This is a genomic window from Apibacter muscae (assembly GCF_007845635.1).
GTDB classification, from domain to species: domain Bacteria; phylum Bacteroidota; class Bacteroidia; order Flavobacteriales; family Weeksellaceae; genus Apibacter; species Apibacter muscae.
Genome location: NZ_SELG01000029.1, coordinates 115,343 through 230,685, shown reverse-complemented (window position 1 = coordinate 230,685; position 115,343 = coordinate 115,343). Strand labels below are relative to the sequence as shown.

Genomic DNA, 115,343 nt, shown 5'->3' with positions numbered 1-115,343 from the left:
ATGCTGTAGAATCTATAAGCAAAGGGATGAGAATGGATCTATTACCACTAGGCATAAAAGTAACCAATATAGCACCAGGTGCTGTTGAAACAGAATTCTCTTTAGTTAGATTTAAAGGTGATAAGAATAAGGCAGATGCTGTTTACACTGGTTTTGAACCTTTAGTTGCGGATGATATTGCAGATGCAATTTATTACGCTATATCGCGTCCAGATCATGTTCAGATTGCAGATATGACCATTTTACCTAGAGCGCAAGCTTCTGGGACTGTATTTAACAAAAAATAAATTTTTATTTAAAACATTGAATTCCAAATATCCCAAGCAGCTTCAGCTTGTAAATGGAGCATTTCCAATCCATTTTTAGTTTTTGCACCTTTTTCCTTGGCTAATTGAAGTAATTTAGTTTCTTCAGGATTATAGATTAAATCATAGACCAAGTGGTTGGGAGTCAAAAATTTAGTAGGAAAAGGAGGTATATGATCAATATTAGGAAAGGTTCCAAGTGGAGTAGTATTAATTATTAATGGATGATAAAAAACCATGTTCTCATTCAATTTGGAATAATTATTTTCACCATTTCTTGAAATAATTTTACTTTTTATTCCTAATTGATTTAAAACATAGGATACTGCCTTTGATGCACCCCCGCTTCCTAGTATTAACGCTGAGTGGTGATGGGGTTCTAACAGTGGAGATAATGAGTTTTTAAATCCGATAGCATCAGTATTAAACCCTATTTTTTTTCCCTGTGCAATTAATACAGTATTTACAGCACCAATTTTATTGGCTTCTGGGCTTAATTCATCTAAATATTCAACAATATCTTGCTTGTAAGGGATGGTAACATTAAATCCATTAAGTTTAGGAATGGTAAATAATTGTTCTAAACTATCTTTATCCTGAATATCGAAGATCTCATAGGAATAATCTTTTAAACCTAAAACTTTAAATTTATCATTAAAATATTTCTGTGAAAATGAATAGGAAATATTTTTACCCAGTAACCCTAATTTCATAATTTGAATACTATATTTAACAAATTTATAAAAAATACTTATTTTTGAATTTTATAAAAAAATAATCTAAATTTATCAAATTGTTTTGTGTAACAAAATAATATTAAAAACAAATATGAATAAAAAAAAAATTATTCCACTATTTTATCTTATACTAATTATTATAGCTTTTTTAATTGGAAAAACTTATTATAAAAATTCGTATTCTTCAAATGTGAAGAATGATGCTTTATTATATATTCCAACGAATGCAACTTTTGAAGATGTAAAAGTACTAATAAATCCATATCTTAAAAACATCCAATCTTTTGAAAATAAAGCAATTTCATCGGACTATCCAAATAAAATTAAGGCGGGTAGATTTAAAATTGAGAAAGGAGAAACTAATAAAGAAGTAATTAATCGCTTATTATTAGGTAAGCAAGAAGAGGTGCATCTAAGAATTAGAAATTATGATGATATTTATGAGTTAGCGTCAGATCTTGGTAAAAATTTAGAAGCAGATTCAATTATATTTTTAAATTATTTTAAAAAAGAAGCATTAGAAAAAGGTTTTCCGGATGTAGAAGAGTTAAAAATATATTTTACTCCAGAAACCTATTTTGTTAATTGGAATACTTCTCCAGAAAAATTATTTGCTCGCTTTGAAAAAAATCATAATAATTTTTGGACAGAAGAAAGATTGAATAAAGCAAAAAAATTAAATCTTTCAAAATTAGAAGTTTATACTTTAGCTTCCATTGTTCAAAGAGAATATATGAAAAAAGAAGAACTTCCCATTATTTCAAGTCTATATCTCAATAGACTAAATAAAGGAATGAAATTACAGTCAGATCCAACAGTTATATATGCAGAAAGAAAAAAGCAAGGTTTTAAAGTAATGATGAAAAGAGTGAAAAATATTTCAATTGATTCTCCCTATAACACATATAAATACAAAGGATTGCCACCATTACCTATTTGTATACCTAACGATATCGTAGTTGATGCTGTGCTTAATCCTGCAAATACTAATTACTTGTTTATGTGTGCAATTAAAAATACAGGTATGCATGCATTTACTGCTGATGATAAAGAACATATGCTAAATGCAAAAAAATATAGACAATGGCTAGATTCAATAGGAATTAAATAAAATTATTAATATGAAATTAAATTTACTCAGTAGATACAGAACTCAATTAATGGGAGTTGCTATTTTGTGGGTTATGTTTTTTCACTCTCATTTACCTACAGAATTCTCAGGAATCTTAGATTTTTTTAAAAAGATGGGATACGGGGGAGTAGATATTTTTATATTAGTTTCAGGTTTTGGCGTTTATTACTCAATCTCAAAAGATGGATCAACGAAAAATTTTTATTTCAGAAGGGCTATACGAATATTGCCATACTATCTTCCCATAGTTTTAATTGTTACAATAATTGCTAATATAGCGGGGTTTTGGAAACCGATAGCCTTTTTTTATAACTTAACTACTCTAGGTTTTTGGTTAAACGTAGGCTTGATGAATATTTATGATTGGTTCATACCAGCACTAATTTCTATCTATTTATTTACGCCACTATTTTATAAATTTTTTAAAATAAATAAAACTATATCTACATTAGTAGTTATTTTAGGAGCATATATTTTTAGTTATTTGTCAGTAGGAACCTTTGATTATCTATACAATTTCACCTTTAGAATTCCACTTTATGTAATGGGTTTTTGGTTGGCAGATTATTTAAAAAATCATAAAGATTATAAATTATCTAAAAATATGATTTCCTTGATCACTGTAATTTTTATTTTTGGAATTCTATTGTTGTGTTATCTATACTATTTTACAAGTGTTTTTTCAATATATGGAAATTATTTACTCCCGTTTATTTTTATAACATTGCCGTTGTGTGTGTATTTGTGTTATATATTCTCTTTATTTCCAAATTATAAATTTCCCATTTTAACTTTTTTAGGAAGTCATAGCCTTACTTTATTCATTTTTCATGAAAAAATCTTATTTTATTGTAGTTTATTTATTAAAACAATACTTAGCGATATTATTGCTTTTATAGTAACAGTTATTTTAGCTTATTATTGGCAAAAATTTGTTGATAGAATTATTGAAAGGTATATGTTGAAAAAAAATAAGCAAACTATATAGTTTGCTTATAACATTTTTAAATTATTAACCTCTAGTTCGGTAAGTATTCGCCAATATCCTCTTTTTAAGTTTTTTTTCGTGAGTCCGGCAAACATAACCCTATCCAGTTTTTCTACTTCATAACCTAACTTTTCAAACATTCTTCTTACAATTCGGTTCCAACCGATATGTATTTCTACACCTACCTCATTTTTAGGAGAACCTTCAATATATGATACTTTATCAACTTTAGCAATACCCTCCTCAAAGCGAATACCTTCAAGCAATTGATCAAAATCGCTAACACTTACTTTTTTATTCAGAGTTACATGATAGATTTTTTTAACTTCGTGAGATGGATGGGTTAGCTTTTTAGTTAAATCACCATCGTTTGTTAATAGTAAAACTCCGGTCGTTTGTCGATCTAATCTTCCTACAGGGTATAAGCGGTAAGGGGAAGCGTTAGCAACTAAATCCATCACGGTTTTACGAGCTTTTTCATCTTTTGTAGTTGAAATATAGCTTTTAGGTTTGTTTAAAAGAACATAAACATTTTTTTCCGGACGAATATATCTTCCATCAAAAAAAACTTCATCCCCAGGCATTACTTGGTATCCAAATTCCGTAATTATTTTACCATTCACCTTTACTACTCCATTTTGGATAAATAGATCAGCTTCTCTTCGGCTACATATACCCGAATTAGCAATATATTTGTTTAGTCTAATTCCTTCCTTTTTTTCTATCGGCTTAGTATTCTTTTTCCTAAGAAAAGATGGACTAGTATTAAATTTCTTTTTATCTTTTAGATCTTTGTTAAATTTTGAAGGAGAAGGCTTTTTATTAGATTCATTCTGAAAAGATTTTTTAAAACTTTTTTCATTTCTTCCAGCCCCCCTTCGATTCGGTGATTTATTATTATTCATTTATTATTTTTTATTTTAAAGAAAAATTGAATAGATTTTTCTGAATGCTACTCAAGTATATGCAAAGGTAATGGATTACCATTAATAAAAAGCAAAGATATAGTTCCTAAAAAAATCCAAAATTTTATCATTAAAATCAGTGAATTTATTTTAGAAGTCTTTATAAACCAAATAAATATACCAGAATTTAAACACAAAAATGCCGTGAGAAGATAATAAAGCCTTATTTCATATAAATATTTTTGAAAAGCCAAAAAAATAGAGGTGAGCGATAAAAACACTAACAAAATATCTAAGATAGCTTTAGTATAAAATACTCCTATAGTATTTGGAAGTGTGTGGTAATTAAAAATGTTGTCAAATTTATAAGAATCTAAATCCTTGCAAATATCTTTTATTAACATTAACAGAAATAAGAAAATAGCTAAGTATAAAATATGTTTAGAAAAATTTTCATAAAAAAGAAATAAAGCTAGAAAAGGAAAAAGCATTAATATTGAATTTATAAAATTATTTATAAAAACAATCTTACTAAATTTATGGCTGTATAACCATATTATAAATTGATAAAAAAGAAAAAATATAAAAATTCGATATGATAACAGGGCAGCAATAATCAATGAAATAGAATTTAATAAAATATAAATTCTTAAAGCTGTACTTTGTTTAATGAATCTTTGCAATTTTGTAGTAATAGGTCGATAAATCTTATCTTTATCTTGATCATAAAAGAAATTAATGATATAGCCCGCCATGGCACTTAAAATAGATGAGAAAATGATCCCATGGAGTTTTATACTTTTTAAATTTTCTATAACACCTTTATTTTCACCAAATAAGAATATAGCAGAAATATACATAGAACAAAAAAGCATTACTATGTTGACTATTCTAACTCTTAGCAACAAGGATAAATTAAATAACCATATATTCTTATCTAAATAATTCATTTATTTTTTCAAAAAATATAGCAACTAAAAAAAAGAAGAAATATCAAAAACGATATACGATTTCTTTATTATAGTCTTTAAGTAATTCCTGTGTAGTTTCGTAATCTTCTGTAAAACCTAAGATATAACCTCCCCCGCCAGATCCACATAACTTTAAATAGTAGGTATTTGAACTAATTCCCTTCTCCCATATCTTCAAAAAATCTGAAGGAATCATAGGTGTGAAATTATTAAGTGCCCATGAAGATAGGTGTTTAAGACTTTTAAAAAAAGACTTCATATCTTTATTTAAAAAGGAATCAATACACTCATTATTGTACTTGATAAATTCTTCTTTTAAAGTTTTTCTAAAACCATCATTTTTCAACTTTTCAAAAAAGATTTTTACCATGGGTTCAGTTTCTCCAGGAATTCCAGAATTAATAAGAAAGACTGCTCCTTTGCCTTCATTATTTTCAGAAATTTTAGCTTTATCAACTTCCGCATCCGGTTGAATAAGCAAAGGAATATTCATGTAACAAATTAAAGGATCAATCCCAGAGCTTTTACCATGAAAAAAAGATTCCATTTTTCCAAAGATAATTTTTAAATCCTTCAAATCATTTTTAGAAATTGTATCTGGAGATACCTTATGTCCCGAATATTTATCAAAAATAGCAGCGACCAAAGCACCAGAGCTACCAACACCATATCCTTGAGGGATATTGGAGTCAAAAAACATTCCATTATCAATATCTTTTTCTAAAGATTTCAGATTTAATTTAAACCTTGAAGGTAATTCAATTTTTTTCAAATAAATCAAAAAATTATATAATGATTTGTTTGATTTTAATTGAGATTCACTAAGAGAGGAGGAAAATTGTAAGGTTCCTTTATAGGCATTATATGGCAAAGTTAAACCTCTAGAGTTTTCAATGATCCCATATTCTCCAAAAAGCAATATTTTAGCATAAAACAAAGAGTTTTTCATAATTGTTGCATCTTTCCACTTAGCGAAGATTATGCAAAGTTACAATATTATTGTATTATAAATTTTAAATAATATAAAATTTTATATACTAATATTGATATAAATTAACAATAAATTTCAACCAAATTTATTGTTAATATTAATTTATCAATTGCTTTAATAGAGTAATGATAAAGAGAGTAAGGAAAGGTATAAACCTTTTGTAGGGTAAATAAAAAAAGGTGGTTATTTATAACCACCTTTTTTTATTTTTTACTTAGAAGTTTTTTCAAAATATTCAGTGAATTTTTTAAGTTCTTCTGGATTGTTTGCTAGTTTAGTAAATATAGGAAGACTTTTTTGAGCCCATTCTTCTAATTTAGGTTTCATTTCAGCAATTTTAGTAGAGTCTTTAAGTAATGCTTCGTTTTCTTTTATAAATTTTGAATAAGAATCAACAAATTCTTGTACTTCTTTATCTTCAAATTTAGGAAGTTCAGCGCTAGTAGCTTCAGTTGTAGGGGCTTCAGTCTGAGTATTGTTAGCTGAACTGTCAATAATAGCTGTAGTATCAGTTTTGTTTTCGTTTCCAGTAGTTGTTTTTTCGTCTTTACAAGAGTTGAAAGCTATCAATCCAACTAAAGAAAGAGATAATAATATTTTTTTCATAATAAAAATTTTAATTTTCGGCAAATGTAATTATTTTTTGTAAAAATTATAATAAAAAAACAAAAAATTACCTCTAAATTTAGATGATTTGACAAATTAGAATGTAACTGATTTTATTTCATATATTTACTTTATAAATTTGATTAGGTGTTAAAAAAATAACCATGGTTAATCATAAATTAAGAAATTCATTAATAATCAAGACTGTAGGGGTTGAGTTTTTAGATCAACACAATGAATTGCTTAGGTATGTTTTTCAAGTTACCAATAAAATCTTAGAAGATAGCGGATATGAAGAAGGGGAAATTATAAGAACCAAAAGACCAATATTAGAGAGAGCGGATGTTATCGGATGGTTTAATAAAGACCAATTGATTTCACAAATTTCTATTTATCCATGTAAAGTCAACATTCATGGAAAGACATATAAAATGGGTGGGTTAACCGGAGTAGGAACCTATCCAGAATATGCAAACTTAGGGTTAATGAATGATCTTATTAAAGTAGGACTAGAAAATATGAAAAGCAAAGGTCAGACTATTTCCTATTTGTATCCATATTCTGTGCCTTATTATAAAAGAAAAGGATGGGAAATTATGTCTGATCATTTAACCTATGTGATTAAAGATTCTCAGTTGCCTAAACCTGTAGATCTTCCCGGATACGTAGAACGACTGCCTGTTAACCACAAAGATATTATTATAACATATAACCAATTCGCTAAAACCAATCATGGAGCTCTTATTAGAGGTTCTTTTGAGTGGGAAGAATATTGGAGATGGGAGAATGAAGAAGAAAGGCATGCAGCCGTTTATTACGATCAACAAAGTCAACCCAAAGGATATGTATTGTATTGGATTAGTGGAGATGTTTTTAATATAAAAGAAATGATATACTTGAATATGGAATCACAAAAAGGACTCTGGAATTTCATTTCTGCCCATTACTCCATGGTAAATACCGTAAAAGGGAATATATATAAGAATGATCCTTTAGCATTCTTAATGGAAGATAGCCAGATTACTCAGACCATAAGACCCTATTTTATGGCAAGAATTGTAGATGTAAAAGCATTTTTACTAAAATATCCTTTTCAATATAGCTCTACTCAACCTTTTCATTTTAAAATAACCGATCCATTGGCAGAATGGAACAATGGGATTTTCGGTATACGATGGGTAAATAAAGATAAATTTCAAGTTTTAAATGATCCTATTGGAGATTCAGTAGAGGTTGATATTAGAACTTTGACAGCCATGTTAATGAGTTATAGAAGCCCCTCATATTTTTATAAAATTGAACGTTTAAAAACAACTTTAGATACATTAAGAATTTTAGAAGATATTATACCTGAAGAACAACCCTATTTTTCAGATTACTTTTAAATTTTTTTCAGATAAATTTTTGTGCGTAATTTTATTATTGAAAAAATCTATCATTCAGTATTTTGAACTAAATATATTCTATCTATTTTTGTCATAATTGTTCAATTGAATTATTGAAAATAAATTTAAAGAAATGAGTAGAGATAAATATACAGAGGAGGAATTAAGAATAGATTTAGAAACAAAGGAATATCAGCACGGTTGGGAAACTAATTTAGAATATGAAGATTTCCCTACAGGTTTAAATGAAGATATTATCAAAGAAATTTCTAAAAGAAAAAATGAGCCGGAATGGATGCTTGAGTGGAGGCTGGAATCATTTAAAATTTGGAAACAAATGTCAATAGTTAATTGGGCAAATGTTTCATTTGAAGAGCCTGATTTTAATGCAATTAAATACTATGCAGCACCTAAAAATAAGAAAGAAATTAGTAGTTTGGATGAAGTGGATCCTGAGTTATTAAAAACTTTTGAAAAGTTAGGCATTTCATTGAATGAACAAAAACGATTAACAGGTGTAGCCGTAGATGCAGTTATAGATAGTATATCAGTTAAAACAACTTTTTCAGAAACTTTAGCAGAAAAGGGAATTATATTCTGTTCCATTAGCGAAGCAATTCAAAAACATCCAGATTTAGTAAAAAAATATTTAGGTAAAGTAGTTCCTAGAACGGATAATTTTTATGCGGCACTAAATTCTGCAGTGTTTTCAGACGGATCATTTTGCTATATTCCTAAAGGAATTCGCTGTCCTATGGAATTATCCACCTATTTTCGTATCAATCAATCAGGAACAGGACAGTTTGAGAGAACATTATTAATTGCTGATGAAGGAAGCTATGTTTCATATTTAGAAGGTTGTACTGCGCCACAAAGAGATGAAAATCAATTGCATGCTGCGGTTGTTGAATTAATAGCTTTAGATGGAGCTGAAATAAAATATTCAACAGTTCAAAACTGGTATCCAGGAGATAAAGAAGGAAAAGGAGGGGTTTACAATTTTGTAACCAAAAGAGCAGTTTGTGAAAAAGACGCTAAAGTATCCTGGACACAGGTTGAAACAGGCTCATCAATTACATGGAAATATCCCTCTTGTATTTTAAAGGGAGACAACTCCGTAGGCGAGTTTTATTCTATAGCAGTAACCAATAATTATCAGCAAGCAGACACAGGGACTAAAATGATTCATATTGGTAAGAATACCAAATCAACGATAATTTCTAAAGGGATATCTGCAGGTAAATCGCAAAATAGTTATAGAGGATTAGTAAAGGTTATGCCAGGAGCGAACAATGCGCGTAATTTTTCGCAGTGTGATTCCTTGCTTATGGGAAATCAATGCGGAGCGCATACTTTTCCTTATATAGAAATAAAAAATGAAACTGCTCAGCTAGAGCATGAAGCTACCACATCTAAAATTGGTGAAGATCAAATATTTTATTGCAATCAAAGGGGGTTAGATACTGAGACAGCTATAGCCTTAATTGTAAATGGATTTGGTAGAGAGGTTTTAGATAAATTGCCTATGGAATTTGCGGTTGAAGCCAAAAAATTACTTGAAATTTCTTTGGAAGGAAGTGTTGGATAATCCAACACTCTTTTAAAAGAATTAATCAAAATTAGAATAATAGTAACAGGAGGTCACAAAAATGCCGGCTGTTTCAGTACGCAATCGATTTTCTCCTAGACTTATACCCGTAGCACCGTAGCTATACAAATGTTCAATCTCCTTTTTTGAAAAATCTCCCTCAGGTCCAATAAGGATTGTAAGATCTTTCCGATTCTTAAGTACTTGATTAATAGATTTTTTTTCAAATTCATTGTAACAGTGTGCAACATAAATGTTTTCAGCACTATTTTTTAAAAAATCTTGAAGGTTGGTCAACGGATTTATGATAGGAAAAACGGTTCTTAAGCATTGTTTACAAGCACCATAGGCTTGTTTTAAAACCTTTTCATAATTTAAATGTTTTCTTTCAGAATTAGCGCATAAAACAGGGGTTATAGTTGATATGCCTAATTCAATAGACTTTTCTAAAAAAAAATCAAATCGGTCTATATTCTTTGTGGGAGCAATAGCTATGTGTAGCCCTTTATTATCAATTTCCGTTTGCTTTGTTTTTATAATTTCCAAAACATTTATGGAAATTTTTTTGCCCATAATAGAAATTTTTCCACGAACTAAGCTTCCTAAACCATCAGTCACATATATCTCCTCACCATCGTTCATTCGTAATACTTTAATGATGTGGTGCTCTTCCTCTTGGTTTAAGATTACATACTCGGGGGTGATATTTCCAATAAACAATCTCATAAATAAAACTTATTTTCTACAAACAAAATTAAAATATAATTTAGGAAATACTTTAGAAATTCAAGTTTTAAAGGAATATTAATAACTAAAAACAAATTAAATCCACTGTTAAAGCTTTAAATAAATCAAAGAATATAATTTTCAATTTTAAATTGAAAAAATTCAAATCCCAACTTATATTATGATAAAATTGATAGATAAGTATGGTTTACTATAAATAGTTACCTATATTTACATTTAAAATACTAAAACAATAAATAAATATATCATGAGTAGAAAATTTCCTGCAGGAGTTGCAACAGGTTCTTTAGTGAAAGAAATATTTGATTATGCTAAAGAAAAGCAATTTGCATTACCTGCTTGCAATGTAATAGGTTCAAGTAATATAAATGCAGCATTAGAAACAGCAGTAAGAGTAAATGCACCAATTATTATTCAATTTTCAAATGGAGGAGCGCAATTTAATGCGGGGAAAGGTTATAAAAATTCAAATTTAAGATCGGATGTTTTAGGTGCTATTGCAGGAGCTAAACACATTCATACTTTAGCAGAGGCTTATGGAGCTACAGTTATTCTTCATACCGATCATTGTGCAAAAAAATTATTGCCATGGATCGATGGATTGCTTGAAGCTAATGAAGATTTTTATAAAAAAGAAGGGAAGACTTTGTATTCTTCACATATGTTAGATTTATCAGAAGAATCTTTGGAAGAAAATTTAGCTATATCTTCAAAATATTTTGAAAGAATGGCTAAAATAGGAATGACTTTGGAGGTTGAAATAGGTATTACTGGAGGAGAAGAAGATGGAGTAGATAACTCTGATGTTGATAGTTCAAAATTATATACACAGCCGGAAGATGTTTATAAAACTTATCAAGCATTGAATGCTATTAGTCCAAATTTTACTATTGCAGCTGCTTTTGGGAATGTACATGGAGTGTATAAACCAGGAAATGTTAAATTAGAGCCAAAAATATTGCACAATTCTCAGGAATATGTACAAAAACAGATAGGAGGATCAGACAAGCCTATTAATTTTGTATTTCATGGAGGATCAGGGTCATCATTACTTGAAATTAGAGAAGCTATCAGTTACGGAGTAATTAAAATGAATATTGATACAGATTTGCAATTTGCCTATTTAGAAGGCGTTAGAGATTATGTTGAGAATAACATCGAATATTTAAAATCTCAAGTAGGAAATCCTACCGGAGAAGATTCTCCAAACAAAAAATTCTATGATCCTAGAGTATGGGTTCGCAAGAGTGAAGAATCATTCTCAAAAAGGTTGGAAAAAGCTTTTGAAGATTTAAATAATATAAATACACTTTAATAATTAGTGATAAAATAAAAATGGGACTTGAAGATATCTTCAAGTCCCATTTTTATTTTATAGATTGTTACGGCTTTAAATAGCTTTTATAAAATTTAGATATAAGTCTGGATATCGCTTATAATCTATGGATTAATCATAGGTTTTTTATAGAAAAAAATGGATGATTTGATTAAGAATATAATAAAATTTATGAAAAATTTGGAATAAATTGATCTATAATAAATTCTTAAAAAAATGACTTGGTTAATAAAGGTTTTTTTTTTATATCTTTGTTTACAAGTTCTTTTCTTAATTTCTTTATCAAAAAAAATATGGTTCTGTGTAAAGCAGATGAATAGGGAATCATGTGCAAATCATGAGCTGACGCGCAACTGTAATTAATATTTATGTTTTATCAAGATAAGCCATTATCTAATGCAAATTGGATGAGAAGGTAGATAAAATGTTATAAGCCAGGAGACCTGCCTATTTTTAATTGACAATGTTTTCGCGATTTATAAAAACATATGTTAGGATAATTATTTATAAAAATACTTGAATTGAAATTCCTTTCAAGGTACTTATAAATATAAGTAAAATTCCTTCTCTATTTTTATATGAAACATTGTGAAGTTTAGCAATAAGAATTTTTTTATGGTTTAATCAGTTAAAAAATTTTTAAAAAATGCAAACGCACAATCTTGGCTATCCTCGTATAGGTAGCGACAGAGAATTGAAAAAAGCCTGTGAAAGCTATTGGGCTGGAAAGATCTCAATAAATGATTTAGTAAAAGTTGGAAAGACTATTCGTAATCAGAATTGGGAGACACAAAAAAATCTAGGTATGGATTGGATTCCTTCCAATGATTTCTCTTTTTATGACCATGTGTTGGATACATCCTTAATGTTAGGAGCTATACCCAAACGATATAATAAAATTTTAGAAAATCAATCTAATTCAGAATTGGATTTATATTTTGCAATGGCTCGTGGAGTACAAAAAGATGGAATAGATGTACGTGCCATGGAAATGACAAAGTGGTTCAATACTAACTACCATTATATTGTACCTGAGTTTGAAGAAAATCAAAAATTCTCTTTTTTTTCTACTAAAATTGTAGATGAGTTTTTAGAAGCAAAAAATGCAGGAATCAATGCGAAGCCTGTTATTATTGGACCGGTATCGTATTTATTGTTAGGGAAAGAGGTTGACAAATCTTTTAACAAGATAGATTTAATAAAGAATCTTTTACCAGTTTATATAGAAATCCTAAATAAACTAAAAGAGGCTGGAGTTGAATGGATTCAGTTTGATGAACCCTTTTTAGTTATGGATTTAGAGCCCAAAGCGAAAGAAGCTTTGCGTTATGTATATAATGAGATCGATAAGCAATTTCCATCCATAAAAAAAATGATTGCTACTTATTTTGGTAGTATAGGAGATAATCTGGAATTGGCATATTCTCTTCCTGTTCAAGCCTTGCATATAGATTGTGTTCATGGTTTTAAACAATTGGATGGTGCTTTAGAATTAGCACCTAAAGAAATGATATTATCTTTAGGGGTTGTAGATGGAAGAAATATATGGAAAAATGATTTTGATAAATCTTTAGACGTTATACAAAAAGCGGTAACGAAAATAGGGGAAGATAAAATTTTTATTGCTCCCTCTTGTTCATTGATACATACACCCGTTGATTTGGATTTGGAAACGGATGAAAAAACGTTAACTCCTGAAATTAAGGATTGGTTATCATTTGCTAAACAAAAAGTAGAAGAAATAGCAACAATTAAAGCGCTTGCTATTGGAAGTAAAGATTCTGAAATTTTAGATAAGAAGCAAAGGAATTCTAATTCAATAAAAAATAGAAAAGAATCTGCACTTACTCATAATAAAGAAGTAAGACAAAGAATGGAGCAATTACAATCCATTTCTGACAAACGAATAAGTGCCTTCTCAGAAAGAAAGAAAAAACAATTAGAAGCGTTACAGCTACCGTTATACGCAACAACTACGATAGGTTCATTTCCTCAAACTAAAGAGGTTCGTAGTTGGAGATCAAAAAATAAAAAAGGAATAATCTCAGATTCAGAATATCAAAAATTATTAGAAGAAGAAACTCAGAGAGCAATAAGAATACAAGAAGAAATAGGATTGGATGTATTAGTTCATGGAGAATTTGAACGTAATGATATGGTTGAATATTTCGGTGAACAATTGGAAGGAATCACTTTTTCTAAGAAAGGATGGGTTCAAAGCTACGGAAGCCGTTGTGTAAAACCACCTATTATCTTTGGAGATGTTTATCGTCCAGAACCTATGACTGTAGAATGGACGTCTTATGCCCAATCCTTAACAGATAAACCTGTAAAAGGAATGCTAACAGGACCGGTAACTATTTTACAATGGAGTTTTGTAAGAGACGATCAGCCTAGAAGAGATACTTGTTATCAAATTGCTTTAGCTATCCGGGATGAAGTTCATGATTTAGAGGAAGCGGGCATTAATTTAATACAAATTGATGAACCAGCCATTCGTGAAGGTTTACCTTTAAGAAAAAATGATTGGCAGGATTATTTGCAATGGGCTATAAAAGCTTTCAGAATATCTTCTTGTGGAGTTAAAGACGAAACTCAAATACATACCCATATGTGTTATTCAGAGTTCAATGACATGATTCAGGAAATTGCTGATATGGATGCCGATGTTATTACAATTGAATGTTCAAGGTCTAACATGGATTTATTAGAAGTATTTTCTAAGTTTAAATACCCGAATGATATAGGGCCAGGTGTTTACGACATACATTCTCCAAGAGTACCTACCCAAGAAGAAATGGTATTCTTATTGAAAAAAGCAAAGGAAAGCATTCCTGTAGAGCAGTTGTGGGTTAACCCAGATTGTGGATTAAAAACCCGTGGATGGGATGAAACGAAAAAAGCATTAGAATACATGGTTGCAGCAGCATTGCAAATGAGGCAAGAAGTTTAAATAATAAGGTCAAAAAAGGGAGCTAAATTTTAGCTCTCTTTTTTTATGATATTTTTTTATAAGTATACTTCAGTTAGATATGAGATTTTCAAGTTGAGTAATAAATTATGATTATATTTTTTCAAATAACATTTATACCCGTTTATATATTGATTTAAATCATAGAAATTATTCTGATGAGTCATAAGCATTACGTCTTATACATCCACTTTCCATCAAATAAATTATTTATAATTCATGTATATTTTTATTATATATATAATTTAATAGCATAATTTTGCATTTAATATTAATTAAATAAAATAATAGATTTAAAATTTTATTTTAAGTTTGCTATTTGCAAATATGTCGAAGTACTCTAATATCAAATATACTATAGAGAATCTCTATTATAAGAATAAAGTTAAAAATTTCAATATTTATACTTTGGTAATAGTAGTTCTGCTAGTTTTTTTTATATTATTACCTATAATAAAAGTAGATATATCTACGCAGAGTAGAGGGCTAGTACGAACGGAGTCTGAAAATGTTCCAATCTCAAGTGTTGTTAGTGGTAGAATATTGTTTATTAACATTAGTAATAATAAAAATGTTAAAATAGGGGATACGTTACTAGTTTTACAAGCATCGACCTTAGAAGCTGAAAGACAAAGTAATATTTCAATTCAAGGAGATCTCAATTTAGTTTTAGAAGATTTAGATAATCTATGTAAAGGACATGTAGGTTCACTAAAAACTTCTGAAATTCAAAAAGAGTATCAGTCTTATTTGCAAAAAAAACAAGAAGCCACAGCTAATTTAGTATTAGCTAAAAAATCCTATGCAAGGAATAAAAAATTATATCAAGAAGGCGTTATTTCAGCCTCAGAATTTGAGAAATATGAATATGAACTAAAGTCAGCAGAAACATATTTAAAAAATCTAGAGCAACAGCAATACGCTTTGTGGCAAACGCATAGAAGAGAAATATTACAGCAAATAAAAAGTTATCAAGGCAGTATAAATCAAATTAATGCTAGTAAAGATAATTATATTTTGACTTCACCGATTAATGGGAGTATAATGAATTTTATAGGAATCCAAAAAGGATCATTTCTTAATGATTCACAAATTATAGCAGAAATCTCCGCACAAGACGGATTAAAAGTTGAAATGTATGTATCTGCTAATGATATAGGTTTAATACAAAAAGGACAGAAGGTAAATTTTCAAATAGATGCATATAATTATAATCAATGGGGGATGGCGAGAGGTAATGTAATGGACATAGATCAGAATATAACTTTAAGATCCGATGGAAGCTCCTATTTTAAGGTATGGTGTAATTTAGATAAGGATTATCTTACATTGAAAAATGGCTATAAAGGAGAGATTAAAAAAGGAATGACATTAACTGGTCGATTCATTATAAATCGAAGAAGTTTATGGAATTTATTATACGATAAAGTGGACAATTGGCTCAATCCTAAAATTATTAATTAATAATAATAATGCGAAAATTAAAAGTAAAACAGCATGATTTAAGAGATTGTGGGGCGGCCTGTCTAGCTTCAATTGGTGCTTATTATAATATTAATTTACCGATTGCAAGAATTAGACAATATGCGTCTACAGATAAAAAGGGGACTAATGTTTTAGGGCTGATTCAAGCGGCAGAAAAAATGGGATTAACCGCTAAAGGGGTAAAAGGGAATTTAGATGCCATATCACAGATTCCTCTACCAGCAATTGCTCATGTTATTTTAGGAGAAAAACAATTGTTACATTATGTAGTTATATACAAGGTCGCAAAAAATTTCATTGAAGTTATGGATCCTTTAGATGGAGAAATGACAAGGTATTCTTATAGTGATTTTGAGAAGATTTGGTCTGGGGTGATAGTCTTGTTTTCACCAAATGAAAATTTTAAAGAATCCAATGAAAAAATTTCCAATTTTAAGCGTTTTTGGAATCTTGTTCAGCCTCATCGCTCAATACTAATACAGTGTCTTTTTGGAGCAATCATTTATACAGTATTAGGTCTTTCGACCTCTATTTTTATAGAAAAAATAACTGATTATGTGCTAGTCGATCATAATAAAAATCTATTGCATCTCTTAGGAGTATGCATGCTTGTTATTCTAGTCGTTCAAGTATACATTGGAACTCAAAAAAATTTTTTTGTTTTAAAGACAGGTCAATTAATAGATGCGCAGTTAATTCTAAATTATTACAAACATCTATTGCGCTTGCCTCAACGATTTTTTGATACTATGAGAATTGGGGAAATTATATCAAGAGTGAACGATGCACTTAAAATAAGAGTTTTTATAAATGATGTGGCCATTGATTTTATAGTAAACATATTTATTGTTGTTTTTTCATTTATACTAATGTTTGCATACTATTGGAAATTGGCATTAATAGTTACATTAGTTATACCTCTTTATATAACTATTTATTTAATAATAAATAAATTAAATAAAAAAATAGAACGCCGTGTAATGGAAGATGGAGCAGATTTAGAAACTCAATTGGTAGAAAGCGTAAATAATGTTAGGACTATAAAAGAATTTGGAATAGAGGATTATACCAACAAAAAAATAGAATATTCATTTATAAAGCTATTATTTTCAAACTACAAATCAGGCTTAAACACGATTTTTAGCGGTACTTCATCACAATTTATAGCCTCATTATTTACTGTTATTTTATTATGGATTGGAAGCTTATTTGTTATAGAAAATAAGATAACCCCAGGAGAATTATTTTCATTTTATGCCCTTATAGGTTATTTTACTTCACCGATAGCATCACTGGTGTCCATGAATAAGACTATTCAGAATGCTTTAATAGCCTCTGATAGATTGTTTGAGATTATGGACTTAGAAAGAGAAAAAACGGATAACAAGTTTGAAATTAAATTAGAAGATTTAGGGGATATTAGATTTGAAAATGTATATTTTAGTTATGGCACACGTACTGATGTATTTAAGGGGTTTAATGCGGTCTTTAAAAAAAATAAAACCACAGCAGTTGTAGGAGAAAGCGGTAGTGGAAAAACAACCTTAATTTCACTGCTTCAAAATATTTATCCAATACAAAAAGGTAAAATTTATATAGGAAATTATGATTTAAACTATATTAGCTATCAAAGTTTACGAAATATAATGGGGGTTATACCTCAACAACTAAGTCTTTTTTCGGGAGATATTATTGAAAATATTGCCTTAGGATGTGATGAGCCAGATATGCATCGAATAATAGATTTAAGTCAAAAATTAGGAATTTCAGATTTTGTAGAAAAACTACCTCAAGGTTTTCAATCTCCGGTAGGAGAAAATGGAACGATGCTTTCCGGTGGTCAGAAACAAAGAATAGCAATTGCCAGAGCTTTATATAAAGAACCACAAATTTTATTATTAGATGAAGCTACATCTGCTTTAGATACACATTCGGAGAGGATAGTTCAGAATGTAATTAATGACTTTAAAACTCAGAATAAAACGGTGATTGTAATTGCTCATAGGCTTAGTACCATATCCAATGCAGATGAAATTTTTGTTATGGATAATGGCTTAATTGTAGAGCAAGGCGACCATCATTCATTACTTAGCTTAAAAGGGAAGTATTTCAAACTTTGGAAGGATCAAATTTCATAAATAAAAAAGAGAGATATTTATATCTCTCTTTTTTAAGAAATTGAATTGACTTCTATCTACCAAAAAATTTACCGAAGAAAGAACCTACCAATTTTAAACCAGTGGTTGAAGTCTCAACAATTGATTTTGCCATGTCTGACCAATTTTTATCAATTGCATTACTTACAATTCCTTGTACGTTGTTTGCTAAGTCAGCTGCAAGTCCACCACCATTAATTTCTTTTAATTCTTGATTTGTTAAATTTTGTAAGTTTTTCATGATTTCTAAATTTTTATTGCTGTAAATTTAAAAAAAAATAAACTAAAACTATAATTATTTCAAATAAAGATAAAAATTATTTATCTATTCGTTTAATGGCGTATATATACTAAATAATTTTTACTTCAAAGAATTTATCATTTTTAATATATCCTTCTAAAATATCATTTCCTTTAACTTTGGAAACCCCGGCAGGAGTTCCAGTAAAAATAATGTCTCCAACCTTCAAAGTGAAAAACTGAGAGATATAAGAAACTAGTTTATTTATAGAAAAAATCATGTTAGAAGTATTCCCTACTTGTTGCAAAATTCCATTTTTTATTAAAGAGAATTCTAAATTTTCAAGATCAAAATTTTCTTTACTAACAAAATTGCTAATAAAAGCAGATCCATCAAAAGCCTTAGCTTTTTCCCAAGGAAGTCCCTTAATTTTTAATTCCTCTTGAATATCACGAGCTGTAAAATCAATTCCTAAGCCTATTTCTGTATAATAATTTTCTGAAAATTCTGGTTGAATGTATTTTCCAGTTTTACAAATTTTAATTAATATTTCCACTTCGTGATGAAGATTATTGGTGAATTCAGGTATGTAAACTTCATCTTTAGATTTTATTAAGGCTGTATCTGGTTTTAGGAATAATACCACGTCTTTAGGTATTTCATTATTAAGCTCTTTGGCATGATCGGCGTAATTTCTTCCAACGCAAATAAATTTCATTTTATATTTTTTTCACAAGTTAAAAATAATAGTTAACAAATAAATATAATTTAATATAAGTATAAAATAAGTACTAAAATAAATATATTAGCATAAAAAATTAAATATTTATGTATTGCGTTGATTATTTACAGCAAAATTTAAATTTTAAGGAAAATTTACAAATAGGCTTTAAACTTGTCGTAGCATTATTTGCGGTTTTAATATATATAAAAATAATTGGTAGAACGATTTTAAATCATGTTTCTGGGCTTGATCTTGTTCAAAATATTATTTTAGGGGGATTAGCAGGTGGAATCATCTATAATCCCAATGTTTCTATATTAAAATTTGCTTTTGTTTTATTTATTTGGACCTTTATAATTTCATTTGTTGCTTATGTGTGTAGGAAAAACGGAAAGTTAAGAAGACTATTTGAAGGTCAAATTATTCCTTTGGTGCGCAAAGGTAAGATGAATGAATGAGGATTTAAGAAGGCTAAATTGGATATTTTAACTTATTCTAATCTTTTAAAAAATATAGGGATCTATGATATTTCAGATGTTTATTTTGCTCAGATGGAAAAGAATGGAGCAATAACTGCATTTACAAATAATTTTGATAATTATGCTGTATTATTAGTCATTGAAGGTAAAATAAACTTCTCGTACCTTGATGGAATTGGTAAAGATGAAGACTGGCTTAAAGATGCATTAAAAAAAGAAGGGTATGATAATATAGAAAAAATCTTTATAGCCCAGTGGTCTCCAGAAAAATTTTTAATTATACCTAATAGTAAAGAGCATAAAGTTAAATTAGTATGATAATTAAAAAAATATGCAGTTATTTTTCTATAACTGCATATTTTTTTTATAATGCATTTTTTAATTTAACCTTTGTAAAGATTTTTTTAGAATATAGAGGAAAGTCGGCATTCATTAACCAAGAATAATAACCTACATCAGTTAAGAATACTTCAGTTAATTTTTTTCCTTTATATTTTCCAAAATTGAATATCTCTTCATCATTTTTGTCCAATCCTATAAAACCAGCAAGATCCGCGTATTTATTTTGTGTCGTAAAAGCATGTAGAAATTTCACATCATTGTCTATAGCGTCATATTTTTCAACTTGTGCTTTAAGAACTTCGTAGGTAGCAAGAGTGTCTGCAGCAGCTGTATGAGCATTTATAAGTTCTTTATTGCAATAAAATTTATAAGCAGCAGATAAAGTTCTTTGTTCCATTTTATGAAAAATCACTTGAACATCAATAGGTCTATGTTTATGAATATCAAATTCAAATCCATTTCTCAATAATTCTTCTGCAAGCAGTGGTATATCGAAACGATTAGAATTATATCCTGCTAAATCAGAATCTTTGATCATTTCTAAGATGTGAGGGGCAATATCTTTAAATATAGGAGCATCAGCCACGTCTTTATCATATATACCATGAATAAGAGAACATGCTTTTGGAATAGGGATTTGAGGATTAATTCTCCAAGTTTTACTCTCTTCTGAATGATTAGGGTTTACTTTTAATATACTTATTTCAACGATACGATCTTTGCTAATACTTACACCTGTAGTTTCCAGATCAAAAAAACAAAGAGGTTTATGTAATTTAAGGTTCATTTGAAATTATTTTTTTTCTAAATAAAATTGATAATAGAATGTATAGTATAATAAGAAAAGGTATGGATGAGAGATTAAAAAAAATAAATAAAAGAATACTGCAAATAACATAAGAAAAAACCAGATAATTATCGTTCCATTTTAAGTTTTTAAATTTCAATGCAAATAGTGGAAGGTTGCTTACGAGAATTACACTACTAAAAATAGAAATGAAAATAAGCAAATAAGTATTACTCCAGAAGCTTTCAGGGTTTTTATGGATAAGCCAATATAAGGAAAAAATAAATAAAGTATTAGCTGGAGTTGGTAATCCTTTGAAGTAAAAGGTTTGGTCTTCATCTAAATTAAATTTAGCCAAACGATAAGCGGAAGCTAGAGTTATTATAAGTCCGATAATGCTAGCATTTTTAATAAATAGAGAATCTATTAAAAAATAGAAAGAATTAAAGTTGAAATCTAAGGTTGTTAATCCCTTGATTGTGCTTAGAAAAACGTCTCCGTCTAATAAATTAAACATTAAAATACCAGGCAATAATCCAAAGGATATTACATCAGCCAAACTATCAAGTTCCTTTCCTAAGGAGCCTGAAGCATTAACAGCGCGAGCTACAAAGCCATCAAAAAAATCAAAAATAAGCGAAAATAATAGCAGTATTAGAATATATTCAATAGCAGAATTTGTGATAGTAAAAATGCATGCAAGGCTTCCGCATAAAAGATTTAATAAAGTAAGGAAATTAGGGAGCTGCTTAATCATATAAAGAGAATATTTTATATACTTTTTCAAATATAAGAAGATTTAGTAATTCATTAACTTTAATATATAGATGCATTTATTAAGATACTATTTTATGTGGAATTTATTATTCAATTGTAGTTAAAATAAATAACTATAAAATATTTGAGGTTTTGAATGTAAGGATAATTACAATTTAAATAAAAAAATAGTATATTTGTACAGTTTTTGGGATTTAAAAAAATAGAAAAGCCTATTTACATAAGGCTTTTTTTGTGTTTTTTTTAAAAAAAATTTTTAAAATTTTATGAATGTCATAATATGCTAGTATATGTTCTTAAAAGATAAGGTTGAATCATTAATTGAAAAATTCCTGCAGGAAAGAACGGATATTTTTTTAATTTCATGTAAAATATCAGCGGATAATAAGATTGAAGTTATAATAGATGGAGATGAAGGGATTTCAATTCAAGATTGTTTGCAATGCAGTAGAGCAATTGAAAATAATTTAGATAGAGAGGAAGAAGATTTTGCTTTGTCTGTCTATTCAGCAGGGGTAACTAATCCACTTATACTTCCTAGACAATATAAAAAAAATTTAGGCAGAGAGCTCAAAGTATTTTTAGAAGGTGGTAAAGAAATAAATGGGGTTTTAGAACAAGTAAAGGATGATAAAATAACTTTAACTTGGAAAGAAAGAATACCTAAAGAAAAAGGAAAGGGGAAAGTAACAGTAGAGTTAAGGGAAGAAATAGAGATCCAAAATATACAAAAAGCAACAATAAATATAAAAATTTAAATAAGTAGGACTAATGGATAGTATAGAGTTAATAGAATCGTTTGGGGATTTTAAAGACGAAAAAAATATAGATAGAATTACTTTAATGGCTATTGTTGAAGAATCAATGAAAACCGTTTTAAGAAAAAGGTATGGTTCTGACGAGCATTTTGATGTTATTGTAAATCCAGATAAAGGAGATTTAGAGATATACTTGAATAGGAAAATTGTTGAGGATGAAATGTCTGAAGATGATTTATTAGAGATCGAAATCAGCGAAGTTAGAAAAATAGATCCAAGCTTTGAGGTTGGTGAAGAATATACACAAAAGATAGAGCTAAATGAGCTAGGAAGAAGAAATATTTTAGCTTTCAAACAAGTTTTAAACACGAAAATAGCCGAATACGATAATTCCAATTTATATGAAAAATTTAGATCTATAGAGGGAGAAATTGTCAGTGGAGAAGTACATCATATACGTCATAGACAAGTTATTTTAATGGATGAAGATCAAAATGACATGATTTTGCCAAAAGAAAATCAAATTCCTTCTGACTTTTTTAGAAAAGGAGAAACTGTTCGTGCAGTAGTTCAAGAGGTTGGTTTGAAAGGAGGAAAGCCACAAATAGTTCTTTCAAGAACCTCCCCTAAATTTTTGGAAAAATTGTTTGAGTTTGAAATACCAGAAATTTATGATGGATTAATAACTATCAAAAAAACGGTTAGAATACCAGGAGAAAAAGCAAAAATTGCAGTTGAATCTTACGATGACAGAATAGATCCGGTGGGAGCATGTGTAGGGATGAAAGGCTCTAGAATACACTCCGTAGTGAGAGAATTGAAAAATGAGAATATAGATGTAATAAATTATACAACCAATCAGCAGTTATTTATACAAAGAGCATTAAGTCCTGCTAAAATTTCTTCTATGGATATTGATGAAGAAAATAAAAATGTTGTTGTATATTTAAGATCAGAAGAAGTTTCAAAAGCAATAGGAAAGGGGGGGCAAAATATAAAGTTAGCAAGTTGGCTCACAGGATATGAAATAGATGTACGCAGAGATGAACCTGAAGAAGATATTGAACTAGTAGAGTTTTCAGATGAAATTGATTCTTGGGTGATTGATGAACTAAGAAAGATCGGCTTAGATACAGCAAGGTCTGTTTTAGAAAAAGATTTGGAAGATCTTTTAAAAATAACGGATTTAGAGGAAGAAACTATTTTAGATGTAGTTCGCATTTTAAAAGAAGAATTTGCAAAATAATCATAGTATGATTTTGCAATTAAATTATCATATTTGTAAAAAAGAATAAGAACAAAATATTAATATGTCGGGTATTCGATTAAGTAAAGTATTAAAAGACCTTAATATCTCTCTTGACAGAGCAGTGGAATATTTATCATCCCAAAGTGTTGAGATTGAGAGGAACCCTAATGTAAAGTTAGATCAAAAAGCGCATCAATTATTAGTAACTGAGTTTTCGGAAGATAAACTTAAAAAAGATGCGTCTTTAGATGTGGTCATAAATAAAATTCCTGAGAAAAAAAAGGAAGAGAAGCCTGTAGTTACTGAAGTAGTAAAAGGAAAGGCAAAAGAAATATCCAAACCAAAAACTTTAGGTAAAATAGATTTAGAAGGACAAAGGACAAAATATAGTAAGCCTGTAGAAGAGACAAGTGAAAAAAATCACACTAATGAAGCTAATCAGGATAGTTCAAATCAGGAATCTGAAGTTGTAGAGGAAAAAGCTAAAAGTAAAGGAATTAAAATAATAGGAAAACTATCTGTTGACGATTTAAAAAAGGCACAAGAATCTACATATCCTGTCAAAAAAGCAAAAGAAAAAGAAGCTAAAGCTGAAAAGCTTGAAAAGGTAGATAAAATCGAAGAAAAAAAAGAGATCATAGTTCCCAAAGAAGAAGTAGTAGTAGAAAAAAAAGAGGAGACTGACGAGCCTGAAAAATTAGAAACACAATATCAAAAATTAGACGGGCCCAAGATGACTGGTCAAATTATAGATTTGAGTCAATTTCAAAAACCTAAGAAGGCCTCTGTATCTAAGGATAATAATGCTGATAAGAAGAAAAGAAAAAGAATAGTTAAAGACTCAAAGGTTGATGTTAATGCCATTGCTAAAACAATAAATACAGATAAAAAAGCCGCCTCTCAGGATAAAAATAAAAGCTTTAATAATAGAAAACCCATTGTTAATAATGGTCAGAATAAAAAGTTTGGTAACAGAAATGTAAACACTCGCCCTGTTGAATTAACAGATGAGCAAGTTAAAAATCAAATCAAAGAAACTCTTGAAAAATTAACATCTAAAGGAGGTAAGTCTAAAAGCTCTAAATTTAGAAGAGATAAAAGAATTCAAAGAAGAGAGTATGAAGCAGAATTGCAGGAGAAAGAACAAAGAGATAACACTTTAAAAGTTACGGAGTTTATAACTGTTAATGAATTAGCTAGTTTAATGAATGTATCTCCCACAGAAGTTATTTCTGCATGCTTTTCTTTGGGGGTTATGGTAACTATGAATCAAAGATTAGATGCAGATACTTTAGTTTTGGTTGCAGATGAATTCGGTTATAAAATTGAATTTACTGATACAGAAATTGACGCTGCAGCTGTAGAAGAAGAGATAGATTTAGAAGAAACATTAGAGGCAAGAGCACCTATTGTAACTGTAATGGGGCATGTGGATCATGGGAAAACATCATTGCTAGACTATATAAGAAAAACTAATGTTATAGCAGGTGAATCTGGAGGAATAACTCAACATATCGGCGCCTATAATGTAAAATTAGCCAACGGAGAAAAAATAACATTTTTAGATACACCAGGGCATGAGGCATTTACTGCGATGAGGGCTCGTGGGGCTCAAGTAACAGATCTAGCAATTATTGTTGTAGCAGCAGATGATAATGTAATGCCCCAAACTAAAGAAGCCATAAGTCATGCACAAGCAGCAGGAGTTCCTATGATATTTGCTATTAATAAAATAGATAAACCTAATTCCAATCCAGATAAGATTAAAGAAGAGTTATCTCAAATGAATCTCTTAGTTGAGGATTGGGGAGGTAATATTCAGTCTCAGGAAATATCTGCTAAATTTGGTAATAATGTAGATGTATTACTAGAAAAAGTTTTATTAGAAGCTGAAATATTAGATTTAAAGGCTAACCCAAATCGAGTAGCAAATGGTGTTGTTATAGAGGCAGCTCTAGATAAAGGAAGAGGATATGTATCAACCATTTTAGTTCAAAAAGGAACATTACGTGTAGGAGATTATTTATTGGCTGGAAAAAATCATGGTAAGGTAAGAGCAATGCTTGACGAAAGAGGAAAACCTATGAAAGAAGCAGGACCGTCTACCCCTGTAACGATATTAGGTTTGGATGGAGCACCTACTGCTGGAGATAAATTTAAAGTATTTGAAGATGAGAGAGAAGCGAAACAAATAGCCAATAAGCGTGAACAGTTGATGAGAGAGCAATCGATCAGAACTCAAAAACATATAACTCTAGATGAAATAGGTCGAAGAATTGCATTAGGTGATTTTAAAGAATTAAACATTATTTTAAAAGGAGATGTTGATGGATCCGTAGAAGCATTGACAGACTCATTACAAAAATTATCTAATGATCAAATTCAAATCAATATAATTCATAAAGCGGTTGGACAAATTACAGAATCAGATGTTCTACTAGCTGCTGCTTCAGATGCTATTTTAATAGGATTTAATGTTCGCCCTAATATTAGTGCAAGAGATTTAGCTGAAAAAGAAGAAATTGAAATCAGATCATACTCGATTATCTACGATGTAATCAATGATATTAAAGAAGCGATGGAAGGAATGCTTTCCCCAGAGATAAAAGAGCAAATTATTGGTAATGTAGAAATTAGAGAAACCTTTAAAATATCAAAAGTGGGTACAATTGCCGGATGTATGGTATTGGATGGTAAAATAAACAGAGGATCCAAAATAAGAATAATTAGAGAAGGAATCGTTATACATACAGGAGAATTAGAAAGTTTGAAAAGATTTAAAGATGATGTCAAGGAAGTTACAAAAGGATATGAATGTGGATTAAATATTAAAAACTATAACGATATTCAAATAGGAGATTTGTTAGAAGTGTTTGAGGAAATTGAAGTAAAAAAGAAATTAAAAATTTAAAATAATTTTAAAAATAAATAAAGGCTATATGAATTTTCATATAGCTTTTTTATTTTACATTTGTCAATAATCTTTATTTTTAAATAAAATAGATAATGTTTTAATCTCAATTATTTAATCTGTATTCATGCATGATAAAAGCCTATAATAAGATAATTTTAGTTTTGTGTTTATTATTATATCAATCGGTATTTGGGCAAATTAAAGGTATTATAAAATGGGAGGATGATAGTTTTGCTAAAAATGTTGAAGTTGAATTATTAAATAAAAATCAAATAACCCAAACAGACAATCATGGTTACTTTTCCTTTACTAATTCAGATAAAGGTGATACGCTTGTCATAGCAAGAGGAATAAAACAAATTATCTTACAAGAAACAGATACTCTAATAAATATAAGTTTAGAGCGTACAAAACTTGATAAGATAGTAGTCTTAGGTTTTATTAATACACCATATAAAGGAGCCTATTCAATAATTAGGGATAATGAATTAGAATCAATGCCTCAAGCTTCTATAGACGATAAGCTTGGGGTAATACCGGGAGTTAGCTATAGTGGTAGTGGAGGGCAACCCGGATCTGCAACAAGTGTAATAATTAGAGGAGTGAGCTCGTTTACGGGGTCTTCAAACCCTTTGTATGTAATTGATGGAGTGCCTATAGGAAAAGGATTAGATTCTTCTTCATTGTTAGATAGCTATTCTTCTTTTAGTCCAATTTCAAATTTAAATCCTAATTCAATAGAAAGTATAGTTGTTTTAAAGGATATTGCAGCTGCATCAATGTATGGGGCAGCAGGTGCTAATGGAGTTATCTTAATAAAAACAAAAAAAGGAAAGTACAATCAAAAAACAAAATTTAATTTTATTTCAGAAATAGGTTTTCAAGATATTGCTTTTGATAAACACCAATGGATGAACTCTGAACAATATATGGATTGGGGGGCTATGGTTTATGCAGGTAAAGAATATATAGGAGGTAGAACAGACGCATTCTTAAATTTAGCAAGCTATAAACAACAATTTATAGAAAACATGAAAAAAAATGGGTGGGACGGAGAAACAAGTACCAATTGGATGAAAGAAGTTCAAAGAAATAAATCTGTTGTAAAACAATACTCACTTAATATCACTGGAGGAGAAAAAAATTTTTTATTTTATTTAGGAGGATCATATTATAACAATGAGCCTTTAGTAAAAGGTAGCACATTTCAAAGATATTCATTTAATCTGGGTTTGGGTTATCGGTTGACAGAGAAAATTAATTTAAATTTTAATGGAAGTATTACGAATCTAAATACCCATACCTATACACAAGGGGGATCTTTCTCGAGTCCTTGGAGTTCAAGTTGGACTTTGCTTCCAATTTATCCTGTTTATAACCCGGATGGATCATTCAATATACAAAATCTAGGAGGGAATCAATGGTATAACCCAGTAGAATTATTAAATTCAGATTATTTAGAAGGTGATAATACAACATGGAGAAGTTCAATGAGTGTTATGTATAAATTAAACAAAGAAATTAAAATAACATCAGATTTTGGTATGCAATATCAAAACCTATTAGAAAAATCATGGTGGAATCAAAATTCAGGGAATGGTAAATCGAGAAACGGATTATTCCAACAAAATAAAAATAGAGTCATTGATTATTCTTGGACAAATTTTATGAATTATAAAAAGTATCTATTTGATAAACACGATTTATCTGTAGATCTTGGAATTAGTTTTGAAGAACATAAAAGAGATGATCAATATACTTCAAAATTTGATTATCCTGAATATTCAAAGCCAAATTTGTCAAACGGTACTAATATACTACAATCTTTAGGTAGTGATGAGACGTGGAGACAAATTTCTTACATTGGAAGAATTAATTATACCATTGATAAAAAATACACATTTATAGCAGGTATAAGAAGAGACGGGAATTCTACATTTGGAAAAAATAATAAATGGGGTAATTTTTGGGATACAGGATTTGTATGGAATCTAAGTAATGAAAATTTTATAAATGTTGAAAAAACTAAAATTAATGATTTAAAACTTCGCTTAAATTATGGTATCGCAGGTAATACACCTATGACGGAATGGGGTAAATTATATTATTATAAAACTCTATTAAAAGCAGAAAGTTACGGATCAGGAGAATCAGCTTTATATTTTCAATCAGCCGGCAATGATAATTTAAAATGGGAGGAATCTCATCAGTTAGGAATAGGTTTATATTTTGGAATTTTTAACAATAAAATAACAGGTTCATTTGATTATTACAATAAAAAAACTAATGATTTAATATCCATTGTTCCATTACCGTATACTGTAGGAGGAGCAAATGCTTACTATGCTAATGTAGGAAGTATTAGAAATAGAGGTTTTGAATTAGTTTTAAAATCAGAAGTAATAAATAAAAATAAACTCATTTGGAATATTGAAGCTTCAGCTTCATACAATAAATCTAAAATTTTAAGATTAAATATAGAAACTTCAGACGGTATAAATCTTGAAGGTTATTCAAAAGCATTAAAAGTAGGAAAACAAGCCGGTGAATACTATACATGGACATGGGCAGGAGTTGATTCAAACACAGGATACGGAATGTGGTATGTGAATGATATAGAATTAGAAACTAGGTTTAAAGAGGGGAAATTGACAGCTAGTGAGCAAGCCTTTGTAAATGATGGTAAACTATATTATGATAGTAAAGGTAAATTAGTGACTACAGATAAATCTATTGCAAAAAAAGAATTTCAAGGCTCTACAGCTTTACCTATTTGGCAAGCCTCATTATATAATCAATTATCTTATAAAGGATTTACTTTCTCAATTCTTTTAACAGGTTCGTTCGATTATAAAGTTATGGATGCATTTACTAATGTATGGATGAGCGATGGAGCCTATGCAGGAAATAGAAATCAAGAAAGTGATTTATTAGATAGTTGGACTCCACAAAATCCAAATGCTGAAAATCCTTTACAAATAGGTGATCTTACATCAACCAATTCAATGTCTTCAAGATTTCTACGAAGAGCAGATCATATAAGGTTAAAAGAAGTTAAATTATCTTATACATTTACACAAAATATAATAAAAACTATAGGAGTTGAATCCATAACATTATTTATTAGGGGAACCAATTTATTCACATGGGCATTTGATAAAAAACTTAAATCAGATCCAGATATTTATTCAACAGGTGCATTAAATGAAGGATACCCAGATTTTTATGGTAGAGGTTATTATGATTTTACATCACCAATAATGAAAATTTATTCATTTGGGATATCAGTAAATTTTTAAATATGAAGGTAAAAATAATCTTTATTTCTTTTTTTCTTGTTTTAATGAGTTGTTCAGAAGACAAACTGAATACAGAACCTAGCACTGAAGTTCCATTAGATGTAATTATAAAAACGGAAGAAGGATTAATAAATGCTAAAAATGGAATATATTATTATCTAGCGCGTCCAGGTGGACTAGGATGTAATGTTGTTTTATTGGGAGATCTTATCTCAGATAATTCATTTGTAAACACATCAAATACGGGACGATTCTTAAATTTAAACAATATGTCCTACAACCCAGAATTAAATTTTGATGGTATTGAAGGAGAAGGACCACCCTTAAATAGGCTTTACGATGCCTATGCATTAGCATCTACTGTAATAAATGCACCAATATCACTAAATGATGAAATTAAACAAGCCAAGGCAGAAGCTTATGCAGCCAGAGCTTTAGCTATGTTTTTTATAGTTAATATTTATTCACCAAGTGTAGCTTTAGGATACAATCAAGAGTTTGGAATGCCTATATATAATAAAAGCTATAATCCTCAGATAAAGCACTCTAGAGCCACAATACCTGAGGTTTATACTCAAATAGAAAACGATTTATTACAATCATTAGAACTTTTTCAAAGCGAATCCTCAACAAAAACGCACTTAGGCCCTACAGCAGTAAAGTTATTGCTTTCAAGGGTTTATTTATATCAACAGAAGTGGGCTCTTGCATATGAATATGCACAACAAGTAGAATCTCAATCAGGAGGGAGTTTTGACTTTATCCAAAAAGAAAATTATGTGGATTATTTTTCATTAAACTCAGCACCAGAAACAGTTTTCGAGATTGGCTATAATCAATCAAACTCATTAGGAATCAATAGTTTATCAAGTTTTTACTCCATTACAGGAACTTATTTTCAAAATGAGTTTCGAAAAGACTTGTATAATTTATACGAAGATTCAGACATAAGAAAGAATTTATTAAAACTAGATGTTACTAACAAAGGAAATAATCCAACGGGAGAGGAAGGATATTATACATTAAAATATCCAGTAACAATGAACCTTGATTCAAATGTTAAAATTTTAAGAATGTCGGAATCAAAATTAAACAAAATAGAAGCGCTTTACCACTTAGGAAACCAAGAAGAAGCTTTAAAACAATTGAATAGTTTTGTCTCAACTAGAGGGGATTACCAATACAACAGTAAAGATAACCAATTACTTAAAGATATTCTAAAAGAAAGAAGATTAGAATTTGTAGGAGAAGGACATCAATTTTTTGATTTGAAAAGAAATAGATTACCAATTGTAAAAAAAACAAATTGTAAATTGAACTGTGAAGTTTCAGCTTCAGATAAATTATTCGTATATCCTTTACCACAGATAGAGATTCAAACGAACCCTAATATTAAACAATATCCTGGATATTAATCATATAAAATAGAATTTCATTACTTTTGTTTAATAATTAATTAACCCAAATAGTTCATGAATAAATACATATTACTATTTACATTGCTTTTCGTTTATACATATTCTTTTTCTCAGACAGAAAAAGATAGGTCGAGTATAACTAATTCTTACGACCAAAAAGAAATTGAAAAGGTTAAAAGTGAACTGAAAAGAAAGGAACAAATTAGACAAGAAATACTAGATAAATATTTAAACAAAAATTCACGTAGAGTGATGTCAGACTCATTAGAAGAAACTGGGTTACCAATATCTATTAATGACAATGGAGAAATTATTTATTTAAAAACATTTAACGAAGGATCTGCAAAGACAATTAATGAAAGAACACTTATTAGTGAATTAGCGGTGGATGGTAAGAATATGTATGCTGGGGTGTGGGACGAAGCTTTACCGAGAACAACACATCAAGACTTTAAAAATGCACAGGGTGAAGTAAGAATTGAAAAGGGAAGCGATAATGTCCAAAAAGTTTCAAAACATTCAACTCATGTTACAGGGACAATTATAGGCGGAGGGTATTCACCAGCTGCTGATAATTTACCTCAAGGATATTCCAAAGGTATGGCTCCCAATGCGCACGTTAAAAGTTTTGATTATTCAAATGATTTGTCTGAAATGACAGAGTTTGCACAAAAAGGTTATCTAGTATCCAATCATTCCTACGGAATTTCGGCATTAAATGCTAAGGGTAGACCAGTATTTGAATTAAACTCTTGGGTTTTTGGAGCATATGATTTTACGAGTTATAAGTTAGATCAGTTGGCGTATTTAAACAAATATTATCAAATGGTCATTGCAGCTGGTAATGACCGAGAAAACTATTTAAAAATTAATCCTGAAAAAGATGGATACGAACTAATTTTAAATTACGGAGTTGCAAAAAATGTGTTAACCATTGGTGCAGTAGAAGAAATAATCAATTACAACGATCCAAAAAATGTAAAGATCTCTACTTTTAGCAATTTTGGTCCAACCGATGATGGACGTATAAAACCCAATATAGTAGCCAAAGGAGTTTCCGTTTATTCCACAGGAAACTTATCCGATAATAGTTACATCTTTTTAAATGGAACATCAATGGCAACTCCATCAATTACAGGTTCCATACTACTACTTCAACAATATAATCATAAATTGAATTCTAAATATTTGACATCAGCTTCTATAAGGGGTCTATTGCAACACAGTGCTAAAGAAGCAGGATCTTATGATGGTCCCGATTATATTTATGGTTGGGGATTGGCAGATATAGGTGCTGCTGCACAAATAATAACCGATAAAAACAAAAAATCAATTTTAGAAGAAAACCAACTAAATAATAGATCTACATATATAAAAAAAATAAAAGCTTCCGGAGCAATTCCATTACAAATTTCCATTTCATGGACTGATCCTGAAAATAAAAATTATAATGGAGATATTTTAGGATTGTCTACAGGGAAATTTATAGCAGGAGTAAAAGATCCAGATCAGGTAAATTTAGTCAATGATTTAGATATAAAAGTCACACAAATAAATAATGAAGGTCAAGTAATAGTAACTTATTATCCTTGGAGGCTTAATAAGTTTCAACCCAGTTTACCTGCAAAAAATGATGGGACTAATGATGTAGATAATTTTGAAAGAATTGATATTCCAAATCCCAATGGAGAGTACTTAATAACCATTTCTCATAAAGGAAATTTAACTAATAATAGTCAAGATTATACATTAATTGTTACCGGGCCGTCAATGGAAACAGTAGAAACAGTAGAAGAAGAATTTAAATTGCAAGAAACTAAGGTTTATCCTATACCATCTAAGGACTATGTTTACATATATGTAATGAAAAATTCAACGTATAAAGTTTACGGTACATCAGGCAACTTATATTTAACAGGAACTTTAATTGAGGGCGAAAATAAAATTGATACATCGAGTTTATCTTCTGGAATTTATTTTGTTAGAATAAACGATGGAAAAAACAATGAAACAAAGAAAATAATTGTGCAATAAAAGAACTAAAATTTATTTTTAATAATTAAATACGATCGATAGTTTTAGCTGGCTTAGTTGCCAGCCTTTTATTTTTATATTTGCAAAGAGCATATACCCATAAATGATAAAAATAAAATTATTATTACTAGTAGCAAGTTTGCTGATAACGAGTTTAATATATTCTCAAAGAGAAGAACAGGCAATAGATATTTCAATAAATAAAAGTTCAGATCCAGCGAAAATTGATACACTTAAAAATTTAAACCCAACTATATATTCCTATCAATACTGGACAGAGGATACTCCTAAATCTATATTTGATACAGTTTTAACTATAGATAAGTATTATAAAAATAGAATGTATAATCATAAAGATGATTTTGGAACCATTCCCTTTTCTAATATAGGAGAAGCATTTAATCCCTTATTATACAACACAAAGATTAATTCTTCCATTTCACTTATACCCCAAGGGAAATCATACAATCTATTAGATGTTGACCAGGTTAGATATTACGATGTTAAAACCCCAATGACAGAATTTCAATATAACAACGGGTACAAACAAGGACATTCATTATCCACCATGTTTACACATAATATAAATTCACAATTTAACTATTCCATACAATATAAAGGACTTCGGTCAGAGGGTAAGTATTTAGACCAATTAGCCTCCAACAATACTTTTTTAGTTACAACAAATTATCATACTAAAAATCTAAGATATAAGTTTTGGGCACATTATTTAATAACAAACGCTAATAACGAAGAAAATGGAGGTATACAAAATCCTAAAAATTTTGAAGATGGAGATTCTAGATTTACAAGTAGAAATCGATTACAAGTGAATTTAACAGATGCATACTCTAAATATGAGCAAAGAAGATTTTATTTAGCCCAACAATTCGGACTTGTGCCGTCAAAAGAAAATACCTACGTGGCCTCAATTAAAAATATTTTTTCATATGAGACCATGCATTATACCTATGAAGAACTAAAAACATTAAATACATATTATTCATCAGTAGAAAATATGTATGGAGGCAGTAATCTAGTAGAACATTATAACACTAAAGAATTTAGAAAATTTTCAAATCAAACGATGGCAGTCTTAGATTTAAGCGATCGATTGTATTTAGAAGCGGGAGTAAAATATGAGCATTTAGAGTTTAATTTTGATCGTTTAATGGATCCAGCAACAACAACTATTCCTGAAAAGATTAAGGATGATAGAATTGGAGTAGCTGGAAATTTAACCTTTAATTGGAATAAGGGTATCGTTTTAACTTCTCAAGGAGAAGCCCTAACCGGAAATCAATTTAACAACTCATACTATATCGATAATAGATTAACCTTACAACCATTTAAAGGATATTTTATAGAAGCTAATTTGGGGGTTAAATCACAAATTCCATCCATAAATGTATTATACAATCAAAGTTTTTATAAACAATTTAACTATTTTATAGAAAACCCAGAAAATGAAACAACTATACAGATGGGGGGAGCTTTAAGAATGAAGCCATTTAATACAAGATTTACAGTTCAGTTTTTTAACATAGACAATTATACGTATTTAGATGATGAATATGCTCCTAAGCAGTCCGGTACTTCTGTTAACCTAGCACAAATAGGGTTAAAAAATTCTTTTCAGTATAAAAAATTTCATTTAGAAACCGCTTTAGCTTATCAAAATGTCACTAGAAATAAAGAAATATTGCCCTTGCCTGAATTTATAGGAAGAGCAACTCTCTATTACCAGTCCAAAATTTTTAAAGAAAAAGCGGAGGTTCAAGCAGGAATGAATGCTTATTACTTTTCAAAATTTAAATCTAGAATGTTTTTTCCTGTAACCAATGAATTTAAATTACAATCAGAAACAGAAAATTATAGAATCGGAGAATACCCTTTACTGGATCTATTTATACACTTTAAAGTAAAAAGAATGTTGTTTATTATTGAAGCGCAACATTTTAATTCGAGCCTATCTGGGTATGACTTTTATAGTACCCCTTTAAACCCATATACAGATTTTCGTTTAAACATAGGAATTCTTTGGTACCTATTTACTTAAAAACAAATTTAAAAAAAAAAAAATAATAATAATAATAATAATAATGAATAGTTCAATATTCCAACTAGAAATGAAGGTAAGAGATTATGAATGTGATGCGCAAGGAATTGTAAACAATGCAAATTATCAACATTATTACGAAGTAGCACGACATGAATTCTTAGAAAAAGAAGGTTTAAATTTCTATGAGCTTCATACCCAAGGTACAGACTTAGTATTAATAAGCATATTTGTGAAGTATATAACTTCATTACAAGGAGGAAATCAATTTATATGCACCATTGAATCTTTAGAGAAACAAGGAATCCGATATTTTTTTAATCAGAAAATTATTAGAAAATCAGATTTAAAACTTTGTTCAGAAGCCAGAGCAGAAGTGGTATCTGTAGTTAAAGGAAAAGTGAGTATACCAAAAATTTTAGATGATTCTTTTAGTAAATATTTGTAATAAGTAATTCAAAGACTATTTTTTCAGTTTCAGTACAATTCATTAATACATATTTATTGGTAAAATTGTGCGCTTAAAAATAACAGTTATAATAGTTATAAAAATATATAGATTAAATAATTAATTCATTAAAATTTGGATTCGATAAAAACATTTAAGAGTAGAGGGAAATTATTATTAACCGGTGAGTACGCTGTTTTAGACGGTGCTTTAGCTCTAGCAGTTCCAACGCAAGTTGGGCAAACACTACAGATACATCCAGTTACTAAAGGAAATAACCAAATAACTTGGCTAGCCTATAAGCATAATGGAGAGCTATGGTTTAACTGCATTTTGGATATATATACAGAACAAGTTGTAAAGACGAATCAACCAGATATAGCTTTAAAATTATTGAAAATTTTTCTTGAAGTAAAAAAATTAGGTTCTAAAACTTTTCAAGAAAACTCTAGTTTTGAATGTGAAACACATTTAGAATTTCCTGAAAATTGGGGATTAGGCACAAGCTCAACGCTAATTAATAATATTGCTAAATGGACAAAAGTGGATCCGTATAAACTTTTATCCCAGACTTTTGGAGGTAGTGGCTATGATATTGCATGCGCAAATGCTGAAAACCCAATTACCTATAGGTTGCAAAAAGAAAAAGAACCTATGGTAAGGGATGTTTATTTCCCTTCAGAAATATCAGATAGAATTATTTTTGTATATCTTAATAACAAGCAAAACTCAAGAGAAGGAATTCAACATTACAGACAAAAAGAAAAATCTCAAGCATTGGTGGAGGCAATTTCAGAGATTACAGAACAAATAATTACTTCTAAAATTACGTTTGAAGAATTTGCCTATCAAATAATCCAGCACGAAAACTATATTTCAAAATTCATCGAAATACCTACAATAAAAGAGAAATTATTTTCAGATTATCCAGGTTTCATAAAAAGTTTAGGGGCTTGGGGAGGAGATTTTATAATGGCTGAAAAAACAGATAATTCAGAACAATATTTTAGAGGTAAAGGATATAAAGTTGTAAAGAATTATGACGAACTATTGATATAATTAAAAATTTAATTTTTTGTATCTTTGTTTATACGTATGATTGGGAAAAAAATTATCGTAATTCTTATCACTATAGGGGTATTATTTCAAACACCTCACTTATTAGCCCATGGAATTCATGGGCTAAATAAAAACTTTAGTAATAATTCCAAAACTCATAGTTGTTGTAGAGATAAGTGCAATCATCATAATAAACAGAATTGCAAAGAAACAAAGAATAAAAAAAATTGTTGTGATATTTTATGTGCACCCTCTTTTATAAAATTACAATTGTTTTTCAACGAGCCTAGTATAGAAAAATATAATTTAAATAAGACGTATCTACCCTTAATAAAGTTTAATACTTTCTTTACGTATCAATCGTATACCTCAGTAAATTGGGTGCCACCTCAATTCATTTAATTCTTTAACTAATAGTAAACTTATAAAGAATTCCAATGATCTGAATTATTGGAATGTATACTTTTTTAAAAAATCTTTAAGAATTAATGGATGAAAATAATAGAAAAATTAGTACTAATTAATTTTATATTAATTAGTATTACCAATATAAAAGCACAAAAAATAGTTAAGTATGATTTGTATGTAACAGATACAATTACCCATATTGGTGGTAAAAAGAAAAAAGCCCTAGCGGTGAATGGACAAATACCTATGCCTACTCTTCATTTTACGGAAGGAGATACAGCAGTAATATCTGTACATAATAAACTAAAAAATAAAGAAACCCTTATGCACTGGCACGGGTTGTTATTACCCAATCAGTATGACGGAGTAGATCATCTTACCTCACCGCCTATAAAAGCAGGAGAAACCATGGTGTATAAATTTCCAATCATACAAAATGGAACTTATTGGTATCATTCACATACCGGCTTACAAGAACAAGACGGTTTATACGGAGCCTTTATTATAGATAAAAAAGACAAAATAGACAACCTTCCAGAATATACAGTACTTTTAAGCGATTGGACAAATTCTCGATCGAAAGGAGTTTTAAGAAGATTATATTTTCATGATGATTGGGCAGCCATACAAAAAAATAAGGTACAAAAAGGAGTAACCCAAAGTTATTCAGAAGCCATAGCACAAGGATATTTAGGCACCAAGCTTAAAAATGAATGGAAAAGGATGACTGCCATGGATGTTAGTGATGTTTATTACGATCAAGTACATATTAATGGAAAAGAAGAGGACTTCTTTAAAGAATACAAGGGGAATAAAGTAAAATTAAGAATTATTAACGGAGGTTCTTCCTCGTATTTTTGGGTTCAGTATTCCGGAGGAAAAATGCAGGTAATTGCCGCAGATGGTAAAGATGTGCATCCAGTTGAAGTGGATCGGTTTATAATTGGAAATGGAGAAACTTACGATGTAATTATAGAAATACCAGAGGTAGATACTTCCTATGAATTATTAGCGACCACCGAAGATAGAATTCGCACAGCTTCTTTATGGATAGGAAATGGAAATCATAAACAAAGTATGAAAAGATTAGAGCCACTAAAATACTTTGAAGGAATGAAAATGATGAATGATATGATGAAGATGAATGGAAACTTAGATAATATGGGGATGAAAATGAGTTACCAAACGATGGATATGAATCAAGTTATGTATCCGGAAATACAAAATTTAAAACATCACGATCCTTCCATGCATATGAAAGAGAAAGAAGTTTCTAAAGAAAACCAAGATATGCATAAAGAAGAAGACCATTCAAGCCATATGAATATGCCAGAATCATCACACAATGGTCAGCATGATCATCAATCGCATATGCATATGAAAAAAGATTTCGAAGAACAATCGCCTAAAGATCAAGGACAGTATAGTTCAATAACTACAATGACTGAACATGAACATATATCTCATTCAATGTCGATCGATAAGTTGGAAAAAAATAATTCACAAAATCCTGTAACCTTAAATTATTCTATGCTAAAATCTACAGAACCCACTAATTTAAAAGAAGGACCTGTAAGAGAAATGTATTTAGAATTAAATGGAAATATGGAAAGATACGTTTGGTCTTTTAATAATAGAAATTTATCAGAAACGGATAAAATTGTTGTAAAAAAAGGAGAAAAATTAAGAATCACCTTTGTTAACAACTCAATGATGAGACATCCTTTGCATTTACATGGACATTTCTTTAGAATATTAAACGGTCAGGGAGAATATTCCCCTTTAAAACATACTATGGATATTATGCCAATGGAAAAAAACGTGATTGAATTTGAAGCAGACGAAACAGGAGATTGGATTTTTCATTGTCACATTCTATATCATATGATGTCTGGAATGGGAAGAGTATTTAGCACTCAAGATTCAACACAAGTTTCACGTTCACATGGAGGAGAACACGATTGGAAAATGTTTTCTAAAATGATGGGAAATATGGAACGATTGGCTGTAATGAATGAAATAAGTAATAAAGGAAATACGGGGAAATTAAGAATTGAAAATAGCCGATGGGCACTTTTACAGGCAGAGTGGAAATTGGCATATAAGGACAATCCTGGTTATGAAGTGGAAGCGAGAGTAGGTCGTTACATAGGTAAAATGCAATGGTTTATGCCTTATATAGGATATTCCTTTTCATATACGACAGCAGGTAGAGAAAAAAATATATTTGGACAAAAGTATAACAAAGAAACAATCAACAATTTAGCCATAGGATTTAGATATTTGCTGCCTATGCGAGTGCTATTAGATGCGAGTGTTTCTCCTGTTAACGGAGAATTTAAAATAAAATTAGAAAAAGAAGATATAGTTTTAACACCAAGAACTCGGCTAGATTTATCTCTAGATAGTCATTTAGGATTTACAACCAGAGCTCGCTATATTATTAGTAAAAACTTTTCAATTGCAGCTTATTACGATAGTGAATGGAAATGGGGAGCAGGATTGGCGTTTAGATATTAAATTTAATTGTAAAAAGGAATAATGGAAATTGTTTTATTATTCCTTTTTTTATAAATATATTTACAATATAAACATTAGTAAACCTAATCATATGTTAGAAATTGGAGATAAAGTACCAGATTTTGTAGGTATAGATCAAGAAGGGAAGCAGATAAAATATTCAGATTACCAAGGCAAAAAATTAGTAGTTTATTTTTATCCAAAAGCCAATACCCCAGGTTGTACGGCCGAAAGCTGTAGTTTAAGAGATAATTATCAAGCTTTGCAAGCAAAAGGATATGAGATCATTGGTATTAGTGCAGATCCTGTAGAAAAGCAAAAATCTTTTCATGAAAAATTTTCATTTCCATTTCCCTTAATTGCGGATACAGATAAAAAAATAATACAAGCTTTTGGGGCTTGGGGAAAGAAAAAAATTATGGGTAGAGAGTACGACGGGATTCTAAGGTATACTTTTTTAATTGATGAAGAAGGACAAATTAAAGATGTGATTACAAAAGTAAAAACCAAAGAACACGCAGAACAAATATTAAAAGCAATTTAAAAAATGAATTTATCCATTGTTGAAAGCAATGGAACTAATAATTTTAATGATCCTGAATTCATAAAATAATATACATGATTGGTAGTATTTCAATTTCAAAAATTGAAGTAAAAGTAATTAGAGAGTTACTTATGAGATTTATTATGGATATGATTCTAATTACTAAGGAGATTATACGGTAAATGTAATGATCGAAGATGAAGAAGGTGAAATCAATTGATTAGAAGAGAATTACAGAATATTTACAGTAGATAAACCCGATGGAGAAGGTATATATCAAACTTGGCAAAAAAATTGGAAATTAGAAGAAGAGGGCAAATTAAGCAGAGCTTATACGTATGATTTTGAAAAATATGGAACCTTCTGGGAAAGTAAAAATTTATATAAAAGAAAAATAAAAATGGCAGAAAAAGAAAATAAAGATAACAATAGTTCTGAAGCAAAGAAAAAAGCACTAAATCTAATTTTAGACAAATTGGATAAAACTTATGGCAAAGGAGCTGTTATGCGTATGGGTGATAAACCCGTAGAAGAGGTAGATGTGATTCCTACAGGTTCCTTTGGAATTGATTTAGCTTTAGGGGTTGGTGGTTATCCAAGGGGGAGAGTGATTGAAATTTTTGGACCTGAATCTTCAGGAAAAACTACACTAACTTTACATGCGATAGCAGAAGCACAAAAAAAAGGAGGAGTAGCAGCATTTATAGATGCTGAACACGCTTTTGATCCGACCTATGCACAAAAACTCGGTGTTAATTTAGACGAATTAATAATTTCCCAGCCCGATGACGGTGAGCAAGCATTGGAAATTGCCGATAATTTAATTCGTTCCGGCGCTATAGATATTGTGGTAGTTGACTCTGTTGCAGCCCTAACGCCACGAGCAGAAATTGAGGGTGAAATGGGGGACTCTAAAATGGGATTACACGCACGTTTAATGTCGCAAGCATTAAGAAAACTTACCGGAACTATAAGTAAAACCAAATGTACCGTAATATTTATCAATCAGTTAAGAGAAAAAATAGGGGTAATGTTTGGCAATCCAGAAACTACAACGGGAGGAAATGCTTTAAAATTTTATGCCTCTGTACGTATGGATATACGTAAGTCAGGAAGCCCGATAAAAGATGGAGATAATGCTATAGGGAGCAGAGTAAAAGTAAAAGTAGTTAAAAATAAAGTTGCTCCACCTTTTCGTCAAGCAGAGTTTGATGTAATGTATGGAGAAGGAATATCTAAAGTTGGAGAGGTGTTAGATTTAGGTGTTGAAATGGGAATTGTCGGAAAATCAGGTTCTTGGTTTAGTTACCAAGACACAAAATTAGGACAAGGAAGAGATGCGGTCAAGCAATTATTAAAAGACAATCCAGAATTGTTAGAAGAAATTGAAAATAAAATAAAAGAAAAGCTTTAAACATTAAGACCTTTATTAAAATATAAAGGTCTTTTTTTATTAAAATTATGTTTTTTAGCAAATAATTTTCAGTAATCAATTTCAAATAATTTGTTATAAATTATTTACTGTTATAGTTCTATAATAGGGATATTTTAAATCAAGAATTTCAGATTCAATAGATAAATATCTTCTATATTGTAAAGCTTATTAATCCTTTTCCAAGCAAATCTTTTAAATAATTCAACATAAATTTATTAAAATTATTATTAATAGCTTTACAATAAAATTTTAAAATCCAACTTAGATTAATTAGTTAGAATTATATAAATTTGCAAAATTGTTAGTTAAGAGTAATAAAATCAATAGCAAAAAATATATGTTACAAAGTATCATAACAGGCTCAGGATCTTATTTGCCCAACAAAATTGTCCCCAATAGTAGTTTTGAACAAATCACTTTTTTTGATGAAAATAGGGAACCTTTAGTGAAATCAACCAGTGAAATTATTCAAAAATTTGCAGATATTACTGAGATTACAGAAAGGCGCTATATAGAAGATGATTCTGTAATGAATTCAGATTTAGCTGCAGAAGCTGGGAAGTTGGCTATTGAAAATGCGGGGATTGATAAGGAGGAATTGGATTATATAATAGTAGCTCATAATTTTGGTAATATTGATTCAGATGAGAGACAAGTTAGAATAACACCATCTATATCTGCTTTAACTAAACAAAAATTAGGAATTAAAAATACGCAGTGCAAACCCTACGATATGGTTTTTGGATGTCCGGGTTGGAATGAAGGGGTTATTTTAGCAGATCAATTCATAAAAGCAGGCATTGCTAAAAAGATTTTAGTCATAGGTTCAGAAACTCTTTCTAGAAGTGTCGATCCGTTTGATAGAAATTGCATGATATTTTCTGATGGAGCCGCTGGCGTTGTATTAGAAGGGAGAGAAAAAAGTGATGAACCTATAGGTATATTAAATCATTATACAAGATCTGACAATGGAGAGGAAGTATTCTATTTAACTACTGATAAATCACTAAATCCAGAATACGTTGGCTCTAAAGCTAATATAAGAATGAGAGGCAGGAAAATTTATGAGTATGCATTAAAATATGTTCCTCAAGCAATAAAAAAAGTTATTGATGATGCTGGATATACTATAACAGATATAAATAAAGTATTGTTACATCAAGCAAATGCCAAAATGGATCATGCCATGTTGCAAAGATTATTTAGACTCTATGGATTACCTATCAGTTCTATTCCTGAGGGAATCGCACCAATGACCATTCAAAAATTTGGAAACTCATCGGTTGCAACAATTCCTACCATGTATGATATGATGGCAAAAGGAAATTTTTTGAATCAAACATTTAAATCAAAAGATTTAGTAATATTTGCCTCAGTTGGAGCAGGAATGAATATAAATGCAATTCTATATAGAATGCCATAATAATTAATTGTGAAAAATTTCCTTGCAGTATTAACTATTTTTTTATTAATAGTTGAGTATTATTCGTACCAAGGAATAAAAGTTTTATTTAAAAATAAAAAAATACAGTATGTATGTACAATTATATCTTTCATTCTTTTTCTAGTTATTGCAATAAGTTTTTATCAGATAAATAGGAATAATAAATTTCAAATACAATTTTTAATAGGATTATTTATTATTATATATATACCTAAACTTCTTTTTGCATTTATACTTTTCCTTGAAGACATTTTTAGAATTTTAAAATTTTTAGTCAATCAGTTTTATTTAAATGTTAAGAATTTTAAAGAACAATCTAGTATTAAATATTTACCTCAAAGAAGAAAAGCAGTTAGCTTAATAGGATTGGGTATAGCATCCATTCCTTTTTTAGGAGTGATAGAGGGAATTATTTGGGGTAAATTTGATTATAGAATTAGAAGAAAAATTATTTATTTTGATGATTTGCCAGAAGAATTTGATGGATATAAGGTAGCACAACTTTCTGATATTCATATGGGAAGTTTTAATATTGAAGATTATAAAAAGATTGAAAGAGGAATTCAAATGCTAAATGAAGAAAATCCAGATATTTTTTTCTTCACTGGAGATTCTGTGAATAACTATGCTGAAGAATTAAAACCTTGGTTGCCGTTGTTAAAAAAAATTAAAGCTAAAGACGGGAAAATATCAATACTTGGTAATCATGACTATGGGATTTATGCTTATGGTGTAGATAATGTTAAAAAGCAACAGGAAAATATAAACAAGATACAAGAGTTTCACGAAGAGATAAATTGGCAATTGCTTAAAAATGAGTCATTGCAAATAAAAAAAGGAAAAAGTTATATAAATATTATAGGAGTAAAAAACTGGGGAGAAGGTAATTTTCCGAAGGATGGAGATTTAGAAATGGCTTCAAAAAATATAAAAGATGGGGATTTTAATATTTTGTTGTCTCACGATCCTTCTCATTTTGATGCTCATGTGAAAAAATTTTCTAAAAAAATACATTTAACCTTATCAGGACATACACACGGTATGCAATTTGGAGTTGAAATTCCAGGAATAGCTAAATGGTCTCCTGTAAAATATAGATATCCTAAATGGGCAGATCTTTATAAGGAAAAGGATAGATATTTATATGTAAATAGGGGATTTGGATATTTAGGATTTTCAGGTAGAGTAGGTATTTGGCCAGAAATTACTATCATTGAATTAAAAAAAACTGTATAAATAAAATTTCTATAATTTTAAAGAAATTAATATGATAAAATCTATGACTGGCTATGGGAAGTCAGAAGTTAGTGAGGGAAATTGTAAAATATCTACTGAAATTAAGACACTTAATAGTAAGACACTTGATCTTTATGTTAAAATACCTACTCGATATAAATGTAAAGAACTAGAGATAAGAAAAATTATAGCAGATCATGTTTTTAGAGGGAAAGTGGATTTTTCCATGAATATTGAAAATGCTGATGAAGATAGTAATCCCAAACTTAATATAAATACTATAAAAAATTATATAAAAGATCTGGAAACACTTCAGATGGAAGTTTCCCAAGCAGAATATTTAAAGATGGCTGTGAGGATGCCCGAAGTGTTTTTAAATAGAGAAGAATTAGAAATATCCGAAGATGAATGGGAACAGGTTGTAATAAGTATAAAGACTGCTTTATTAAAACTTGATGATTTTAGAAAAGAAGAAGGTCAATCATTAAATGAAATTCTTAATATTTATATTCTCAATATTTTAAATTCTGTAAAAGAGATTGAAAAATATGAGAAAGAAAGAATAGAGATAGTTACTCAAAAATTAATTAAACAGTTAGATGAAATAAAAGTTCAATATGATGAACAAAGATTTCATCAGGAGTTGGTGTATTATATTGAAAAATTAGATATTAGTGAAGAGAAAGTTAGATTACAGCAGCACTGTAAATATTTTATGGAGATGCTAAATGAAAAAGATCCCATAGGTAAAAAGTTAGGATTTATAGCTCAAGAAATGGGTAGAGAAATTAATACAATTGGTTCTAAAGCCAATCATTCCATAATACAAAAATTAGTAGTTTTGATGAAAGATGAGCTTGAAAAAATAAAAGAACAAACCAATAATATATTATAGATATGGGGTTAGTGTATCATAAACCAGGCAATGATGCTTTAGATTTAACCCAATTGCTACCAGGGAAAAAAGTGGAAGGAAAATTAATAATTTTATCTGCGCCTTCAGGTGCTGGTAAAACAACTATTGTAAAATATTTATTATCTATAATTCCAGATCTTTCCTTCTCTGTATCTTGTACAACCAGAGAGAAGAGAGACAATGAAAAAGAAGGAGAAGATTATTATTTTATTTCTAAAGATGAATTCGAGCGTAAAATAGAAAATAATGAATTTATTGAATATGAAGAGGTTTATAATAATCAATTTTATGGAACATTAAACTCTGAAATTGAAAGATTATGGAGTTTAGGGAAACATGTAATTTTTGACATTGATGTTAAAGGAGGAATAAATTTAAAAAATGAGTTTAAAAATAAGGCTTTAGCTATATTTATAGCTCCTCCATCCTTAAAAGTACTTGAAGAGCGATTAAGACTAAGAAATACTGAAAATGAAGAGTCATTAAAGAAAAGAATTCAAAAAGCTGACGAAGAGTTGCTTTATGCGAAAAATTTTGATTCACTTGTAATTAATGATAATCTAGAAAAATCTAAGTTTAAAACGGAACAGTTAGTAAAAAGTTTTATAAGTAGTCCAATTAAGGCCATATAATTTTTAATAAAATAAAAAAAGGAGCTTTACCTCAAGCTCCTTTTTTTATTTTATTAATTGATGAAATTTAATAAGTTTTAAACCCAATCGTTAACATGTTCTCCAGTTCCTACTTTAATAGTTTTTGCAGATATTAAGAAAGTTTCTTTTAATGGGCTTCTTCCAATAGAATCAAAATTTTCACGATATTTAACAACATATCCATCAGTGAAATCTAATTGTTTTAAAGTGGCATCAGAATCTCTTTTTATGAAAATTACAGAACCATCTTTTCTTTCAAAACTATTAGTCATCCACTCAAAAATATCAGTATCTCCAGTTGATTCTATAGTAATTTCAATTCTTCCACCTCTAGTTTGTGAGGATGGGCGACCTGTAGGGTCAGTTTCTTGGGATAAAGAATAATTAATATTTAAAATATTATACTTTTTACCTCCAACTTCTAATCGTGCTTTAAATGACATAAATGTTTTTTTATTATTATAATAATTCTTTTAAAAAAAAGTTGCTGTATGAAAGGCAACTATTTATTACAAAAGTAATAAGTTTTATCTGTTTTTAGTAAGATGAAAAACGTTAAATAAAAGTTAAAAAATATTTCTATTAATTTTAGTTAAATTTTGGTAAGAGTTATCAAATTTTAATTTTACTCATAGGAAATTAAAACTCTTTTATTTGCATATATACATTATCAAAAATATTTTATTTTGAGGTTAAGGAAATTTTTCTAATCAATGTTTATTTGCTAATTGACCACAGGCAGCATCAATATCTTGTCCTCGACTTTTTCTTATTTTAGCAATAATATTATTTTTTTCTAAGTGCTGAATATATTTTTCAACGGCTAGATTACTTGCCTGTGAATATATTCCATCGTCAATGGAGTTATATTGGATTAAATTTACTTTAGAAGGCACTTGTTTGCAAAACATTACTAATGCTTTTATATCCTCATCTGAATCGTTAATGCCTGCCCAAATAATATATTCAAAAGTAATTCTACTTTTTGTTTGTGCATACCAATATTTTAAAGACTCTAAAATATCTTTTAAAGGGAATTTTAAACTAAAAGGCATTAGCTTATTTCTCTTTTCTTCAATAGCAGAATGTAAGGAAAGAGCTAGCTTAATTTTTAAATTTTCATCAGCCAATTTAACAATCATTTTAGGAATGCCTGAAGTTGAAAGAGTAATTCGTCTTGGTGACATACCTAGTCCTTTTAGATCTGTGATTTTTTGAATAGCATTTATGACGGAATTGTAATTTAGAAGAGGTTCTCCCATACCCATAAAAACTATATTTGAAAGCGGTTTATGATGGTATTCATTGCTCTGTTTGTTAATCAAATTTACTTGATCAACAATCTCAGAGGCTGTTAGATTCCTCATTCTTTCAAGTTGAGCAGTAGCACAAAATGTACAATCCAAGCTACAACCTACCTGAGAAGATATACATGCAGTAGTTCTCTTAGAAGTGGGTATTAGAACCGATTCAACAATATTGCCATCGTAAAGTTTTACAGCATTTTTAATAGTCCCGTCAACAGATTTTTGAAATGAATGTACTTTTGCTGAATTAATTATAAAATTGCTTTCCAATTTTTCTCTTAAAGATTTTGATAAATTGGTCATTTCAGAAAGTGAATGTGTATTTTTATTCCATAACCAATCATAAACCTGTATGGCTCTAAAAGCAGGTTCTTTAATAGAGGAAAAATAAGCCTTAAGTTCTTCTAAACTTAAGGCTCTAATATCTTTTTTCTTTATATCCAAATTTTATAACTATTTAATTTAAATAATTAACATAGCATCTCCATAGGAATAAAATTTATACCCCTCATTTACCGCTTCCTTGTAAGCTTTCATAACTAAATCGTAACCTGCAAATGCAGAGATCATCATCATTAAAGTAGATTTAGGCGTATGAAAGTTAGTGATCATACAGTTTGCGATTCCAAAATCGTAAGGAGGAAAAATAAATTTATTGGTCCATCCATCGTACGGATTTAGTCGATTATTTGCAGATACAGAGGTTTCAATGGCTCGCATAGAAGTTGTTCCTACCGCACATACTCTGCGCTTGTTTTCAATGGCATGGTTTACAATTTCACAAGTTTTTTCTGAAATTGATACTTGTTCACTTTCCATTTTGTGTTTAGAAAGATCTTCAACCTCTACTGAAGCGAAAGTTCCTAAACCTACGTGTAAGGTTATCTCAGCAAAATCAATTCCCTTAATCTCTAAACGTTTTAATAAATGTTTAGAAAAGTGTAACCCGGCAGTAGGAGCCGCTACTGCTCCCTCATTTTTTGCATATATAGTTTGGTATCTTTCAATGTCTTCCGCATCTGGTTTACGTTTAATATATTTTGGTAGTGGTGTTTCACCTAATTCCTTCAATTTTATTCTAAATTCTTCATAAGAACCGTCGAATAAAAATCGTAAAGTTCTACCTCTAGAGGTTGTATTATCAATAACTTCAGCAACTAAACTATCATCATCAGTAAAAAATAATTTATTTCCTATGCGAATCTTTCTTGCAGGATCTACCAAAACATCCCAGATCCTAGATTCAGCATCTAATTCACGTAATAAAAAAACTTCAATTTGTGCCCCAGTTTTTTCTTTATTCCCATATAAGCGTGCAGGAAAGACTTTAGTATTGTTTAAAATAAACACATCCCCCTCATCAAAATAATCAATAACGTCTTTAAACAATTTATGTTCAATTTGTCCTGAATTTTTATGAACAACCATTAGCCTAGACTCATCTCTATTTTCAGAAGGTCGTTCAGCTAAAAGTTCTGGGGGTAATTTAAAGTCAAAATCTGAAGTTTTCATTATTAAATTTTTAATTTAAGTTGCAAATATACAATATGGTTAACCCTAAAGTCAAGTGTTATAGCTTTTAAATAAATATTTATAGCGGATAATAGTTCTTTTGGCAACTTTTTTGTGTTAAACAACCGAATTATAAAAATTATAAAATGAATATTAAAATTTTAAGTTTATCCTTATTATTGTCAGTTTTTTTATTTTCTTTCAGTTGTAGTTCTAACAACGTAAGTGTTGAAAAAAATATGAGAGTAGAAAAGATAAATCCTGTAAATGCTCAAATTCAAGAGAATCAAGTTTGGGTTTTACAGAAAATTGACGGAGAAGATGCTAAAAATGTTTTTGATAATCTACCCACTTTATCTTTTGATGTATTGAAAAAAAGAGTTTCGGGAAACTCAGGATGTAATCGCTATTCAGGTTCATATCTATTAGATGAAGAGAATCATTTAGATATTAGCCAAGTTATAACTACGCGTATGTTCTGTGATAATAAAAATAATGAATCTGGGTTTGTAACTAATCTTGATCAAGCAAATTTAGTTAAGATTGAAAATAACACTTTAACATTTTTGAAAGATGATGATGCGCTGTTAGAGTTTAAGTTACAGTAATTCATATACTTTAGTAAAATAAAAAAATTTGAAAATATCAGATTTTTTTATTTCACTCTTAAAGTATTCAATTTGTTAATATCTCCATTAAAAACATTTAAATCTACAAAATTGTATGTGATTCCTGGAATAATTCCCTTTTCAGAGAATTGCCAAAAAGACCATCTAGTATGTAATGGGTATTTAATAGGATTGTAATTGGCAACCCATATAGGATAGTTTTCTAGATCAAGATCTTTGATGTGATGGATAAAGTAAGCATCGTTGGAATAGATAATAGGCTTTATTTTATACTCATTTTCAACCAATCTAAGCCAATTCATAATGCCTTTTTTTAATAGGTCTATTGATTGATTTTTAGGTAGTTCTTCAATATCAAGAACAGGAGGTAAATCACCTTTTTCTAAATGAACAGCTTTAATAAAATTTTTTGCTTGCTCAGAAGAATTTTGATCAGGATTGTAATAATGATAAGCTCCTTTGATAAATTTTTTAGCCTTTAAATTATTCCAATTACTATCAAAAAAATTATCTTTCTTGTATATTCCTTGAGTCGCTCGTACAAAAACAAATGTAATAGGATAATTTGAATTGATAGAGTGAATACTATCCCAATTAATTTTCCCTTGATGTTTACTTATGTCAATACCAAATAGGCAATTTTGATATTCTTTGAGTATGGAATTAATTTTTTTTTCTTCGGATATTTTTCTAGAATTTAGTAAGTTATGATTATTGTTGCTGTCTTTTAAAAAATCATTGTAAATCTTGATCATAAATTTAGATAGTAATGCCAAAGAGATAATAATGATTAGTGCAGTTAACCAATAGTAAATATTATTAGATTTCTTCTTTTTCTTTCTATTTATTCTTCTTTTTTTCACTAATTACATGTAAAAAGGCGTGGGAGGTTTTGCAAAATTAATAAACGAATCTTTATATATGAAGTACAAAGCTAAATCTATTTATTTTTTTTATTTTTGTTAAATTACAATCTTGAGATATATGAGTTTAAATAATAAGTTGAAGGTGGGAATTAGTTTAGGTAACCCTAATGATATTGGTATTGAAATTATTCTAAAAACATTTCAAAAAAGAGAAATGCTAGAATTCTTTACTCCAGTTATTTTCGGCTCAACTAAATTATTGTCTCAGAAGAAAAAAAAATTGGGATATAATTCAATTTTTTTTCAAGGTATAGCATCTGCTAGTGAAATTGTTCATAAAAAAATTAATGTTGTAAATGTTTGGAAGGATTCAGCAGACAACAATAATGAAAATTTAATAGAAGAGTTTGCTCGTTTGGCTAATATTTCTTTTACTTCCGGTATAGAGTCATTAAAGCAAGGACAAATTGATCTCCTAATTATTGATTCTTGGTCCAATAGTTTCTTGGATGGTGTACAATTGTTAGAAGTGTTAAAGAATGATTTAGGCGGTTCACCTTATGATATGATTCTTAATGAAAATTTAAGAATATCTTTTGTAAATAGAGGTGGAAAGCTAAATGATTTTTCTCAATCACTAAAAAAAGAAGATTTATCAAAATATATTAAATTAATAAATAAAACACTAGTTCAAGATTTTTGTATTGAAAAGCCTAAAATTGCAGTTTTAGGAGTAAATAATTTTTCTCAGGATGTAACATTAATTGGAAAGGAGGAGTTAAAAATAATTGAACCTTCAGTAAAAGAATGTTTTGAAAGAGGAATCTTAGCTTTTGGCCCCTATTCTGCTGACAGTTTCTTTGAAAATTTTGAATATACATCATTTGATGCTGTTTTAGCAATGAATGAACAACAGGTTTTAGCTCATTGTGATATTTCATTTAAAGAAAATAATTTTTCTTTTGTAGGAGGAACGCCTTACATAGTATTTAGGTCAAACCAAAATTTTTCTGATGTTTCTAATATTGAAATTGAGGTTAATACTAATAATTCTTTTGAACAAGCTATTTTCAGTGGGATTAAAATTTATAAGGATAGAAAAGAATATATAGATTTAAAAACTAATAGTTTAAAAAAGGTTAAAATTGATGGAATTGATATGAGTTTGGATGAAGATTTACCAGACGAAGAATAATTGAATTAAAAAAAGTCTGAAATAATAGTTAATTTCAGACTTTTTTAAGTAATTCAATGAATTTATCTTGCAACGTTCACTGCGCGTGTTTCCCTTATTACAGTTACTTTAACTTGTCCAGGATATGTTAATTCATTTTGGATCTTTTCACTAATCTCAAAAGATAATTGAGAAGCTTTTTGATCGTCAATTTTTTCACTTTGGACCATAACTCTTAATTCTCTTCCAGCCTGAATTGCGTAAGCGGTGTTTACTCCATCAAAGCTAAGAGCAGCATCTTCTAAATCTTTTAATCTCTGTATGTATGATTCAATGACTTGTCTTCTAGCTCCCGGTCTAGCTCCACTTATTGCATCAGCAACTTGAACGATAGGAGCAATTAAGCTCTTCATTTCAATTTCGTCGTGGTGGGCTCCTATTGCGTTTACAACGGTAGAATTTTCTCCATATTTTTCAGCCCATTGCATTCCTAAAATTGCATGTGGCAATTCAGATTCTTCTTCAGGAACTTTTCCAATGTCATGTAATAATCCTGCTCTTTTTGCAATTTTAGGGTTTACACCTAACTCTGAAGCTAGAATTCCAGCTATATTAGCAACTTCACGGGAATGTTGTAGAAGATTTTGACCATAAGAAGATCTGTACTTCATTCGACCTACAATTTTTACTAACTCAGGATTTAAGCCATGAATACCTAAATCAAGAATAGTTTTTTTACCGATTTCAATAATTTCTTCTTCAATTTGCTGTTGAGTTTTGGCTACTACTTCTTCAATTCTTGCGGGGTGGATACGTCCATCCGTAACTAATTTATGTAAAGATAATCTCGCAACTTCTCTTCTTACAGGATCGAAACAAGACAATAGAATTGATTCTGGAGTATCATCTACTATAATTTCAACCCCAGTCATAGCTTCAAGAGCTCTAATATTTCTACCTTCCCTACCAATGATTCTACCTTTTATTTCATCAGACTCTATATTAAATACTGAAACTGAATTCTCAATGGCTACTTCAGTTCCTATTCTTTGTATGGTTTGGATTATTACTTTTTTGGCTTCGGCTTTAGCATTTAGGTTTGCTTCTTCAATAATCGATTGTATTTGTGCCTGAGCTTTTGTTTTAGCTTCGTGTTTTAATGCATCAATTAGTTCTGCTTTTGCTTCTTCTGCAGAAAATCCAGAAATTTTTTCTAAAATTTGTACTTGTTGTTGGTGCAAGTTTTTTAATTCTTCTTCCTTTTTTAAAAGGATATCTGCCTTAGATTGATTATCTTTAATGGCTTGATCTAGTTGTTTTTTTTGAATATTATTTTGATGTAGATCATCATTTAGTTTGGATTCTTTATCTTTTATTCTTTTTTCTGTGTCAATAATTTTCTTTTCGCGTTGATTTATTTGTTCTTCATGCTGTACTTTAAGTTCAAGAAATTTTTCCTTTGCTTGAAGCATTTTTTCTTGTTTTACAGTTTCAGCTTTTGATACGGCTTCTTTAATAATTAACGAGGCTTTATTTTGAGCCTCTTTTATTTTATTATTTCGAAATTTGTTTAAAGAACTTTTTGATAAAAAAAATCCGATAATACCTCCTATTAGTAAGGTAGCAATTAGTTCACTGATTATAGTTATTTCCATATTATATTAATTAAAAAAGCCTACATTAATTCTATTAAAACTGATTTGAGTAAACTCCATGAATCAGGATTTAAGCTATGCTTTTTTTTTGTAATCTGCTGTTGATAATAAAATTATCAAATCATCTCAGGGAGATGAGAGGCAGCCCGCCATAGAAAAAACAAATCACTCATTTCAATCATTTGCGTTGAGTTTACTAAATTGAGTTAGAACCAATGTAGGCTATACTTTATCTACACAATTTTATATTTTTATGATCAAAAAAACTATAACTACGAATCTGTAATTAATGCTTTTATATTTTTTACTTTTAGTAAAATTTCTTTATGCTCTCTATCTATGTTTTTTAATAAATTTTCTAGCTCTGAGGCTAATTGCAGTGCACTCATTGCTAAGGAGTCTTGTTTGTCGTTAATGTTGTAATCTTTATCAAATGTAGATACATATTTTTGTATTCTCTTGGTTGCATTTCGTAAGATTTCTTCTTCATCATCTTGAACAACTAATGGGTAAGTTCTTCCTGCAATCTTAAGATTTACTTTTAACGACATATAAATTACAATATTAAAAGCCTTTTAAATCAGAAATACAAATATCCATCTCTTTAATCAATCTATTCATTTGCAATTTCATTACTTTTTTGTATTCTTCACTTCCTGATAAAGCATTTACTACTTTTAGTCTCCTATTTTGTTCTTCTATTTCTTTATATAATTTTTCTTTTTGAATAAATTTATCTTCTTTTATAGAAAGAGAATTTTCTAAATATTTATTTATTTTTTTTAATTCAGAATTTTCTTTTTTTAAACTTAATATTTTAAGCTCTAAATCATTTAATTCTTGAACTAATTTTTCTGTCATATCTAGAATCAAAAATTTTTACTTTTCTAACTCTAATGCAAAGATAGAAAAATCTTTGTAATTTAAGATAATCTTTTTCAGAGTATAAATTAAAGATAATTACGGATTCTTTTTGTATAGATAGTATATTTCATCTGAGTTTTCATCAATATAATTAGTTAAGGTATCTGCTAAAATCAATTTGTAATTTTCATTTAGTATTGGTAATTCTTTTAAATAGCTTGGACGATCTACGGGATTTTGTTTTTTATAATAATCACTTCCTGTTATATACTCTTGAATGATAATAAAATCAGTTTTTTTATTTTTTATATACTTAAACTGTTCTTGTCTTAGTTGTGGATAAAAACTATAAGATAAGTTTGGAGTAATGAAATATTTTACGTTGGGTACAATATTACAAGTAGTAAATAAATTGTTAGCTAAACCAAAACCTAAGTTTAATAGTGTTGGATTTTTTTCTTTCATAATTTCAACCCTTAATTTATTAGTCATTACTGTTGTACTTGCATAAGTGTCTTTTGGGAAAAACCATTCTTCAACACGGGTGTTAGACATCTTTGATACGCTTATATTTGCAAATACAATTATAAGAGTTATTAAATACATGTCTTTAATAGATAGATAGACATTTGTATTCGTATTTTTTTCTTTTAAATAATTGGCTATTTGTAATAACCCCAAAAAGCTAAAAATAAGGTATGGAATAGGATAATAATATTGAAATTTCCCCATAAATATAATTATGTAAAGCGAAATTCCAGTTAATAAGATGCTGTATTTTCCTAATGGATTTTTGATGTGTTTTAGAGGGAATATAAATATTCCGATAGTAGCGAAAATAAATAGAGATAATGGTTCTATAAATAAATATAGTATTCTTAAAGTTAATAAGATAGTGGTTTTTTTTAATGAACCAATTTTTGCATAGGCACTATTAAGTTTTATATAGATATTGTAAGCTTCTTCTAAAGCATTGTTACAATATAAATATCCAATTATAGGTAGCGCTATAATTAAACTACCTATTAAGAATAAAAGAATATTATTTATTAAATTTTTAAATTTTTTATGTAAAAAAATATTTATATATATAAATAATAATGGGAAAAACCAGAAAATTATAAGATTAATTTTAGTTAATAAGACAATTGAAACAATCATTCCATGTATAAACATGTACTTAGGTTTATGTAAACAACTGTTTTTATTAAAGTACTGAAGAAATAGATATAAACTAACTCCTTCTAAACATAGTATAAATTCTTCGGCTGATCCTCCTGCTTTGATAATTTTAACAAAAGGAATAAAAAAAAGCATTGTTAAAATTGAAGAAGAGTTTCTTGAGAAATAAATCTTGCTAATCTTATAAAGTGATATTGCTAAAAAAAACCAAGAAATTATTTCTATAAAAAACATTCCTAGGAAGGTATTATTAGAAATTAAATAACCTATTGCATAAATGAAAAAAATAAAAGGTCCTTTATGATCAAAAATCTCTGTATATAAAACCTTGCCATTAACCATTCCTTTAGCTACATTAAAATATACATTAGGATCTGCCCATTCATTTGTTACATAAAGGGGCGACATTTTTGAACATGCAAATAATGTTATTATTACATATATAAGTAATAATATATACATATTGACATCAGATATGTTTTTTTTAGACGTAATATTTATTTTAAACATGGTATATCGTTAATTTTTAATAAGATTTTCAATTAAGTTAGCAGCACTATCATTTCCACCTGCTTCTATAAAGGATTCTTGAATTTCTTTTGCTGATTTTTTATATTTTGGATTGTTTAAAAGTTCTTCTATCGCATTTTCAATATCTATAGTTCTTAGACGTTTATATTTAAGCCTTATTCCACATCCGTATTGTTCAATCAAAGCACCTGTATGGGATTGGTCAAAAGCCATGGGTATTACTAACATGGGTATTCCATTCATATATGTATCGCAGACAGTATTTAACCCTCCATGGCCAATTACCACATCAACATGTTTAAGCAATTTCAATTGTGGAACATAGCTTTGAACTATAAAGTTATCTGGCCAATGGTTTAGAATTGTTGGATTTGTAGCAGCTACTACTGTGAAGTTTTTATCACCTAGAGCCTCAACCATTTTAGAGAAAAATTCTTTTCTAATATCAACTAAAACTGTTCCTAGAGAAATATATATAATAGGTCGTTTCTCATTATTCAATTTTTCCCAATCGAAAGGTGTATTATCCGGTCTACCGGTTAATGCTCCTATAAATTTCATGTAAGGAGGAATTTCATCGTTTTTATACCCTACAAATTTTTGAGAAGTGTAAAATAAATTTAATTTTTTAGATAGAACAAGTTCTTCATCTTCCTCAATACCTACGTAATATTGTAAATCCTTTATTGAATCATGAACCCATTTACTAACCTTAGGAGCTGTACCAGGATCGTGGATAGCATTAGGGGTTATAGGGGTTATAGTTGCTAAAGGTATCTTATTTAAATGTGCAACCAATCCTCCAACAAAAGTTATGCAGTCATTAATTATAATATCTGGTTCAAAAGATTTTACAAGTTGATTAAATTCATCAAACATTATTTTAGCTAAAGGTATATAAGTGTCTTGTAGACCTAATTTTAAAGCTTCTAATGCAGGCATATTTGCCCCTTTGTCTTGTAAGTGAATAATGTTTTCGATTTCTTTTTGATATTGTTGAAAAGATTTTTTTAAAATATAATAAGTTCCACCGTTAGGGATTAATTCTTTATTAAGCTCCGTTAAACCTGTCCAAATCACTTCATGTCCTCTTTCTAAAAGAGTTTTTCCAATACTCAAGCTCGGATTTATATGTCCGAAGAAGGGTGGAACTACAAATATTATTTTTGACATAATTTTAATTTAATTTAGTAACTGTTCCAAATAATCTGCTCCTTTTTTAATACCTCCTGCTTCCTTAAAAGATTTTTGAATGAAATGAGCATTTTCTTTAAATGAATTTTCATTTAAGATAGTAGTTACTGCATTTTTTAAATGTTCAACTTTAAATCTATTAAAGTTAAGTCTTATACCTACACCATTTTCAACAACACAGGTTGAAATAAATGATTGATCGTAGGCTATAGGGATTACGACTAAGGGAATCCCTTCACTTAGTGCCTCACAAACAGTATTATTTCCTCCATGACATATAACTAGCTGTATATGAGGGATAATTTCTAACTGAGGAATTTTGTTTTGTATAATAAAGTTTTTAGGTATTTTTTTAAATAAATTTGGATCTGAGATTAGAACTACAGCTACTTCTTGATCTTCAAAAGCTTCAATGATTTTATTAAAAAATTCTATTTTTTGTTTATAATCGAAGTTAGTACCAATGCTTACTAGTATTTTTGGTCGATTATTTCCTATAATTTCAAATTTTTTCCAATCAAATTCTATATTTAGATGTCTAGTTGCGATTGCAGGACCTATAAATTTAAAATTTGAGGGTAAATTGTTTTCTCCAAAAAAAATTTTAGAAGTATATACCAAGGTAAGCAAAGAAGAGCAGTCTAATCTTTCATTTTTTAAAATACCATTGTTATTTTGAAATTTAATTATTTGTTCTCCTTCCCATTCATATATTTTAGGAAAGTTTGCGTTTACTTTTATAGAGGCTGGGGCAGTGACAGATGTAGCGTATGGAATATTATATTTTAATGCTGCAACTGATCCTGCATAAATTTGATGATCATGGATAATTACATCTGGTTTATATTTTTGTAAAATTTTTTCAATCCCCTGTATCATAAGCGAATTCATAGGGGTAAGCACTTCTTCGTATAAAAATTTTAGACTATCTATACCATATACTTTCTTTTTTTGTAACTCTTTTGCATAAGCAATCAATTTACTTTTTTCTTCATTACTGGCTTCAATAGGCGGGATTAACAATTCTCCACCTTTGGGCAGTTGTTTATTTAATTCTGGATCTAAGCATATCCATGAAACAGAGTGATTTCTATCAAGAAGTTCGCTTCCAAGTGACAAAGTAGGGTTAATATGTCCAGTTAAAGGAGGTACTATAAAGGCATATTTAGCCATAATTTTAGTTTATATATTAAAAAATGTACTTAGTTTTTCATTAATCCATACATGGTTTTGTATAGGTATATTATGATCTCCATTTCCTATAAAAAATTTAGATTTTGGTATTGAATTATTTAAAAATTCACCATCCGGTAGACAATCTGATTGATTTCCATACAATAGTAGAGTTTCATGTTTAACCTTCTCCATATTTTCTTTAGATGTAAAATGTTCATCTGTAATAAGATCTTTTGGCAAAGTAGTTTCATGTAGTAGAAAATTATACAAACGTCTATTTTTTTCTAATTGTTTATGATTAGGTTTAATGTTTGTGGAAATACTATAATTTTTCATATATAGTTCCAAAAATTCATTTCCATATTTTTCAAGAACCTTATCTGTTTCTTCGTCTCTATTTGTCAATGGAGAATCAATAATAGCAATTCTTTCAATTTTTTCAGGATAGTAGATGGCTATATATAAGGCGATTAGTCCGCCAAAACTATAACCTACAATACTCACTTTCTCTAGCTTAAATTTTTCCAGCAAATCAATAAAATCTTTTGAGAGAGTCTTTAAATCATACCCATGATCTACTTTTTCACTTAATCCATGACTTTTAAGATCATACATGATAATTCTATATTCTTTGGCTAGAATAGGTGCTATGTTAAAATAGAATATAGAAGAATTAGTGAACATACCATGAATCATCACAATAGTACTTTTTCCTTCCGGATTTAATTCTAAAACATTAACATTTTTATTATTTATCTTTATTAAGGGCATCAACAATAAGATTTACTATGTCTTCAATTGATAATTTTATTAATTGTTCCATCTCCATTTCTGAAAGCCAGCCGTTAAAATCAATAACGTCCCCATATTTTGTCTTCACTTTTTCTGCAAGTGAAACAATTTCAATACTATCCATTTCTAGGTCTTTAGTAAAAATACTCTTTGGAGAAATATCTAATTCTTCAGCTATATCTTCTCCTATTATTTCAATTATGTATTTTTTTAATTGCTCGTAAACTTCTTCCTTTTGCTTTTCTATTGGGTCCATCCTATTATATAATTATTTAACTTTATAGTTTTTATTTTTGTTTTATTTATTGTTAGTATGCTATCCTCTATGTTTTCAACTTCATATTTTTTAGGGTTTCCTTGTAAACCTAATCCTAATTTCTTACCATAAGCTTCTTTTGCAACCCATAAACGAGTACTCCATTCTGAAAGATCTTTATCTTTAATTAATTTTAATTCATTTTCTGTAAAGGATAGATCTAAGAATCCTTGTTCTCTGGATTGAATAAGTTCTATATCTATACCTATGGGCTTATCAGAAACAATACTTACTGAATTGCTATCTTTATGCGCTAAAGATATTTCAATTTTTTCAGCTTCTGAAACACCCCGTACATAAGGTTTATTATTTAAATCATGTTGAACGCTGATTTCAATTGGGTAATAATTTTTTCCAAACTTATTAGAAATGTATTTTCGTACATTATCTTTTAAACATATTCTACTTATGAGAAAATCTTTCTTTTTGTTGAGCATTAAGGAATTATAATGTTCTTTTTCTTCTTTATTAAGATATATGTTCATTAAAAAATCCCAGTTAACAGCTCTTTTATATATATTATTGAAGAAGTATATATTATTTTCTTCTATGTTTTTAGAAATTATATTTTCAGAAGGATTCATGGTCATATTCCACAGATTTTTATCAAATCCTTCAAAAATCTGATTTTTCCAGCCTTTGATTATGCACCAAATTTTATTATCTCTTTTAATAATAATATCGCTAGTAGCAATTTTTTCAGTAATTGAAGTAGGTAAGCATATACATTCAAAAGTTCCTTCTTGATCTGTAAATTCTTGATAAAAATTAATCTCTTCTATTTTTACTGGAAAACTCACATTCGATTCTTCTCCAAGGGTTAATTGTAAATAGAGACCGAACAATTGACCAATGTTATCCAATAAGGATCCTTTACCTGTTGATTTTTTAATGATGGCCCTAAGTCCTTTTTGAGTAATATTTTTTATTTCTTGAATCCCTTGGTAGGCAGGTCCATGGAACATATGACTTGAATAGATAGTGTTGGGATAAGGTATAGAAGCTATATCTTTTCCTAAATCAAAGTCTTGAGTATAATAAGGTTCAGGGTTATAAAACTTATTTCCTAGAGTAACTTCAGCATTTGCGAAATTTTTAATTTTTAAAGAAATATTAGATTTATTCTTCCATGTGCCTTCAATGATTTGCTGAAAAGGTTTTGATACTTTCATCCATTGGAAAACGCTAACCGGGCCTAAGCATAATATTTTTTTATCAGGAGCTTGTTTAAGAGCTGTTTCCATAAGTAATTCCAAAGACATTGTCATAGGTATTACAGGATTTATATCTTCTAAATCTTTCCAGTATTTGGGCTGTTTAAATAAAGAATGATCAATTATATAAGGATGGTCCTCTAAGGAAATGTATAAATTTTCTTTAAAAGAAGAATCTTTTCTAGGTAGAGGTTGGTTAGAAAGAGGTTTATTAGTTTCAACCTTCTTTAAATGATGTATAGGTATATTCCTTTTGTTGTAATAAATATTCTCATTTCGTTTTCGAATGATTTCAGAAAATTCTTTTTGCATATGTAGAATTTCCAAGGTATTATCATTCAGAGCTTGAATTACTGGGTGATTAGATTTGATCAGGAAATCATCTATTTTGTTAGGGGTATGAGTTGAATTTTCCTGTGTGTTTTTAACTAATGCTTGTAGAGTGTGTAATTCCTTTACAATGGTTGATTTTTCGTTTAGAGATATTTCAATACAATTTTGAGTTTTTGAATTTTTTAAACCTAAAAAATCAATGTTAATACTTTTACCTTCAATAAATAACAACGCTAATATTCGTCTTAATTGCTCTAATGATTTTCGATTAGGTACTAAAGATGATATTGCTGAATAATCCTTTTCCTTTAGTATATCATCTACAAAGCCAATCAAGCTACCACCACCAACTTGAATAAATATTCTTGCTTTTTCTTGACTATACAATTTTTGTATTAACTCTCGAAATAATACGGGTTCTGTTAAGTGTTTAATGGTTAATTCTTTAAACTCTTTTTCATTATGAGAATATTGTTCTAAGGTAGTTGCAGACCAAACAGGGATCGTATTTTTCTTTAGTTTAATATGTTCTAGAGCCTCATCTAACAAATAAAGTTTATCTTTAATAAAAGGTGAATGAAATCCAGATTGAAATGTTAGAACTTGATAAAATATTTGTTTAGATTTTAAATAATTTATTAAAGTATCTTTTGCTTTTTCAGTTCCACACAATAGTACTTGACTTGGACAATTGTCGTTGGAAAGGTATAAATCCGGAATATTTTCAAGTATAGGATTAATTTTTTCTGCTCCAGCTCCAACAGCTATAAAGTAGATACCTTCAATTTCAAATTTTTCAGGATCCATAGATTTTAATAAATCTGAAGTAGTATTGTCGCTAAACAGACCAGCTGCATTTGCTGCAAACCATTCTCCTAGACTATGACCTGCGTTCATATCTGGAAGAACACCTATATCTTTTAAGGCTTTATTAGATATCTCACAAGCATATGATTGTTTAAAAGATTGATTCAATAATCGTTGATCGTCTTCTTTTAGATTCTGATTATAAGAATTTTTTAAATCAAAATATGGAGCAATACTTTCTATTTCTAGATGGGAGGAAGGATCAAACCCTGGGAATAAAAAAACTATTTTACCATTTTCATTTAGAAGAGGTTCGTTTGTAAACCAAATATCTTGCCTACCTTTCCAAGGTTTATCTTTTGAAATCAGTTTTTTTGCTTTTTCAATGCGTTCTTTAACTGGATTAAATAAGACTAAACGATATTTTCCAGTATTGTTTGCAATAGAAAAATTTTCTTCATCCAGTGCTTTGATTAATTCTTCTTTAGAATTTGCAGTAACAGCTATAACTTCGTCTGTAAACCTAACTGAAGATAAGCTTTTTAGTTTGGAATTCTTGTCATGAACTTTAATTATTGTGTGCACATTCATTCCTTCTAATCCGAAGGAATTAATTCCAGCATACATTAAATTCATGTTTTGAATATTTTGTGTAGGAATATTAATTGGCGTGTCTTTTAATTCCTCATTGCAAATTTTACCATTTAATGTTGATGGAATTTCCTGATTATAAAGTGATAAGACAACTTTAATTATACTAGCAATTCCTGAGGCAGAAAGTGTATTTCCTATATTAGGTTTAAGAGTTCCAACCGTAATATTTTTGTCTTTAAATAAGTTTGAAAGAACTTTTATTTCTGTTTGATCCTCTTTATTCATTGAAGAAGCACTAGCTTCAATATAATCGATATCTTTGGGAGATATTTGTGCTTGCTTCCATGCGTTTTTAATGGCTTCTTTTTGTCCTATTTCAATATCTGAAATTGAATTTGAACTTATGCCTTGTATGGTAGCATAAATTTTATTATTATCTAAGATAGCTTGATCAAGTTTTTTTAAAATAACGAAGCCTGCACCTTCACCCAAAAAAATTTCTCCAGAGTTATTGAAAATTTGATCGTTTGGATTGTTGTTTAAAATACCTTTTTTTGAATAAATTCCTAAATTAGTAGAATTAAGAGTAAAATTAATACCCCCAACAATTCCTATTTCTACGCGGTTGGATGTTAATTCTTTGATTGCATGTTCTAACGCTAGTAAAGAACTTGAATATGATGAATCTAAAGAATAAGCTGCTCCATTAATATTAAGTTTATTTGAGATAAAAGACGCGATGTTTGTACTAATTATTCTATCTGCATTTCTGTTCTTTAAGTATTCTTTTTCAATTTCTGCAATTTGATCTTCTGTTAAGTTAGGTAAAATATTTCTAATAATTTGTATCAATTGTTCTTTAGTGTGAAAAGTATCAATGGCATTTATATTAGAAGAACTAATATTATTTTCTTTACCAATTATTACACAAGAATTTGATAAGTCATTTCTTGAAATAGAAGCATCTTCTAGCGCATCCACAACTAATTTAAAGGCTAATAAATTATCGATATCAACATTTTGAATTTCTGACTTTGTAAGATTTAAACTTTCAAAGTCAAGATTTATTGAAGGAATAAATCCACCTTTAATTGAGGTTAAACAATTCGTTGTATTCTTTACAAGAATATCAAATTTAGAATTAGGAGCTTCAGTTATTGAATTTTTACCAGAAATAAGATTGTTCCAAAATTCCTGAATATTTTTTGCATCGGGGAAGAGGCAGGACATTCCTACAATTGCAATATCTATATTTTTCATAAATTAAATACCAAAAAATTGTTTAACATCGTCTTCACTTCCTCCCATAACTAGTACTTGACTATGGGTGCCGTATTTCAACTCATTAACAAATTCTTTACCTCCTTGTTTTAAAGGAATCATTCCAACTCCTCTTTTCTTAAATTCTGCTTCTAATGCACTTGAAACCATTCCGGTACCTTTCCAAGGTCCCCAATTTATGGTAAGTATACGAATATCCTTTATATTCTTTGCTAATAAAGATATTCTATCAAAAATACCATTAGCTGCTGCATAATCTATTTGTCCACGATTTCCATAAACAGAAGCAATGCTACTAAAGAAAACCATAAATTTTAGATTATCTTTTAATTCATCTAATAAAACATGGAGAGGTTTAATTTTAGTTGTATATACTTTTTCAAAAGATTCATAGGTCTTTTGAGAAAAAAGTTTATCTTCTAAAATACCTGCTGCATGGATTACTCCATCAATTTTCCCGTATTGTTTATAAATGTTTTTAATTAATTTTTTAAACTCATTATCGTTAGTAACATCTAGAGAGAAATAAGTAACCTTAGATCCTGAACTTTCTATTTGTGAAATAGTTTTAATGATTTGATTGGTTTTATCAATCATTTGTGCCTTTTTTTCTATTTCAGCAGGAATTTTCATTCCTTCATTGCTAATTAAAAATTTTCTAATTTCATTTTTATTATTCAATGAAATATACTTATTATCATCATCTGTTGGTTTTTTTGAACGTCCAACTAATATATAATTGCAAGGATATTCCGTGGATAATTGTTCAGTTAATTCGGCAGTGATGCCTTGGGCGCCACCTAAGACTAGCACTACAGAATCAGTATCTAATTCAAGCTTTGAATTTTTTTGGGTTTGAATTTTTTCAGGAATTAAATTTAATCGGTAGCGGTCTTTATTTTTGTAAAATACTTCTGCTGAAATGTCTGAGATCTCAAGTTCTTGATATATTAAAGTAGGCAAATATTCATTAAAATCAGTAAGTGAGGATATAATTCTACAATTGATTTTGGAATATTCACGAGCTAAACTTTTTATAAATCCAGAATATCCTGGTAATATTTTAAATTCAGAAATGCTTTGTTTTTTTTCTAAACCAGCCATGATATCTTCAATGAGATAAATCCATTGAACCTTATCCATATTTAGCTTTTTAATCATATGGAATACATCTTCAATGGTGTAATCTATGGAAGATTTATTAGTTTTAAAAATTAATAGACCATCGTATTTAGATAAATCATTTTCATTACCGGTAATAAAATCAACAAATGCACCTTTTTCTTCTAATAATTTTTTAACATTCTTACTTAAATTATCGCCTTGATCTGTTAACGCAAAATATTTATTAGTTATTTCAAGCTTTTCTTTAGAATCTATAGGATAATTTTTAAGCTCAAAAAAAGTTCTTAAAATAGGTTCATTCTCAATATTATTTTCATTTAAGTCGCTTTCTAATTCAGCTATGGTTTCAGCATCAAAAGAAATAGTACTTATAGAAGAATTTGCTTGGGTAGTTATTACTTTTGTTTCTTTTTTTAAGTCTTCATTCACTAATTCTTCCACCCACCCAATAACGCCATTTAATGTTTTGATAGAAGCCATTTTTTCAATAGCATCTTCAGATTCTTCAAAATCAGCAGTAATATTTAGCTTTTCTTTTAAAGCACCAATAATTTCCATTCTTTTAATAGAATCGATGCTTAAATCTGCTTCTAAATCTAAATCTAATCCTAGCATATCTACAGGATAACCAGTTTTTTCGCTTACAGTATCCAATAATGTGCTCTTGATTATTTCTAGAGATATAGATTCTTTGCCCTGATTACTTTGGGTAATTCCGTGATTGGAATTGGAAGAATCGATTATATGTTTTGAGTTTTGCTCTTCTTTAACTAATTCTTCTACCCATCCGATTACACCACTTAATGTTTTAATAGAAGCCATTTTTTCAATCGCATCTTCAGATTCTTCAAAATCAGCGGTAATATTTAGCTTTTCTTTTAAAGCACCAATAATTTCCATTCTTTTAATAGAATCAATGCTTAAATCAGCTTCTAAATCTAGGTCTAAACCTAGCATATCCACAGGATAACCAGTTTTTTCACTTACGGTATCAAGCAGAGTATTTTGTATAATTTCTAAGGATATGGACGGAGAGGATTTAGCTGGTGCTAGATCTTGAGCATTATTTTGTGGTGATTCTATAATATCGGAAGAACCATTGCTAGATTTATATTGTATTGTATTTTTTTGAAAAATATCTTTAGTTTCAACTCTTGGATTTATATGAATTTCTTGACCTAGATAGCCCAACATTACATCTCGTTGATTTTGAATCATACTTTTCATATTTCCCAAATATTCAAGCATGATATGGTCAGATTCTGTTAGATTTTCAGAATTATAATTTTGGGAGCTTAATTTCCCTAATAAATTTAAAGGTTGAACTATTGGTAATGCTCCATTTGCTGGTAACTCTCCAATAGATGGTACAGCATAATGCCCATTAATTAACCAGTTGGTTGGTTTGTTCTTGTAGAATTCAGGTTCATCAATTTTTAATTTCGCAACCTCTCTATCTTCAAATAATTTCTCTAAATTAATATTTCTACCGGTAGAAATATATTGTGCAATTCCTTGTAGTAAAAAACTTATACCTTCTTTCCCTTTTTCCTCCGTTTGGATTGTCACGATATCTTCTTTCCCTAAAATAGTTTGTACTAAATTGGTCAATACTCTGCCAGGACCCGTCTCAATGAAAATTTTTACGTTATTGTTGTATAAGTTATTGACCTCTTGAGTAAATAATACCGGTTTAATAAGATGTTCAGAAAGTCGTTCTTTGATTTTAGTCTCTTGAGAAGGATATTCTTCTGCAGTAGTATTGGACCAAACAGGTATTTTTGGTTCTTTAAATTTAATATCTTTAAGTATTTTGCTATAGAATTTTTCAGCATCTTTAAGTAGGGGGCTATGGAAAGCACAATCTACAGTTAATTCTTTGCATGAAATCTTGTTTTCTTTAGCTTTTTCTATAAATTTAGCAACTGCTGATGTACTACCAGCTAAAATAATTTGTTTTTGAGAATTATAATTTACTGCCCATATTTCATTTTCATCTTTTAATAAAGAACTTAATTGTTCTTCATTGGCACTAGTGACAATCATTTTTCCCTTATCCTCTTTTATAGCTTTAAGGATAGATTCAGCTCTTTCTTTACTTAAATAAACAAGTTTTTCAGAATCAAAAACTCCTGCAAAACATAAAGCAGGTAATTCACCATAACTATGTCCCGCAACTACATCAGGAGTGATACCTAAAGAATTTAAAAACTCTGCAATAGCTAAATCTACAATTCCTAGGGTAGGTTGAGCATTTCTTGTGTCAGTTATGATCTTATTTTGTTGAATTTTACTACCATTATCAAAAACAGTATGAGGAAATAATATTTTTTCATATTCTCTGTTTTGATTTAATAACTTCCTCATGGATGGAAAGGCTACAAATAAATCTCTAGCCATATTAACGCGTTGGCTTCCTTGACCTGAGAAAAGAAATGCTACTTTTCCATCAATTTCTTTTCTTAAATAAATATTTTGATCTTCTTTATTAAGAAGAACATTATCAATTTTTAAATCTAATTCCTCTATATTTTGTGCAATAATAGAAAATTGAATTTCTTTTTGATTATAGGTAGCTAAACTGTAAGCAATGTCTTTGATTTTTAGACTTTTATTTGTATTAAGTAAAGTTTTAATTTTTTTTGCTAATAAGAGAGCTTCCTCTTTATGATCTCCTCTAAAAATAAAGAGTTCTGAGGGCCAACTATTTAATGGACTGGCCTTTTTTATATCGGATTGATAGTTTTCGATAACTACATGGAAGTTAGTTCCTCCAAATCCGAATGCACTTATTCCTGAAATTCTTTTATCGTCGTTCCATAATCCAGCTTGAGTATTAAATACAAAAGGACTTAATTCTTGATTGTAATAAGTGTTTGGTTTCTTTAAATTTATTGTTGGTGGTTTTATGCCGTAGTAAGTAGATAATGCTGCTTTAATTACGCCCGCAATACCAGCGGAACATTTCGTATGTCCAATTTGGGTTTTTACAGAACCTAAGTGGGTTTGACCCACTTGAGCTCCAGATTCTAAAAACATATCAGTAAGAGCATTTAACTCTGTACGGTCTCCAACTACTGTGCCTGTTCCATGTGCTTCAATTAATCCAACTTCTGAAGGCAAAACTCCTGCATTTTTATACGCTCGTTGTAAAGCTTTCATTTGTCCTTTTTTGTTAGGTGCTGTCATTCCTAAACTTTTTCCGTCGCTACTTCCACCTGTGCCACGGATAACTGCGTAAATTCTATCGCCATCTTGTTCAGCGTCTTCCAGTCTTTTTAAAACTAACATAGCAATCCCTTCTCCTAAAGCTATCCCATCAGAATCAGCATCAAAAGAGGCGCATTTACCTTTTCTAGAGAGAGCATGTGTTGCAGAGAACATTAAAAAATCGTTTAATCCATTATGTAAATCTGCACCACCAACCAAAACTATGTCTGATCTATTACTTTGTAATTCTTGGCAAGCAATATCCATGGCAGCTAAGGATGAGGCGCAAGCCGCATCAACGGTATAATTGCAACCGCCTAGATTTAAACGATTGGTAATTCTACCTGCAACTACATTGGATAGTACTCCAGGAAATGAATCTTCATTTAGTTTAGGTAGGGCTTTTTTTAATTCTTCTGGTAGTTCTCCAAAAACTTGTTTAGCATAACCTCTAAATCCATAGCTTGAAGCAAGATCTGTAGCTCCTTCTGCACCAATAATAACGGAAGTATTTTCTCCATCAAAATTTTTCATATCATAACCGGCATCTTCAAAAGCTCTTTTTGCTACGAGTAGACTTAATAGCTGAACAGGTTCAATGGAAGCTAATGATTGTGGAGGAATTCCAAATTCTAAAGGATCAAAGTCAATGGTTGGTATAAAACCTCCCCATTTAGAAGATATATAATCTGTATCTCTTGTATTAGGATTGTAGAAAAGATCTTTATTCCATCGGTCGTCAGGAACTTCAGTAATACAATCCTCTCCTAATAAAATATTTTTCCAATATTCATCAAGATCTTTGGCTTTTGGAAATATTCCAGCCATTCCGACAATGGCTAACTTGGTGTTTTTTTGTTTATTTGCTGGTTTTGATATTTCACTTAAATTAGATATGAGAGTATTATTGTCTATGGCAACTTCTTTATGAAGATCTTTTATACTAACCGCTTTATTTCTTAATGAAGCTATTGCTCCAATCATAAAGACACCTTTTTGAAGTTGTTCCTTATGGTTTAATTCAACGAGTTTATCTCCTTTTCTTTCAATTCCTTTTGCAGAAATTCTTTGACGGCCCAAGTTCATTTCTTCTAATTTTAACCAAACTTCTTTAGAGTCTAGTCCTTGAGCTATTAGACGTTTCTTTTCATTAAGGAATTCTTCAGTAAAAGGTGTAGGTAAAGCTCTTGTTTCTTGCCCGGCTGCGGCTTCAAGTAATATAGTTTTATCTAAATTTATGGACTCTTGTTGATAGACTTTAGAAATAGCACCGGTATCTACAGCCTCTTTCGTAAATAGGTAAGAGCTACCCATAAGGATTCCAATTTTTACTCCTTTTGCAGCAAGTGATGCTGACATTATTGATACAAATGCCGATGAGAATGAATCATGGATTCCACCAGCAAAGAAAATATTTATTAAGGACGGTTGTTCTTCTTTAAGTAATCTAAAAATTTGTTTTTCCCAAAGAACTAAACTTGCCAGAGGACCAACATGCCCTCCACTTTCTCTTCCTTCAAAAATGAAATTTTTAGCTCCTTCCTTTAAAAACAAATCTAGTAAGGAAACTGATGGTACATGTAAAAAGGCTTTAATTCCTTCTTTTTCATATGGTTTGGCTAAAGAAGGTCTTCCTCCAGCAATTATAACTACTGGGGGCTTATTTTCTAAAATGTACTTCATTTGTTCTTCTCTAATCTGAGAAGGAGCAAAGCCAAGAATTCCAACCCCCCAAGGTTTATCTTTTAGTAAGTCATAAGTATTTTTAACCGCATTTTTCGCTGCTTTTCCAATCATAAGACTCATAGCTATGAAGGGGATAGCTCCTTCGTTGGCTACTTTTTCAGCAAATTCAGGTATATCACTAACTCTAGCCATTGGTCCCTGGGCTATAGGGTACTTAATTTTTAATTCTTTGGCTAAAGGACTATTTTTTCCAATTGAATTTAATTTTTGAGCTTGTAAAAGATGCCCATAGGTTGCTTCTTTAACGGCAAATACAAAATTGTCTAATTTTTTATATTTTTCTAAATAATCTACAGCTAATGCTATATCTTGCCCCAAAGGGATTAGATTAGATTCAATATCAAGTCCACCAATAAAAGGTTCAACATCTTTGAAGGTAGGGGACTCGGGTAGTTTAGGTGAGTTTTTTCTTGATAAAAATCTATAGTTTTCTACTACAATCGTTTCACTTCCACTTAATTTAGAAAGGATATTTTTTAAATTCTCTGGAGTATTACTCTCTGGAAATAGAGCTACTTGACTATCAAAAATAACCCCATGTGCACCTAATGCTAGAGCAGCAGCAGAAGTATGAACCCCAAATCCTCCTTGTACATATATATTGAAATCAGGATTTGGGTATTTTTTTAGTATATTCTGAAATAGAATAAAAGATGATTCGTAGGAAACCTTTCCTGAACCTTCATTTCCTTTTATTATTATTGATTTAACTCCATTTTTAATAGCTAATTCTGCTTCTTCAAAAGAAAATACTTGGTAAAGTATGTCAATAGTATAATCTAGTTTTATATTTGAAATATATGGAGTTATTACTTTTGAAACATTAGTAGGTATTTCTATTTCAGAAAGAATATATGAACAACCACTAATCCCAAATTTTTCAGAAGTTTTTTCAGAAAGTTCTTTTAATTTATTAATTGCAATTTTTTTATTTCTGCCTAAGTGCAAAATAGGAAAAGCTCCAGATTTTAAAGTTTGTAGTGCTAATCTTACGTTTGGAATTTCAAAAGGTGAAACAATAAGAACTTCTTTATTTTTCATAATTAGTTCAGTTTATATTGAATTATAGATTGTAATTAAACAATGCATACTGTTTTGATACAATAGTTAAGTTTGCAAATATAAAAAAAGAAAATATATTATTGATTTATAATATATTAAAATACTAGTAAATGAAAATAATTATTTATTTTACAATAAATAATAGGTTTGTTTATTATTTATATTAAATAAACAAACGAGATTTTTATTTAATATATTTAAAGGTTTTTATTTGTAGGATAAACATTATTATAGCTATTAATGTAGATATTGTATCAGATATTGTAACAGAATACCATATTCCATTCAATTCAAAATATTTAGGCAGAATATATAAAGCAGGAATCAAGATAAGGAATTGTCGAGTCATGCTTAAAAAGAATGCTTTTATTGCTTTTCCTATGCATTGAAAATAAGAGGAAATTACCATTTGTATTCCACTTAAAGGTAGAGTTAATGTTAATATATGTAAGGCTCTTTCTGCATGTTTAGCTAGATAAGGTGAAGGGTTAAACATTTTAATAATAATATGCGGAAATATTACTCCAGAAATACAACCTATTAAACCTATTATAAATCCAACTTTTAATGTGTATTTTAATGTTTGTTTTACACGATCCAATCGTTTGGCTCCATAGTTATAACCGATTATGGGCTGCATTCCTTGCGTCAATCCTACAATGATCATGATAAACACCATCAATATCCGATTAGCCAAAGTATAAGCCTCTATAGCAATACTTCCACCATAAGAAACTAATCTATGATTGATTATAAAAACAATTAATGAGGCAGCTATCAAAATAAAAAACGGGGCAAACCCTATACTAATAATAGCCCATATTATCCTAAAATCAGGTTTTAATCGTTTCCACTTCAAGGTTAGGGTGTTCTTATGTTGAAAAAAGTGTGTTAATACAAAGCATAAACCTAAGAAGATTGATAAGTTTGTTGCTATTGCAGCTCCTTTCATTCCTAAATTTAGTATAAATATAAAAATTGGAGCTAGAATAATGTTTGCTCCTACGCCAATTAGCATCGTGTACATAGCTTTCTTAGGGTAACCCGAAGATCTCATGATATTATTTAAAGAGAAATTTAAAATTAAAAAAATATTCCCTGGTAGATAATACTTTAAAAATTCTTTGGCAAAAGGTAAAGTTTCAGAAGTAGTCCCTAACAAAAAGAGGATTTTATCAATATAAATGTATATATATATAACGGGAAAGAGTGTTAAAACAATGCTTAATATAATTGAATTGCCAACTATTTTTTCAGCTGAAATATTATCTTTTTTTCCTAGAAAAATGGATGTTCTTGCTGCTGCTCCAGCGCCTATTAGCATACCTATTCCAGAAAGAAAATTCATAATTGGAAGTAAAATACCCAAGCCGCCATTGGCATGATCTCCTAAATATTTGTTATTGCCAATATATATGCTGTCAATAATGCTATATAAAGCAACTGCAACGGTTCCAATGATTCCAGGGATAGCATATTCCCATAAAAGAGAACTTATTTTTTTATTTTCTAAATCGTAAATATTATGAACTTTTTTTAAATTATCCATTTTATATAAATAATATTAATCAACAAAAACTTAAAAAGTTTAGTAAAGGTATTACTAAACTTTTTAAGTTTTCACTCATAAAATGAAAATAATAATTGTGCTATTTCAGTTATCTAGGCTTATTCTTTTACCAAAAGACGGAATCCTTCTCCATGTATATTGGCAATTTCAATATTGTCATCTTCTTTCAATAATTTTCTAATTTTAGCAATGTAAACATCCATACTTCTAGAAGTAAAGTAATTGTCATTGTGCCATATTTTGGTTAGAGCTTCTTCTCTAGGCATTAGGTCGTTCTTATATTTACATAATAATTTTAATAATTCATTCTCTTTGGGAGATAGTTTATGCATTTTTCCATTTATCTCAAGTTGTCTTAACTTAGTATTAAATTTGAAATTAGATATCTCATAAACTTCCTTTACATCATTCTCACTATTGATTGTAGAATTTGAATTTCTTTGGAGTACAGCATTAATTTTGTAAAGCAATACTTCAGAATCGAAGGGTTTAGTTATATAGTCATTTGCTCCTAATTTATACCCGGTTAAAATATCCTCGCGCATATTTTTAGCGGTTAGAAAGATCAATGGAATATCAGGATTTAAATCAATAATTTCTTTAGCTAAAGTAAATCCGTCCTTTTTAGGCATCATTACATCAGAGAGGCATACATCAAAGGTGTCAGCTTTAAATTTTTCTAAACCATCTTCTCCATCAATTGCTAAAGTAACGTCGTAGTCATTAAGGGTAAGATAGTCCTTTAATACCGATCCAAAACTAGGGTCGTCCTCTACAAGTAATAACTTAATTTTTTTTTCCATTTTAATTATGATTTAGAGGTAGATTAATTATAAATGTAGTACCTTTATTAGGTTTACTTACAACTTTAATACCACCATTATGTAATTTAATAATATTCTTAACGTAGGTTAAGCCCAGTCCATGCCCTTTTACGTTATGAATATTTCCACTTTCTTCTCTATAAAATTTTTCAAATATTTTTTTTACCACATTTTCAGACATACCTTTTCCTTTGTCAGTAATCTCAATAATATAATCATTATTTTTATTATATGTTTTTAGAGTTATATCTGGTTCATTAGGTGAATACTTATTTGCGTTGTCTAGTATATTTACAAAAGCATTGGTTAAATGAAATCCATCCACGTTAGCTATATAGTTAATGGCAGTATAATTTTCAGTAATTTTCCCGCCTCTTTGTTCTACTTGAAGGCGTATGGTTTTAACGCTATTTTTAAGAATTTCTCGAATGTTTGTTTCTTTTCTAATTAATTCAAGAGAATTTCTCTCAAGTTTAGACATTCTTAAAACCATTTCAACCTGCTTTTTCATTCTTTCGTTTTCCTGTTTAATAAGGGAAGAATAGAAAAGAATTTTCTCTGTATTTGCTTGTACTTTCTCTGATTTTAAAGCATCTGCTGCAATATTAATGGTTGCAATAGGTGTTTTAAATTCATGAGACATATTGTTTATAAAATCCGTTTTTATTTCAGAGATTTTTTTCTGTCGGTACATATAATAGATAGATACAGAATAAATGGCTATTATAACTAGAGTTGAAGCTATAGTTAAGCCGATTGCACCAAATATTGGATTGAGTACTGAATATTGTTTCGAAGGAAAGTAAACAGATAGATAATAATTTGCAATGTCTTTTCCGTCTGAAAATAAGATGACATTGTAATTTTCTTTAGGTTGTTTACTTAATACAAAGTCTTTGCTATGAATTTTAGTGATTTCAAATTTGTTATTGAGTACGCCTGATTCAAATTTAGTATCGATGTTTTGCTTTCTTAGCTCAATGTTAACGACAGAGTCAATTAACTGTATATTAACCCTAGATTCTAAACTCATTTGGTTGATACTAAGTCTTGCAAATTCATCTAAAGTAAATTTTGGACTCACAAAACTATTTTCAATGCTTTGTTCAATAGGTTTTAAATTAGAATCGTTAGAATCTTTCTTAATTTTTAGGACACCTTCGTCGGTGAGTAAATTGGTGATTTTTAAAGTATCTTTTTTTGAGAAAGGAATAATTAAAGGTTTGCGATTAACAATCGTTTTTTTATACATAATGTATTTTACTGATTGTGAATCAATAACACTCATAGCGGTCTGAATAGTGCTAGAGTCTTTTTGGTTATTTATATTCTGATAAAAATTTGTAAAAGGTTTATAAAATTTATTGATTTCAATAGAGTTAATTTTTTGTGCAGAATTATTTAAAGCCTTATATACGCGTGAAGAAAAGTCCTGTTCTCCAGCATCGATAGATTGCTTAAGCCAGAAAACTTGCAAGCCTACAAATACTACAAGAGAGATAGTCATTAGACTAGATAAGATCGGGATAAATTTTTCCTTCATATCACAAAAATAAACAAATTTATTTTATTCAATATAGGCTTAATTAAGGACAAAAAGACAGCATTTTAGCTTAATCAATGACTTTTTGTCTTTTCTGTTGTTCCAATTATTAAGCAGTAAGTATTTTCTCCATTTGGCTTATATTTTGAATATAAAATGTTATAAAAATCGAATATAGACATGGATATCAATAAATTAACAATAAAATCACAAGAGGCTTTACAACAAGCGCAAAACTATACTCAAGAATTAGGAAATCAAGCGATTGAACCTGCACATTTGCTTAAAGCGCTATTAACGAGTGAGGCAAGTGTAATTACTTTTATTGTAAAAAAGCAAAACTCTAATCTAGCTTATATAAATTCTGAATTGCAGAATATATTAAATTCCTTACCTAAAGTTTCCGGAGGGCAATTGTATCTTTCACATAATGCGAATAAGGTGTTGACAGATGCACAAACAGAAGCAAATAAGATGAAAGATGAGTTTATAAGTTTAGAACATCTGTTTTTAGCTATTTTATCTGTTGGAGATGCAACTTCCCAATTATTAAAAAATCAAGGAGTTACTAGAGATGGTGTTTTAAAAGCCATAGAAGAAATAAGGAAAGGAGAAAGAGTAACCTCTCAAACAGCAGAAGATAATTACAATTCCTTAAATAAATATGCGAAAAATTTAAATGAATTAGCGCTAGAAGGTAAGTTAGATCCTGTTATAGGAAGGGATGAAGAAATAAGAAGGGTTCTTCAAATCCTATCAAGAAGAACAAAAAATAATCCTATTTTAATTGGAGAGCCTGGGGTTGGTAAAACAGCCATTGCAGAAGGTATAGCGCATAGAATTATAAATGGAGATGTTCCTGAAAATTTGAAAGATAAAACGATATTTTCATTAGACATGGGAGCATTAATTGCTGGAGCTAAATATAAGGGCGAGTTTGAGGAAAGGCTTAAATCAGTAGTTAAGGAAGTAACTTCCTCTGAGGGGAATATAATACTTTTCATAGACGAAATACATACTCTAGTAGGTGCTGGAGGAGGTGAAGGAGCAATGGATGCAGCCAATATTCTAAAACCAGCACTAGCAAGAGGGGAATTAAGATCCATTGGTGCTACCACTTTAAATGAATATCAAAAATATTTTGAAAAAGATAAAGCTCTGGAAAGACGTTTTCAAAAAGTTATGGTAGAGGAACCAGGTGTAGAAGATGCGATAGCTATTTTAAGAGGGATTAAAGAAAAATACGAAGCTCACCATAAAGTACGTATTAAAGATGAAGCAGTAATTGCTGCAGCAGAGCTTTCCAATCGATACATTTCCGATCGTTTTCTTCCAGATAAGGCGATAGATTTAATTGATGAAGCCTCTTCTAAATTACGTATGGAAATGAATTCAAAACCCGAGGAGTTAGATGCTTTAGATAGAAAAAAAATGCAGTTGGAGATTGAGTTAGAAGCGGTAAAAAGAGAGACAGAGAGTCCTACTTCTAATGAAGCTATAAAGCTCTCCAATGAAAAAAAACTTGAAAATGTGAAGCAAGAGTTAGCTCAACTAAACGAAAAACGGGATGAATTGAGTGCCTCTTGGAAGGCTGAAAAAGAGCGCGCTGAAAGAGTTCAGGAAATTAGAAAAAATATTGAAGAGCTAAAGTTGGAGGCGGATAAAGCAGAGAGAGCAGGAGACTATGGAAAGGTTGCGGAGTTGCGTTACGGTAAAATTAAAGAAAAAGAAGAAGCCTTAATTCAAGCGGAAGAGGAATTATCAGAAGATAAACCTCGTTTAATAAAAGAAGAAGTTGATTCAGAAGACATAGCTGAAGTTGTAGCTAAGTGGACAGGTATACCTGTTACTAAATTGGTGCAAAGTGAAAGAGAAAAATTGTTAAATCTAGAACAAGTTTTACATAAGCGAGTGGTAGGACAAGAGGAGGCTATTGAAGCTGTGGCAGATGCTATTCGTAGAAATAGAGCTGGATTGAATGATGAAAGAAAACCTATAGGATCTTTCTTGTTTTTAGGTACAACAGGCGTAGGTAAAACTGAATTAGCAAAAGCTTTGGCGGAGTTTCTTTTCGATGATGAAAATTCCATGACCCGTATTGATATGAGTGAGTATCAAGAGAAACATTCGGTAAGTCGCTTGGTGGGTGCGCCTCCGGGGTATGTAGGATATGACGAAGGTGGACAGTTAACCGAAGCTGTGAGGAGAAAACCTTATTCCGTTGTATTGTTAGATGAGATCGAAAAAGCACATCCAGATGTATTCAATGTATTATTACAGGTATTGGACGATGGGCGTTTAACGGATAATAAGGGTAGAATGGTTAATTTTAAAAATACCATAATAGTTATGACCTCTAATTTGGGTTCTCACCTAATACAAGAAAATTTTGAAAAATTACAGGAAAACAATTACAAGGAAATTTTAGAGTTAACTAAAAAAGAGGTTTTAGAACTATTAAGAAAAACCCTTAGACCAGAATTTTTAAATAGAATTGATGAGACAATTATTTTTAAACCTTTAAACAAAAATGAAATACGAGGTATAATAGATATTCAATTAGATTCCTTGAATAAAATTTTAGCAAAAAAAGGTATAAATATGAGAATGACAGAGGAAGCGAAAGATTATATAATGAGTAAAGGTTATGATCCTTCCTTTGGGGCTAGACCTTTGAAAAGAATAATTCAACATGAAATTCTTAACCAATTGTCGAAAGAAATTTTAGGTGGAAAGATTAATGATAATGAAAATATAATAGCAGATTATTTTCCAGAAACTGGATTGGTTTTTAGAAAGGATAATTAATTGTACCAGCTCTAAATAAAAAACCTGAATTATTATTCAGGTTTTTTTTATTATAAAGGTTTAATACCTAATTTTTTTTCATTTCTTCTCTTTTTTTCTTAATCATTTCTTCTCTCTCTGCCTCATTCTTAAAAATATTTGTGGAGGAACCCTGGGAGAGTTTAGCTCGGCGCTCTTTTATTAAAGCTTCTCTTTTCAAATCCTCTTCGTTTAAAGAGCTATTTGCAATAGTTTGAGAATTTTGGTTAATCTGATCTTTTTTCGGGATATTAGCTGTTTCTGTATGATCGTTAGAGATAATTTTTTCAGACTCATTAATTGGAATATTTTTTTCAATTGTTTTCTTGTTTATAGATTCAGATTTTAAGTTGTCTTCAAGATCTACAATTTCAGAATTTTTTTGTAAAATATTTACTTCTTTAGGTTCATTTGCAATAATATTATTGTCATTATTGGTATTTACATTTAGAGATTCATTAGAATTTGTTTCATTTAAAGAGATCTCTGTATTATGGATGGATTGAGATATACTGGTTGTTAATGTATTGTTAGTATTTATATTTTCATCAGAAGAAATTTCTAATGGTTTACCCATATAGAATTCTAAGATTTTAAGCTTAAAAAGATAACTATATTTAGCTTGAAGCATTTGCGATTGTGCATTAAAATAATTAGTTCTGGCAATATTTAAATCATAAACATTAATTTTTCCAGCATTAAAACTTTTTTCAGCAAATTCATAAGAAATTTTAGTAGACTCTACCAACTCTTTAGCAGATGTATACGTTTGGTAGGAAGAATTCACATCAAAATAAGAAGATTGTATGGTTTGCTTTAGATTTAGTTTATTCTGATCTAATTGATTTTCTTGTATTAATTGAGCTATTTTGGACTGTTCAATTTTTGCTTTTGTAATTCCTTTATTAAAGATAGGTACGCTCACGCCTAAAGTGATAATTTGAGAATTATTATCGTGCCACTGATCTTTAAGATTTTTTACAGACCTATCAAAATAATCTTGATAATAAGTACTCGCTTTATAGCCTCCTGTAATGGTAGGGTATAAAGCAGCTTTAGCAAGTTCAATATCTTTTTTAGCTACTTCCACACTTAATTCTGAGGACTTTATTTCTGGCTGATTTGTATAAGCATGGTTGATAATATTATCTATGTTGATTAATGGTAAGTCAATCTGATCAGAAACTTTTACATCTTCAATCTCAAAATCACGATAATCCATTTGAAGAAGCATAGCTAAATTCATCAACGCTCGATTAACATCAATTTTTGAATTTTCAAAAGTTTGTTTAGCTTTAGCCATATTAGCTTTAGATTCATACAAAGTGCTTAATGGAATGCTTCCTGCATTGTATAACTTTTCATTTCTTTCAGCATCTTGAATCTGAGTATTCAGTAAATTTCCATTTACAAGCATCAATTCTTTATTTAACAAAACGGTTAAATAATTACCCACAATTTGCAAAGAAATATCATTACGTATTTTTTCTGTTGTAAATTTATATTGATCAATTAAGAGTTTATTTTTTTCTTGAGTTATATCTAAACTTCCGTTATTATACAAGATGATTGAAGATTCTAAAGCTAAATTATTTTGATAACCTTCATTGTATGAAAAATCTTTACTAGCATCGGGACCAAAAGAAAAGCTATTTCCAACAGTACCTGTTAAATTAGGAAGCTTATTTTTCTTAGCAATATCGTAATTCCCTTCTTGAACCTTTTCATTTAAAATGGCAGCTAATACTTGCAAATTATTTTCTTTAGCATAAGATAAACAATCATTAAATGACCAAATTTTTTGGGCTGATAGAATTCTAAGTATCAAAAATGCAAGAATTGTACTGTAAATTTTCATTATTGAATGAGTTTCATCTGTTTTTATAAGTATGCTACCTATCTAAAAATGTTACAAAATTAGGAATAATAAAGATCGCTAAATTTTCTTATTAATATAGAAAGTTTGTATAAAGAGCATAAACTTAAATAAATAGATTTAAAACTTAAATGAATTTTGCATAAAACTTAATTTTATGTAGATATGTAATACAGATGTTTAAAATACTAATATTAAGATTTATATAAACTTTTTTATATAAGATTTTTATTTAACTCATTTAACTTTGTAGTTTTAAAAAAAGAAAAAAATTATGAAAAATAATTCCCTTAAAGGTTTAATTATAGCCCTAGCTTTCTGTTTATTTTCAGTTTCTGTATATCTTTTATTTCTAAAGAAAGAAGATGTATTCTTACTTGATAATCCAACAGATAGTAGTATTAAAGTAGTATTAAATAATAAAAAATATTTACTAGGACCAGGCCAAACCGCTGAAGTATCTATTCAGTTAGGCAATAATGCCATCTCAGCAAAGAGAGAAGATTCAGTCGTACTATTAAAAGATACTTTTTTTAGCATAGAGAATAATACTAGAGGTTTAATAAACCCTACACTATCCAATTACTATACCTTTAAAAGATATTACGGTTATGTAAAAAATAGAGATTCACTTTATAATTCTCATCAGATAGACATAGAAGGCAAAGAATATAAAGGAGAAATAAAAAAATACAACGATTTAGTACTTCAAGGTTTTTCAATAAATATTAATCAAGATTATCCCAAATTAAAAAAGAAATCTGATAGCCTGACAGGTATTACTAAATTGTTCAGAAAAAATCAATTTGTAGAGTATTACGAAACTATTTCTGAATAAAAACAGTTACTTTTGTAAGGTATAGTAGAGAAAGTAATTTATGACTCCCGAAAATATAAAACCTTATAATAAAACCGACAATAAAAAGAAGCAAGTGGAAGAAATGTTTGATAACATTTCGGAAAATTATGACTTTTTAAATCGTTTACTCTCTCTTAAAATAGATGTTTACTGGCGAAATCAATTAGAGAAGAGAGTAGTAGCTTTAAATCCAGGTAAAATATTAGATGTTGCAACAGGTACAGCAGATCTAGCTATTGAACATGCAAAAAAGACAAATGCTTTAGTGACAGGTTTAGATCTTTCTCAAAGAATGTTGGATTACGGACAAATTAAAATAAACAAACAAGGATTAAAAGAAAGAATAAAACTGATTAAAGGAGAAGCAGAAAATCTACCTTTTCATGATGAGGAGTTTGATGTTGTAACTGCTTCATTTGGAGTTAGAAATTTTGAGAATCTTGAAAAAGGTATATCAGAAATGCAAAGAGTCTTAAAGAAAGGAGGCAAGTTGTTTATTTTAGAATTTTCTAAACCCACAGGGATTTTTGCACCTTTTTTTATGCTTTATTTTAAATATATATTGCCAACCATTGGGAAAATAATCTCAGGAGATTCAAAGGCTTATACATATCTGCCCGATTCTGTAAGTAAAATGCCTTACGGAAAAGAAATGGAAGAGATTCTTTTAAAAAATGGTTTTAAACAAAGTACAAGTAAAACATTTACTTTTGGAGTTGTAAGTATTTATGAGGGAACAAAATAAATTAAGAAAGAAAACGTTTTCATTATACATGAGAAAGATTATAACATTATTGGTATTTATAACTTCTTATACCTTACTAAATGCTCAGTTCCGCTCTAAAGATGTTATGGATCGATATGACGATATAGATCATCAACAATTTTCTTGGGGATATTATTTAGGGATTAATTACTTTAGTTTCAAATTACATCCAGAAGCAGAAGGTTTGAACTCAAGAGGTAAATTCTTAGTGAATGTAGATTCCAAAGCTGGTTTTACAGTAGGCTTAATAGGTAAAATGAGAATCAATGAATATTTAGATTTAAGACTAGAGCCAGCAATGCATTTCGTTCAAAGAGATCTAATATTTAGAAATATACAAAATATAATTAACCAAGAAGTTGAAGAAGGAAAAGAACCTACTTACACAGATCTAGATGCTATTAGAAACGTAAAGTCTACATATATAGATATCCCAGTGTTTATTAATTTTCATGGAAATAAATGGAACAATACCAGACCTTATGTACAGGCTGGATTGAGTTATTTAATGAATCTTCAAGGGAGTGAGAAGAAAGAACAAGACAATTTGGAGCAAGTTTTTCGAATGAAAGACAATAACTTCTCATACCAATTAGAAGCTGGAATTGAAATTTATTTAAAGAGGTTTAAACTAACCCCATCAGTTAGAGGTATATTCTTTATAAATGATGAATTAGTGAAGGACAATCCAGGTACTCCTCCTGTTTGGGCGGGTGCGATTAAATCAATGTCTACAAGAGCAATAGTGTTTTCTTTAAAATTCGAATAATTAACTTTTATATAATTTAAATAATTTTTTAATCTTCTATTTTTATAAATAGAAGATTTTTTTTATCATATTAGTTATTTATTGAATAGTAAAACATACATTCTATAATAAAAAAATAAGAGATTATAAAAATTTAATAGTATTTAAATAAAAAAGCTGAATCTAGCAATTTAGATTCAGCTTAAATATATTTAGATTCATTATTAATCAAATTGTCTTTTTCTAAACCAAAGATCGTCGAAATTAAATCCAATTCTAAAGTTTACAAAATTTTCCTTTATCAAGCCTTCAGAAGTAGTACCTCTTTGGCCAAGTTCTAAGCCTAGATTTAAGGTAGAAGGATCTTGTTTACCGGTTTTCCCAATTGGCAGGCTTAAACCAGCTGTTATACCATACTGATTGATTGATTGATTGTTAAGTTCAATTCCAGTTTCTTCATAATATATACCGTAACGATAGATAATTTTTTCAAAATAAGATTTAAAACCATTTATGTTAGGCAAAAACCATCCACCCAAAGCAACTCGGTATCTGTTATTATAAGTATAATTTTCTTGAGGAATTTCAAGTTTAGATTGGTTAATATATTTGAAGTCTAAGCCTAATGACCATTTAAACTCCTTACCATAAGCCACTCCTAATGAATAAGAAAAAGGTATTTTACTGTTGTAAGTACCACGGGAATAACTTAAAGTATCAATGGATTGTTTTTCATTTAAAGAATTGTAATAGTACGTAGAGTATAATGAATTAACATCAGTATTTACATCCCGACCAAAAGTATAAGTGGCTCCCAATTTAAGTAAATGGTCATTGGTGAATTTCTTTCTATAGGCAAGGGCTAAGGTATAATCAAAATATCCATAATCTTTGCGGTTAAAAGTTCCAGATTTTAGATTGGCACCCTGAATAGATGTTTCCTCCTCTTTTTTTAGTTGTCCCCATATATAATTGATTTTAGCCGCTACGGAAAGGTCTTGAGTAATGTTATAAGAGTAAAAACCACCAAACATGTTTAAACCACCTCTACCTTTAAGAGAAGAATTTTGCGTTATACCATTTGAGTTGTTACTTAGGTCCATATTATAGCCTAAAGTAGAATAGGGTCTTAAATTGAATCCAATTCTAGATTTTTCCCCTGCTGGAAAAGCAACTGAAATGTTGGAAAGGTAAGTGGTAGATCTATCACTACTTTGTGAAGAAGTTTTCTCATTTATAAAATCTGTGTTTACAGAAACATTAAAGCTAGTATATCTTAAATTTCTATTTGCAGCAGGATTATTAAAATTTGCTTCATTGTTAAAGTCAGAAATATATGAAGTTCCAATACCTCCCATAGAGGAAACAGTAATATCGGTACTAAATTTTTCATCTCCTAATCCTATAGAAGAGTAGGGTGAGGTTGAGGTTTGTTGTGCATGTAATCCATTGCTCAAAATAATTAAACATAGCAACGGGAAAAGATATAATTTCATTCAGTAATTTTATTACGGGTACAAATATGTTAATAATGTATTGATTATGAAAATAATTTTATAATTAAAATATTTTAGTTTATAAGTTAAACGAGGAATTATTAAAAATATTTCTTAAAACTTTTGGAGATATAAAAAATAATGCTACATTTGCAAACGAAAACCAAATGAGGTACCTTAGCTCAGTTGGTAGAGCAAAGGACTGAAAATCCTTGTGTCCTTGGTTCGATTCCAAGAGGTACCACAAAAAGCCGAAAGTATCACTTTCGGCTTTTTTATTTTCACAATTATTGATTAATAAGATTTTAGGATCTCGTCGATTTAAATAACAACATATGAATTATCTTTCAGTTAAAAATATTAGCAAATCTTTCGGAATAAGAACTCTATTTAAAGATGTATCGTTTCATGTAAATGAAGGAGAGCAAATAGCTTTGGTTGCAAAAAATGGAAGTGGGAAGTCTACTCTATTAAAAATATTAGCTGGAAAGGAAAACCTAGACGATGGAGAAATTTTATTTAATAAAGATGTAAAAGTGATCATGTTTGAGCAGTCAGATTCTTTTAATGATGACTCGAAGGCAGAAGATTATATTTTTAATCATTCCAATCCTATTTTAGATGTAGTTCATCAGTATGACAAGTTAATTAAAGAAGATCCTTCAAATCCAGAACTAATGAATTTGATTGAAAAGATGGATTTGTACGATGGATGGAAGGTAGAACCTTTAATACAGGAAATTATTTCTCAATTAAAAATTGACTTTCTTTTTAAAAAAATTAAAGATTTGTCTGGAGGGCAGAAGAAAAGAATTTCTCTTGCCAAATTCTTGATCGATATTACTTTAGAGAAAGGTTATATTTTATTGATATTGGATGAACCCACCAATCACTTAGATATTGAAATGGTTGAGTGGTTGGAATATTTTCTGAATAAAGAAAATAAGACATTGATTTTAGTTACCCACGATCGTTATTTTTTAGATGCTATATGCACCAAAATATTAGAATTGGAAGATGAGATGATTTATACGCATAACGGAGATTATGAAACCTACGTTACGAACAAAGCACTAAGGATAGAAAATCAAGCCTCCCAAATAGATAAAGCAAAGAATCTTTACAAAAAAGAGTTGGAATGGATGAGAAGACAACCAAAAGCGAGAACATCCAAGTCTAAAAGTAGAATTTCAGATTTTTATAAGACAGAAGAGACAGCAAATATAAAATTAGATAATTCCAATCTTCAGCTAGACATGCAAATGACTCGTCTAGGGAAAAAAATTATTGAAATGGAGAGTGTTTCCAAAAAATTCGGAAATAAAATTATATTAGATTCTTTTACGCATACATTCTTAAGAGGGGCTAGAATAGGAATTGTAGGAAAAAATGGAGCAGGTAAAACAACCTTTCTTAAAATATTGGAAAACCAAGAGCCTATAGATTCAGGGAGCATAGAATGGGGAGATACTTTAAATATCGGTCATTTTAAACAGGAGGGTATTATATTTAAAGAAGAACAGAGAGTCATTGATTACGTAAAAGAAATCGCAGACTATTTTCCTTTATCTAATGGAAAGCAGCTTTTTGCAAGCCAGTTTTTAGAAATGTTTCTATTTAAACCAGAAACTCAATATACACCTATAGGAAAATTAAGTGGAGGAGAGAAAAAAAGATTACAATTACTTTCTATACTCTTTAAAAATCCAAATTTTTTAATTCTAGATGAACCTACGAATGATTTAGACTTACCAACTTTAACCGTTTTAGAAAACTTTTTAAATGATTATCAAGGCTGTTTATTAATAGTAAGTCATGATAGATATTTTATGGATAAAGTCGTGGATGAATTGATGATTTTTGAAGGGGAAGGTAAGATTACAAATTTTATAGGTAATTATACCAAATACTATTTAGAAAAAAAGTCTAAAACTAGTGTTAATCAAGAAGAAATTAACCAAAGTGAAGAAAAAATAGCTGCAGATAAAGGTCATGAAGAGCCAGTAAAAAAAAATAAAAAATTGTCTTTTAAAGAAAAGCGAGAGTTAGAAATCCTTGAAGATGAAATTGCAAAACTTGAAAAGAAAAAAGATGAATTATCTTCGCAACTGACACTAGAAAATTTGGAATTTAAAAAAATTCAAGAATTGGGAGATGAATTAAATCTTTTAATTCAAGAATTAGAAGAAAAAGAAATGAGATGGATGGAATTATCAGATTTATAAAGTAACATGACCCAATCGGGTTAACATTTTATGATCTAAAATTTTAATTTTTCTACCACTTACTTTAATTAATTTGTCTCCTTTAAATTCAGAAATTAATCGTATAGCACTTTCTGTAGCAGTGCCAATAAGGTTAGCCATTTCCTCTCTGGTAAGAGTTATATTTATAAAACCTTCTTGGTCAATGCCTAATTTTTTTTCTAAAAAAAGTAGGACTTCAGCTAATCTTTCGCGTACTGTTTTCTGAGCCAATAGGGTGATGGTCTTACCCGCCTCTCCTAAATCTAGAGAAATCTTTTTTAAGATATCAAAAGATACTTTAGAACTCACCTTTAGTAGCCTGTTAAAAATAATTTCGGGTATGTATATAGCGACAAGCTCATCATCAATAGCTGTACAAGAAGCACTAAAAGACTCCCCGCACAATAAAGATCTATATCCAATAATATCTCCTCTTTTAACAAATCTTAAAATTTGTTCTTTTCCATTAAAACCATTTTGATATAGTTTGGCAGTACCTTTTAGAATACCATATATACCAGTAGGCTTACATCCTTCATGAATAATTTCTTGACCTTTATGATAAGTTACCTCAATTATTTCATTGTTTAAAATTTTAATTTCATCTTTAGAAAACTCTTTTAAAACATCGTTGTTTTTTAACTCAGAAATAATTAATTCAACAGAATCACTATACATTGCTCGATTTTTCGGGCGAAAATACAAAAATATTTCTCTTTAAAGTAATTTAAAAGAAGCTAACTTTGTAAATTAAAATATTGATTATAGGGAGTATGGATAAAAAATGCTTTCATTGTGGGCAAGAAATAGTAAGCGAAGAAGTTAATTTTGATGATAAAGTTTTTTGTTGTAATGGATGTAAAACAGTTTATGAAATATTAAGTCAAAACCATCTTAATAATTTTTATGAGCTAAATAAACAGGCTGGAATTAAACCAGATGGAGATAAGAATTATTTTGAATTTTTAGATACTCCTGAAATTTTCAATAAAATTATAGACTATTCTGAAGACGGAACCACACTGGTAACCCTTAAAATACCTGTAATACATTGTACTTCTTGTGTATGGCTATTGGAAAGTCTAAAAAACATTAATTCAAAAATTTTATATTCTACCGTTCATTTTACCAACAAAACTGTACAAATAGCCTATAAAAGCTCAACGTATAAATTAAGTGAATTAGCCAATTTCTTGTCTAGTTTAGGCTATAAACCCATAATAAATTTAGAAACGGCCGAAAAAAAGAAACCTGAAAATGTAGATCGAACTTTAATAATAAAAATAGGTATTGCAGGATTTGCATTTGGGAATGTTATGCTGTTGGCTTTTCCAGAATTTTTAGAAGGCAATAAAGATGTTTGGTTGAAACAGTACAATCAATTATTTAGAGTTTTGATGTTCTTATTATCTCTACCGGTAGTTTTATATTGTGCCTCTGATTATTATAAATCTGCTTGGAGTGCTTTAAGATATAAAAGGTTAAATTTAGATATGCCAATAGTTATAGGTATTTTTGCTTTGTTTTTCAGAAGTTGTTACGAAGCCTATTGGGGGATAAGCAATGGATATTTTGATTCATTATGCGGTCTATTATTCTTTATGTTATTAGGTAAATTTTTTCAGCAAAGAACGTATAAATCATTAGCTTTTGATCGAGATTATAAATCTTTTTATCCAATTGCTGTTACTAAAATAGATCCAGACAATCAGCAAAAAAATATCCTAATTTCAAAACTAAAAATTGGAGACAGAATATTAATTAGAAATGGCGAAATTATACCGGCAGATGCTATTTTAATAAAAGGAGAAGCATTTATTGACAATAGTTTTATAACTGGAGAATCTCATTTAATTGAGAAAAAGAGCGGTCAGAAAATTTTTGCCGGAGGTAAACAAAGAGGAACCATGCTTGAATTAGAGATAATTAAAGAAGTAAATCAAAGTTACCTAACAAGGCTATGGAATAATGAAGCCTTTAAAAAAGAAAATTCTATCTTAGATACAATTACGAACAGCGTAAGCAAATATTTTGTATTTGTTATTTTAATAATTACCCTAATAAGTGGTTGTTACTGGTATTTCATTGAAAAGAATACCTCCCAAATGTATCAGGTAATTACTGCAATACTTATCGTAGCCTGTCCATGTGCTTTAGCTCTTTCAGTCCCTTTTACCTTAGGGAACATAATGAGAATTTTAGGGAGAAATAAATTTTATGTTAAAGATTCTACAACGGTTGAGAAAATGTCGAAAGTCAACCATATAGTTTTTGATAAAACAGGTACTTTAACCATGAATAAAGCTAATCATATAGCTTATGAAGGTAAACCATTAACCGTTGCTGAACTGGAAGAATTAAAAGCTATTTTAAAGAATTCAAATCATCCCCTTAGCCGTTCACTTTATGAATATTTAGATTGCCCCGACAAGTCATTATTAGTACGCAATTACAAAGAAATCATAGGGAAAGGTATTGGAGCTAATGTTAATGGAAATACCTATAAAATTGGTTCCTCTAGTTTTGTTAAATATAAGGGGGAGCCTATTCAAGAGACATCCGTTTTTATAAGTATTAATGGAGAAAATATAGGAAGATATATATTTAAAAACCAATATAGAAAATATGTACCTGAGGTTGTAAAAAAGATATCTTTAAAAAATAAAATTTCTCTTTTAAGTGGTGATAATAATTCAGAAGAAGAATTTTTAAAACAACTATTTCCTACTTCGACTATTTTAAAATTTAATCAATCACCCCAAGATAAATTAGAATATATTGAAAAATTGCAAAAAAAAGGAGATTTAGTTATGATGGTGGGTGATGGTCTTAATGACGCAGGAGCATTAAAACAGTCGAATGTCGGTGTGGCTATAGCTGACGATATAAATAGCTTTACACCCTCTTCTGATGCAATTTTAGATGGAAGTAGAATCACAAGTTTATCCAGTTATCTTAAAATATCTAAGATTGCTATAAGGATCGTGTATATATGCTTTATGATAAGTTTTTTTTATAACATTATTGGTTTAAGTTTTGCTGTTTCAGGTAGACTTAAACCTTTAGTTGCAGCTATTTTAATGCCTGTAAGTTCAATTACTATTGTGTTTATATCTACAATCTTAACTCAAATTTCAGGATATATAGTTTTTAAGAAAGATCTAAAATCTTAATAATTTAGAAACGTTCTAAATTATTTTTTTTTATCAAATATTAAGAGTATATTTATGAATGAAAGTAAATAAAATATTAGATTTGTGCGATATAGGATAAGGCTATGGAGATTTTGTATTTAATGATATTGTGTAGTGTTTCTTTAGCTGCTATTTTTTTAGGGCTATTTATCTATGCTATTAAAAAAGGTCAGTTTGACGATGATGAATCTCCGGCAGTAAGAATGTTGATTGATTCTAATGAGGTTCAACACGCTGAAGGAGAAGAATTAAAAAATAATGAAGAAAAAATAAAATAGAAAAATTATATTAAGATAACTACATTATAAAAGATGGAGACACAAAAATTTTCGTATGACAACAAAATAACAAAAGCTTTTGCTTTTGCAACCATATTTTGGAGTGTTGTCGCATTTATAGTAGGACTGACAGTGGCTGCTTTATTGTTTATACCCACATTGCCAGATTTTATTTTTGGGGTAGAACCAAGTCAATTAGCAAAATCCCAAGGTTTTATTGGTTTTGGACGATTAAGAATGTTACATACAAGTGCAGCAATTTATGCATTTGTAGGAAATGGATTCTTTGCAGGATTTTATTACTCCATTCAAAGATTATTAAAAACCCGTACCAATGATACACTCTCTTGGATTCACTTCTGGGGATGGCAACTTATAATTGTTTTAGTAGCAATTACGTTTTTAATGGGTATAAATACCTCTAAAGAATACGCAGAGCATGAGTGGCCTATCGATATATTTGTTGCTATAATATGGGTGCTATTCGGAATAATTATGTTTATTACTATAGCAAAAAGAAGAGTTAGTCATATGTATGTAGCTATTTGGTTTTATATAGCTACTTGGATTGGAATTACTTTGTTATGGGTATTTAATAATTTAGAAGTTCCAATTGATTGGAACATTGTGCATTCAAAAAGTTATTCTGCTTACGCAGGTGTACAAGATGCAATGGTACAATGGTGGTTTGGGCATAATGCCGTGGCATTTTTCTTAACTACACCCGTTTTAGGCTTGATGTACTATTTTATGCCAAAGGCTGCCAATCGACCAGTTTTCTCTTATAAATTATCAATTATACATTTTTGGTCTCTAATATTTGTATATATGTGGGCAGGTCCGCATCACTTATTATACACTTCCTTACCGGGTTGGGCTCAAATGCTAGGAACTGTATTCTCCATTATGTTAATTGCTCCATCGTGGGGAGGGATGTTAAATGGTTTATTAACTTTAAGAGGCGCTTGGGATAAAGTTAGAGAGGATCCTATTTTAAAAATGTTTGTGGTAGCGATTACTTGCTATGGGATGGCAACCTTTGAAGGTCCATTACTTGCTACAAAATCCCTAAATAAAATTGGTCATTTTACCGATTGGGTTATCGGTCATGTTCATATAGGTACCTTAGGCTGGAATGGATTTATGACCTTTGGTATGCTTTATTATATAATCCCTAGAATTTATAGAACTAAATTATATTCGGTAAAATTAGCAAACTGGCATTTTTGGTTAGGAACATTAGGAATTGTTTTATACGCAGTACCTATGTATATGAGTGGTTTTACACAAGGATTAATGTGGAAACAATTTAACCCAGACGGAACTTTAGTTTATAAAAACTTTCTAGAAACCGTAACTGCTTTAAGAGGATTTTATATTACAAGATTTATAGGTGGGGTGTTCTACCTTGCAGGAGCTGCTTTGATGGTAGTAAATATTTTTGTTACCGTAAGAAAAGGTAATTTGTTAGCAAATGAACCAGCAGAAGCTCCGGCTTTAAAAATATCTTCTAAAAAAGGAGAAAATGAAAAAAAGCATACTTGGTTAGAAAGAACTCCAATATATTTTTCTATATTAACCCTTGTAGCTTTGGCTATAGGTGGAGCAATAGAAGTTTTACCAACCGTATTTGTAAAATCGAACATACCAACTATTTCATCAGTAAAGCCATATTCTCCTTTAGAGTTAGAAGGTAGAGATTTATATATAAGGGAAGGATGTAATGCCTGCCATTCTCAAATGATAAGACCATTCAGAGATGAAGTTGTTCGCTACGGAGAATATTCTAAGGCAGGTGAATATATTTATGATCGTCCTTTCTTATGGGGATCTAAAAGAACAGGACCAGATTTACATAGAGAAGGTGGGAAGAATCCAGATTCTTGGCATTTTACCCATATGTTGAATCCTAGAGATACTTCTCCAGGCTCAATTATGCCTGCATATCCTTGGTTAATATATAACAAATTAGATGTTTCAAAAACTAAGGAAAAATTAGATGTTATGAAAAATTGGTTTAATATACCTTACGATCAAGAGTTAATGGATAACTATCAGAAAAGTATGAGTGATCAAGCTAAAGAAATTGTAACAAGTATATTTACGGATAGACCTGATTATAAAGAGCGTTTTGAAGCAACAGCAGCTAAGGATGGTGAAAATTTTGTTCCTTTAGAACAAAGAGAGATTATAGCTTTAATTGCATACTTACAAAGATTAGGAACAGATATAAAAAATACTGAAGTTAAAACGGCAAGTAATTAATAATTATGCTTAAATTCTATAGTAAAATAATAGCAGGTATTGATAGCGCTACCATATATCAAAGTTTAGCATTAGTAATTTTTTTTATTTTTTTTGTTGGACTTATATATATGGTAATGTCTAAACCTAAAAATTATTATAGTGAAATAAGCAGTATGCCTTTAGACGAGGAAAATAAACAGGATAAAGATCAAAACACAGTAAATTAATATGAAACCAAGAACACCCGTAGGAATAATTATAATTATAGCTGTATGTTTAATAACAGGGGCATTTTTAATGCTTCTTCAGAATTTTAAATTTATAAATAATCCTATTTATTTAGGAACCATAGTTATTTCAATAGTACTATTACTTATAAATAATTCTATTGATTCATTAATAGATGCTGGGAAATTTAAGAACTTATCAGAAGAAGAGAAAAATAGATACTTAGAATTATTAAAAACCCCATACTTCACTAGACTTTGGAGAGATGCATTCAAAAGAAGTAAAGAAGAAGAATTGGGGGAAATTGCGATTCTCGATCATGGGTACGATGGAATTCAAGAATTAGACAATCAATTACCTAAATGGTATATAGGTTTATTTGCGATTACTATTACTTGTGGTGTGATCTATTTCTTTGCCTATATTTTTACGGATTTTGCTCATCCTATAGCCGAGTACGATGCAGAATATAAAACACAGTTAGCAGAAATAGCTGAGTATGAAAAGACTGTTCCACAAGCTACCATTGAAACAGCTCAATACAATCCGGAAGCCATTAAGGAAGGCAAAGAAATTTACAACAATTTATGTATTACTTGCCACGGTGAAGGAGCGACTGGAGGCTCAGGACCTAATCAAACCGATGACTATTGGTTAAATATTGTTGAAAATGATGAATTTAAAAATATAGTTTCTGTAGTTTGGAACGGTAGTAAAACAAATCCTACCATGAGAAGTTTCATCAATTCAGGAGAATTAAAAGGGAATGATATTGTAAAAGTTGCAAGTTATTTAGTTCATTTAAATGAAACAACCAAAAAAAATCCTGATGGATCTTCTGCGGGCAAAGCCCCTCAGGGAGACATTGCACCATGGGTAAAAAATCCTCAAGCAATTGTTGAAGCAGCTAAAAAAGAAGGAAAAGAAGTAAAAGTGGTTACAGAAGTTTCTGGAAATTAGAATCAATCAATTATTAAACAATAAAAATAAGTCTATCTAAATTTCTTAGGTAGACTTTTTAGATTTCTAAAAATATGTTCAGTATATTTGTATAAATCAGATAAGAACGTAAAGACTTAATCTTAGATAGTTTTACATAATGTCTCAAGAAGAAAAAATAAAACCAGAATTAGAAGGTGAATCATTTCGTGAAAATTTAGCAACAGCTGAAGAATCAGGAAAAAGAAAATGGGTTTTTCCAAGAAAGACACATGGCAAATACACCACCTATAGAAATATAGTAAGCGCAATTTTATTAATACTACTATTTGTAATTCCTTTTATAAAAACCTCTAAAGGAAATCCATTATTTCAATTTGATTTCCTAAATAGACAGTTTTATTTATTTGGTGCGTATTTTTCGCCGTCAGACTTTTATTTATTTAGTATAGGTTTTGTAACTACAATAGTTTTTATTATCCTGTTTACTGTCGTTTATGGGCGAATATTTTGTGGTTGGATATGTCCACAAACTATATTTATGGAGCATGTCTTCAGGAAAATAGAATATCTTATAGAAGGTGATAGGAACAAACAAATTCGTTTAGATAAACAAGATTGGGACAGTGAAAAGATTAGAAAAAGATTACTTAAATGGACGATTTTTGCTTTAATATCTTTTATTTTTTCAAACATTCTATTCTCCTATATATTTGGTATTGATGAAATGATTAAAATGATAAAAGAGGGGCCTGCAAATAATGTAGGTTTATTCGTTGCATTAATCATTTTTTCTGCATTATTTTATTTAGTATTTGCTTGGTTTAGAGAGCAGGTATGTTCATTTGTGTGCCCTTATGGAAGATTGCAAGGAGTACTTATAGATAAGGATACCATTAATATTACCTACGATTTTATTAGAGGAGAAGGCGAGAAAGGTAGGAGCAAGTGGAAAAAAAATGAAGATAGAAAGTTATCGGGCAAAGGAGATTGTATAGACTGTCAACAATGTGTAGTTGTATGCCCTGCAGGAATAGATATTAGAAATGGTTCACAATTGGAATGTATTAATTGTACTGCCTGCATTGATGCTTGTGATGAAGTTATGACAAAAGTGGGCTTACCCACAGGTCTAATTAGGTATGCTTCTGAGAACATGATTGAGAAGAGAACTACTTTTAAATTTAATGCTAGAGTAATCGCATATACATTAATACTTTTTATTTTAATAGCTGTGTGTACTTCGTTATTATTTGTAAGATCAAGTGTTGAATCAAAATTCTTAAAAGTAGTAGGAACTCAGTTTACAATTCAAGATAAAAATATAGTTGATGAATATCAGTTTAGTTTTATTAATAAAACTTCAGAAATTCAAAATTTAAATATTAAAATCATATCACCTAAATCAGCGGAAATTGAATTAGTAGGGTATGGAAATAAAATAACTATTAAACCTAAAGAATTATTAAAAGGTACAGCAGTTATAAAAATTCCTGAGGCGGATTTATCAAAAACAAAACAAGAAGTAGTTATAGGTGTTTTTGATAATAAAGGCGCAAAAATAGATGAATATAAAACCAATTTTATTGGACCAACCAAAGAGTTATTTTAAGATATATGAAATTTAAGTTTACTTGGGCACACGGAATAATTTTAGCATTAGTGAGTTTTATAGTTTTTATATGCTCAATGGTATTTAGTTTAGAATTTTCTGAAAATACTTTTGATTTAGTCTCCGATGATTATTATCAGGACGAAATTTATTATCAAAAAGAAATTGATGCTGCTAATAATGCCATGAATTTATTGGAAAAACCTCAAATTTTTGTTGATAAAGAAGTAGGTATTGAAATACAATTTCCTAAAGAATTTTCCTCCATAAATACAATGGGTAGATTTCAGCTTTATAGACCAAATTCTAAAATGTTAGACATAAATAAAAATACATTAGACTTTGAAATGGGGAATAAAATTATTATTCCAAAAAAGGTTCTAGAAATAGGAAACTATATATTAAAACTATATTGGAAAAAAAACAATATTAACTATAAAATGGAAATACCTGTAGAATGGAAATAGGAATATATGTTTATGCACTTACATTAGGCTTACTATCCGGAACACACTGCATAGGTATGTGTGGACCCATTGCCTTTTCATTAGGGCTAGAAGCAAATAATAAAGTTAAATATTATACACAAAATTTTTTATATCAATTAGGTAGAATTTCAACATATTCTATTTTAGGAGGAATATTAGGAATAGTAGGAAAAAGCTTTAATATTGCAGGTTATCAACAATACGTATCTATTTTTGCAGGTGTATTACTACTATTGATGGTACTATTACCTGGCAAAAACTTTGAATTGGGCGGAAACCTTAAATTTTTAAATCATTTCATGATTAAAGTTAAAATGTTTTTAGGTAAATACATTCAGAAAAAAGATAATACCTCAAGATATTTAACTGGAGTTTTAAACGGATTTTTACCCTGTGGAGTGGTTTATGCTTCTTTAGCAGCATCAATAGCAGCTGGGGGAATAATTCAGGGTATGCTTTTTATGGCTATTTTTGGTTTGGGAACATTCCCCTTTATGTTCATTACAGTCTTAGCAGGAAATTTCATAGGAATAAAAGCAAAAACTAAAGTAACAAAAGTTTTCCCTTACTTTTTAGCACTTCTAGGGATTATTTTTATTTTAAGGGGGCTTGAAATTGGCATACCTTACCTATCGCCACCCAAAAAAGCATTAAAGATAGAGAAAATGGATGATAAGAGCAAAAGTTGTTGTCATTAAAACCTACCTATTTATTTAGTCAAAAATTTTCATATGATAAATTGTATTAACTTCGCATAATTATGGGAATGATATCAAATATTGGCATGTATTCTCTTCTTATGGTTAGAGTTTTTAAAAAGCCACAAAGAAGAAGAATCTTTTTAAAAAGCCTAATGAGAGAAATTAATGATTTAGGATTAAATTCTGTAGGACTAGTAGTTTTTACATCCTTTTTCGTAGGAGCAGTAGTTGCCATACAAATGTATAATAACTTTCAAACCTCTTCTTTTCCTATCCCTGATTATTATGTTGGATATGCTACAAAGGTTGTATTAATTTTAGAATTCTGTCCTACGATCATCAGTATTGTGTTGGCAGGTAAGGTAGGATCCTTTATAGCATCTAGTATTGGAACCATGAGAGTAACAGAGCAAATTGACGCTTTAGAAATTATGGGAGTAAATACACCCTCTTATCTTATTCTCCCAAAAGTAGTTGCCTCTCTTTTTTTTAACATTATTCTTATTATGATTAGTGTAATCATGGGAATTTGGGGAGGATATTTTGCAGGAGATCTTTCTGGAAGTTGGGCTTCTGCAGATTATATACAAGGGTTACAGATGGAATCCCCATCCTTTTATATATATTATTGTTTCATTAAAACAATTGTATTTTCGTTTATGATTGCAACTGTTCCGTCCTTTTATGGGTATTATGTGAAAGGAGGATCTTTAGAAGTGGGTAGAAGCAGTACGCAAGCTGTAGTTTGGACCACGGTATTGATTATAATAACTAATCTTGTTTTAACACAATTACTTTTAAATTAATGATTACAGCCTCAAATATAACCAAATCCTTTGACGGGGTACAAGTTTTAAAAGGTATATCTGTAACCTTTGAAAAAGGAAAAACAAATTTAATTATTGGTCAAAGTGGATCTGGAAAAACAGTATTTTTAAAGTGTATGCTTGGACTTTTTGAACCAACAACAGGTGAGATTTTATATGAACGGACCAATGCATCAAAATTAACCACTAGTGATAGACAGAAATTAAGAAGTGAAATAGGTACCGTTTTTCAAGGAAGTGCCTTATTTGATTCGATGACAGTAGAACAAAACGTAAAGTTTCCTTTAGAAATGTTTGCGAATATGACAGAGAAACAAATGAGAGATAGAGTTGATGAAGTTTTAGAAAGGGTAAATTTGACCAATGCTCGAAAAAAATATCCTTCTGAAATCTCAGGAGGAATGCAAAAACGTGTGGCGATAGCGAGAGCAATTGTAAATAACCCTAAATATCTTTTTTGTGATGAACCAAATTCAGGGTTAGATCCTCAAACCTCTCAGTTGATAGATAAACTTATACATGAAATAACCCAGGAATATAATACTACAACTATCATAAACACACACGATATGAATTCTGTTTTAGAGATAGGAGAAAAAATTGTTTATCTTAAAAATGGATATAAAGAGTGGGAAGGCGATAAAAATAGTATTATAGTGGCAGAAAATAAGCCTTTGCAAGATTTTGTTTTTTCTTCACCCATATTTAAAAAAGCAAGAGAAGCAATGCTCTATGAAATAAATAATTTTAAAAATAAGAACTAATCAATAGTTCTTATTTTTTTTAAATAATTTTTAATTTCTTGATCACTTTCCCTAGGACATACAAGCAAAGCATCATCAGTATCTACTACAATATAATCTTTCAAACCGTCAATAATGATGGTTTTATCTATTTGGGTGGTTTTTAAAATATTATTTGAGCTATTATATGCATGAATATTTTTTCCATAAATAGCATTTCCTTCATTGTCTTTACTTAAATTTTCATACAAAGCATTCCATGTACCCAGATCGTTCCAGCCAAAAGAAGAAGGAATAACCCATACATTGCTAGATTTTTCTAAAATTCCATAATCAATTGAAACTTTTTCAATCTGATTATAAACTTCCCTAATTTTAATATTTTCATTGGGTGTATTATAAGAGGTTTTGATAGATTGAAATTTCTCATACATTTCAGGTAAAAGTAATTGAAATGAATTTAAAATACTTTTGGAAGACCAAATAAAAATCCCTGAATTCCAAAGGAAATTTTTAGATTTTAGAAAAGATTTGGCTGTTTCCAAATCAGGTTTTTCTTTAAAAGATTTAACCTTATAAGCTTCAGTAGATTTCTCATTTTCTGAAAACTCAATATATCCATATCCAGTATCTGGTCTATGAGGAGTAATGCCTAAAGTTACTAAAATGTCCTGTTTTTCAGCTTTTTTAAAAGCGATTAATACTTCTCTTGAAAATTCGTCTTCATTTAGAATAAGGTGATCCGACGGTGCAACTATAATACATGAATCAGGATTTAAATTATAAATTTTTTCAGCCATATAAATATTACAAGCCGAAGTATTCATCATTTTAGGTTCACCAATCACTTGAGATTTAGAAATTTCAGGCAGTTGCTCTAAAGTAAGATTTACATATTCTTCATTAGTAATAATATAAATATTTTCAATGGGAATAATTTTAGAAATCCTATGAAAAGTTTGTTGTATTAATGTTTTACCAGTTCCTAAAATATCGTGGAATTGTTTGGGGAGTTTGGGCGTACTCATAGGCCAAAATCTACTACCAATACCTCCAGCCATTATAACGCAATAATAATTATTATTTTTCATGTAAATTATAACCTATTTTTTCAATCGGAGCACTTCCGGATATCAGATACTTCTTATTACTTTTTTTTTCGACGCAAATATAACGAGTTTTTATTTTTTGAAGTTTAAGGAATACTTTGTTTTTAATGATAAATTCATCTCCATTGTCTAAGTCTTTTAGTAAAAATATGTTAGGAGAAAGTTTTTTATTAAAATATTCAGATATACATGGAGAAGAGTAATAGCTAGCTTTAGGGTTTTTAGCGAATCTAATTAATAAAGGTTGTAGATCATCTTCATAAACATTAATACTTTCAAGAATCATTTCAGAAAATATTTTTTTCCATTCTTTACCATGTGGAGCAATCTTTACAGAATAAGTATTAAAAGCTATTAAATGAGCGATTTCATGAGTTAAAGTAAAAAAGAATAAGGAGGGATGCATTCCTGCATTCACACTTATTTTGTGAGGTTCATTAGATTTAGGAAATCTATAGTCTCCCAATTTAGAATCTCTAGGATTTTTAATATGTAGTTGAAACCAATAAGGGCTTAGCCATTTTTTTATATAAAATATAGCATCAACCGATATATATTTAGAAAGGCATGAAAAATCAGGTAATTTTTTTAAATGCATAATATTAAGTATAATAACAGGATTTCCTTATTAAATAGTATACGGAGTAAAAAAATAATTATAATCCATAAATAACAAAATAACTATCTTTGTAAATTAGAATAAATAATACAAAATGGGAACATGTGGTTCATGTAGTTCAAATGGGATTCCTAAAGGATGTAAAAATAATGGAGCTTGTGGAACCGGCAGTTGCAATACAAAACTATCTGTATTCGATTGGCTTTCAGGAATAAATCCACCCACATCAAAAATACATAATCAATATATAGAAGTTAGATTTAAAAATGATAGAAAAGATTTTTATATAGTAAATCCTGATCATCCATTGACTATAGGAGATATAGTTGCCGTTGAAGCAAGTGGTGGGCATGATATAGGGATAGTATCTTTAACAGGAGAATTGGTTAAAATCCAAATGAAAAAGAAGAAAGTCAAGCTAGAAGAATTAAATAAAGTATACAGAAAAGCTTCTCAAAAAGATATTGATATATGGACAAACTATAGAGATAAAGAAAATAATGTAATGTTGGAAGCTAGAAAAATAGCTAGAAGGTTAAATCTTGAAATGAAAATTTGTGATGTTGAATACCAGGGGGATGGCTCTAAAGTAACACTTTATTATACCGCTGAAGGTAGGATTGATTTTAGACAGCTTATAAAAGATTATGCAGTTGCTTTTCGTACTAAAATTGATATGAGGCAAATTGGTTATAGACAAGAAAGTGCTAAAGTAGGAGGTATAGGTTCATGCGGAAGAGAGCTATGTTGTTCTACTTGGCTTACAGATTTTCGATCTGTAAATACGGCTGCTGCAAGATATCAACAATTATCCATCAATCCGCAAAAACTAGCAGGGCAATGTGGAAAATTAAAATGTTGTTTAAATTTTGAATTAGATACCTATGTAGATGCATTAGTAGATTTTCCATCCAGCCAAACAATATTAGAAACAGAAAAAGGAAGAGCTTTTTGCATTAAAGTAGATGTATTTAGACATCAAATGTGGTTTACATATGCAAATAATTCTATTTCTTGGTACCCCATAGATGTAGATGAACTAAAAAAATTAATTGCATTAAATGCTAAAGGGATTCCAACAAAACCGTTAGACGAGCTTAAGGAAAAAAATAATTTAAAAGTTGATTTGATTGAGGAAAATAACCTTAATAGATTTGAGAAAAAGCATAGATCTACAAACAAAAAAAGAAACAAGAATACTAAGCCTCAACAGCCTAAGAATCCTAAAAAGATAGAAAGTAAACAAAATTCTAAAAGTAGAAGAATTAAAAAAGATTAAAGCTCATAGAATGAAAAAAATAGTTTCTTTTTTTATTTTAGTAACCTTTTTATCTCAGTGTAAAAATAATTACGAATTTTCGGAAGTAAAGAATATAAATAATACTTGGCTTAAAACAGATACACTAAAATTTAATGTAAAAATTAAAAATCCTCAAGAAAAAAAAAATATCAATTTTATTGTAAGAAATAATAATGAGTATCCCTTTATGAATATATATTTTTTTGTTCAAATAAAGAAAGGAGATACTATCATACAAAAAATGGATACGGTAAACTATAATTTATCCGATGTTACAGGCAAGTGGTTAGGAAAAGGAATGGGAGAGGTAAAGGAAATTTATTATAGATATAAAGAAAATTTTTCTTTTCCTAAAGAAGGAGATTATACAATATCAATAGTTCAGGGTATGAGGAAAGATACCTTGGTGGGGATAGAAGATTTTGGCGTTAGCATAGAATAAAGTACTACGGTGAATAATTAAATTATTATGAATTTAAATAAAAATATAAAAAATAAACATAAATTTCCCAGAAAAAAAAGCATAGTTAAAAGATTTTTACTATGGTTTTGGGCATTATTCTTTACTGGAATTTTAGCAATATTTTTGATATTCATACTTACCATATATGGTGTTTTTGGAGAAATGCCAGATGTTCGAGATTTGGAAAATCCAGAAATATTCGTGGCCTCTGAAATTATTTCTTCAGATGGAGTGGTATTACAAAAGTTCGAAAAAGAAAAGAGAATTCCTGTAGAGTTTAAAGAATTACCTCAACCGTTAATATATGCATTAATGGCTAAGGAAGATGAACGATTTCCTTATCATTCTGGGGTAGATAGTAAAGCGTTGCTTAGAGCTGTTGTTTTTCTTGGAAAAAGAGGGGGGGGAAGTACTATAACCCAGCAGTTAGCTAAATTATTATTTACACAAAGAGAAAAAGAAAATGGGAATTTTTCCTATAATGGTGTAGCAAAATCTAAGTTTCAAAGAGTTATTCAAAAATTACAAGAAATGGTAATTGCTGTACAATTGGAAAGATTGTATACCAAAGATGAAATAATTGCTCTTTATTTAAATAAATTCGATTTTTTGTATAATGCTAACGGAGTTGCAACAGCTTCAAAAGTTTATTTCAATAAGAATATAAAAGATTTAGATCTTTCACAGTCAGCAACATTAATTGCTATGTTAGAAAATCCAGTGGTGAACAATCCTAAAATTAATCCTGAAAATGCAAGAAAAAGGCGAGACGTAGTTTTAGGATTAATGAAAGAACAAGGATATATTACCGATGCAGAATATAATACCGTTGTAGATACGCCTATTGAACTGGATTATAAACCAATTAAAGATATTGGGGAAGGTTATTCAGCTTATTTTAAATATGCGTTAAAAAAAGAAGTAACTACAATTCTCAACGATTATGAAAAACAAACTGGGAAAAAATACAACTTGTATAAAGACGGTTTAAAAATATATGTAACACTTGATTCTAGAATGCAACGATATGCAGAAGATGCAATTGAAAAACACGTAAAATATTTACAAAATTCTTTTTTTAGAGAGCAAAAAGGTAGAAAATATGCGCCTTTTTATAATTATCCAGGAGATCCTAAGATTGAAGTACTTTATAATAAATTAATGACAGATGCTATGAAGAGAACTCCTAGGTATAAGTTTCTTAAGAATAGGGGGATGACGGATGAAGAAATTATTGTAGAATTTAAAAAGCCGATAGAACTACAAATATTTACTTGGAAAGGAGATAGAGATACACTTATGTCGCCTTGGGATTCAATTAGATATCACAAACACATTGTTCAAGCAGGTTTAATGGCTATAGATCCTACCAATGGGAATATAAAAGCTTGGGTAGGCGGTGTAAACTGGAAACATTTTCAATACGATCATGTAAAACAGGCAAGAAGACAAGTAGGTTCTACGTTTAAGCCATTTGTTTATGCAACAGCGATAAAAAATTTAGGATATACTCCATGTACTCAGGTCTCCAATGCAACCTATAAAAAAGGAAATTGGACCATTGCAGGTAATGGTGCAATTATGCCTCTAAAGACCGCATTAGCTTATTCAAAAAATGCCGTTACGGCAAGACTTATAGATGCGACAGGGCCAGATGCAGTGATTCAAATGGCTAAAGACTTAGGCGTTGAAAGTCCAATTCCAAGAAATAATACCATAGCGTTAGGTTCTGCGGATCTAAGTATATATGAAATGGTAGGTGCATACGGTACATTTGCAAATTTTGGAAATTATACCAAACCAGAAATGATTTGGAGAATAGAAGATAAAAATGGAAAAGTAATAAAAGAATATGAGCCCCAAGTTAGAGAAGTAATGAATGAGATATACGCTTATACCATGATAGAGTTAATGAAAGGGGTTGTAGATATAGGAACAGGTAAAAGATTAAGAGGTATGGGAATTAAAGCAGATGTAGCAGGGAAAACCGGTACAACCAATAAGAATGCTGATGGTTGGTTTATAGGCATTACGCCAAAATTAGCTTCAGGCGTATGGGTAGGTTGGGAAGACCGTTACGCTCATTTTGTTTCAACCGGTATGGGACAAGGAGCAAGCACAGCATTACCAATATGGGGATATTTTATGCAGAAAGTATATGCAGACCCTAAGCTCAAGATATCACAAAGTGATAAATTTTCAAAGCCAGAGTCTATGAAAAATGATTTCAGTTGTGATGATTTAGCTGCCTATGGAAGTTATGGAAGTGATTATACAAGCTCTGGAGGTACTACCACAGATATTATTGAAGAAAGTGTAGATATAGATGAAGTAACGCATACAGATGATAATATAAATAAGAGTTTAAAAGAAAAAGATGATATAGATTTTGATAAATAGAAAAAAGAGAAACATAGTTTTCTCTTTTCTCTCTTTACAATTTGAAAATCTGTAGCTTATACATAATATTTTATTAAATAGAAAATATGTAACTTGCAAAATGCATTAAAATATGTAAATGATTTTATCAGCGATAATACTAGGATTAGTACTTAGCCTTATTTTAATAGGTCCAGTTTTTTTTCTTTTAATAGAGACAAGTTTAACCCGAGGAGTTAAGCCAGCTTTAGCTTTGGAGGCAGGAGTCGTTATGGCAGACTTATTATGCATATATATAGCGCATAGAGGGAGTACCGGTTTGTCTAATTTTATTAAGGAGCACCCATCTATTTATATGTTAGCAGGATTTATAATTTTTGTCTATGGATTATATAATTATTTTTCTAAAGTAAAGGTTAATTTTAAATCAGAAGTAGATAAAATTGCAACATCAGGCTATTTAAAAACTTTTTTAAATGGATTTTTACTAAACTTAGTGAATATTGGTGTTATAGTTTTTTGGTTAACCACGGTTGTATTAATATCAACACAATATCCTAAATCCAAAGACTTCTATATTTACATAATATTTATGATGTCTACCATGATTTTAATTGATTTTCTTAAAATATTTTTAGCCAATAGATTTCAAAATAAATTAACAGGGACTATCGTTTTTAAACTAAAAAGAATTGTAGGAATAGCTCTAATTGTATGTGGAATAATAATCTTTACAAGAAGTTTTATTAAAACAGATGGTGAAAATTCTTTTGAAATAATTGAAAATCGTTTAAATCATACTTTCGAATAAAACTTATAAAACTAGCGAGATTATGAAAAAGTTACTAATACTATTAGTTGTAATAACGACAAGTATTTTAAAATCTCAAATCACTCCTTATTATCAACAGCAGGCAAACTACAATATTGAGGTTGATGTTGATACGAAAAATTTTAAATATAACGGTAAGCAACAAATAAACTATATAAACAATTCACCAGATACCCTAAGTATAGTTTATTTTCACTTGTATTGGAATGCATTTCAACCAAATTCAATGATGGATCAGCAATTGATTCAATTAGGAAAGAATGCCGATCAAAGAATGGTAACACCCGAGGGGGAGTCTCGTATATCTAAACTAAAACCTAGTGAAATTGGATATCAAAAGATTATTTCATTAAAACAAGAGAACGTACCACTAAATTATACCATTGAAGAAACCATTGTTAAAGTAAAACTAGATAAGCCAATTCTACCAAATACAACCACAGTTTTTACAATGGATTGGGAAGGTCAAATTCCCTTGATGATTCGAAGAGCTGGAAGAAATAATAACGAAGGTATAGATTTTACTATGACCCAATGGTATCCCAAATTGGCGGAATATGATTATGAAGGCTGGCATATTTCCGATTATATAGCACGAGAATTTCAAGGAGTTTTTGGGAATTATGAGGTCAAAATAAATATAGATAAGAATTATGTAGTAGGGGCAGGCGGAGTATTAGTAAATCCTAAAGAAGTAAAAGGGTATGATTTAGATATAAAGCCTAAAGCTAGGAATAATAAAGTGACTTGGCATTTTAAAGCTGAAAATATTCATGATTTTGCATGGGCAGCAGATCCAGATTATAGTGTCCAAACCTTACAAGTACCCCAAGGTCCTAAAGTTTATTTAGTATTTCAAAAATCTGAAAAAACTAAATATTGGGAGGATATAAAACCTTTCATTATTAAGTATTTCCAAATAATGAAAGAAAACTTTGGGGCTTATCCATATCCAACCTATACATTTATTCAAGGAGGTGATGGGGGGATGGAATATGGAATGTGTTCTATGGTTATGGGAAATGCTGGTTCATTGTACGATTTGGCTAAACTAATGTTTCATGAAGCCTCACATTCATGGTTTCAGCAAGTGCTTGCAACCAATGAAAGTATGCGTGCATGGATGGATGAAGGATTTACTTCTTATGCTGAAAATTTAGTCTTAGGAGAATTATTTCCAGAAACTATTGAAAACTATCCAAATTCTCATTTAGAAACTGTCAGTACTTATGTAAATTTTGCTAAATCAGGACAAGAGGAAGTGATGGGATTATTGGCAGACCATTACCATGCAAATAATGGTTATTCAGTAGCCTCTTATATCAAAGGTGAAATGTTTTTAGTAATGTTGGAATATATAGTTGGTAAAGATAATTTTACGAAAATTATGAAAGAATATTTCCAGACTTGGAAATTTAAACATCCTACGGATAAAGATTTTATGCATATTGCCCAAAAGGTTTCAGCGATGGACTTAAAATGGTATTGGAACTATATGACAAATACTACAAGAACCATTGACTATATGATCAAAAAAGTGGAAGAATTGCAGGGCGAGACAAAAATCACTTTACAAAATTCAGGTAGTTTTCCTATGCCTGTAGATGTATTTATAGTTTATACCAATGGTAATAAAGAGATATATAACATACCTTTAAATCTAATGCACAATTCAAAAAAACAAGAATTTGGAATACCACAAAAAACTTTACCTTACTGGAAATGGACACACAAAGAATATTCGTTTATCTTACCTATACCATTGGATAAAATTGATCTAATTATGTTGGATGCATCACAAAGATTAGGAGATATAGATTATCAAAATAATCTTTACCAAAATAAATAAGAAGATAATGCTATTAGTAGTTAATATAGGAAACAGTAATATACGCTTTGGTTTTTTTGAAGGAGAAGAATGTGTTAATTCATGGGTTATGAATACCAAACCCCATAAAACAGAAGATGAATTATTTTCTCAAATTAAATTAACCTATCAAAATTATGGAATAAACATTAAAGAGATAAAAGAAATTGTAGTGGGCTCAGTAGTTCCACATCTCACTTATCCAGTGCGAAGATCCTTGCATTTATTGCATGGCATTAAATCAATCCTAGTTTCGCGAGAAATACCTACAGAACTAACCGGAATAAGCTCCCGAATGGGCACAGATCTTTACGCGAATGCTTACTATGCGTACAAACATTATAAAGGAATAAAAATTATTGTAGATTTTGGAACCGCCTTAACACTGACCTGTGTAGATACACATGGAGAAATAAAAGGAGTTATTATAGCCCCAGGAGTAATAACCTCATTAAACTCATTAATAGGATCTACGGCTCAACTCTCAGACATCGAAATGAGAGTACCAAAAACAGTTTTAGGAAAAAACACTGAAGAATGTATGCAAAGTGGAGTTTTCTTTGGATTTCTATCAATGGTAGAAGGTTTAATCGATAAAATAAAAGAAGAATTACAAGAGAAAGTATATGTAATAGCAACAGGAGGAACCGGGCATATATTTTCAGAATTAACCCATAAAATTGATGTATACGATCGTTATCATACCATTAAAGGGTTGAGAGAATTGTATTTAAAGTATAAAAAAGAGAATTAGCAAACAAAAGTTATTTATTTTTATAAATTATTAATATTGATTGCAAATAAGTAAAATTTTTAGTTAGATTTATTTGCTATTCTCGCTATTCTTTCCCAGAAAGCTTTCTGTTTAGGTAATACTTCTTTAGCCCATTGTCTGGTTACGTATTCATTTAGGTGGTTATTGTCTTTTGAATAAGCTAAAAGTGAGTTGTAAATAGGCCATGATTTTTTAGAATTTTCATCTAAATCATTTAATGGGTTAAAATATAAAGCCTTATTTTTTATAATATTATATACGAAATTGTTTGATTTTTCCTCAATATGGGATAGCATATTGTGTGTGTCAAAGGTTTTATTAATTAAAAAATAGTAATAATATTTATCATATTCATTAGCATTTAACATTGGTACTTGAGCTAGAAAAATTACTTTTTTCCCTTTTTTATTTAGAAAGTCAATAAATTTAGGCAATGAATTACTTAAGATAAAACGAGTTTTTATGTTATAGTACAAATTTTCCTGGCGGTTTGTAAAAATTATAATACGAGCTTTATCAATAGCTTTATTCAGATATTTAATGAACTCGGTACATTCATTCTCAAATTCTTTTAGTGACAATATTGCTCTTTCATCAGGAAGAACAGCACAAACGTGACGATCATTAGTTATTATCTTTACTGAAAAATGGTAATATTTACCAGCTTCATCTAAATAGGGTCCATAATGTGCGGCATTTGAATCTCCAATTAGTAAAATTGATGGTTCTTTAGAAGTATCTCCAAATATACAATTGTCATTAATAACATTATGGCAAAAATTAGATTGAGGATCTAAAAATTGTTTTTGTAAATTATAAAGTTTAATTCTTTTTTCAAATCTAAAATCCAGAGATCTATTTTTTTTATGTATGTAGTATATACTAAGAATTAGTAATGATGGTAAAATATAATAAATAATTAAAGAAAATTTAAAGCTTTTATTATTCTTTCTACAAGGTTTTTCAATAAAATAAAAGCTTAATATGGATAGAATAATGCAAGTTATAGTAATATAAGCATAGTGTTTAAATGTAACTAAATGTTCAATAAATAGATATTTTTTAGCTAATACTATTATGGGCCAGTGCCATAGATATAAAGAGTAAGAAATTTTTCCAATATAAACTAATGGTATTAATGAAAATATACGAGTAATTATTGATTTAGGATGATAAAAATATAAAATGAGAGCAGTTCCTAACGTAGGGATTAAAGTCCAAATACTTGGAAATAAATATTTTTTAGAAATAAATAAAAATGAAAAAATTAATGCAATAGATCCAATAATTGTAAAAATATTTGTAAAAATAAAAGAATGTAAATAGTTTTTTTTAGGTGAATGTTCATCTATTTTAATTTGTAGAATACCTACAATAGATCCAATTAATAATTCTCCAGCTCTTCCCGTAAATAACGAATAATAATTATACTTGTTAAGGAAACTGTATTTTGGTGATATTTGTGCTAAAGCAAAAGAAATAATTGCAATAACAAATAGAATTAATAAAATAGTGTTAATATTTAACCTTAACAACTTATTTTCAGTTTGAAATCTGATTTTCAATAATAATAAAAGTATTAATGGTAGTAGTATATAAAATTGTTCTTCAACAGCTAAACTCCAAGTATGTAAGATAGGCATTTGTTCTGCAGAAGAATCCCAATAACCACCTGTATTTTTTGCAAAAAACATATTTTCCCAAAAATAGGTTGTTGATTTTAAGCTTCGAAGAAAAAGCATAAATTCATCTGGAAGAAGTAAATACCAAGCAACAAAAGAAGTGCATAACATTACAGAAAAAAAAACAGGTAAAATTCTATTTATTCTTCTTTGATAAAAATTTTTAAAACTAAATTGATTAGAAATAATTTCCCTATAAATAATTTTAGTAATTAAAAACCCAGAAATAACAAAGAAAACATCTACACCAATAAAACCTCCAGGTAACCAATGATTGTTAAGGTGATAAACAATAACAGAAATAACCGCTAAAGCTCTTAGTCCATCAATATCAGGTCTATATTTTAAATGCATGCCTCAAAAATACAAAACATTTAGTATAAAATATTAAATATTTATATAATATTATCCTATATTAAAATCATTATATCTCATTATAATTTTTTAATTTATATAAAATTATTTCATAATTACAAATACATTCATTGGGTTTAAAAACTTCTTTTTAAATTGCATTATATGAATAATATAAAAAGATGAAAGAGACTTTTATTATTAAACTTAATTAAAAAGTCTGCAATTATAAATATTAGTAATTTCTTTTAAACATACTGTTTTTCAATTGTAAAATATTTAGTGGATGTTATTTTGAAAATTGATGTTGCTCCTAAAATAAATAGCCTATCAAAATTATGGAATAAACATTAAAGAGATAAAAGAAATTGTAGTAGGCTCAGTAGTTCCACATCTCACCTATCCAGTGCGAAGATCCTTGCATTTATTGCATGGCATTAAATCAATCCTAGTTTCGCGAGAAATACCTACAGAACTAACCGGAATAAGCTCCCGAATGGGCACAGATCTTTACGCGAATGCTTACTATGCGTACAAACATTATAAAGGAATAAAAATTATTGTAGATTTTGGAACCGCCTTAACACTGACCTGTGTAGATACACATGGAGAAATAAAAGGAGTTATTATAGCCCCAGGAGTAATAACCTCATTAAACTCATTAATAGGATCTACGGCTCAACTCTCAGACATCGAAATGAGAGTACCAAAAACAGTTTTAGGAAAAAACACTGAAGAATGTATGCAAAGTGGAGTTTTCTTTGGATTTCTATCAATGGTAGAAGGTTTAATCGATAAAATAAAAGAAGAATTACAAGAGAAAGTCTATGTTATAGCAACAGGAGGAACCGGGCATATATTTTCAGAATTAACCCATAAAATTGATGTATACGATCGCTACCATACCATTAAAGGATTAAGAGAACTGTATTATAAATATAAGCAGGAGAATCTTTAATACATTCAAATTGATATTAAATTAGAAATACTTTAAACCTTTAAACCATTTAACTTAAATATTTCTCAAAAATTCATTAGTTATAACTAAGTATAATTCAAAAAACTTACTTCATCTTTATTTTTTACATGACTTTTATGCATATTTTTTTTTATTCTGTTTAATTATTTGATTAAATAGAATAAAAAAATTAAATTTGTTAATGTTTAAACGCTTAAAAAAATTTTAGTCATGAAAAAGAACTTAATTATACTTTTATGTTCTTTACCCTTATTGTCTATAACTACATTACACGGACAAAATAAAAAATCAGGGAAAGAAGCATTTATAGTTGTAGACGATTTTGAGTCGGGCAACTTCAAAAATTGGAAAGTAGAGGGAGAAGCTTTCGGAAATTCCCCTGTTACTAAAGAAAATTCTGGAATTCGAGATGTTAATGGGTACTTAGGAAATTATTTCGTAAGTAGTTTGTCAGAAGGAGATGATAGCAGAGGAACATTAACTTCTTCACCATTTAAAATTAAAAGTAATTACATTAATTTTTTAATAGGAGGTGGAACAAGTCCAGATCTTTATATTGAATTAGTTATTGATGGTAAAACTATTTACAAAAATAGTCCGTTTTCAGAAGGCAGTCAGCTAGAGTGGATGACTTGGGATGTAAGTAAATATTTAGGAAAACAAGCATATTTAAGAATCGTAGATAATGATAGGGGGAAATGGGGACATATTTTAATAGATCAAATCGAAATGGGCAACATACCTAAAAGTGATTATATGGTAGATAAAAGATTATCTATTAAATCAGACAAGAAATACATAATGTTACCGATCGAAGACAAAGCTCCTGAGGTAAAAGTATTTTTAGAGATAGATGGAATTAAACAGATTCCACATTCCAATATAAGACTAGCACAGAATAAGATTGATTATTGGGTGCCTTTAAATATTGAAGGATATAAAGGGAAAGATATAAATTTACTACTTCCAATTTTTAAAAGAAATGGAATTGGATATTCAAAAATTAATACCTCCAACACTTTTAACTTTAAGTATGACGAACCATTCCGTCCACTTTACCACTATTCTCCATTCTTTGGTTGGACCAATGATCCCAACGGAATGGTTTATAAAGACGGAGAATACCATTTGTTCTATCAATACAATCCTTACGGATCAGTTTGGGGGAATATGACTTGGGGACATGCAGTATCCAAAGATTTAATTAATTGGGAACATAAAACACCTGGAATATTACCAGATTCAGAAGGAACCATTTTTTCAGGTAGTGCAGTGATAGATAAATTTAATACAGCTGGCTTTGGAAAAGATGCTATGGTGGCTATCTATACCAATGACGGAGATAGACAGACCCAAAATTTAGCGTATAGCTTAGATAATGGAAAAACATTTATTAAATATAAAGGTAATCCGGTACTTACGGATCCCAACATTGTAGATTTTAGAGATCCTAAAGTATTTTGGGACAAGGATTCTAAACAATGGATCATGTCATTAGCTACTACGCAAACTATCACCTTCTATGGCTCCAAAAATTTAAAAAATTGGGAAAAATTAAGTGAATTTGGAGAAGGAATTGGAGCACATGGCGGGGTATGGGAATGTCCAGATTTATTTCCTTTAACTTATAATGGTAAAACAAAATGGGTCTTATTGGTTAGTATAAATCCTGGTGGACCTAACAGTGGTAGCGCTACTCAATATTTTATCGGAGATTTTGACGGTAAAAAATTTACACCTGATCCATTACCGTATCCATTGTGGATTGATAATGGGCGGGACAATTATGCAGGAGTTACATGGAATAACGAACCGAATGGAAAAACTATTTTTATTGGTTGGATGAGTAATTGGGACTATGCAAACCAAGTGCCTTCTGTGAATTTTAAGAATGCAATGACCTTACCTAGAGAGCTTAAATTGGTCAATAATGGTAAGCATTTAGTATTAGCCAATCCACCGATTGAAACGGTTAAAGAGCTAAGAAAAGAAACTAATACTTATGAAAATGTATCAGTGAACGATACTTATACAATTAAAAATCTTTTGTCAGGAAATGAAGGAGCCTATGAAATTGAAATGGATATTAAACCAGAAAAATCAAATGAGTTTAGTTTTATACTATCCAACAACAACAATCAACAAGTATCTTTTATATTTGACTTAACTAAAGAAGAACTAAGTTTAGATAGAACACAAAGTGGAGATACAGACTTCGCTATAAATTTTTCTTCAGTGATACATTCACCAATAGTTAAGAGAAATATGTATAAAATAAGGTTATTGGTAGATAAAGCCTCAATTGAATTATTTTTAAATGATGGAGAAACAGCTGTAACTTCTCTAATATTTCCTAAGGAGTCGTACAATAATTTAACATTTAAATCCTTGGATAAACAGCCTATTCAGTTTAATAATATAAACATTTATAAACTAGGCTTATAAATATAAAGCACTCTCCATTATAAATATTTATAATGGAGAGTATCTTATAAAATTATCAATCTCATAAAATCAATGGTGAGATAGGGTTTGACTTATAAATAATTGTAATCATATTAACTTAAAAAACAGTAAAATCATAAAACCACATGAGAATATATATACTAATTTTATCTTTTTTAATCACATTTATAAATCTTAAGGCACAAATTGTAAAAGTAGATTCACTTCAGTTTCCAGAAAAAAAAGAAGGTAACGATAGAAATGTAATGCTAAATGCAGCAAGTACATCAGAACCACGAGAAATTCAAATAGGATTGCCGGATGCAGGAACCTATGTAAGAGAGAATAGTTTGCCTGCGGTATATTATACCAACCCACAAGCATTAAGTACAAATTGGAGAAGTGACCTTAGTTTGGAGAAAGTAGGATTAGTAAATGTAGCAGAAAATGCAATAACCACCGGAAATATAGGCTACGGAATTAATTCAATTGATAAACTAGGAGGAGATCAGTTTCAAGGAGCCTTTAAATATTTTGGAAATCAATACAACATGCAACAGTTTGATGTTAACGTATCAGGTCCTTTATTAAAAAGCAAAGGGTTGTATTATTCAGCAAGTATATTTCAAAGTTACGATCCAGGAAGTTTTAATATAAAATTCACCGATTTCCAAGATCAAATAAATATGTATAAAATAGCTTTAACTAAAGTATTTAATAATAATAAAGGTAAGATTACCTTTCTTTATAAAAATGCGGAAGATTATAGACTAACCTTAGTTACTCAGAATGCTCCTTTTATCTATGTAGGAAATGGAAATGTTAAGCAGTATAAAAATTTTAAATTAGGTACAAGCTCATACGCACCGGTCGACGGTTCTATGACTTATATGAATATACGTAACGGGAGAATGGAAACCACTAATTTAAGAGATGCCTCGTTAAATCGTACCAATGAATATAATTTATTGACCGACATAAATTTATCAGACAATTACAAATTAAAGATAAATGCTAAATATATGAGATCCATGGCTTCCATGGTGTACCAAACTCCAATGGGATTAACTTACGAAAATCAAATCCCTTCTGATATGCAGTACTATTACGAAGATACAAATGTGCCATATGTGGGCGATGTTCAAAGCCGGATGTCAGCATTAAACAGAGGATTCATAGATACTTTTTTATTAACGTCTGAATTAAGTGCTAAAACCAAAAATCACAATTGGAGAATTGGTTTGAACGAATGGTATTATAATATTGACTATTCTTCCAATACAACCATGTATAACCAAGAAGTAGCTAAAAATCCAAGAAGGTTACGAACCCAGAACCTGGCTACTGGAGAATCATTTACCTATTATGACTACAACAGAAATGCTTCTGAATACTACAAAGGTTTTGAAAACCGATTAGCTTTATATGGTACAGATAATTGGGCAATAAGTGATAGATTTAATTTATACTATGGATTACGTTTAGAATATTATAAATTGAAAGGTAAAAACTTACCTTATGAACGTTATACAGGGTTTCATTTAGGGGATACTCATACCTATGGCCCAGATCAAACAGAAACTATTCAAGAACAATCGTTTGATTTTAATTGGCTAAATACGGTTGCTACAGTAACAGCCAATTATGTATTAATGCCACATTTTGGATTAACTGGAGAGTTTACTTATAATACGCAAAGACCTCATATTGATAACTTTGCGGGATTTAGTAATCCAAGTACCAAACAAATAAAGGTTCCAATGGCTAGAGTTGGTATTTATTTGAATAATGATTGGATTCAACTGACCTCCATGTTTACCTGGATACAAAAAACAAATAATTATACACGTTTAAACTTGATTAATCCAGCAAATGAAAGTGAGATTGTAGCAAAATCGTTAAATTTTGATATTGAGACACTGGCTTGGACTACAGATTTGGTAACTTATCCGTTCAAAAATTTTGATTTACACTTTTTATTTACTTACCAAAAACCTAAATATAAAAAATACGAGACATCGGCTTTCGGGAAATCGTATAATTTTACTGGTAACATAGTTACAGAAATACCTCAAGTATTAATTGAACTGGATCCTAAATATCAAATTACCCCTAAATTATCCCTTTGGGCAAGCTTCCGATATTTTAGTAAGACATATGCAAACCTAAGTAATGCACTTTACTTTAATGGCAGATGGGAAACCTTTGGAGGAATAAATTGGGACGTTAACAAGCATTTAATGTTAAATGCTACGGTTGTAAATTTCTTAAATCAAACCGGAGCTAAGGGTACAATTTCAGGGTCTGAATTGAAAACGAAAGAAGAAATTGAGGCAAACCCACAAGCATATAAAAATGTGTTAATGACAGGTAGTTATATTCGTCCATTAACCATCGAGTTTTCTGCAACAATTAAATTTTAAATTAAATACCAAGCAATAACAGAAAAATCTTATTGCTTGGTATTACTCAAATCCAAAATAGTAAGATATATATTTAAAAGCTAATATTTTAATCTATTCTATCCTTATATATAGAATTTCCTTAGGACAATTGTATCTAAGAGGTAATAAATCACCTAAACCTTTGCTAACTAATATACAAGTATTCTTAATTTCTTTACGATCTAAACAATATTTATATAATAGATTTCCTGGAAAAAAAGTATTATTTATAGTTTTAAACAATATAATCTGTCCGCCATGCAGATGTCCGGCAAGGATTACATGAATATTTATTAATTCATCAACTCTAATTTTTTCAGGATTATGTATTAAAAGAATGTTCTTATCGCTCTCTGTAGAAGAAAGATTTTTTCTATTTTCCCATGAAGTGAAATTTATTCGACTACCATTTTTAGTAGTAAACGTAAAAATATAATCTTTTAAGTAAAAACAATTCGGAATATTGATCAATGAATTAAAGATTTTTTTTCCATACCAGGTATCATGATTCCCATGAATAAAAACAATTGGAAAAAGTGTAGATAGTTCTAAAATAAATAATCTAAAAAGAGTAGCACCTTGAGGTAGATCATAGTAATCTCCCGTAAGTGCAATAACATCAGGACTTTTGTCTAAAATGATTTTTTTTATTTCTTCCAACATCTTAGAAGAAAGTTTTATATGAAAATCACTAAGGTGTAGAATTGAAACATTATCAATTTTACTAAAAAGATTTATCTTTTCTTCTCTTACTTCTATTTGCATACATGTGATAAATAAACAATTCCATAAATAGAAAAAAACAACACCTTTTTAATTGTTAAGGAAGAAGTGATAATATTTTCTCTTTTAAATTTATTTTTTACATATAGAAATGCTATAAGCCAAAAGAACAAGCAAATAATGATATCAATTAAGTCAAAAGTGCCATGAATCCAATTGAAATATTGAAATATTTCTAACAAAATTGGATAGATAATGGGGATATATACGCAATAGAAATAATATTTTTTTATATTTATGTAAAAAGGGTATGAGAAAATTGTTGCTGAAAATACCCAAAGACCTTCAGGTAAAGAATAAATAATAAACTTATTTAATGGTAATATTCTTCTAACACATTGCTGCATTTCAACAAAACTTTTGGAGGAATAAAATTGTGTTAGTAGTTGATTTATAACTGTTTTTTCTGTTCTGTAGAAAATATAAATAAATAAGCAAAATGTTAAAACTATAAGGGCAGATAAATCGATTTTTTTCATAATTTTAAGAATAGTAGTAGTTTAAAATATCCAAACACGTCACAAGATATATTGTCTATTTTTTTAAATTTAGATAAAGCGGTAAGTTCTGATTCATAAAATATTGATTGGAAATGTAACAATTTTGCTATGGGATTGAAAATTCTATCTATATACTTAATAAAATTATTAGGAGTGAAATGATTGAGGATTATTAAAGTGCCTC

90 protein-coding genes, 1 tRNA gene, 1 pseudogene and 1 riboswitch (2 of these 93 running past the window's edge) are annotated in these 115,343 nt (G+C 29.4%); of the genes and pseudogenes, 56 read left to right on the top strand and 36 right to left on the bottom strand.

Going from position 1 to position 115,343, the window contains the following annotated elements:
* Positions 1–287 carry the final stretch of an SDR family NAD(P)-dependent oxidoreductase gene (locus ETU08_RS03085; RefSeq protein ID WP_185145266.1) on the top strand. It extends 469 nt beyond the left edge of the window, so the window shows 287 of its 756 coding nt (coding positions 470–756); the start codon falls outside the window, past its left edge; its stop codon occupies positions 285–287.
* An 8-nt stretch (positions 288–295) separates the two neighbouring features.
* Here ETU08_RS03085 and ETU08_RS03080 read toward each other — a convergent pair whose 3' ends face one another.
* Positions 296–1,018 (bottom strand): shikimate dehydrogenase family protein, encoded by a 723-nt coding sequence (locus ETU08_RS03080; RefSeq protein WP_146261548.1) that lies wholly within the window; start codon positions 1,016–1,018, stop codon positions 296–298.
* A 115-nt stretch (positions 1,019–1,133) separates the two neighbouring features.
* On the opposite strand from ETU08_RS03080, the gene mltG reads away from it, so the two are divergent.
* Together mltG and ETU08_RS03070 are read left to right on the top strand one after the other, a co-directional pair.
* Positions 1,134–2,153 carry an endolytic transglycosylase MltG gene (mltG, locus tag ETU08_RS03075; protein WP_146261547.1) on the top strand — a complete coding sequence of 340 codons (1,020 nt, stop codon included), beginning with the start codon at positions 1,134–1,136 and terminating at the stop codon, positions 2,151–2,153.
* 10 nt (positions 2,154–2,163) lie between these two features.
* Positions 2,164–3,162 carry an acyltransferase family protein gene (locus ETU08_RS03070; protein ID WP_146261546.1) on the top strand — a complete coding sequence of 333 codons (999 nt, stop codon included), beginning with the start codon at positions 2,164–2,166 and terminating at the stop codon, positions 3,160–3,162.
* 5 nt (positions 3,163–3,167) lie between these two features.
* Here ETU08_RS03070 and ETU08_RS03065 read toward each other — a convergent pair whose 3' ends face one another.
* Positions 3,168–4,067: a pseudouridine synthase gene (locus ETU08_RS03065; protein ID WP_146261545.1), complete on the bottom strand. Its 900-nt coding sequence runs from the start codon at positions 4,065–4,067 to the stop codon at positions 3,168–3,170.
* 47 nt (positions 4,068–4,114) lie between these two features.
* On the bottom strand, positions 4,115–4,822 hold the full coding sequence (locus ETU08_RS12085; protein WP_375764689.1) for a UbiA family prenyltransferase: 708 nt from the start codon (positions 4,820–4,822) through the stop codon (positions 4,115–4,117).
* On the opposite strand from ETU08_RS12085, the gene ETU08_RS12025 reads away from it, so the two are divergent.
* Complete coding sequence (locus ETU08_RS12025) at positions 4,821–5,012, top strand: hypothetical protein (RefSeq protein ID WP_246118408.1); 192 nt, start codon at positions 4,821–4,823, stop codon at positions 5,010–5,012. The genes ETU08_RS12085 and ETU08_RS12025 overlap by 2 nt on opposite strands.
* Positions 5,013–5,060: 48 nt before the next feature.
* Here the strand turns inward: ETU08_RS12025 and ETU08_RS03055 are convergent, their stop codons facing one another.
* On the bottom strand, positions 5,061–5,987 hold the full coding sequence (locus ETU08_RS03055) for a mevalonate kinase family protein (protein WP_146261543.1): 927 nt from the start codon (positions 5,985–5,987) through the stop codon (positions 5,061–5,063).
* A 252-nt stretch (positions 5,988–6,239) separates the two neighbouring features.
* Complete coding sequence (locus ETU08_RS03050) at positions 6,240–6,635, bottom strand: hypothetical protein (protein ID WP_146261542.1); 396 nt, start codon at positions 6,633–6,635, stop codon at positions 6,240–6,242.
* Positions 6,636–6,799: 164 nt separating this feature from the next.
* Between ETU08_RS03050 and ETU08_RS03045 the strand changes: the two genes are divergently transcribed.
* Both ETU08_RS03045 and sufB read left to right on the top strand, forming a co-directional pair.
* Positions 6,800–8,020 carry a GNAT family N-acetyltransferase gene (locus ETU08_RS03045; RefSeq protein WP_146261541.1) on the top strand — a complete coding sequence of 407 codons (1,221 nt, stop codon included), beginning with the start codon at positions 6,800–6,802 and terminating at the stop codon, positions 8,018–8,020.
* Positions 8,021–8,153: 133 nt separating this feature from the next.
* Positions 8,154–9,608: a Fe-S cluster assembly protein SufB gene (gene sufB / locus ETU08_RS03040; RefSeq protein WP_146261540.1), complete on the top strand. Its 1,455-nt coding sequence runs from the start codon at positions 8,154–8,156 to the stop codon at positions 9,606–9,608.
* A 21-nt stretch (positions 9,609–9,629) separates the two neighbouring features.
* Here sufB and ETU08_RS03035 read toward each other — a convergent pair whose 3' ends face one another.
* Positions 9,630–10,334 (bottom strand): RsmE family RNA methyltransferase, encoded by a 705-nt coding sequence (locus ETU08_RS03035; protein ID WP_146261539.1) that lies wholly within the window; start codon positions 10,332–10,334, stop codon positions 9,630–9,632.
* 268 nt (positions 10,335–10,602) lie between these two features.
* On the opposite strand from ETU08_RS03035, the gene fbaA reads away from it, so the two are divergent.
* From fbaA to ETU08_RS03015, 4 genes are all read left to right on the top strand, one after another.
* Positions 10,603–11,670 carry a class II fructose-bisphosphate aldolase gene (fbaA, locus tag ETU08_RS03030; protein ID WP_146261538.1) on the top strand — a complete coding sequence of 356 codons (1,068 nt, stop codon included), beginning with the start codon at positions 10,603–10,605 and terminating at the stop codon, positions 11,668–11,670.
* Positions 11,671–11,967: 297 nt separating this feature from the next.
* A riboswitch (cobalamin riboswitch) is annotated at positions 11,968–12,156 on the top strand.
* A gap of 181 nt (positions 12,157–12,337) precedes the next feature.
* The gene (gene metE, locus ETU08_RS03025; RefSeq protein ID WP_146261537.1) at positions 12,338–14,644 is read left to right on the top strand and encodes a 5-methyltetrahydropteroyltriglutamate--homocysteine S-methyltransferase; all 2,307 of its coding nucleotides are present in this window, start codon (positions 12,338–12,340) and stop codon (positions 14,642–14,644) included.
* Between the two features lie 345 nt (positions 14,645–14,989).
* Positions 14,990–16,126 carry an HlyD family secretion protein gene (locus ETU08_RS03020; RefSeq protein ID WP_146261536.1) on the top strand — a complete coding sequence of 379 codons (1,137 nt, stop codon included), beginning with the start codon at positions 14,990–14,992 and terminating at the stop codon, positions 16,124–16,126.
* Positions 16,127–16,134: 8 nt separating this feature from the next.
* Positions 16,135–18,285 (top strand): peptidase domain-containing ABC transporter, encoded by a 2,151-nt coding sequence (locus tag ETU08_RS03015; RefSeq protein WP_146261535.1) that lies wholly within the window; start codon positions 16,135–16,137, stop codon positions 18,283–18,285.
* A 52-nt stretch (positions 18,286–18,337) separates the two neighbouring features.
* Here ETU08_RS03015 and ETU08_RS03010 read toward each other — a convergent pair whose 3' ends face one another.
* Both ETU08_RS03010 and ETU08_RS03005 read right to left on the bottom strand, forming a co-directional pair.
* A complete protein-coding gene (locus ETU08_RS03010) occupies positions 18,338–18,544 on the bottom strand; it encodes a beta-class phenol-soluble modulin (protein WP_146261534.1) in 207 nt (68 codons plus the stop codon).
* A gap of 109 nt (positions 18,545–18,653) precedes the next feature.
* Positions 18,654–19,262 (bottom strand): fumarylacetoacetate hydrolase family protein, encoded by a 609-nt coding sequence (locus ETU08_RS03005; RefSeq protein WP_146261533.1) that lies wholly within the window; start codon positions 19,260–19,262, stop codon positions 18,654–18,656.
* A gap of 110 nt (positions 19,263–19,372) precedes the next feature.
* Here ETU08_RS03005 and ETU08_RS03000 point away from each other — a divergent pair, with 110 nt between their 5' ends.
* Together ETU08_RS03000 and ETU08_RS02995 are read left to right on the top strand one after the other, a co-directional pair.
* Entirely contained in the window at positions 19,373–19,726 is a 354-nt protein-coding gene (locus ETU08_RS03000; RefSeq protein ID WP_146261532.1) for a DUF421 domain-containing protein, read from the top strand.
* A 15-nt stretch (positions 19,727–19,741) separates the two neighbouring features.
* Positions 19,742–20,065: pseudogene (locus ETU08_RS02995) on the top strand (YetF domain-containing protein); the annotation flags it as partial.
* A 46-nt stretch (positions 20,066–20,111) separates the two neighbouring features.
* Here the strand turns inward: ETU08_RS02995 and ETU08_RS02990 are convergent.
* Complete coding sequence (locus ETU08_RS02990) at positions 20,112–20,876, bottom strand: 3'-5' exonuclease (protein WP_146261530.1); 765 nt, start codon at positions 20,874–20,876, stop codon at positions 20,112–20,114.
* Positions 20,866–21,633 (bottom strand): CDP-alcohol phosphatidyltransferase family protein, encoded by a 768-nt coding sequence (locus ETU08_RS02985; protein ID WP_146261529.1) that lies wholly within the window; start codon positions 21,631–21,633, stop codon positions 20,866–20,868. Before ETU08_RS02985 ends, ETU08_RS02990 begins: the two co-directional genes overlap by 11 nt.
* A 310-nt stretch (positions 21,634–21,943) precedes the next feature.
* Between ETU08_RS02985 and rimP the strand changes: the two genes are divergently transcribed.
* The 17 genes from rimP to gmk all read left to right on the top strand — a co-directional run bounded on the left by rimP (position 21,944) and on the right by gmk (position 46,026).
* Entirely contained in the window at positions 21,944–22,411 is a 468-nt protein-coding gene (rimP, locus tag ETU08_RS02980) for a ribosome assembly cofactor RimP (RefSeq protein WP_146261528.1), read from the top strand.
* Positions 22,412–22,424: 13 nt separating this feature from the next.
* Complete coding sequence (gene nusA, locus ETU08_RS02975) at positions 22,425–23,657, top strand: transcription termination factor NusA (protein WP_146261527.1); 1,233 nt, start codon at positions 22,425–22,427, stop codon at positions 23,655–23,657.
* 64 nt (positions 23,658–23,721) lie between these two features.
* On the top strand, positions 23,722–26,571 hold the full coding sequence (infB, locus tag ETU08_RS02970; RefSeq protein WP_146261526.1) for a translation initiation factor IF-2: 2,850 nt from the start codon (positions 23,722–23,724) through the stop codon (positions 26,569–26,571).
* 131 nt (positions 26,572–26,702) lie between these two features.
* Positions 26,703–29,873 carry a SusC/RagA family TonB-linked outer membrane protein gene (locus ETU08_RS02965; RefSeq protein ID WP_146261525.1) on the top strand — a complete coding sequence of 1,057 codons (3,171 nt, stop codon included), beginning with the start codon at positions 26,703–26,705 and terminating at the stop codon, positions 29,871–29,873.
* A 2-nt stretch (positions 29,874–29,875) separates the two neighbouring features.
* Positions 29,876–31,288 carry a RagB/SusD family nutrient uptake outer membrane protein gene (locus ETU08_RS02960; RefSeq protein WP_146261524.1) on the top strand — a complete coding sequence of 471 codons (1,413 nt, stop codon included), beginning with the start codon at positions 29,876–29,878 and terminating at the stop codon, positions 31,286–31,288.
* 57 nt (positions 31,289–31,345) lie between these two features.
* Entirely contained in the window at positions 31,346–33,325 is a 1,980-nt protein-coding gene (locus ETU08_RS02955; RefSeq protein WP_146261523.1) for a S8 family serine peptidase, read from the top strand.
* Positions 33,326–33,428: 103 nt separating this feature from the next.
* A complete protein-coding gene (locus tag ETU08_RS02950) occupies positions 33,429–35,384 on the top strand; it encodes a putative porin (protein WP_146261522.1) in 1,956 nt (651 codons plus the stop codon).
* Between the two features lie 43 nt (positions 35,385–35,427).
* Positions 35,428–35,832, top strand: coding sequence for an acyl-CoA thioesterase (locus ETU08_RS02945; RefSeq protein ID WP_146261521.1), 405 nt, complete (start codon positions 35,428–35,430; stop codon positions 35,830–35,832).
* Positions 35,833–35,967: 135 nt separating this feature from the next.
* Positions 35,968–36,891, top strand: coding sequence for a GYDIA family GHMP kinase (locus tag ETU08_RS02940; RefSeq protein ID WP_146261520.1), 924 nt, complete (start codon positions 35,968–35,970; stop codon positions 36,889–36,891).
* 36 nt (positions 36,892–36,927) lie between these two features.
* Positions 36,928–37,293, top strand: coding sequence for a hypothetical protein (locus ETU08_RS02935; RefSeq protein WP_146261519.1), 366 nt, complete (start codon positions 36,928–36,930; stop codon positions 37,291–37,293).
* A gap of 90 nt (positions 37,294–37,383) precedes the next feature.
* A complete protein-coding gene (locus ETU08_RS02930; RefSeq protein WP_146261518.1) occupies positions 37,384–39,819 on the top strand; it encodes a multicopper oxidase domain-containing protein in 2,436 nt (811 codons plus the stop codon).
* 91 nt (positions 39,820–39,910) lie between these two features.
* On the top strand, positions 39,911–40,363 hold the full coding sequence (gene bcp / locus ETU08_RS02925) for a thioredoxin-dependent thiol peroxidase (protein WP_146261517.1): 453 nt from the start codon (positions 39,911–39,913) through the stop codon (positions 40,361–40,363).
* A 400-nt stretch (positions 40,364–40,763) separates the two neighbouring features.
* Positions 40,764–41,777: a recombinase RecA gene (recA, locus tag ETU08_RS02920; protein WP_146261516.1), complete on the top strand. Its 1,014-nt coding sequence runs from the start codon at positions 40,764–40,766 to the stop codon at positions 41,775–41,777.
* 358 nt (positions 41,778–42,135) lie between these two features.
* Positions 42,136–43,221 (top strand): 3-oxoacyl-ACP synthase III family protein, encoded by a 1,086-nt coding sequence (locus ETU08_RS02915; protein ID WP_146261515.1) that lies wholly within the window; start codon positions 42,136–42,138, stop codon positions 43,219–43,221.
* A 9-nt stretch (positions 43,222–43,230) separates the two neighbouring features.
* Positions 43,231–44,478: a metallophosphoesterase gene (locus ETU08_RS02910; RefSeq protein WP_146261514.1), complete on the top strand. Its 1,248-nt coding sequence runs from the start codon at positions 43,231–43,233 to the stop codon at positions 44,476–44,478.
* Positions 44,479–44,509: 31 nt separating this feature from the next.
* Positions 44,510–45,373, top strand: coding sequence for a YicC/YloC family endoribonuclease (locus ETU08_RS02905; protein ID WP_146261513.1), 864 nt, complete (start codon positions 44,510–44,512; stop codon positions 45,371–45,373).
* Positions 45,374–45,375: 2 nt separating this feature from the next.
* Positions 45,376–46,026: a guanylate kinase gene (gene gmk / locus ETU08_RS02900; protein WP_146261512.1), complete on the top strand. Its 651-nt coding sequence runs from the start codon at positions 45,376–45,378 to the stop codon at positions 46,024–46,026.
* Between the two features lie 77 nt (positions 46,027–46,103).
* Here gmk and tssD read toward each other — a convergent pair whose 3' ends face one another.
* The 3 genes from tssD to queA form a co-directional block, all read right to left on the bottom strand.
* The gene (gene tssD / locus ETU08_RS02895) at positions 46,104–46,490 is read right to left on the bottom strand and encodes a type VI secretion system tube protein TssD (protein ID WP_146261511.1); all 387 of its coding nucleotides are present in this window, start codon (positions 46,488–46,490) and stop codon (positions 46,104–46,106) included.
* 267 nt (positions 46,491–46,757) lie between these two features.
* Complete coding sequence (gene rlmN, locus ETU08_RS02890; protein ID WP_146261510.1) at positions 46,758–47,798, bottom strand: dual-specificity RNA methyltransferase RlmN; 1,041 nt, start codon at positions 47,796–47,798, stop codon at positions 46,758–46,760.
* 18 nt (positions 47,799–47,816) lie between these two features.
* A complete protein-coding gene (gene queA / locus ETU08_RS02885; protein WP_146261509.1) occupies positions 47,817–48,866 on the bottom strand; it encodes a tRNA preQ1(34) S-adenosylmethionine ribosyltransferase-isomerase QueA in 1,050 nt (349 codons plus the stop codon).
* 179 nt (positions 48,867–49,045) lie between these two features.
* On the opposite strand from queA, the gene ETU08_RS02880 reads away from it, so the two are divergent.
* Complete coding sequence (locus tag ETU08_RS02880; RefSeq protein ID WP_185145264.1) at positions 49,046–49,474, top strand: META domain-containing protein; 429 nt, start codon at positions 49,046–49,048, stop codon at positions 49,472–49,474.
* Positions 49,475–49,521: 47 nt separating this feature from the next.
* Here the strand turns inward: ETU08_RS02880 and ETU08_RS02875 are convergent, their stop codons facing one another.
* Positions 49,522–50,250: a GH25 family lysozyme gene (locus ETU08_RS02875; protein ID WP_146261507.1), complete on the bottom strand. Its 729-nt coding sequence runs from the start codon at positions 50,248–50,250 to the stop codon at positions 49,522–49,524.
* Positions 50,251–50,479: 229 nt separating this feature from the next.
* Between ETU08_RS02875 and ETU08_RS02870 the strand changes: the two genes are divergently transcribed.
* Entirely contained in the window at positions 50,480–51,556 is a 1,077-nt protein-coding gene (locus ETU08_RS02870) for a 4-hydroxythreonine-4-phosphate dehydrogenase PdxA (protein WP_146261506.1), read from the top strand.
* A 62-nt stretch (positions 51,557–51,618) separates the two neighbouring features.
* Here ETU08_RS02870 and rny read toward each other — a convergent pair whose 3' ends face one another.
* The 13 genes from rny to ETU08_RS02805 all read right to left on the bottom strand — a co-directional run bounded on the left by rny (position 51,619) and on the right by ETU08_RS02805 (position 74,554).
* A complete protein-coding gene (gene rny / locus ETU08_RS02865; RefSeq protein ID WP_146261505.1) occupies positions 51,619–53,190 on the bottom strand; it encodes a ribonuclease Y in 1,572 nt (523 codons plus the stop codon).
* 272 nt (positions 53,191–53,462) lie between these two features.
* Positions 53,463–53,741, bottom strand: a complete 279-nt coding sequence (locus ETU08_RS02860) for a cell division protein ZapA (protein WP_146261504.1) — start codon at positions 53,739–53,741, stop codon at positions 53,463–53,465.
* A gap of 13 nt (positions 53,742–53,754) precedes the next feature.
* Complete coding sequence (locus ETU08_RS02855; protein WP_146261503.1) at positions 53,755–54,051, bottom strand: hypothetical protein; 297 nt, start codon at positions 54,049–54,051, stop codon at positions 53,755–53,757.
* Positions 54,052–54,150: 99 nt separating this feature from the next.
* Positions 54,151–55,644 carry a glycosyltransferase family protein gene (locus ETU08_RS02850; protein ID WP_146261502.1) on the bottom strand — a complete coding sequence of 498 codons (1,494 nt, stop codon included), beginning with the start codon at positions 55,642–55,644 and terminating at the stop codon, positions 54,151–54,153.
* A 111-nt stretch (positions 55,645–55,755) separates the two neighbouring features.
* Positions 55,756–56,940, bottom strand: a complete 1,185-nt coding sequence (locus ETU08_RS12020) for a glycosyltransferase (protein WP_146261501.1) — start codon at positions 56,938–56,940, stop codon at positions 55,756–55,758.
* Positions 56,941–56,949: 9 nt separating this feature from the next.
* Positions 56,950–58,134: a nucleotide disphospho-sugar-binding domain-containing protein gene (locus ETU08_RS12015; protein WP_185145263.1), complete on the bottom strand. Its 1,185-nt coding sequence runs from the start codon at positions 58,132–58,134 to the stop codon at positions 56,950–56,952.
* Between the two features lie 9 nt (positions 58,135–58,143).
* Complete coding sequence (locus tag ETU08_RS02835; RefSeq protein ID WP_146261499.1) at positions 58,144–58,908, bottom strand: alpha/beta fold hydrolase; 765 nt, start codon at positions 58,906–58,908, stop codon at positions 58,144–58,146.
* Positions 58,886–59,185 carry an acyl carrier protein gene (locus ETU08_RS02830; RefSeq protein WP_146261498.1) on the bottom strand — a complete coding sequence of 100 codons (300 nt, stop codon included), beginning with the start codon at positions 59,183–59,185 and terminating at the stop codon, positions 58,886–58,888. Before ETU08_RS02830 ends, ETU08_RS02835 begins: the two co-directional genes overlap by 23 nt.
* Positions 59,173–63,453 carry a type I polyketide synthase gene (locus ETU08_RS02825; RefSeq protein WP_146261497.1) on the bottom strand — a complete coding sequence of 1,427 codons (4,281 nt, stop codon included), beginning with the start codon at positions 63,451–63,453 and terminating at the stop codon, positions 59,173–59,175. Before ETU08_RS02825 ends, ETU08_RS02830 begins: the two co-directional genes overlap by 13 nt.
* Before the next feature lie 3 nt (positions 63,454–63,456).
* Complete coding sequence (locus ETU08_RS02820; protein ID WP_185145262.1) at positions 63,457–70,596, bottom strand: type I polyketide synthase; 7,140 nt, start codon at positions 70,594–70,596, stop codon at positions 63,457–63,459.
* A 205-nt stretch (positions 70,597–70,801) separates the two neighbouring features.
* A complete protein-coding gene (locus ETU08_RS02815) occupies positions 70,802–72,166 on the bottom strand; it encodes an MATE family efflux transporter (RefSeq protein ID WP_146261495.1) in 1,365 nt (454 codons plus the stop codon).
* A 119-nt stretch (positions 72,167–72,285) separates the two neighbouring features.
* Positions 72,286–72,990 (bottom strand): response regulator transcription factor, encoded by a 705-nt coding sequence (locus ETU08_RS02810; protein ID WP_146261494.1) that lies wholly within the window; start codon positions 72,988–72,990, stop codon positions 72,286–72,288.
* Position 72,991: 1 nt separating this feature from the next.
* Positions 72,992–74,554 (bottom strand): sensor histidine kinase, encoded by a 1,563-nt coding sequence (locus ETU08_RS02805; protein ID WP_146261493.1) that lies wholly within the window; start codon positions 74,552–74,554, stop codon positions 72,992–72,994.
* A 180-nt stretch (positions 74,555–74,734) separates the two neighbouring features.
* Between ETU08_RS02805 and clpB the strand changes: the two genes are divergently transcribed.
* On the top strand, positions 74,735–77,362 hold the full coding sequence (clpB, locus tag ETU08_RS02800; RefSeq protein WP_146261492.1) for an ATP-dependent chaperone ClpB: 2,628 nt from the start codon (positions 74,735–74,737) through the stop codon (positions 77,360–77,362).
* A 67-nt stretch (positions 77,363–77,429) separates the two neighbouring features.
* Here clpB and ETU08_RS02795 read toward each other — a convergent pair whose 3' ends face one another.
* Positions 77,430–79,238 (bottom strand): TolC family protein, encoded by a 1,809-nt coding sequence (locus ETU08_RS02795; RefSeq protein ID WP_146261491.1) that lies wholly within the window; start codon positions 79,236–79,238, stop codon positions 77,430–77,432.
* 292 nt (positions 79,239–79,530) lie between these two features.
* Here ETU08_RS02795 and ETU08_RS02790 point away from each other — a divergent pair, with 292 nt between their 5' ends.
* From ETU08_RS02790 to porT, 3 genes are read left to right on the top strand one after another with little or no spacing between them, the layout of a single operon-like run.
* Positions 79,531–80,094, top strand: a complete 564-nt coding sequence (locus tag ETU08_RS02790) for a hypothetical protein (RefSeq protein WP_146261490.1) — start codon at positions 79,531–79,533, stop codon at positions 80,092–80,094.
* 40 nt (positions 80,095–80,134) lie between these two features.
* On the top strand, positions 80,135–80,860 hold the full coding sequence (gene ubiE / locus ETU08_RS02785; protein ID WP_146261489.1) for a bifunctional demethylmenaquinone methyltransferase/2-methoxy-6-polyprenyl-1,4-benzoquinol methylase UbiE: 726 nt from the start codon (positions 80,135–80,137) through the stop codon (positions 80,858–80,860).
* A gap of 28 nt (positions 80,861–80,888) precedes the next feature.
* Positions 80,889–81,650: a type IX secretion/gliding motility protein PorT/SprT gene (gene porT / locus ETU08_RS02780; protein ID WP_146261488.1), complete on the top strand. Its 762-nt coding sequence runs from the start codon at positions 80,889–80,891 to the stop codon at positions 81,648–81,650.
* Between the two features lie 203 nt (positions 81,651–81,853).
* On the opposite strand, the gene ETU08_RS02775 is transcribed toward porT, so the two are convergent.
* The gene (locus tag ETU08_RS02775; RefSeq protein ID WP_146261487.1) at positions 81,854–83,125 is read right to left on the bottom strand and encodes a BamG family beta-barrel-assembly machinery protein; all 1,272 of its coding nucleotides are present in this window, start codon (positions 83,123–83,125) and stop codon (positions 81,854–81,856) included.
* Positions 83,126–83,296: 171 nt separating this feature from the next.
* Between ETU08_RS02775 and ETU08_RS02770 the strand changes: the two genes are divergently transcribed.
* Together ETU08_RS02770 and ETU08_RS02765 are read left to right on the top strand one after the other, a co-directional pair.
* Positions 83,297–83,369: transfer RNA gene (locus ETU08_RS02770), tRNA-Phe, on the top strand.
* 91 nt (positions 83,370–83,460) lie between these two features.
* The gene (locus ETU08_RS02765) at positions 83,461–85,350 is read left to right on the top strand and encodes an ABC-F family ATP-binding cassette domain-containing protein (RefSeq protein WP_146261486.1); all 1,890 of its coding nucleotides are present in this window, start codon (positions 83,461–83,463) and stop codon (positions 85,348–85,350) included.
* Here the strand turns inward: ETU08_RS02765 and ETU08_RS02760 are convergent.
* Positions 85,345–86,049, bottom strand: coding sequence for a Crp/Fnr family transcriptional regulator (locus ETU08_RS02760; protein WP_146261485.1), 705 nt, complete (start codon positions 86,047–86,049; stop codon positions 85,345–85,347). The genes ETU08_RS02765 and ETU08_RS02760 overlap by 6 nt on opposite strands.
* Before the next feature lie 95 nt (positions 86,050–86,144).
* On the opposite strand from ETU08_RS02760, the gene ETU08_RS02755 reads away from it, so the two are divergent.
* The 10 genes from ETU08_RS02755 (at position 86,145) to ETU08_RS02710 (ending at position 96,649) form a co-directional block, all read left to right on the top strand.
* The gene (locus ETU08_RS02755; RefSeq protein ID WP_146261484.1) at positions 86,145–88,544 is read left to right on the top strand and encodes a heavy metal translocating P-type ATPase; all 2,400 of its coding nucleotides are present in this window, start codon (positions 86,145–86,147) and stop codon (positions 88,542–88,544) included.
* Positions 88,545–88,648: 104 nt separating this feature from the next.
* Positions 88,649–88,843 carry a cbb3-type cytochrome oxidase assembly protein CcoS gene (ccoS, locus tag ETU08_RS02750; RefSeq protein ID WP_146261483.1) on the top strand — a complete coding sequence of 65 codons (195 nt, stop codon included), beginning with the start codon at positions 88,649–88,651 and terminating at the stop codon, positions 88,841–88,843.
* A 33-nt stretch (positions 88,844–88,876) separates the two neighbouring features.
* Positions 88,877–91,108 carry a cytochrome-c oxidase, cbb3-type subunit I gene (ccoN, locus tag ETU08_RS02745; protein WP_146261482.1) on the top strand — a complete coding sequence of 744 codons (2,232 nt, stop codon included), beginning with the start codon at positions 88,877–88,879 and terminating at the stop codon, positions 91,106–91,108.
* 5 nt (positions 91,109–91,113) lie between these two features.
* Positions 91,114–91,317 carry a CcoQ/FixQ family Cbb3-type cytochrome c oxidase assembly chaperone gene (locus ETU08_RS02740; protein WP_146261481.1) on the top strand — a complete coding sequence of 68 codons (204 nt, stop codon included), beginning with the start codon at positions 91,114–91,116 and terminating at the stop codon, positions 91,315–91,317.
* Between the two features lies 1 nt (position 91,318).
* A complete protein-coding gene (locus tag ETU08_RS02735) occupies positions 91,319–92,278 on the top strand; it encodes a cbb3-type cytochrome c oxidase N-terminal domain-containing protein (protein ID WP_146261480.1) in 960 nt (319 codons plus the stop codon).
* Positions 92,279–92,417: 139 nt separating this feature from the next.
* A complete protein-coding gene (gene ccoG, locus ETU08_RS02730; RefSeq protein WP_146261479.1) occupies positions 92,418–93,869 on the top strand; it encodes a cytochrome c oxidase accessory protein CcoG in 1,452 nt (483 codons plus the stop codon).
* Between the two features lie 5 nt (positions 93,870–93,874).
* Positions 93,875–94,336 carry a FixH family protein gene (locus ETU08_RS02725; protein WP_146261478.1) on the top strand — a complete coding sequence of 154 codons (462 nt, stop codon included), beginning with the start codon at positions 93,875–93,877 and terminating at the stop codon, positions 94,334–94,336.
* Entirely contained in the window at positions 94,327–95,055 is a 729-nt protein-coding gene (locus ETU08_RS02720; protein ID WP_146261477.1) for a sulfite exporter TauE/SafE family protein, read from the top strand. Before ETU08_RS02725 ends, ETU08_RS02720 begins: the two co-directional genes overlap by 10 nt.
* Positions 95,056–95,117: 62 nt before the next feature.
* A complete protein-coding gene (locus tag ETU08_RS02715; RefSeq protein ID WP_146261476.1) occupies positions 95,118–95,864 on the top strand; it encodes an MlaE family ABC transporter permease in 747 nt (248 codons plus the stop codon).
* Positions 95,864–96,649: an ABC transporter ATP-binding protein gene (locus ETU08_RS02710; protein ID WP_146261475.1), complete on the top strand. Its 786-nt coding sequence runs from the start codon at positions 95,864–95,866 to the stop codon at positions 96,647–96,649. The genes ETU08_RS02715 and ETU08_RS02710 overlap by 1 nt, the downstream gene beginning before the upstream one ends.
* Here ETU08_RS02710 and ETU08_RS02705 read toward each other — a convergent pair.
* The gene (locus tag ETU08_RS02705) at positions 96,646–97,719 is read right to left on the bottom strand and encodes a mannose-1-phosphate guanylyltransferase (RefSeq protein WP_260390986.1); all 1,074 of its coding nucleotides are present in this window, start codon (positions 97,717–97,719) and stop codon (positions 96,646–96,648) included. The two genes, ETU08_RS02710 and ETU08_RS02705, sit on opposite strands and share 4 nt — an antisense overlap.
* On the bottom strand, positions 97,709–98,335 hold the full coding sequence (locus ETU08_RS02700) for a SprT-like domain-containing protein (RefSeq protein ID WP_146261474.1): 627 nt from the start codon (positions 98,333–98,335) through the stop codon (positions 97,709–97,711). The genes ETU08_RS02705 and ETU08_RS02700 overlap by 11 nt, the downstream gene beginning before the upstream one ends.
* Before the next feature lie 115 nt (positions 98,336–98,450).
* Here ETU08_RS02700 and ETU08_RS02695 point away from each other — a divergent pair, with 115 nt between their 5' ends.
* The 6 genes from ETU08_RS02695 (at position 98,451) to ETU08_RS02670 (ending at position 105,951) form a co-directional block, all read left to right on the top strand.
* Positions 98,451–99,635 (top strand): PSP1 domain-containing protein, encoded by a 1,185-nt coding sequence (locus ETU08_RS02695; protein WP_146261473.1) that lies wholly within the window; start codon positions 98,451–98,453, stop codon positions 99,633–99,635.
* Between the two features lie 10 nt (positions 99,636–99,645).
* Positions 99,646–100,098, top strand: a complete 453-nt coding sequence (locus ETU08_RS02690) for a gliding motility lipoprotein GldH (RefSeq protein WP_146261472.1) — start codon at positions 99,646–99,648, stop codon at positions 100,096–100,098.
* A gap of 27 nt (positions 100,099–100,125) precedes the next feature.
* On the top strand, positions 100,126–102,519 hold the full coding sequence (locus tag ETU08_RS02685; protein ID WP_146261471.1) for a penicillin-binding protein 1A: 2,394 nt from the start codon (positions 100,126–100,128) through the stop codon (positions 102,517–102,519).
* A gap of 118 nt (positions 102,520–102,637) precedes the next feature.
* Positions 102,638–103,309, top strand: coding sequence for a LysE family translocator (locus tag ETU08_RS02680; RefSeq protein WP_146261470.1), 672 nt, complete (start codon positions 102,638–102,640; stop codon positions 103,307–103,309).
* 22 nt (positions 103,310–103,331) lie between these two features.
* Positions 103,332–105,179 (top strand): M1 family metallopeptidase, encoded by a 1,848-nt coding sequence (locus tag ETU08_RS02675; protein WP_146261469.1) that lies wholly within the window; start codon positions 103,332–103,334, stop codon positions 105,177–105,179.
* Positions 105,180–105,183: 4 nt separating this feature from the next.
* Positions 105,184–105,951, top strand: coding sequence for a type III pantothenate kinase (locus tag ETU08_RS02670; RefSeq protein ID WP_146261468.1), 768 nt, complete (start codon positions 105,184–105,186; stop codon positions 105,949–105,951).
* Positions 105,952–106,010: 59 nt separating this feature from the next.
* Here the strand turns inward: ETU08_RS02670 and ETU08_RS02665 are convergent, their stop codons facing one another.
* A complete protein-coding gene (locus tag ETU08_RS02665) occupies positions 106,011–108,008 on the bottom strand; it encodes an acyltransferase family protein (RefSeq protein ID WP_146261467.1) in 1,998 nt (665 codons plus the stop codon).
* Between the two features lie 322 nt (positions 108,009–108,330).
* Between ETU08_RS02665 and ETU08_RS02660 the strand changes: the two genes are divergently transcribed.
* The 3 genes from ETU08_RS02660 to ETU08_RS02650 all read left to right on the top strand — a co-directional run bounded on the left by ETU08_RS02660 (position 108,331) and on the right by ETU08_RS02650 (position 113,855).
* A complete protein-coding gene (locus ETU08_RS02660) occupies positions 108,331–108,966 on the top strand; it encodes a type III pantothenate kinase (RefSeq protein ID WP_146261466.1) in 636 nt (211 codons plus the stop codon).
* A gap of 231 nt (positions 108,967–109,197) precedes the next feature.
* Positions 109,198–111,432 carry a glycoside hydrolase family 32 protein gene (locus ETU08_RS02655; RefSeq protein WP_260390983.1) on the top strand — a complete coding sequence of 745 codons (2,235 nt, stop codon included), beginning with the start codon at positions 109,198–109,200 and terminating at the stop codon, positions 111,430–111,432.
* Between the two features lie 146 nt (positions 111,433–111,578).
* Complete coding sequence (locus tag ETU08_RS02650) at positions 111,579–113,855, top strand: TonB-dependent receptor (RefSeq protein ID WP_146261465.1); 2,277 nt, start codon at positions 111,579–111,581, stop codon at positions 113,853–113,855.
* Positions 113,856–113,948: 93 nt separating this feature from the next.
* Here ETU08_RS02650 and ETU08_RS02645 read toward each other — a convergent pair whose 3' ends face one another.
* The 3 genes in view from ETU08_RS02645 to ETU08_RS02635 are tightly spaced (each overlapping or abutting the next) and all read right to left on the bottom strand, a layout consistent with a single transcriptional unit that may run on beyond the window.
* Positions 113,949–114,641 (bottom strand): metallophosphoesterase, encoded by a 693-nt coding sequence (locus ETU08_RS02645; protein ID WP_146261464.1) that lies wholly within the window; start codon positions 114,639–114,641, stop codon positions 113,949–113,951.
* The gene (locus ETU08_RS02640) at positions 114,632–115,138 is read right to left on the bottom strand and encodes a hypothetical protein (RefSeq protein WP_146261463.1); all 507 of its coding nucleotides are present in this window, start codon (positions 115,136–115,138) and stop codon (positions 114,632–114,634) included. Before ETU08_RS02640 ends, ETU08_RS02645 begins: the two co-directional genes overlap by 10 nt.
* On the bottom strand, positions 115,135–115,343 hold the 3' portion of the coding sequence (locus ETU08_RS02635; protein WP_146261462.1) for a class I SAM-dependent methyltransferase. The gene runs 391 nt beyond the window's last position; 209 of the gene's 600 nt are visible here — the last part of the coding sequence; its start codon lies off the right edge, out of view; it ends in the stop codon at positions 115,135–115,137. The genes ETU08_RS02640 and ETU08_RS02635 overlap by 4 nt, the downstream gene beginning before the upstream one ends.

Coding starts and splice junctions, on each gene's coding strand:
- ETU08_RS03080 (WP_146261548.1), bottom strand. CDS start 1,018: ATGAAATTAGGGTTACTGGGTAAAAATATTTCCTATTCATTTTCACAG.
- mltG (WP_146261547.1), top strand. CDS start 1,134: ATGAATAAAAAAAAAATTATTCCACTATTTTATCTTATACTAATTATT.
- ETU08_RS03070 (WP_146261546.1), top strand. CDS start 2,164: ATGAAATTAAATTTACTCAGTAGATACAGAACTCAATTAATGGGAGTT.
- ETU08_RS03065 (WP_146261545.1), bottom strand. CDS start 4,067: ATGAATAATAATAAATCACCGAATCGAAGGGGGGCTGGAAGAAATGAA.
- ETU08_RS12025 (WP_246118408.1), top strand. CDS start 4,821: ATGGCACTTAAAATAGATGAGAAAATGATCCCATGGAGTTTTATACTT.
- ETU08_RS12085 (WP_375764689.1), bottom strand. CDS start 4,822: ATGGCGGGCTATATCATTAATTTCTTTTATGATCAAGATAAAGATAAG.
- ETU08_RS03055 (WP_146261543.1), bottom strand. CDS start 5,987: ATGAAAAACTCTTTGTTTTATGCTAAAATATTGCTTTTTGGAGAATAT.
- ETU08_RS03050 (WP_146261542.1), bottom strand. CDS start 6,635: ATGAAAAAAATATTATTATCTCTTTCTTTAGTTGGATTGATAGCTTTC.
- ETU08_RS03045 (WP_146261541.1), top strand. CDS start 6,800: ATGGTTAATCATAAATTAAGAAATTCATTAATAATCAAGACTGTAGGG.
- sufB (WP_146261540.1), top strand. CDS start 8,154: ATGAGTAGAGATAAATATACAGAGGAGGAATTAAGAATAGATTTAGAA.
- ETU08_RS03035 (WP_146261539.1), bottom strand. CDS start 10,334: ATGAGATTGTTTATTGGAAATATCACCCCCGAGTATGTAATCTTAAAC.
- fbaA (WP_146261538.1), top strand. CDS start 10,603: ATGAGTAGAAAATTTCCTGCAGGAGTTGCAACAGGTTCTTTAGTGAAA.
- metE (WP_146261537.1), top strand. CDS start 12,338: ATGCAAACGCACAATCTTGGCTATCCTCGTATAGGTAGCGACAGAGAA.
- ETU08_RS03020 (WP_146261536.1), top strand. CDS start 14,990: ATGTCGAAGTACTCTAATATCAAATATACTATAGAGAATCTCTATTAT.
- ETU08_RS03015 (WP_146261535.1), top strand. CDS start 16,135: ATGCGAAAATTAAAAGTAAAACAGCATGATTTAAGAGATTGTGGGGCG.
- ETU08_RS03010 (WP_146261534.1), bottom strand. CDS start 18,544: ATGAAAAACTTACAAAATTTAACAAATCAAGAATTAAAAGAAATTAAT.
- ETU08_RS03005 (WP_146261533.1), bottom strand. CDS start 19,262: ATGAAATTTATTTGCGTTGGAAGAAATTACGCCGATCATGCCAAAGAG.
- ETU08_RS03000 (WP_146261532.1), top strand. CDS start 19,373: ATGTATTGCGTTGATTATTTACAGCAAAATTTAAATTTTAAGGAAAAT.
- ETU08_RS02990 (WP_146261530.1), bottom strand. CDS start 20,876: ATGAACCTTAAATTACATAAACCTCTTTGTTTTTTTGATCTGGAAACT.
- ETU08_RS02985 (WP_146261529.1), bottom strand. CDS start 21,633: ATGATTAAGCAGCTCCCTAATTTCCTTACTTTATTAAATCTTTTATGC.
- rimP (WP_146261528.1), top strand. CDS start 21,944: ATGTTCTTAAAAGATAAGGTTGAATCATTAATTGAAAAATTCCTGCAG.
- nusA (WP_146261527.1), top strand. CDS start 22,425: ATGGATAGTATAGAGTTAATAGAATCGTTTGGGGATTTTAAAGACGAA.
- infB (WP_146261526.1), top strand. CDS start 23,722: ATGTCGGGTATTCGATTAAGTAAAGTATTAAAAGACCTTAATATCTCT.
- ETU08_RS02965 (WP_146261525.1), top strand. CDS start 26,703: ATGATAAAAGCCTATAATAAGATAATTTTAGTTTTGTGTTTATTATTA.
- ETU08_RS02960 (WP_146261524.1), top strand. CDS start 29,876: ATGAAGGTAAAAATAATCTTTATTTCTTTTTTTCTTGTTTTAATGAGT.
- ETU08_RS02955 (WP_146261523.1), top strand. CDS start 31,346: ATGAATAAATACATATTACTATTTACATTGCTTTTCGTTTATACATAT.
- ETU08_RS02950 (WP_146261522.1), top strand. CDS start 33,429: ATGATAAAAATAAAATTATTATTACTAGTAGCAAGTTTGCTGATAACG.
- ETU08_RS02945 (WP_146261521.1), top strand. CDS start 35,428: ATGAATAGTTCAATATTCCAACTAGAAATGAAGGTAAGAGATTATGAA.
- ETU08_RS02935 (WP_146261519.1), top strand. CDS start 36,928: ATGATTGGGAAAAAAATTATCGTAATTCTTATCACTATAGGGGTATTA.
- ETU08_RS02930 (WP_146261518.1), top strand. CDS start 37,384: ATGAAAATAATAGAAAAATTAGTACTAATTAATTTTATATTAATTAGT.
- bcp (WP_146261517.1), top strand. CDS start 39,911: ATGTTAGAAATTGGAGATAAAGTACCAGATTTTGTAGGTATAGATCAA.
- recA (WP_146261516.1), top strand. CDS start 40,764: ATGGCAGAAAAAGAAAATAAAGATAACAATAGTTCTGAAGCAAAGAAA.
- ETU08_RS02915 (WP_146261515.1), top strand. CDS start 42,136: ATGTTACAAAGTATCATAACAGGCTCAGGATCTTATTTGCCCAACAAA.
- ETU08_RS02905 (WP_146261513.1), top strand. CDS start 44,510: ATGATAAAATCTATGACTGGCTATGGGAAGTCAGAAGTTAGTGAGGGA.
- gmk (WP_146261512.1), top strand. CDS start 45,376: ATGGGGTTAGTGTATCATAAACCAGGCAATGATGCTTTAGATTTAACC.
- tssD (WP_146261511.1), bottom strand. CDS start 46,490: ATGTCATTTAAAGCACGATTAGAAGTTGGAGGTAAAAAGTATAATATT.
- queA (WP_146261509.1), bottom strand. CDS start 48,866: ATGAAAACTTCAGATTTTGACTTTAAATTACCCCCAGAACTTTTAGCT.
- ETU08_RS02875 (WP_146261507.1), bottom strand. CDS start 50,250: ATGATCAAGATTTACAATGATTTTTTAAAAGACAGCAACAATAATCAT.
- ETU08_RS02870 (WP_146261506.1), top strand. CDS start 50,480: ATGAGTTTAAATAATAAGTTGAAGGTGGGAATTAGTTTAGGTAACCCT.
- rny (WP_146261505.1), bottom strand. CDS start 53,190: ATGGAAATAACTATAATCAGTGAACTAATTGCTACCTTACTAATAGGA.
- ETU08_RS02860 (WP_146261504.1), bottom strand. CDS start 53,741: ATGTCGTTAAAAGTAAATCTTAAGATTGCAGGAAGAACTTACCCATTA.
- ETU08_RS02855 (WP_146261503.1), bottom strand. CDS start 54,051: ATGACAGAAAAATTAGTTCAAGAATTAAATGATTTAGAGCTTAAAATA.
- ETU08_RS02850 (WP_146261502.1), bottom strand. CDS start 55,644: ATGTCGCCCCTTTATGTAACAAATGAATGGGCAGATCCTAATGTATAT.
- ETU08_RS12020 (WP_146261501.1), bottom strand. CDS start 56,940: ATGTCAAAAATAATATTTGTAGTTCCACCCTTCTTCGGACATATAAAT.
- ETU08_RS12015 (WP_185145263.1), bottom strand. CDS start 58,134: ATGGCTAAATATGCCTTTATAGTACCTCCTTTAACTGGACATATTAAC.
- ETU08_RS02835 (WP_146261499.1), bottom strand. CDS start 58,908: ATGCCCTTAATAAAGATAAATAATAAAAATGTTAATGTTTTAGAATTA.
- ETU08_RS02830 (WP_146261498.1), bottom strand. CDS start 59,185: ATGGACCCAATAGAAAAGCAAAAGGAAGAAGTTTACGAGCAATTAAAA.
- ETU08_RS02825 (WP_146261497.1), bottom strand. CDS start 63,453: ATGAAAAATATAGATATTGCAATTGTAGGAATGTCCTGCCTCTTCCCC.
- ETU08_RS02820 (WP_185145262.1), bottom strand. CDS start 70,596: ATGAAAAATAAAGAAGTTCTTATTGTTTCACCTTTTGAAATTCCAAAC.
- ETU08_RS02815 (WP_146261495.1), bottom strand. CDS start 72,166: ATGGATAATTTAAAAAAAGTTCATAATATTTACGATTTAGAAAATAAA.
- ETU08_RS02810 (WP_146261494.1), bottom strand. CDS start 72,990: ATGGAAAAAAAAATTAAGTTATTACTTGTAGAGGACGACCCTAGTTTT.
- ETU08_RS02805 (WP_146261493.1), bottom strand. CDS start 74,554: ATGAAGGAAAAATTTATCCCGATCTTATCTAGTCTAATGACTATCTCT.
- clpB (WP_146261492.1), top strand. CDS start 74,735: ATGGATATCAATAAATTAACAATAAAATCACAAGAGGCTTTACAACAA.
- ETU08_RS02795 (WP_146261491.1), bottom strand. CDS start 79,238: ATGAAAATTTACAGTACAATTCTTGCATTTTTGATACTTAGAATTCTA.
- ETU08_RS02790 (WP_146261490.1), top strand. CDS start 79,531: ATGAAAAATAATTCCCTTAAAGGTTTAATTATAGCCCTAGCTTTCTGT.
- ubiE (WP_146261489.1), top strand. CDS start 80,135: ATGACTCCCGAAAATATAAAACCTTATAATAAAACCGACAATAAAAAG.
- porT (WP_146261488.1), top strand. CDS start 80,889: ATGAGAAAGATTATAACATTATTGGTATTTATAACTTCTTATACCTTA.
- ETU08_RS02775 (WP_146261487.1), bottom strand. CDS start 83,125: ATGAAATTATATCTTTTCCCGTTGCTATGTTTAATTATTTTGAGCAAT.
- ETU08_RS02765 (WP_146261486.1), top strand. CDS start 83,461: ATGAATTATCTTTCAGTTAAAAATATTAGCAAATCTTTCGGAATAAGA.
- ETU08_RS02760 (WP_146261485.1), bottom strand. CDS start 86,049: ATGTATAGTGATTCTGTTGAATTAATTATTTCTGAGTTAAAAAACAAC.
- ETU08_RS02755 (WP_146261484.1), top strand. CDS start 86,145: ATGGATAAAAAATGCTTTCATTGTGGGCAAGAAATAGTAAGCGAAGAA.
- ccoS (WP_146261483.1), top strand. CDS start 88,649: ATGGAGATTTTGTATTTAATGATATTGTGTAGTGTTTCTTTAGCTGCT.
- ccoN (WP_146261482.1), top strand. CDS start 88,877: ATGGAGACACAAAAATTTTCGTATGACAACAAAATAACAAAAGCTTTT.
- ETU08_RS02740 (WP_146261481.1), top strand. CDS start 91,114: ATGCTTAAATTCTATAGTAAAATAATAGCAGGTATTGATAGCGCTACC.
- ETU08_RS02735 (WP_146261480.1), top strand. CDS start 91,319: ATGAAACCAAGAACACCCGTAGGAATAATTATAATTATAGCTGTATGT.
- ccoG (WP_146261479.1), top strand. CDS start 92,418: ATGTCTCAAGAAGAAAAAATAAAACCAGAATTAGAAGGTGAATCATTT.
- ETU08_RS02725 (WP_146261478.1), top strand. CDS start 93,875: ATGAAATTTAAGTTTACTTGGGCACACGGAATAATTTTAGCATTAGTG.
- ETU08_RS02720 (WP_146261477.1), top strand. CDS start 94,327: ATGGAAATAGGAATATATGTTTATGCACTTACATTAGGCTTACTATCC.
- ETU08_RS02715 (WP_146261476.1), top strand. CDS start 95,118: ATGGGAATGATATCAAATATTGGCATGTATTCTCTTCTTATGGTTAGA.
- ETU08_RS02710 (WP_146261475.1), top strand. CDS start 95,864: ATGATTACAGCCTCAAATATAACCAAATCCTTTGACGGGGTACAAGTT.
- ETU08_RS02705 (WP_260390986.1), bottom strand. CDS start 97,719: ATGAAAAATAATAATTATTATTGCGTTATAATGGCTGGAGGTATTGGT.
- ETU08_RS02700 (WP_146261474.1), bottom strand. CDS start 98,335: ATGCATTTAAAAAAATTACCTGATTTTTCATGCCTTTCTAAATATATA.
- ETU08_RS02695 (WP_146261473.1), top strand. CDS start 98,451: ATGGGAACATGTGGTTCATGTAGTTCAAATGGGATTCCTAAAGGATGT.
- ETU08_RS02690 (WP_146261472.1), top strand. CDS start 99,646: ATGAAAAAAATAGTTTCTTTTTTTATTTTAGTAACCTTTTTATCTCAG.
- ETU08_RS02685 (WP_146261471.1), top strand. CDS start 100,126: ATGAATTTAAATAAAAATATAAAAAATAAACATAAATTTCCCAGAAAA.
- ETU08_RS02680 (WP_146261470.1), top strand. CDS start 102,638: ATGATTTTATCAGCGATAATACTAGGATTAGTACTTAGCCTTATTTTA.
- ETU08_RS02675 (WP_146261469.1), top strand. CDS start 103,332: ATGAAAAAGTTACTAATACTATTAGTTGTAATAACGACAAGTATTTTA.
- ETU08_RS02665 (WP_146261467.1), bottom strand. CDS start 108,008: ATGCATTTAAAATATAGACCTGATATTGATGGACTAAGAGCTTTAGCG.
- ETU08_RS02655 (WP_260390983.1), top strand. CDS start 109,198: ATGAAAAAGAACTTAATTATACTTTTATGTTCTTTACCCTTATTGTCT.
- ETU08_RS02650 (WP_146261465.1), top strand. CDS start 111,579: ATGAGAATATATATACTAATTTTATCTTTTTTAATCACATTTATAAAT.
- ETU08_RS02645 (WP_146261464.1), bottom strand. CDS start 114,641: ATGCAAATAGAAGTAAGAGAAGAAAAGATAAATCTTTTTAGTAAAATT.
- ETU08_RS02640 (WP_146261463.1), bottom strand. CDS start 115,138: ATGAAAAAAATCGATTTATCTGCCCTTATAGTTTTAACATTTTGCTTA.